A 115343-nucleotide genomic window follows, 5' to 3' on the forward strand; every position below is an offset into this window, starting at 1 on the left:
TCACGTCGTACATCTCCGTGACCACCATCTTTCCGTTGTAGGTGGTCGACTTCGGCGCCCCGGCCGTGATCGGGACGGTCGCCAGGAGATGGCCGTCGCGCCGTACTTCCATGGTGTGCGCCTCGGCGTCGACGAGGGAGACCTGGGAGCGGCCGATGGTGAAGGAGACCGTCTTCTGCTGGATGCCGTACGCGTGCGGCGCCGCCTCGACGTCCCGCAACCGCAGATCGACCGTGACCTTGGTGCCCGGCTTCCAGTACTCGCTGGGTCGGAAGTCGAGCCGTTCCTTGCCGAACCAGTGGCCCGCGATCTCGACCGGCGGATCCGAGCTGACGCGGATGGCCCGTTCGACGGCCGCGCGGTTGACGATCTCGCGGTTGAAGTCGAAGGAGACGATCATGCCGACGCCGACGGTCGAGCGGTTCTCCGGTTTGAAGTAGCCGATGAACCGGCGGTCGGGGACCTCGGTGGTGAAGGTGGTGTGGCGGGCCGAGCGCCGACCGTGGCCGTCCAGCGCGACCACGTCGACGCTGTACTTGGCCGCGAGGTCGAGGCGCGTGCCCGGCTCGGGATTCCAGCGCAGCCCGTCTTCGGAGATCCGGCCGCGGATCTCGACCGGCTGTTCGGCCTCGATCTGCTTCACCTTCACCCGCTCAAGACGCCCGCTGGGCAGCCGCACTTCGAGTGGGCCCTTGGGGTCGACCTCCTTGGCGCCGTCCTCGGGGAGGACCCGGATCGCGTCCTCCGGTGACCGGGGCTTGCTGCTGATGTCGAAGGTTCCGCCGGTGCAGCCGGAGAGCCCGGCCATCAGTCCTGCCCAGGTCACGACGGTCGCCGTGCCCAGCGCTGCCCGCTTCAGTACGTGTCTCACGCACCACCCAACGACCATGCCCCTCCGGGGGAAACGTGGGCGGGGGCCATGTTGGGACAAGAGCAGCGCGGGCAGAACAGGTGGGAGGACCACGCGTGGGGTGGAGCGGCCGGGACGCCGTGACCCCCTGACTCCCCAGGACCCCTTCGGGCCTGGGGAGTGCCGCCAGCGGGGCCCGACGAGCCGCGGGAGGCCGACAGGTGTCGAGCGCAGCCGAGCAGGAAACGGTGCAGGAGGGGGTGCGGGCCGCCGTGCCCGTCCCACTCCCGGCGGCCGGGGTCAACGGCCGCCATCTTGACGCGGACTCCCGCAGGCCGGCGGTGTGGCCGGGGGCGCCGACGCCGCTCGGGGCCCGCTTCCGGGTCGGCCCCGACGGGGTCGCCGGGACCAACTTCGCGCTCTGGGCGGGAGGAGCGGAGGCGGTCGAGCTGTGTCTGTTCGACGACGGCGGTCTGGAGACGCGGCTGCCGCTGACCGAGCTGACGCACGAGATCTGGCACGGCTTCGTGCCCGGCGTCCGGCCCGGACAGCGGTACGGCTTCCGGGTGCACGGCCGCTGGGACCCGTGGACGGGAGCCCGCTGGAATCCGGCGAAGCTGCTGCTCGATCCGTACACACGGGCGGTGGACGGCGCACCTCCCAACGACTACGGCGCGCTGCCGCCGGAGGTCTACGGACATGTCCGCGACTGGCCGCAGCAGAATGTCGCCGACACCGTGCGCGACGACCGGGACTCGGCGCCGTATGTGCCCAAGGGCGTCGTCGTCCACGATGACGACGACTGGTCGGACGACCGCAGACCCAAGACGCCGTGGGCCGACTCGGTCATCTACGAGCTGCATGTGCGGGGCTTCACCAAGCTCCACCCGGGAATCCCGGAGGAGCTGCGCGGCACCTACGCGGGACTGGCGCATCCGGCGGCCGTCGACCATCTCGTACGGCTCGGCATCACCGCCGTCGAACTGCTGCCGGTGCACCAGTACGCGCACGAGGACCATCTCCTGCGGCGCGGCCTGCGCAACTACTGGGGCTACAACTCCATCGGCTACTTCGCGCCGCATGCCGCGTACTCGGCGAGCGGGACACGCGGTGAGCAGGTCGGCGAGTTCAAGCGGATGGTGAAGGCGCTGCACGCCGCCGGGATCGAGGTCATCCTCGACGTGGTCTACAACCACACGGCGGAGGCCGGCGAGCTGGGTCCGACGCTGTCGCTGCGCGGGATCGACAACCGCGGCTACTACCGGCTGCAGCCGGACGCCCGGGCGTACGCGGACTACACCGGCTGCGGCAACACGCTCCATGTGGTGCAGCCGCATGTGCTGCGGCTGATCACCGATTCGCTGCGCTACTGGGTCACCGAGATGGGCGTCGACGGCTTCCGCTTCGATCTGGCGGCGGCGCTGGCGCGCTCCATGCACGATGTCGACATGCTCTCGCCGTTCCTGGCGGTGATCGCGCAGGATCCGGTGCTGCGTCGTGTGAAGCTGATCGCCGAGCCGTGGGACGTGGGCAACGGCGGCTATCAGGTCGGCTCGTTCCCTCCGCTGTGGACCGAGTGGAACGACCGCTACCGCGACGCCGTACGGGACTTCTGGCGCGGCGCGCTGCCCGACGTGCGCGATCTCGGCTACCGGCTGTCGGGCTCCAGCGATCTGTACGCCTGGGGCGGGCGGCGGCCGTACGCCTCCATCAACTTCGTCACGGCGCACGACGGCTTCACCCTGCGCGACCTGGTGAGCTACGAGCAGAAGCACAACGAGGACAACGGCGAGGGCAATCGCGACGGTACGAACGACAACCGCTCCTGGAACTGCGGCGTCGAGGGCGAGACCGACGATCCCGATGTCAACGCCCTGCGCCGGCGGCAGGTGCGCAATCTGCTCACCACCCTGCTCGTGTCGACGGGTGTGCCGATGCTGGTCGCGGGCGACGAGATGGGCCGCACGCAAGGCGGCAGCAACAACGCGTACTGCCAGGACAACGCCGTCAGCTGGCTGGACTGGTCACTGCTGGAGCGCCCCGGGCCGCGCGGTCTGCTGGACCTGACGACCCGGCTGCTGTCACTGCGCCACACCCATCCGGTGCTGCGCCGCCGCGCCTTCTTCTCGGGCCGCGCGCATGCGGCGGACGGGCTGCGGGACCTGGCCTGGTTCACTCCGCACGGCAAGGAGATGACCGAACCGGACTGGTACGCGCCTGCATCGACGCTGGCTCTCTATCTCTCCGGCCGCGACATCCCCGGACGTGACGCGCGTGGAGCGGAGGTGACCGACGACAGTTTCCTGGTGATCCTGCATGCGGCCGACCGTCCGACCAGCTTCAGGCTGCCGGGCGCGCCCTGGGCGGACTCCTACGAGCTGGTGGCCGACACCGCGCTGGAGGACCAGAAGGAGTCGCCGGGGACGGTGCATGCGGGCGGCGGGACAGTGACGGTTCCGGCGCGGTCGGTGCTGCTGCTGAGGGTCAGAACGTAGTCCGCGAGCGGTTGAAAACCAGATGAGCGATGTCAGTGGTGAACCGTAGGCTCGCACCTGATGCCCACAACACATGCAGACACCAAGGACCGGTCCGCCGTGCGCTCGCTGCTCAGGCTGTGGCCGTACGTACGGCCCGTCCGAACCCGCCTGTTCAGTGCGGCATTTGTCGCCATCGTGGCTTCCTGTCTGGGCCTGGTCATCCCGCTCGTACTGAAGTGGATCGTGGACGGTCCGGTCGCCGAGCGCGACCCGGGCGGAGTCTGGTTCGGGGCGCTGGTGCTGCTGGTGCTGGGGTTTGCGGAAGCGCTGCTCTTCGGGTTCCGGCGGTGGCTGGTGGCCCGGCCGCTGGCGGGGGTGGAGGCGGCCATGCGGGCCGATCTCTACCGGCATCTGCAGCGGCTGCCGGTGGCCTTTCACGACCGGTGGGCCTCGGGCCAGTTGCTCTCGCGCGGCACGACGGACCTGATGCTGCTGCGGATGTTTCTGGCGTTCCCGCTGACCTTCCTGCTGGTCAACGCGGCAACGATCCTGGTCGGGTTTGTGATTCTGCTGGGGCAGGAGTGGACGCTGGGGCTTGTGCTGATGGCGCCCATCGTGCCGCTGGTCATTCTGTGCTGGCTCTTCGAGACGCGGTACGCGATCGTCGCGCGGCAGGCGCAGGACCAGGTCGGCGATCTCACGACGGTCGTCGAGGAGAGCGTGCTCGGCATCCGCATCATCAAGGGCTTCGGCCGGCACCGCAGCCAGGCCCTTGCCTTCCGGGGTCTCTCGCAGCGGCTGCGCGGTACGGAACTGGGCAAGGCGCGGCTGCTGGCGGGTATCTGGGCGGTGATCACCACCATTCCGGAGCTGGCGATCGGCGCGGCGCTGGTGCTCGGCACGATCCAGGTCGCGGACGGCGGTCTGTCGGCGGGCACGCTGGTGGCGTTCCTGTCGACGGCGCTGGCGCTGCGGTGGCCGGTGGAGTCGATCGGCTTTCTGCTGGCGATGAGCCAGGAGGCGGCGACCGCAACCGAGCGGTTCTTCGAAGTGATGGACGAGCCGGAGGAGTCCGAGGCGCCGACCGGTGCGTCCGGAGGCGAGGGCGCGGGCGGACTGCGGTTCGAGGGTGTCGAGTTCCGCTACCCCGACGCGTCTGAGGACACCGCGCCCGTGCTCGCCCGGATCGATCTGCGGGTGCGGCCCGGCGAGACCATGGCCCTGGTCGGAGGCACCGGCTCCGGCAAGACCACGCTCACCGCGCTCGTACCGCGGCTGCACGAGCTGACCGCGGGGCGGATCACGCTCGACGGACAGGACATCGCCGCGATGCCGCGGGAGCGGCTGCGTGAACTGGTGTCCGTCGCCTTCGAGGAGCCGACGCTCTTCTCGGCGAGCGTCGGCGAGAACGTCCTGATGGGCGCGGAGGGCGCGAGCGCGGAGGAACTGGGCCGTGCGCTGGACGTCGCGCAGGCCGGGTTCGTGAAGTCGCTGCCGCACGGCGCCGGGACCCAGGTCGGCGAGCAGGGCCTGAGCCTGTCCGGCGGCCAGCGGCAGCGGCTCGCGCTGGCCAGGGCGGTCGTGGGGCAGCCGCGCTTTCTGGTGCTCGACGACCCTTTGTCGGCGCTCGACGTACATACGGAGGCTCTGGTGGAGGCGGCGTTGCGCCGGGTGCTCGAGGACACGACGGCGCTGGTGGTGGCGCACCGGCCGTCGACGGTGATGCTCGCGGACCGGGTGGCGCTGCTGTCGGACGGCCGGATCGCGGCGGTCGGCACGCATCAGGAACTGCTGCGTACGAATGCGGAGTACGCGTGGCTGATGTCCGGCGCGGATACCGACGCCCAGGCCGGCCCGGACTCCGAGGACGGTGTGCGATGACGACGACGACCACGAAGCCGTACGCCGAGGACGAGGGGAGCGGCGAGGACGAGCGCGCCGGCCGGGGCGCGCTGTCCTCGACGGAGCCGGCTCCCGTACCCGACCGCGACGACCCCTTCGACCGGGACGCACTGCCGGCGCCGCCCGGCGCGACCGGTGCGCTGCTGCGGTCCCTGCTCGCTCCTCGCCGGGCACGCGTCGCCGTCGCCGCGCTGCTCCTGCTGCTCCAGCAGGCCGTCGTCCAGGCCGGTCCGCTCCTCGTCGCGTACGCCATCGACCGCGGCGTCCCGGCCTTCCGCGCCCACGACTACGGGCCCCTGATCGCCGTCGCCGCCGGGTACGCGCTGTGCGCGCTCGGCGCGGGCGTCCTCCAGTACGCCTTCATCCGGGCCTCGGCCCGGGTCAACCAGGACGTGCTCCTCGATCTGCGCGGCCGGATCTTCCGGCACGCCCAGGCCCTGAGCCTCGACTTCCACGAGCGCTACACCTCGGGCCGGCTGATCTCCCGGTCGACGACCGACGTGGAGTCCCTGCGGGAGCTGCTCAGCGAGGGCCTGCAGGAACTGATCATGGTCGTCCTCGCCTTCTTCTACATCTCGGCGATGCTGCTCTGGCTGGACCTCGGGCTCGGCGGGCTCGCCGTGGTCTCCTTCGTACCGCTCTATCTGCTCGTACGGCTCTACCAGCGGCGCGCCAAGGCGGTGTACAGCATCCGCTCCACGGCGATCGCCGCCGTCATCGTGAAGTTCGCGGAGACGATGAACGGCATCCGCCCGGTGCGGGCCTTCCGCAGGGAGCGCGCCAACGACGCGGAGTTCCAGGTCCTCAACCACCGCCATGAGCGCAGCAACGGCGACGCGCTGCTGGAGATGGCGCGCTATGTCGTCGGCTCCCGGCTCGTCGCCAACATCGCCGTCGCAGGCATCGTGCTGTGGGGTGCGTACCGCGTCGCGTCGGGGACGCTCGCGCTGGGTGTGCTGGCCGCGGCCGTGCTGTATCTGCGGCGGCTGTACGACCCGATCGACCGGCTCGGGATGTTCCTCAACTCCTACCAGTCCGCGGCCGCGTCGATGGAGAAGATCGCGGGCCTGCTGGCCCAGGTGCCGTCCGTGCAGGAGGCGCAGGAGCCGAGGGAGCTGCCCGCCCTGGCCTCCGACCACCCCGGGCGCGAGGTCGTCTTCGACGACGTCCGGTTCGCCTACCGCACCGGAGGCGAGGTGCTGCCGCGCTTCGGTCTCACGATCCCGGCAGGCCAGACCATCGCCGTCGTCGGCTCGACCGGCGCCGGAAAGTCCACGCTCGCCAAGCTGCTGGCCCGTTTCTACGACCCGACCGACGGCCGGGTCCTCCTCGACGGCGTCGACCTGCGGGACCTGGCCACGCCCGAACTGCGCCGCGGGGTGGTGATGGTGACCCAGGAGGCGTTCCTGTTCTCCGGGACGGTCGCCGAGAACATCGCGATCGGCCGGCCCGACGCGTCCCGCGAGGAGATCGAGCGGGCCGCGAAGGCGATCGGCGCGCACGACTTCATCTGCGGCCTGCCGGACGGTTACGACACGGACGTGCGCAAGCGCGGCGGCCGGATCTCGGCCGGTCAGCGGCAGTTGGTCGCGTTCGCCCGCGCACTGCTCGCCGACCCTGCCGTGCTGATCCTGGACGAGGCGACGAGCTCGCTGGACATCCCTGGCGAGCGTGCGGTGCAGCGAGCGATGGACACCGTGCTGCACGGGCGTACGGCGGTGGTGATCGCGCACCGGCTGTCGACGGTGGAGATCGCGGACCGAGTGCTGGTGATGGAGCACGGCCGGATCGTGGAGGACGGCACTCCGGACCAACTCATCGGCGGCGAGGGCCGGTTCGCGGATCTGCACCGCGCATGGCGGGACAGCCTCGTGTGATCCCAGGGCCGGCGTCAAGCCCTCCTGACGGTCGTCAACGGCGCGCGCGCAGGCCGTCGACCAGCAGGCGGAGGCCGAACTCGAAGTGCGCGTCGTAGTCCGGGCCGGTGAAGACGGGCAGGGCGGCGGTGAGGTGCGGATAGCGCCCCGCCGCCACCGCGTCGCGCAGCACTCCCGCGTCCGCCGGGCCGGCGTCCCCCGGGCCCTCGCCCGCAGGTTGGAGTGCGGCCTGTTCCTCCAGGGTGTGGCCGACGGTGAAGTTGGCGACCGCCATCAGCGCCCGCGCCGCGTCCGCGTCGTCGAAGCCCGCATCGCGCAGCACGCCGAGGACGTTCTCGGCGAAGCCGAGTGTGTTCGGGCCGGTCGAGTGCGTACCGGCGTAGACGCGCGCACCGTCGCGATGGTCGAGCAGCGCCGTACGCATCGCTCGGGCCAGGGCAGCCAGCCGCTCGCTCCATTCGCCGTCCGTCGCGGGCCCGTCGGCATCGGCCAGCATCCGCTCCGCCATCGCGGTCAACAGGTCCTGCTTGGTCGCGAAGTAGCGGTACAGCGCGCCCGCCTGAACGCCCATCGCATCGGCCAGCCGCCGCATGGTCAGCGCGTCGAGGCCGGATTCATCGAGCAGGTCGAGGGCGGTCCGGACGGTGCGCGCGTGGTCGAGGCGGGCCGGGCGGCCTCTCGTCGGGGTTGACGGAACACTCATGGGCCTCACTATAGTGAACAACGTTCACGTGAACATCGTTCACTAAATGAGAGAGGACGCTGTCATGGACGTCGACGTGATCGTTGTGGGCGCGGGACCGACCGGGCTGATGCTCGCCTGCGAGCTGGCGCTCGCGGGCGTGCGGACCCGGGTCGTCGAGCGCCGTGCCGAACCGCAGCAGGACTCGCGGGCGCTGACCCTCCACCCGCGCAGCGTCGAGCTGATGGACCAGCGCGGCATCGCCTCCCACTTCCTCGCGCTCGGCAGGACCGTGCCGGGCTGGCACTTCGCCGGACTCGACACCAGGCTGAACTTCTCCACGCTGGACAGCCGGCACGGATACACGCTCTTCCTGGCGCAGGCGCACACCGAGGCGCTGCTGGAGGAGCGCGCGCGGGAGCTGGACGTGGAGATCCTGCGCGGGTACGAGACCGTCGGGCTCCGGCAGGACGGCGACGGCGTCGAGGTGGACGTACGCCGAGCCGAAGGCGTCGAGAACGGCGGCGTCCTGACCGTGCGCGCGCAGTATGCCGTCGGCTGCGACGGCGGACGCAGCATTGTGCGGCAGGCCGCCGGAATCGAGTTCCCTGGCACCGACGAGACCCTGACCGGAATCCTCGGCGACTTCGCGGTCGTCGACCCCGGTCCCGGCGCACTCGACGTCGCTCGGGCTCGCGGCGTGCTGGTCGTACCCCTGGAGGGCGGGATCACCCGGTTCGTCTTCGTGGACCCGCAGGGGATGCGGAAGCCTGCCAAGGAGCCGGTGACGCTGGAGGAGTTCCGCACGGCGCTGCGGGGTGTCTGCGGCTCCGACTGCGCAATCGCCGAGCCCCGGTGGCTGTCGCGGTTCGGCAACGCCACCCGACTCGCAAAGAGCTACCGCTCCGGCCGCGTCCTGCTCGCGGGCGACGCCGCGCACATCCACTTCCCGGCGGCCGGCCAGGGCCTGAACACCGGACTCCAGGACGCCATGAACCTCGGCTGGAAGCTGGCCGCCGAGATCAACGGCTGGGCGCCGCCGGGGCTCCTCGACAGCTACGACGGCGAGCGCCGCCCGGTGGGCAGGGCGGTCGGCGAGAACACCGAGGTCCAGACGCTGCTGCTGGAGCTGACGCTGGTCCCGCAGTACCGGCGGCCGGTCGCCGCCCTGCGCGCGATGCTCGACGGACTCCTCGGCGTGGAGGAGGTCAACCGCCGCATCGCCGGGCAGGTTTCCGCGCTCGCCACCGGCTATCCGCCGGTCGCCGCCGGGGCGGATCCGCTGGTCGGTCGGCGTATGCCGGACATCGGGCTGACCGCGGCGGGGTCGGAGGCGGTACGGGTGTACGAGCTGCTGCCAGAAGGCCGTTTCGTACTCCTCGACCTCGCCGGAGACGCCGGGCTCGGGCAGACCGTCGGCGCGGGATGGGGCGCGCGGGTCAAGGCCGTGGCCGTCACCCAGCACGACGAGCACGAGGAGTTGACGGGAGTGCGGGAGGTTCTGGTGCGCCCGGACGGGCATGTCGCCTGGGCGAGTCGCAGCGCGGATGCGGACGTGCGCCGGGCCGAGCGCGCCCGGGCACTGACCTCATGGGCGGGTACGCCCGCGTCCGCAGTCACCGGTGTCATGGGTCACCAGGGCACGGGGCCCTCCGCGTTGAAGTAGCCGCCGGTGGGGCCTTCGGCGTCGACGCGGGCCATCCGGACGATGATCTCGGCGCCCTCCGCCACGGTCTGGCTGCCCTGGTGGCCGTTGAGGTCGGTGGCCGTGTAGCCGGGGTCGACCGCGTTGATGCGCATGCCCGGGTATGCCTTGGCGTACTGCGAAGTGATCATGTTCACCGCGGACTTGGCGGAGTTGTAGGCAACGAGGTGCACCTGGGACTCGAAGCGGTCCGGGTCGGTCGTCCACGCCAGCGAGCCGAGGCCGCTGCTGACATTGACGACGACCGGTGCGTCGCTCGCCGCCAGCAGCGGCAGGAACGCGTGCATCACGCGTACGACTCCGAAGACATTCGTGTCGTAGACATGCAGCATGTCGTGGCCGGTGATCTCGCCGGCCGGGCCGGTTGCTCCGGAGATGCCGGCGTTGTTGACCAGGACGTCCAGCCGGCCTGTCCGCTCGCGGACCTCCTTGGCGGCCGCCTGGACGGATTCCTCGCTGGTGACGTCGATCAGCAGCGGGTGAGCGCCGACGAGACGCGCCGCCTCGCGGCCGCGGCGGTCATCGCGCGCTCCGAGGAAGACGGTGTGTCCGGCATCGGCCAGACGGCGGGCGGTTTCCAGGCCGAGGCCCTTGTTGGCCCCGGTGATGAGTGTGTTCGTCATGGCCACGAGCCTGCGCGCCACCGAGCTGAACAGGCAGTACACGGCTCTTCCTGGGAACGGCGGTACCAGGCTCCGTCCGGCCCCCGGCCCGCCCTGCGACGCATACTGGACGGGTGAGTGAGACGAACGGACCGAACGAGCTCGGCGCCGCTCTGCGGCGCTGGCGCGACCGGGTCGCCCCGGCGGCGGCCGGTCTGCCCGCCGGCCGCGGCCGCCGCGCGCCCGGCCTGCGGCGCGAGGAACTCGCGCTGCTCGCCGGAGTCTCCGTCGACTACGTCGTCCGGCTGGAACAGGGCCGAGCGACCTCGCCGTCCGTCCAGGTCCTCACCGCGCTGGCCAGAGCCCTGCGGCTGTCGGACGCGGAGCTGCGGCATCTGTTTCTGCTGGCCGGCCAGCCGGTGCCGCGGAGCGGAGTGATCTCGGCGCACATCCCGCCGAGTGTGCAGCGGCTGGTCGACCAGCTGGGATCCACTCCGGTGTCCGTGTACGACGCGGCCTGGAATCTGATCGCCTGGAACGCACTGTGGGCCGCGCTGGTCGGCGACCCGTCGGGGCTGCCGGAGCGCGAACGGAACGTGCTGTGGCGGCACTTCGCCGGGCTGCCGGTGCGAGTGACGCACACGCCCGAGCAGGAGGCCCGTTTCGAGGCGGCCGTGGTCGCCGATCTGCGGGCGGCGACGGCGCGCTATCCGGACGATCCGGGGCTGCGGTCGCTCGTCGCCGAACTGCGGGACGTCAGCGACCGCTTCGAGCGGTTGTGGGACACGCATGCCGTCGGCCCGCACACGACGGACACGAAGACGGTCCACCACCCGGACGTCGGGCCGCTCACGCTGGACTGCGACGTACTGACGGTGCCGGGGAGCGATCTGCGGGTCGTCGCGTACACCGCGGCGCCCGGCACCGAGGCGGCGGACCGGCTGCGGCTGCTCGCGGTGATCGGCACACAGACGATGACGGGACCGCGGTCATGACGGGTGACGAGACAGCCGCCGACGAGACGGCCGACGTCGTGCTCGTGCCGGAGCTGTATGTCGGCTATCCCGACGTGGCCTTCGGAGGCTATGTGGCGGGCGTGCTGGCGGAGCGGGCCGACGCCGCCGGTGTGAAGACGGTACGGGTGGACTTCCGGGGTCCCGTGCCGGTCGGCGTGCCGGTGCGGATCGCCGGAACGGCGGACGGCGGCGTCGAGTTGGGCGACGAGGGGCGACCACCGCTCGCGACTGCCGTCCTCACCGAACTGGACCTCGCGGTTCCGGCTGCGCCCGGCTGGGCCGAGTCGGTGGCCGCGGCCGAGTCGTTCCGGACCGCGCCGCCGCCCGGGCTCGTCGACTGCTTCGGCTGCGGCCTGGACCGCACACCCGACCGGGGCCTGCGCCAGCACTGCACCCCGGTGCCGGGCCGTTCCGTGGTGGCGTGCGGCTGGACCCCCGACCCGGCCCTCGCGGACCCGGACGGTCTGTTCCCGCCGGAACTGGTCTGGGGCGCGCTGGACTGCCCGGGCAACTGGGCGGGCCTCCTCCTCGGCACGCAGCGCGCCGGCGCGATGACGGCCTCGCTCACGGCCACGCTGCTGCGGCCGGTGGCGGCGGCCGCGCCGCACATCTCGTACGCCTGGGTGCGGTCGGAGTCGGGCCGCAAGCACACGCTGGGTATGGCGCTGGCAACGGCGGACGGGGAGTTGTGCGCGGTGGGCGAGGCGCTGTGGCTGGACCCGAGGCAGTCCCCGCCGGCGTGAGGCGACAGTGAGCCGATCGTGTCGACGGCACGGAACGAGCCACACTTTGCGGCCAACGTTGCGCGCGGTGCGTACCCTTCGCCGGCCCTTGTGCCGCCACCAGTGTTCGAACACGACGAATCCGAGATGGATCTAGGCACACGCTTGGCATTCGGGCCCGCACGCCTTCTCGGCGGCGTCGCGATGATGATCGACGAAACGTCCGCTTAACGAACATGACTTTTCAGGGACCGGACGATTTTTGGCCAACTTGTTGACGCGCCCCTGACATTTTGCGGTTACTCCTGCCACTCTTCCCCCGATCCACGCTTCACATGCTCCGCACGCTCTGCCCGGACGTCCTCACCCAGCCGTCCGGATACCCCCCTCGCAGAAGGAGTTCGCGTGAGACCCACGCATCGCCGGCGCAGCACCGCCACCGGAGCCCTCATAGCCACCGCCGCCCTGCTGGCCGTCGGCTTCCAGACCGGGACCTCAACCGCCGAACCCATGGCCTCCGTTCCGGCCGCGACAACGGCAGGCAAGGCCGACCCCGGAGCCCTGCCGCTGAACCTCAGCCCCGCCCAGCGCGCCGAGCTCATCCGCAAGGCGAGCGCCACCACGGCGGCCACCGCCAAGGAACTGGGCCTCACCGCCCAGGAGAAGCTCGTCGTCCGGGACGTCACCCAGGACCGCGACGGCACGACGCACACCCGCTACGAGCGCACCTACGAAGGCCTCCCGGTCCTCGGCGGCGACCTCGTGGTCGCCGAGTCCAAGGCGGGCGCGACCGAGTCCGTCAGCAAGGCGTCCGCCTCGGCGCTCAAGAACATCGACACCAGCGCCGACGTCGCGCCGGCCGTCGCCGAGAAGCAGGCGCTCGGCCTCGCCAAGGCCGAGGGCTCCACCAAGGCGGCCGCCGACCGCGCGCCGCGCAAGGTGGTCTGGCTCGCGCAGGGCAAGCCGACTCTCGCGTACGAGACGGTCGTCGGCGGCTTCCAGCACGACGCCACCCCGAACGAGCTGCACGTCGTCACCGACGCCACCACCGGCAAGAAGCTCTACGAGTGGCAGGCCGTCGAGACCGGCACCGGCAACACGCAGTACAGCGGCCAGGTGACCCTCGGCACCGCGCCGTCGTACACGCTGACCGACACCACCCGCGGCAACCACAAGACCAACAACCTCAACCGCGGCACCTCGGGCTCCGGCACGCTGTTCTCCGGTCCGGACGACATCTGGGGCAACGGCCAGGCGTCGAACCTGGAGACCGCCGGTGCGGACGCCCACTACGGCGCGGCCCTCACCTGGGACTACTACAAGAACGTGCAGGGCCGCAGCGGCATCAGGGGCGACGGCGTCGGCGCGTACTCCCGCGTGCACTACGGCAACAACTACGTCAACGCGTTCTGGCAGGACAGCTGCTTCTGCATGACGTACGGCGACGGCTCCGGCAACGCCAAGCCGCTCACCTCCATCGACGTGGCCGCCCACGAGATGACGCACGGCGTGACCGCCGCCACCGCCAAGCTCGTCTACAGCGGCGAGTCCGGCGGCCTCAACGAGGCGACCAGCGACATCTTCGCCGCAGCCGTCGAGTTCTACGGCAACAACGCCCAGGACAAGGGTGACTACCTGGTCGGCGAGAAGATCGACATCAACGGCAACGGCACCCCGCTGCGCTACATGGACAAGCCGAGCAAGGACGGCGCGTCCAAGGACGCGTGGTACTCCGGCATCGGCAACATCGACGTCCACTACTCCTCGGGCCCGGCGAACCACTGGTACTACCTGCTCTCCGAGGGCAGCGGCGCGAAGACGATCAACGACGTCAACTACGACTCGCCGACCTCCGACGGTCTGCCGGTCACCGGCATCGGCCGGGACAAGGCCTCGCTGATCTGGTTCAAGGCGCTCACCACGAAGTTCAACTCCACGACGAACTATGCGGGCGCGCGCACCGGCACCATCGCGGTCGCCACGGAGCTGTACGGAGCGACCAGCGCCGAGGTCAAGGCCGTGACCGACGCGTGGGCCGGCATCAACGTCGGCGCCCGCCCCGGCGGCGGCGACCCCGACCCGGGCACGGTCTTCGAGAACACCGCGGACGTCTCCATCCCGGACAACGGCGCGGCAGTCACCTCGACGGTCAACGTCACCGGCCGCACGGGCAACGCTCCGGCCACGCTCAAGGTCGGCGTGGACATCATCCACACCTGGCGCGGTGACCTGGTCGTGGATCTGCTGGCACCGGACGGAACGGTCTACAACCTGAAGCCGTTCAGCGGCTCCGACTCGGCGGACAACGTCCAGGCGACCTACACGGTCAACGCCTCGTCCGAGGTGGCCAACGGCGCCTGGAAGCTGCGAGTCCAGGACAGAGCGGCGCTGGACGTCGGCTACATCAACAGCGTGAAGCTCACCTTCTGAGCCGAACGCCGAGCCATACGCAAGGAGGCTGCCCGGGGAGCACTCGCTCCCCGGGCAGCCTCCTTGTGTACGGCGTCAGTTCGGGTTGCTCGCGTGCGTCAGCGTCTCGAAGCCGACGAACAGGTTGTTGGAGCCCGCCGGGCGCTGCTGTTCGGTCAGCCGCTGCGTGTTGGTCATCCCGATGCCCATCCGCGTGTTCAGCGCGTTGAAGCCGACCTCGGTGACCGGGCCCAGTTTGTCCTTGAGGCTGCCGTTGCACAGGTTGGCCGGGACCGGCTCGCCGAGCTGGTACTTGGCGTGCAGGCCGAGCGCGTGCCGCAGCCGGTCGGCGATCTCCGGGTAGAGGTCCTGGCCCTGGATGCGGGTGGTCTCGGCGAAGTGGGAGATCGCGGAGAGTCCGTATCCGGTGTGGGTGAGGTCGCGGCAGGTCTCCTGCGAGAGGCCGTTCATGAAGGTGGTCTGGCCCTGCCAGTACCGGACGATCTCGTCACGGGTGTCCAGGCCGGAGCCGGGCGCGGCCTTCGGCAGGGACCCGTCGGTGGTGAGGTAGATGTACGCGGGGACGCGGCCGCGGAACTTGGTGACGGCCTTGTCGTAGGAGGCGCGGTCCTCGATGAAGACGGAGATGCCGATCGCCGCCTCCATCATGCTCAGTTCCCAGTTGCCGTTGGAGTGCGAGCCGTTGATGACCTCCGGGAGGTACACCGTGCGCAGCATCGTGCCGAAACGGCCGGAGTTCGGCCAGGAGCTGTAGGTGTGCTTGACGATCTCGGCGGCCCGCGGCCAGGAGGAGCCGGCCCAGCCGGTCTGCAGCGGCGCGTTTCTGTTGGTGTGGTCCTTGATCACCGCGGACCAGGCGTCCATGATCTGGATCGACTTCGTGGCGTAACGGCTGTCGCCGCTGATGTACCAGGCCAGCGAGAGTGCGTACGCGGCGAGCGCGTCCTCGCGCTCGTCGGTGCAGCCGTTGTTGGGGTTGGAGTACGAGCCGCACTCGACGACCGCGCGCGGCTTGGCGGTCCGGGTGAGCGAGGCGTACTTGCTGCCGAGCAGTTGGTCGTAGGCGGACTTCCAGGGCTGGGCGCCGGCGGCGACCTTGGCCTTGACGAAGTCGAGCTGCGGGCGGCTGACGAGGACGCCCGGGTGGGTGAAGGTCGCGGGCGCGGCGGCGAGTTGGGCCTTGGCAGGCGCGTCATTCGGCGGCGTGTCCTTCGCGGCCGAGGCCGGGGATATCAGCACTGCGGCGAGCGCTGAGGCCAGGACGGTGGCGAGCGCCAGCATGAGCATTTTTGGTCTGCGCAGGGCGTGTGTGGTGGATCCGGTACGCATGGGGGTTGCCTTCCGGGTGGGGGTCATCCAACGAGGTTCACTCATATGAACGTTGGGCGTGAGAGTGAACTTGGTATGGACCTGGAAGTTAGGTGCATCCCATGAGCACGTCAAGCCTTGACTTCAAGTCATGAACAAGGCCGCGAGGAAAGCGGGAGGACAACAGCAAGGCGGGCGCGGGCTGTTGGCCCGCACCCGCCGGTGCTCAGCGTGCTCCGCGCGCTAGCGCATCAAAACCCCCGCGCCTTCACCTGTCGACTCCGTCGGCAGCGCCACCAGGCCGAGATCCGCGCTCGCCGCGAGCAGTTGATGCGCGGGCAGCACCCGGACCGTGTAGCCGAAGGGGCCGGTGCGGTCGAGCGAGAGCGGGCCCTCGTACACCCAGCGGCCCTCCAGGTCGGGTCCGCCCGCCGGTTTCAGCGGGAAGGGCTGGGCGTCGGCGATCGCGTCGTCGGAGTCGACCCGGCCCGCCACCGCCTGCACCTCCACGTCGTCCGGCTGAAGTTCGCCGAGCGCGACGCGGACCCGCAGCGCGAGCGTGGAGCCCAGTTCGGCAACGGCCTCCGTGGAAGCGGTGGTCTGTTCCACCGCCTCCACATGGTCGACCGCCACCCGCGGCCAGGCCACCCGCACCCGCGCCTTCCAGGACGCCAGCTCGCGGGCGGTGTCCGGGTCCAGCGAGCGGTGGGCCTGGGCGGCCGGTGCGTACAGCCGCTCCACGTACTCCCGGACCATGCGGCCGGCCAGCACCTTCGGGCCGAGCGTGGTCAGCGTGCGGCGGACCATCTCGATCCAGCGCTGCGGGAGTCCGCCCGCGCCCCGGTCGTAGAAGCGCGGCGCGACCCGGCGCTCGATCAGCTCGTAGAGCGCGCCGGCCTCCAGCTCGTCGCGGCGGTCCTCGTCGGTGGCCGAGCCGTCGGCGGTCGGGATCGCCCAGCCGAAGTCCGGCTCGAACCACTCGTCCCACCAGCCGTCCAGCACCGACAGATTGAGGCAGCCGTTCAGCGCGGCCTTCATTCCGCTGGTGCCGCAGGCCTCCAGCGGCCGCAGCGGATTGTTCAGCCAGACGTCGCAGCCGGGGTAGAGCTTCTGCGCCATCGCCATGCCGTAGTCGGGCAGGAAGACGATGCGGTGCCGCACCCGCGGATCGTCCGCGAACCGCACCAGCTCCTGCACCAGACGTTTGCCGCCGTCGTCCGCGGGATGCGCCTTGCCCGCCACGACGATCTGGACCGGCCTGGTCGGATGGAGCAGCAGCTCCATCAGCCGGTCGCGGTCGCGCAGCATCAGCGTGAGCCGTTTGTACGAGGGCACCCGGCGGGCGAAGCCGATGGTGAGGACGTCGGGGTCCAGCACTCCGTCGATCCAGCCCAGTTCGGCCGCGCCGGCGCCGCGCTGCCGCCAGGAGGCGCGCAGCCGCTCGCGCACCTCCATGACCAGCTGCTCGCGCAGTTCGCGGCGCAGCTCCCAGATGTCGCCGTCGGGAATGTCCGCGACGGCGTCCCAGCGCTCGGAGCCGCCGACGGACAGGGCGTCCTCGGCGCGACTGGCGCCGATCTGGCGCGCGCCGAGCCGGAACACCTCCGGCGCCACCCAGGTCGGCGCGTGCACCCCGTTGGTCACGGAGGTGATCGGCACCTCCTCGGCGTCGAAGCCGGGCCACAGACCCGCGAACATGCCGCGGCTGACGGCTCCGTGCAGCGTGGAGACGCCGTTGGCGCGCTGCGCGAGCCGCAGCCCCATCACCGCCATGTTGAACAGGTTGGGCTCCCCGCCGGGATAGGTCTCCATGCCGAGCTGGAGCACCTTCTCGACCGGGACTCCGGGCAGCTCGCCCCGGTCGCCGAAGTGCCGGGCGACCAGTTCGCGGTCGAAGCGGTCGATGCCCGCGGGCACCGGTGTGTGCGTGGTGAACACGGTCCCGGCCCGCACCGCCTCCAGCGCGGCGTCGAAGTCCAGGCCCTGGCCACCGCGTTCGGGAGACTCCCCCAGCTCGCGGATGCGCTCCAGGCCGAGGAAGCCGGCGTGTCCCTCGTTGGTGTGGAACACCTCGGGCTCGGCGTGCCCGGTGAGCCTGCAGTACGCCCGTACGGCACGGACTCCGCCGATGCCCAGCAACATCTCCTGGAGCAGCCGGTGCTCGCTGCCGCCGCCGTACAGCCGGTCGGTGACATCGCGCTCGCCGGGGCCGTTCTCCTCGACGTCGGAGTCGAGCATCAGCAGCGGCACCCGGCCGACCTGCGCGACCCAGATGTGCGCGCGCAGCAGACGGCCGCCGGGCAGGGCCAGCGAGACGGTGGCCGGTGTGCCGTCGTGCTCGCGGACCAGGCTCACCGGCAGTTCGTTCGGGTCGAGCACCGGATAGTGCTCCAGTTGCCAGCCGTCGCGGGACAGCGACTGGCGGAAGTAGCCGTGGCGGTAGAGCAGCCCGACGCCGATCAGCGGTACGCCGAGGTCGCTGGCTGCCTTGAGATGGTCTCCGGCGAGGATGCCGAGCCCGCCGGAGTACTGCGGCAGGGCGGCTGTGACACCGAACTCGGGCGAGAAGTACGCCACGGCGTCGGGGAATTCCGGCCCGTCGGGGCCGGTGTCGCCGAAGGTGCCGCTGTTGATCTGGTACCACCTGCGGCCGTGCAGATAGTCGTCCAGATCGTCGGCGGCGGCGGCCAGCCGGCGCAGAAAGCGCCGGTCTCCGGCCAGCTCCGCCAGCCGCCTGGCGGACACGGAGCCGAGCAGCCGCACGGGGTCGCCTCCGACCGCCTGCCACCCCTCGGGGTCGACGGCCTGGAAGAGGTCACGGGTCTCGGTGTGCCAGGACCAGCGCAGATTGCGCGCGAGGTCGCTGAGCGGTCTGAGCGGTTCGGGGAGGACGGGGCGGACGGTGAATCGACGAATGGCCTTCACGGGTTCCACCTTCGCAGGGGAGATACGCATCCGAGGGGACGCACGACGGTGTGCGTCTCTCCGTCACCCACGACGTTAGTGGCACGGCGCCCTTCACAACCACGGCGCGCGGCCGTGCGGCGTGGATGCGCCGAGGCATCAGGGTGCATTCAGCGGGCGGAGCGCACCGCCAGGCCGTAGGGCGAGCCCTGGTTCACGGTCTCGGGGTCGAAGGCTCCGGCGGCGGCGTACCGGGCCGCTATCTCGGCGCGCTCGTCGCGCGGGATGACCTGCTCGATGTCGGTGAAGCCGTTTGGCGCCCGCTCGTGGGCGATGTTGATGACGACCTCGGGGCCGAGCTGCCGGTTGGCCCGCTGGAGTTCGGACATCGGCGGTCTGCGTTCGGCCTCGTACGCGGCGAGCGCGGTGACCGGGTCGGTGTGCAGGGCCAGGGCGTGGGCGAGGGCGCGGCCGTCGACGATGGACTGGGTCGCGCCGTTGGAGCCGATCGGGTACATCGCGTGCGCGGCGTCGCCGATCAGCGTCGTACGGCCGCAGGACCAGCGCTCCAGGGGCTCGCGGTCGACCATCGGGTACTCGAACGCGCCGTCGGACGCCAGCAGCACCTCCTCGACGCTGACGCCGTCGAACTCCCAGCCCTTGTAGTGGTGCAGAAACCGGTGGATGGGCACGGGCCGGTTCCAGTCGCCGCGCGCGGTGTCGTCGACGGCCTCGGCGGGAGCCGCGAGCGCCCAGTTGACCAGCACGTCGCCGGTGACCGGATCGGGTTCGGTCATCGGATAGACCACCGCGCGCTGCCGGTCGTCGCCCGCGATGAACATGAAGGTGCCGATCCGGTCGGCGGGCATGCGGGAGACGCCGCGCCACACGAGGATGCCGTTCCACGGCGGGTCGCCCTCGTCCGGGTTGAGCGAGGCGCGGACCGCGGAGCGTATGCCGTCGGCGCCGATGAGGACGTCCGGTTCGAGCGAGGCGCTGCCGCGCTGTGCGCCGCAGCGGTGCTCGAGCTGGACGCGCGGACGGCCGTCCGGCAAGGCTTCGACGCCGGTGACCCTGACGCCGGCCACCAGGGCGGAGGGGCCGAGCCGTTCGCGTACCGCGTCGGCGAGTGCGAGCTGGAGCTCGCCGCGCTGGATGGACAGCTGCGGCCAGTGGTATCCGGCGCCGAGTCCGCGCGGCTCGCGGGAGATGAGCGAGCCGCTGCGGTGGTAGTAGCGCAGCTCGCGGGTGAGCACGGCGCGCTGTTCGAGCCGGTCGAGCAGTCCGAGCGCGTCCAGTTCGCGCACCGCGTTGGGCATGATGTTCAGCCCGGCGCCGACCGACTGGATCTCGCGGACCGTCTCGACGACGGTGATCCGCCGGAATCCTGCGGTGTGCAGGGCGAGCGCCGCGCTGAGTCCGGCGATTCCGCCACCGGCGATCATGAAGTGGGTCATGGGGGTCGGCTCTCCTCGGACGGTCGGGCGACTCGGACGTTCGGGTGGGCAGTTTCGGGCGGACAGTCAGGGCTTTGGCGGTCGGGCGGCGGGTGACCGCGGCGGCTCGACGGACCGGCGCACCAGGGTCTCGTTGTCCCGGGTCAGGTCGAGCACCGAGCGCAGCAGTGCGATCGGCGCCCCGCCGCTGCCCATCTCGTACTGCCGCACCTCCTCGCTGTACGCCTTGCGCGCGATGGTGATGTGCCGGGCCCGGAAGGTCTTGAGAATCCGCAGCACGTGGGCGAGCGAGGCGGCGGAGGCGGCGAGCTGCGGCGGCAGCCGGTCGGCCGCCTCCCAGCTGATGGCGGCGGACAGCTTGGAGACGGCGGAGGTGCCGCCCCGGTGCGCGGCGAAGTGGTCGCGCCAGGACGGGAGGCTGTACTGCACCGAGTCCTCGAGGAAGGCGTCGTACGCGGGGTTGCTGCGGTCGCTCTGCCACAGCGTCAGATCGACCAGCCAGAGCGGCACCTGGGCGGCGGCCGGGCCGAGGTAGTCCACGCCGGCGACGTCGATCTCCTCGAAGTAGGAGCGCATCTGCTGGGCGAAGAAGACCGGCGAGACGTTCTCGACGGTGAAGTCGATGGAGTCGACCATGGACTGGACGTGCTGCGCGGTGCGGTCGAGCGCGAGCGCGAAGCCGGGTTCGTACGGTTCGAGGCGGGCGAGCTCCGCGCAGGTGTCGAGCGAGGCGACCAGGCTGGGGAAGACCATCCGGACCGCGTCCTGGAGGTTCGCCTCCATGGTGTCGCCGGTGTACATGCGCTGCCGGCGGCCGAGCGGGTTCCAGGTCGTGTAGTGGTGCACGGTGTCGCGCGGCACCATGTCGGTGCGCCGGCCCAGCTCCTCCAGCACCGGCAGGATTTCCGGCACGGCGGCGACGGGCTGGATGCCGTGCCGCTTGAGCGAGCCGAGGAGGATGCCGAGATCGCGCATGGCGGCGAGCGCGTCGGTGACGGAGAGCGCGGCGACCAGGTCGGGTTCGGGCACCAGGGTGCGCAGGGCCACGGTGAGCGCGGCCACGTCGGCGTCGGCGTTCATGGCGGGCACCGCGGCGAGCACGGCGTCGGCCCCGAGCGGATCGGCCGCGCGTATCTCGGCTATCCGGTAGCGCGGTTCCTCACCGCGCAGCTCGAGTCCGGGCGCGACCAATTGGTACAGCGACAACGGAGGATCCCCCTCGGGCAACGTCAATTCAACAGGTGGGATGCGCAGTTGTGCGCGCCACGCGGTCAACGGGCGCCACAGCCGCATGCGTGCGCACACGCCGCCGCACACGGTCTCACTCCACCGCGCCGCCGACGCGGTCCCGGCGCGGCGGCGCCTTCGCCGTCGCCGGAACGGGCTGCCGCAGGCGCCCGGAGAGCAGCGCTGCCAGGGCGGCGAAGGCGGCGCCGACGAGCAGCGCCGAGCGGAAGCCCGCCGTCTCGGCGCCCGCTCCGGCCGGGGTTCCGGCGGTCGCCACGGCGACGAGGAGGGCGAGCCCGAGTACGGAGCCGAACTGCTGGCTCGTGTTGATGAGTCCGGAGGCGAGACCGGTCTCCTCCGGCGTTGCCTCGGCGGTGGCGGCCACGTTCGTGGTGACCATGACCAGCGGCAGGGCCACTCCGATGACCAGGCTCGGCGCGAGGACGGTGGTGAAGAACGTGCCGTCGGGAGCGAGCGCGAGCGCCAGCCAGACCAGGCCGGCGAAGAGCAGCCCGAAGCCGAGTGTCATGGCACGGCGCAGTCCGAGCCGGGCGATGACCCGGCCCGTGTGCGGGGCGACGGCGACAACGACCAGAGACAGCGGCAGCAGACCGAGACCGCCGGTCAGCGCAGACTGCTCGAGCACGCTCTGCAGATAGAGGCTGACCAGGAAGAACATCGGGAACAGCGCCATCTGGGCAAGCGCGCTGAGGACATTGGCGTCGCGTTGTGCGGAACGTTTCAGCGCGGCGGGCGGCACGAGCGGATGCGCGACCCTCGACTCGATGACGGCGAAGGCGGCGAGCAGCAGGAGTCCCGCGCCGCCCGCGGCGAGCGTACGCGTGCCGGTCCAGCCCGCCTCACCCGCGCCGACGAGGGCGTACGCGAGGAGCCCGAGGCCGCCGGTGGCGGTGAGCGCGCCGCCGATGTCGAAGCCGCGTACGGCGCTGCGGCCGCCGCGGTTCAGCAACCGCAGCGCCGCGCCGCCGAGCACCAGGGCGACCAGCACATTGAGCCAGAACGTGGACCGCCAGCCGAGCAGATCGGTGAGTACGCCGCCGAGCACCGTGCCGAGCACGCCACCGAGTCCGCCCATCGCGGCGAACGCGCCGAGCGCCTTGTGCCGTCCGGGCCCGTCGGGAAACAGATGCAGCAGCAACGCGAAGGCAGCGGCGGCGGCCAGCGCGGCTCCGACACCCTGAGCCGCCCGCGCGGCGACCAGCGCGCCCGCGTTCTGCGCGAGTCCGCCTCCCGCGGATGCGGCGGCGAGCACCCCGAGTCCGCCGAGATAGAGCGCGCGGTGTCCGAGCAGATCTGCGGTGCGGCCGCCGAGCAGCAACAGCCCGCCGAAGGTGATCAGATACGCGTTGGCCACCCAGGACAGCCCGGCGGACCCGGACCCGAGGTCGTCGCCGACGGACGGCAGCGCGACATTGATGATCGCGGTGTCCATGATCAGCAGCAGCTGGGTGGAGGCGAGCAGCACGAGCGCGGCGGTACGGCTCGGCGCCTTGTCGGGCGCGGCGTTCCCATCGGGCGCGGGCGAGGAATTCCCGTCGGGCTCGGGCGCGGCGTTCCCGTCGGCCGACGTCACCGGCCGGCCCGAAGCTCGTAGCCGTCCAGACAGGCCTGGGCCAGCCGCTCGCAGCCGGCCGCGCCGCCCGCCCACGTCTGCATCGTCAGGCCCACGTGCGGTGCGCCGTGGTAGAAGCGCTCGTACTGCTCGTGACGGCCGGCGAACTCCGAACCCAGCGCGTCCCAGGCCAGTTTGAGCAGCTTGATCCGGTCCTCGGCGGTGGTGCCGGGCGCCTTGAGGTACTTCGACACGACCGGGCCCAGCTCCGGATGGAGCAGGTCCTCGGCCGAGGCCGGGAGTTGGATGATCGAGCTGCCCGCGAGCTGCTTGATCTCCTGCACCGCACGCGGGTAGAGCTCACCGGCCATGATGCGCTGCGCGAAGGAGATCTCACGGCCCGGCGCGACCCCGCCGCGGCCGCCGTCGACCGGCTCGCACGAGGCCTCGGCGGCCAGGACGAAGGCCTTGGCCTGGGCGACCATGCCGAGCAGCCGGCCGACCGACTGTGTGACGGCCGGCAGCCGGTCCGTCCCCGCGGTGCGGGTCAGCAGGATGGCGATCCCGGTGAGGAATTCGAGCTTCGTCCAGAAGCGGGTGGCCGCCTGGTGGACGAAGTTGAGATAGGCGGGCGTCTGCCACCACATCGCGGCGGTGGCTTCCACGTTCCGGTACGTCAGCACCCGCTCCCACGGCACGAACACGTCCTCGCAGACGAGCAGCGAGTCGTTCTCGTCGAACCGCGAGGAGAGCGGATTGTCGAAGACGCCTCGCGCGTTCGCCTCGTACGAGGTGCGTGAGACGAACGTCAGCCCGGCCGTGTCGACCGGTATCGAGAAGCACAGCGCGTGGTCGACGTCCTCCGGCGCCAGCGGCTCGATGGTGCCGACGATCACCTCGTCGGCGAAGACCGCACCCGTGCCGATCATCTTCGCGCCGCGCACCACGATTCCGCCGTCCCGCTCCGCGACGACCCGCACCACCAGGTCGTCGTCGCCGTCGCCGGAGTGCGGGTTGCTGATGGTGAACGCGCTGTACAGATCGCCGTCGGCGAGCCGCCGGTGGTAGGCGAGCGCATGGGGCGCGCCGTCGAACCCGTCGGTGGTGAACACCTGTGGCATCGCGGCGAATCCGGCCGCACCGCCCGCCATGTAGTCGGGCGTACGGCCCAGGAAGCCGTAACTCGCCTCGGCCCACACCTTGTACGCGGTGCGCCGGTCGATCAGGTCCTGCTGGGTGCGGGGCACGGTATACGCGCGGTGAATGCCGTCAAAAATGAGCGTTCCGCTGTGCTCGGAGTCGTGCGCCAGGTCGTAGAGATGTGCGATGGAACCGGCGGTGTTGCGGAACGCGGCGTGGCTGGTGACGTCCTTCACACGCTCACCGTCGAGCCACACCTCACGGCCGTCGCGCAGGGATTCGAGGTATTCCCGGCCAGACCTGGTCAACGTGTCTCCTCAAACGGAACGTCCCCCGACTCAGCCGAGCCTGTCCTCAGCCGGGGAACTGGGCAATGAACGACCGTCCAGCGGTCATTAAGAACCGGCCAGTCATGCAGCTGAGGGGCTCCCTGTGCGGTACTCGCCGGGCGTCATTCCGTACCACTTACGGAAGGCGAGGTGGAAACCCACGGTGCTCTGGTAGCCGACGCGCTGCGGCACAGCGGACTGCGGCAGTGTGGTTTCGGCCAGCAGCCGGGCCGCCTCCTGCATCCGGCGGCCGGTCAGATGACGGGCCGGGGCCTCGCCGACCAGCTCTCGGAAGGCGGCGGTGAAGGCCGACCGCGACATGCCGACCTCGCGGGCGAGCGAGTCGATGGTCCAGGGCTCGGCGAACCGCGTCGCGATGATCACCATCGCCTTGCTGATGCCGGGATGGCGCAGGACGGGCAGCGAGGAGGGGTTGTCCGCGAGTTCGCGCAGCAGCGGCCGCATCGCCAGCACCAGCGCCATCTCGAAGGCGCGCAGGGTGACAAGACGGTCGCCGGGGCCCACCGGACGGTCGGTGGCGGCGAGCAGCCGCAACGTGTCGCGCAGCAGCGGCTCCTGGTCGACCTGGGTGCGGTCGAGCACCAGCGCCCACGGCAGCGCCTTGTACAGACCGCTGGCCGCGGACTCGTCGTAGTGCAGTCCCGCGCACAGCAGCCTGCTGCGCGGGCCGTCGCCCTCGATCCTGAGTTCGCCGGAGGTGCCCGGCTGCCGCTCGGGCAGCACGGTGCCGAGCGCCAGACCGCGCCGCTCCGGCCGGTCGGAGAGCCGGTGCGCGGTGCCGGTCGGGAACAACGCGAGGTCGCCGGTGCGCAGTTCGAGCGCGGTCTGGCCGTCGGCCGTGATCCAGCAGCCGCCTTCGGTGATGTAGTGCAGGACGGCGCAGCTCTGTTCCGCGTCGCCCTCGATGGCCCATGGCGCGTTGACATGCCAACGGCTGTCGAAGACCCCGGTCAGACGCAGGGGTTTGAGCAGCTCACTGAGGAGGTCGTCGCCTTCGGTGTCTGCGGATTCCATTGGACGATCCTTCAACCCCCGCCCCGGTTTGTTAATTGATCGGCCTAACTCGCCGAGGCGAGCCTGGAAGAGCCGTTTCACAGCAGCAGCCACACCCTATCGAAGGGCTCTTCAGACTCATGTCCGATCACATGCCGATGCGCGTAGCGGTCGTGGGGGCGACCGGCTTCCAAGGTGGTGCGACAGCCCGGCTCCTGGCGGAGCGGAATCACAGAGTCCGCACATTGAGCCGCAGGCCGGAGGCGGACCGGCCGGAGCTGCCCGGCATCTCCGTCGCGGGCGGCGACCTCGGCCGGTACGAGGACGTGCGCCAGCTCTTCGAAGGGGCGACGCACGCGGCGGTCGCGATCCCGCTGGTGTACCAGGCCGAGAAGGTCATGCGGTACGCACAGCACATCGCGAAGGCGGCCCGCGAGGCAGGCCTGCGGCGGCTGGTCTACAACACGAACACGCGCATCCCGGACCGGACGACGAACGTCGTGGCCTTCGAGACCCGCCGGCTCGCCGAGACGGTGTTCCGCGAATCGCTGTCGCAGAGCGAGGTGGAGGTCGTCGTCGTACGGCCGCCGGTCTATCTGGACAACCTCTTCAGCCCCTGGAACGGCCCGGCGCTCGTCAACGACGGCGTGCTCGCCTATCCGCTGCCCGCCAACACGCCGACCGCCTGGATCTCGCACCGCGACCTCGCGGAGGCGGTCCACGCGGCGCTCACCGTGGACGGCATCGCGGGCCGCGCCTTCGACATCGGCGGCTCCAGGACCCTGACGGGCCCGGAACTGGCGACGGCCTTCGGGCAGGGCCTCGGCCGTGACATCCGCTATGTGCCGATCGAACCGACCGTCTTCGAGCAGGGCCTGGCGCAGATCCTCGGCCACGAGTCGGCCTCCGGCGTGGCCGGGATCTACCACTACATGGCGAGCGGCATCGAGCCGGACCTGATGTCGGGCGACAACGGCGCGACGGCGGCGGCGCTCTCGGTGAAGCCCGCGCCGGTGGACGAGTGGGTGACACGGCAGCCGTGGCAGCTGTGGACGGGAGAGCCGGCATGACGATTCCCCGCGAGCCGAGCTGGGGCGTGTAACGCCGGCAGCCGGGGGCTTCGCCCTGACCTCTCGTCAGTCAACGGACGGGCTCCAAGGAGCCCGTCCATTCTCTTGTGCAGCCACCCACGTCCTAGTAGTTAACAAACCACCGGATTGCCCACCCGACCCCCGTGGGAAGGCTCACCCGGTACATGCGCGACCGCACCCCTCTCAGCATTCCATCCGCCACCCGAGTGAACGCGGACAGGAGCGCCCATGCCCGGAGCCCGCCAGTCGTCGACTGAGCAGCTACAAAGAACCAGCAAACTCCGCATAAATGCACAATCCGCTCAGCCTGCCCAGCCCGCACAGCTCTCAGGTGATGACGTGAACCCGTTGATCGGCCGTATTCCCGTCCTGGACGTCCGTCCCCAAGTCGACTGCGGGAGAAGGCCCGCAAAAGCAGTCGCCGGTGAGACCTTCCAGGTCAGCGCCACTGTCTTCCGCGAGGGCCATGACGCGGTCGCCGCAAATGTCGTGCTGCTCGATCCCAGCGGGCAGCCGGGCCCCTGGACCCCGATGCGCGAGCTCGCGCCCGGCACCGACCGCTGGGGTGCCGAGATCACTCCGGACGCCGAGGGCCGCTGGACGTACTCCGTCGAGGCCTGGAGCGATCCGGTCGCCACCTGGCGGCACGCGGCCCAGATCAAGATCCCGGCCGGCATCGACACCGCGCTGGTGCTGGCGGAAGGCGCCGAGCTGTACGAGCGGGCCGCCGCCGGCGTGCCCAAGCGCGACGGCCGGGAGGCGGTGCTCGCCGCGGTCGACGCGCTGCGCGACACGTCACGGTCCTCCGCGGCCCGGCTCGCCGCTGCGTTCGCGCCCGACGCCAAGGCCGCGCTCGCCCGTCATCCGCTGCGTGAACTGGTCACGTCCTCAGCTCCGTTGCCGCTGCTCGTCGAGCGCCGGCGCGCCCTGTTCGGCTCCTGGTACGAGCTGTTCCCGCGCTCCGAGGGCGCCGTGGTCACCGAGGGCGCCCCGCCCGTCTCCGGCACCTTCCGCACCGCGGCCGAGCGGCTGCCCGCCGTCGCCGCGATGGGCTTCGACGTCGTCTATCTGCCGCCGGTCCACCCCATCGGCAGCACCTTCCGCAAGGGCCCGAACAACACCCTGTCCCCCGGCGCCGACGACGTCGGCGTCCCCTGGGCCATCGGCTCCCCCGACGGCGGCCACGACGCGCTCCACCCGGATCTCGGCACCTTCGACGACTTCGACCACTTCGTCCGCACGGCACATGATCTGCGCATGGAGGTCGCGCTCGATTTCGCGCTCCAGTGCTCGCCGGACCATCCCTGGGTCAAGGAACACCCGGAGTGGTTCCACCACCGCGCCGACGGCTCGATCGCCTACGCCGAGAACCCGCCGAAGAAGTACCAGGACATCTACCCGATCGCCTTCGACAAGGACATGCGCGGCCTGGTCCACGAGACGCTGCGGGTGCTGCGCTTCTGGATGGACCACGGCGTACGGATCTTCCGCGTCGACAATCCGCACACCAAGCCGGTCGTGTTCTGGGAGAAGGTGATCGCGGACATCAACCGCACCCACCCGGATGTGATCTTCCTGGCGGAGGCGTTCACCCGCCCGGCGATGATGCACACGCTGGCCGCCATCGGTTTCCAGCAGTCGTACACCTACTTCACCTGGCGCAACACGAAACAGGAGCTGACCGAGTACCTCACCGAGCTGTCCGGCGAGGCCGCTTCGTACATGCGTCCCAACTTCTTTGTGAACACGCCCGACATCCTGCACGCCTATCTCCAGGGCGGCGGCCGGCCGGCGTTCGAGGTGCGTGCGGTGCTCGCCGCGACGATGGCGCCCTCCTGGGGTGTGTACGCGGGTTACGAGTTGTGCGAGAACGCTCCGCTACGGGACGGTAGCGAGGAGTATCTGAACTCGGAGAAGTACCAACTGCGCCCGCGCGACTGGGAGTCGGCGGAACGGGAGGGCCGGACCATCGCCCCGTTGATCACCTCGCTCAACCGGATCCGCCGCCGCCATCCGGCGCTTCAGCAGCTGCGCGACATCCACTTCCACCCGGTCGACAACGACCAGGTGATCGCGTACTCGAAGTCCGCGAAAGGCGCTTCCGGTTCGAACACCGGCGACACCGTGATCGTGATTGCCAACCTCGACCCCCACCACACCCAGGAGGCAACGGTCTCGTTGGACATGCCGCAACTCGGCCTCGACTGGCACGAGACCGTACCGGTGCGCGACGAGCTCACCGGCGAGACCTATCACTGGGGCAGATCCACCTATGTGCGCCTAGAGCCGGGCGTCACGCCCGCGCACATCGTCGTTCTGCGACCGTCCCCGCCGACCGGAGGGTCACCCACATCATGATCGTCAATGAGCCCGTCCACGACCTGTTCGAGGACACCCCCGCCAAGGACCGCGATCCCGACTGGTTCAAGCGGGCCGTCTTCTACGAAGTCCTGGTGCGGTCCTTCCAGGACAGCAACGGCGACGGCATCGGCGACCTCAAGGGCATCACCGCCAAACTGGACTATCTGCAGTGGCTCGGCGTCGACTGCCTCTGGCTGCCGCCGTTCTTCAAGTCCCCGCTGCGCGACGGCGGTTACGACGTCTCCGACTACACCGCGGTACTCCCCGAGTTCGGCGACCTCGCCGACTTCGTGGAGTTCGTGGACGCGGCGCACCAGCGCGGGATGCGCGTCATCATCGACTTCGTCATGAACCACACCAGCGATCAGCACCCGTGGTTCCAGGAGTCCCGCAGCGACCCTGAGGGGCCCTACGGCGACTACTACGTCTGGGCCGACGACGACAAGCAGTTCCAGGACGCCCGGATCATCTTCGTCGACACCGAGACGTCCAACTGGACCTTCGACCCGGTGCGCAAGCAGTACTACTGGCACCGGTTCTTCTCGCACCAGCCCGATCTCAACTACGAGAACCCGGCGGTGCAGGAGGAGATCATCTCCGCGCTGCGCTTCTGGCTGGACCTGGGCATCGACGGCTTCCGGCTCGACGCCGTGCCGTATCTGTACCAGCGGGAGTCCACCAACTGCGAGAACCTCCCGGAGACCCATTCCTTCCTCAGGCATGTGCGCAAGGTGATCGACGCGCACTACCCGGACACCGTGCTGCTCGCCGAGGCCAACCAGTGGCCGGAGGACGTCGTCGACTACTTCGGCGACTTCACGGCCGGCGGCGACGAGTGCCACATGGCGTTCCATTTCCCGGTGATGCCACGGATCTTCATGGCCGTACGGCGCGAATCCCGCTACCCGGTCTCGGAAATCCTGTCCAAGACCCCGGCGATCCCGCAGAACTGCCAGTGGGGCATCTTCCTGCGCAACCACGACGAGCTCACGCTCGAGATGGTCACGGACGAAGAGCGCGACTACATGTACGCGGAGTACGCCAAGGACCCGCGGATGCGCGCCAACATCGGCATCCGCCGCCGGCTCGCGCCGCTGCTGGACAACGACCGCAATCAGATCGAGCTGTTCACCGCGCTGCTGCTGTCGCTGCCGGGATCGCCGATCCTGTACTACGGCGACGAGATCGGGATGGGCGACAACATCTGGCTCGGTGACCGGGACGCCGTGCGGACGCCGATGCAGTGGACGCCCGACCGGAACGCGGGCTTCTCGTCCTGCGACCCGGGCCGGCTCTATCTGCCCACCATCATGGATCCGGTCTACGGCTACCAGGTCACCAATGTCGAGGCGGCGATGGCCTCGCCGTCCTCGCTGCTGCACTGGACCCGGCGGATGATCGAGATCCGCAAGCAGAACCGGGCCTTCGGGCTCGGCTCGTACACCGAACTGGCCTCGTCGAACCCGGCGGTGCTCGCCTTCACCCGCGAGTACAAGGACGATCTCGTGCTCTGCGTGCACAACTTCTCGCGTTTCGCGCAGCCCACCGAGCTCGATCTGCGCGAGTACAGCGGACGGCATCCGGTCGAGCTGATCGGCGGGGTGCGCTTTCCCGCCATCGGACAGTGGCCCTACCTGTTGACTCTCGCGGGCCACGGCTTCTACTGGTTCCGCATCAGAAAGGAAGGCCCTGCCTCCTGAGGCGCCCGCTGTTCCACAGGTGACGAGACGTACCTCCCGCGGGGCGGTTTCCACCGCCCCGCACCGGGCAGTCTCCCCCTCATCCCCGCGCGCCGCCGGACAGCCACTGCTGTAATCCGGGACACTCTGCGCATACAGCGCCATTGGAGTGCATCTCGGGGAAAGGACGCGATGCCATGTCGGAGGCTGCATCCACCCGGACTCCCGTCGCTCTCCTCCCGTCACTCGCGCCACTGCTGCACCATTGGCTGCCACGGCAGCGCTGGTTCGCCGGCAAGGGCCATCCCGTCACGGGTTTCTCGCTCGTCGCGGCCAGCGAGCTGCTGCCGCTGGACGGCACGGGCCCGGGCCTGCTCCATCTGCTGGTGCGCGTCCAGCAGCCCGGACTTGCGGCCGGCTCCTCGCAGGACTGCTATCAACTGCTGCTCGGCGTACGCGAGACGCTGCCGCCGCATCTCGCGCCAGCACTGATCGGGCGTCCCGCCGAGGGCCCGCTGGCCGGGCGGACGGTGTACGAGGGACTGCTCGATCCGCGGCTGGCCGAGCTGATCCTGGAGCGGCTGCGTACGCCGGGCTCGCTCGGGCCGCTGCGTTTCGACCGGTTCGACAAGGCCCCGGCGCTGGGCGGCGCGCTCGTCGCGCGGCCGCTGGAGGCCGAGCAGTCCAACTCGTCGCTGGTCTACGGCGATGCGTACATCCTCAAGGTCTTCCGCCGGGTCCAGCCGGGCCCCAACCCCGATCTGGAACTGCCGCTCGCACTGGCCCGCGCCGGTTGCGGCCGGGTGCCCGCGCCGGTCGCCTGGTACGAGTCCAGTGAGCCGGAGCCGTACACCCTCGGTGTGCTCCAGCTGTTCCTGCGCGGCTCGCAGGACGGCTGGCTGCTCGCGCTGGACGCGCTGGCCCGCGGCCGGACCTTCACCGACGAGGCCCGCGCGCTAGGCCGGGTCACCGCCGAGGTGCACACGGCGCTGGCGGACGAGCTGCCGACGGTGATGCTGCGCCGGCCGCAGACGGAAATACTGGCGGCGGCGATGACGCAGCGCCTGGAGGCGGCCGCGCAGTCCGTGCCCGCGCTGCTGCCGTACGCGCCCCGGCTGCGCACCGCCTTCGACGCGCTCGCCGCGCTCGGCCGCAGCGGACGCGTCTGGCGGGCCCAGCGCGTGCACGGCGATCTCCATCTCGGCCAGACGCTGCGCGGCGGCGGCCGGCACGCGGACGGCCACTGGTCGGTCATCGACTTCGAGGGCGAGCCGGCCCGCCCGCTCGCCGACCGCCGCAGGCCGCAGCCGCCGGTGATAGACGTCGCCGGCATGCTCCGCTCCTTCGACTACGCGGCCCGCACCCACCGCCCCTGGAACCCGTCCTGGGCCGAGCACTGCAGGACGGCGTACTGCGAGGGCTATGCCGAGGCGGGCGGCGCCGATCCGCGCACCGAGCCCGAACTGCTGCGCGCGTACGAGACGGACAAGGCCGTGTACGAGGTCGTGTACGAGGCCCGGCACCGGCCCGACTGGCTGCCGGTCCCGATGGCCGCGATCGACCGGCTGGCCGCCACGTGACCCCGCCGGGCCACCACATGAACCATCACCGCCCGCACCGCTCCAAGGAGGCCGACCCCCGTGACCGCCCGCCCCCCGTCCCGTAATTCCTCCGACCCCTATGTGCCCAAGCGCCCGGCCGACGCCTCCCCGGCGAAGCCGCGGGCCAAGAAAGCGGCGGCAGCGCCACGGGCGGGTGGCAGCCACGGCGTGCGCGCGGCCCGGCCGCTCTCCGACGGCGACCGGGAGCGGCTGCTGTCCGGCGGCCACCACGATCCGCACGGGCTGCTCGGCGCGCATGTCCAGCGCGGCGGCGTCGAGCTGCGGGTACTGCGCCCGTTCGCCCGGCGGGTGACCGTGCTCGGCAAGGGGCTGCGGGCGGAGCTGCACGAGGACGGCGACGGCCTGTTCTCCGGAATGCTGCCCCTGCGCACGGTCCCGGAGTACCAGCTCCTGGTCGCGTACGACGCGCCGGACGGCGAAGGCACCGTCGAGGTGGAGACGCACGACCCGTACCGCTTCCTGCCCTCGCTCGGCGACCTCGATCTGCATCTGATCGGCGAGGGCCGGCACGAGGAGCTGTGGCGGGCGCTCGGCGCGCAGCCGATGGCGCACCAGGGCGTCACCGGCACCCGTTTCACGGTCTGGGCGCCGAACGCGCGCGGAGTGCGGGTCGTCGGCGACTTCAACTACTGGGACGGCACCGGCTTCCCGATGCGCTCGCTGGGGTCGACTGGGGTGTGGGAGCTGTTCGTGCCGGGCGTCGGCGAGGGAGCGCTGTACAAGTTCGACATCATGCGCCCGGACGGCTCGCACACCCTGCGCGCCGACCCGATGGCCCGGCGCACCGAGGTGCCGCCCGCCAACGCGTCGATCGTCACCGAGTCCCACCATGTGTGGCGCGACGAGGAGTGGATGACGCGCCGCGGCGACCGCCCGGTGCACGAAGCCCCGCTCTCGGTCTACGAGGTGCACCTGGCCTCGTGGCGCCCCGGACTGACCTATCGCCAGCTGGCTGTACAACTCCCGGCGTACGTCAAGGACTTGGGCTTCACGCATGTGGAGTTCATGCCGGTCGCCGAGCATCCCTTCGGCGGCTCCTGGGGCTACCAGGTCACCGGCTTCTACGCACCGACGTCCCGGATGGGCTCGCCGGACGACTTCCGCCACCTGGTGGACGCGCTGCACCGGGCCGGGATCGGCGTGCTGGTGGACTGGGTGCCGGCGCACTTCCCGAAGGACGACTGGGCGCTCGCCGAGTTCGACGGCCGCACGCTGTACGAGCACGAGGACCCGGCGCGGGCCGCGCACCCGGACTGGGGCACGCTCGAGTTCGACTACGGGCGCAAGGAGGTCCGGAACTTCCTGGTCGCCAACGCCACCTACTGGTGCGAGGAGTTCCACATCGACGGCCTGCGGGTGGACGCCGTCGCCTCGATGCTCTATCTCGACTACTCGCGCGAGCACGGCGAATGGTCGCCGAACGAGCACGGCGGCCGGGAGAATCTGGACGCGGTCGCCTTCCTCCAGGAGATGAACGCCACGGTCTACCGGCGCTGCCCGGGCGTCGTCACCATCGCCGAGGAGTCCACGGCCTGGGACGGCGTCACCCGGGCCACGCACCATGTCGGTCCGGGCGGCTTCGGCGGCCTCGGCTTCGGCCTGAAGTGGAACATGGGCTGGATGCACGACTCACTGGGCTATGTCTCGCACGAGCCGGTGCACCGCAAGTTCCACCACAACGAGATGACCTTCTCGATGGTGTACGCGTACAGCGAGAACTACGTCCTGCCGATCTCGCACGACGAAGTGGTGCACGGCAAGCTCGCGCTGGTGTCCAAGATGCCCGGCGACTGGTGGCAGCAGCGCGCCAACCACCGCGCGTATCTCGGCTTCATGTGGGCGCACCCGGGCAAGCAACTCCTCTTCATGGGCCAGGAGTTCGCCCAGGGCGCGGAGTGGTCGGAGGGCCATGGCCCGGACTGGTGGCTGCTCGACCCGTCGTACGCGGCGGAGCCGGACCACCGGGGCGTACGGGATCTGGTGCGGGACCTGAACAAGGTGTACGCGGCGGCGCCTGCCCTCTGGCAGCGGGACACCGTGCCGGAGGGCTTCGCCTGGATCGACGGAGGCGCGGCCGAGGACAATGTCTTCGCCTTCCTCCGCTTCGACGCGGACGGCGCACCGCTGCTGGCGGTGTCCAACTTCTCGCCCGTGGTGCGCCACGAGTACCGGATCGGCGTCCCACCGGCCGTCCCCGCCTGGACGGAGGTCCTGAACACGGACGCCGCGCGGTACGGCGGCGGCGATGTGCTCAACCCGGACCCGCTGAAGCCGGAGTCCACGGCGGCGCACGGCCACCGCACCAGCGTCACCCTCACCCTGCCGCCGCTGGCGACGGTGTGGCTGCGGCCGGTCTGACGATCCCGAGCCGCTGGGTCGCCCGGGTGAGCGCCACATAGAGGTCGTTGGCGCTCATCCGGTCCGGGTCGACGACGAGGACGGTGTCGAACTCCAGGCCCTTCGCCTGGCGGGGATCGATGAGCACGACGGACCGGGACAGGTCCAGCGGCCCGTCGTCCTGTGCCAGCCCACCGAGCCGGTGGTGCAGTTCACGCGGTGCGATCACCGCGAGCCTGCCCTCGTCGGGAGTCTCGTCGGCGGCGAGCCGGGCCACCTCCGCGAGGGGCACGGTGCGCTCCCACGGCTGTACGCCCGTCGAGCGGATGGAGCGAGGCGGCTCGAAGGCGGGGTCGGTGGCACGGCGCCGCTCGGACGCGTAGTCCATGATCTCGGCGGGCGTGCGGTAGTTGACGCCGAGCCGGGCCAGCTCCCAGCGGTCCTGGACGAACGGGGCGAGGATCTCCTGCCAGGAGTCGCAGCCGGCCAGGTCTCCGGTCTGTGCCGGGTCGCCGACCAGGGTCATCGAACGGGTCGGACTGCGCCGCATCAGCAGCCGCCAGGCCATGGCCGACAGCTCCTGCGCCTCGTCGACGATGATGTGGCCGAAGGCCCAGGTCCGGTCGGCGGCGGCGCGCTCGGCGGCGCTGCGGTGGTCGGCCTCCTCCTGGCGCTCGGCCATCCGCTCGGCGTCGATGATGTCGTGCGCGGCGAGGACCTCGGACGCGTCTTCGTCGACGTCCTGCTTGTCCTCGAACTCGTAGGTACGGGAGGCGTAGGAGACGTCGAGCACACCCTGTGCGTAGGCGATCTGCCGAGCCCGCTCGGCCTCGGCGGCGGCCAGGGCTGCGGAGTTGTCCTCGCCGAGGAGTTCGGCGGACTCGTCGAGAAGGGGCACGTCGGCGGCGGTCCATGCCGCTGTCCTGTCGCGCCTGATCAACTCCGTGTCGTCCTCGCCCAGATGAGTGGGCTCCGCCAGATAGTCGGCGAGGAACTCCTGCGGGGTCAGCGGGGGCCACAGTGACGCGACGGCGGAGTGCACGTCGGCGCTGGCGGCGACGGCCTTGCCGAGCTGGGCGATGTCGTCGGGGCCGAGGAAGTTGGGGCCGCCGTACGGGTCGGCGCCGATCCGGTCGGCGAGCTGGGTGGTCAGATCGTCGATGATCCGGAAGACGAAGTGCGGGCGGGCGAGGTTGTGCGGCAGCCCGGTCTCGCGGGCCTTGTGCCGTGCCTCGACGGCCATGTCCCAGTCGACCAGCAGCTCTCCGTCGTCGTGCGGGATCACGATCGGGGCGTCCTTCTCGGGCACCTTCTGCCGGTCCCGTACGGCCTCCGCGAGTACGCGGGCCATGTCCGCCCGGCCCTTGACGGCCGCGGCGGCCGGGCTGTCCGCGCCGGTGGCCGTGACGCCCGGGAACAGCTCGCCGACGGTGGCCAGCAGCACGCCCGTCTCGCCGAGCGAGGGCAGCACCTCGCCGATGTAGCCGAGGAAGGCGGGGTTGGGCCCGACGATCAGCACGGCGCGCTTGGCCAACTGCTCGCGGTTCGCGTACAGCAGATACGCGGCCCTGTGCAGCGCGACCGCGGTCTTCCCGGTTCCCGGTCCGCCCTCGACGACGAGCACTCCGCGCTGCGGTGCGCGGATGATGTGGTCCTGCTCGGCCTGGATCGTCGACACGATGTCGCCCATCCGGCCGGTCCGTGCGCTGTTCAGCGCGGCAAGCAGCACCTCGTCGGCGTCGTGCGACTCGTATCCGGTGCGGGTGGTGTCGGCGAGATCCATGATCTCGTCGTGCAGGGCGGTGACGGTGCGCCCGTGCGTGGTGATGTGCCTTCTGCGGCGCAGCCCCATCGGCTCATAACCGGTCGCGAGATAAAACGGTCGCGCGACAGGAGCCCGCCAGTCGATCAGCAGCGGAGTCCGTTCCTCATCGTCCCGCCGGATTCCCGCACGCCCGATGTGGTACGTCACTCCGTCGCGCCGGTCGATCCGTCCGAAACAGAGCCCGGAGTCGGCGGCATTCAGCGCGGCGAGCGAGGCGGAGTGCTCGACCACACCGATATCGCGCTCCACGCGCGCCTGTCGACCGGTGCTGACCTGCGCGATCGTCGAGTGCATGGCAGCTTCGGCCTCGGCCCTGAGCTGGTCGAGCCGCTCGTGGGCGAGGGAGACGAATTGTTGTTCCTGCCGCATTTCCCCAGTTGACAATTCAGCTCCTGACGCGATATGGTGCCTTTATTGAACTTCTCCGCATGCTTTAGCATGACTTAAGCGCACGACGCTCAACTACCTAATATACTCAGAGAAAGACCCCGGCCGTCAATTCGGTTCCGGGGTATTTTTCTGTTTCTTTCGCGGCCGGAAGGCCGGGGTCTGCGCGGGCACGAGCCCGTCCTGCCGGAGGAGGCCGGACCTCCCGATGAGCCCTTTCGATGAGCCTCACTCGTCATCGGATGAATGCCGTCGGCAAACCCCAACTCCCGCCAACATCACCCTTGTTGAACGCATTGACATCCGATGAATCCCGCGTCCATCCTTCCCTCTGCGACAGGAGGACGCCCTGTTGCGCGCACGCTCCCCACCACATCTGGAGCCGCCATGCGTGCCATCCGTAGGAGATCCCTCCGATCCTTCAGGTCCCTGAGGACGCTGTCTTTACTGCTCGGCGCCGTCCTGCTTGCCGTCACCGCGCCCGCCGTGACCGCCGGGCCGGCCGCCGCCGCGGGGCCGGGAACGAACCACGCCACCGACGATCCGTTCACGTCGTCCCGCACCAGCTGGTTCCGCAACGACAAGTTCGGGATGTTCATCCACTTCGGCGCGTACTCGCAGCTGGAGGGCGAGTACACCCGCTCCGACGGCACCGTCTGCCGGAACGCCGAATGGATCAAGCGGTCCTGCGCCATCCCGACCGGCGAGTACGAGGCAGCCGCGCGGCAGTTCAACCCCTCCGCCTTCGACGCCCGGGCCATCGTCACCGCGGCGAAGAACGCGGGCCAGAAGTACATCGTGATCACGTCCAAGCACCATGACGGATACGCGATGTGGCCGACGAAGCAGAACACCTGGAACCTGCGCGACCACTCCTCCTTCAGCGCCAGCCGCGACATCCTCGCCGAGCTCAAGACCGAAGCGGACGCGCAGGGCATCAAGCTCGGCTTCTACTACTCGATCTGGGACTGGCACGACCCGGACTTCCCGAACCCCGCCACCTTCCCGGCGTACCGCACCCGGATGTACGCGCAGCTCAAGGAGCTGATCGACAACTACGATCCGGCGCTGCTCTGGTTCGACGGCGAATGGGACACCGACAACCCGGTGAACCGCTGGTCACCGCAGGACGGCGCCGCGCTGGAAACCTATCTGCGAGGTCTCGACCCGAGCCTGATCATCAACAACCGGGTCGGCAAACGGCGCGTCGTCGACGGCGACTACGGCACCCCGGAGCAGAGCATCCCCGGCGCTCCGGTCGACGGCCAGCTGTGGGAGAGCTGCATGACCCTCAACAACAGCTGGGGTTACGCGAAGCACGACAACAACTGGAAGACGGCCACGACCGTCGTCCAGAATCTGCTCGACATCTCCAGTCGCAGCGGCAACTACCTGCTCAACGTCGGCCCGGACAAGCTCGGCCGGATCCCCGCGCCCTCGCTCGACCGGCTCGACGATGTGGGCCGCTGGCTGAACACCGCCGGGCAGGGATCTGCCGTGTACGGCACGGGCGGCGCCACCGGACTCGTCGCCGACCCGGCGTGGGGCGCGGTCGCCCGCAAGGGCCACGCCAAGCTGTACGCCTCGGTGTTCACACCCTCCTGGCCGGCGGCCGGGCAGGCGCTGCACCTCACCGCGAAGGTGCCGTTCACGGTCAACAGCGCCCGGGTGCTGAACAGTTCGCAGACCGTCAGTGTCACCAAGGCCGGCGACGGCTTCGACATCAGACCGTCCGGCGCCGCCGTGGACGGCGCGGCCTCGGTCATCGAACTCTCGATCACCCCGCCCTCGCCGACGGCCGCCGGCACCGGCACCGGCCTGAAGGCCGAGTCCTTCGCCAACACCACGTTCACCGGCACCCCGGCAGCCACCACGACCGACCCCACCATCAACAAGGCCTACCGCTTCGACGGCTCCCCGGCCCCGGGCATCCCCGCCGACAACTTCGCCACCCGCTGGACGGGCTTCGTCCAGCCCCGTTACAGCGAGCCGCTCACCTTCACGTCCGTCTCCGACGACACGGTCCGCGTCTGGGTCGACGGCCGGCTCGTCGTCGACAACACCACGCCCCATGTGCCGCAGCTGAACAAGGCCACGGTCACCGGCCTCCAGGCCGGACGGAAGTACGCGATCAGGGTCGAGCACACGGAGCGGACCGGTGAAGCGCATATGAAGCTGTTCTGGTCCAGCCCGAGCATGGAGCAGGTCATCGTCCCGAGGTCTCAGCTCTACGTCTCCTGACGCGGGCCCGATCCGCCGGTCGGGCCGAGCCGCGTTGTCAGACCCCTGCGCTACGTTGCCGGCATGACTGAATTCGTACTCGTGGCGGGCGCGTGGCTCGGATCGTGGGCGTGGGACGAAGTCGTGCCCGAGCTGCAGGCGGCCGGGCACGGCACCCACCCCCTGACGCTGTCCGGCCTCGCCGAGAAGCAGGGCATCCCGGCCGGGCAGCAGACCCATGTACAGGACATCGTCGACGAGATCGAGCGCCTCGATCTGCGCGATGTCGTCCTCGTCGGCCACAGCTACTCGGGCATCCCGGTCGGCCAGGCCGCCGAACGGATCGGCGACCGGCTGGCCCGCGTCGTCTTCGTCGACTCCGAAGTCCCGGTGAACGGCGCGGCGTTCGCCTCCGCGAGACTGGCGGCCGCGATCGCCGAGAACGGCGGCTTCTGGGCACCCCTGACCGCGCCCGACTGCGACGGCCAGGGCCTCACCGGCGAACAGACCGCCAGGTTCGTCGGTGGCTCGACACCCCACCCGGGCGCCACACTGACCGAGCCGGCCGTGCTGGCCCGCCCGCTCGGCGAGCTCCCGGCGACCTATATCAAGTGCCTGCTGGACGGACCCGAGCCGAACGACGACGTGGCCGAACTGCTCAAGAGCGAGCGGTGGCGGCTGGTCGAGATGGACACGGGCCACTGGCCGATGTTCTCCCAGCCGGTCGAGCTGGCACGGATCCTGAACCGGTCGGCCGCGGAGTCCTGAGGCGGCAACCACCGTTGCCTTGACCCCGACGTCAAGGATTACCGTCGAAGACATGCGAATCGGCGAGCTTGCGGAGCGGGCCGGGACCACGACCCGCACTCTGCGCTACTACGAGTCCCGCGGACTCCTGCCCGCGCGGCGCACCGGCAACGGCTACCGCACGTACGACGAGGACGACGTGCGGCTGATCCAGCAGATCCGGACGCTGCAGGACTTCGGCTTCGAGCTGGAGGAGACCCGGCCCTTTGTCGAGTGTCTGCGCGCCGGCCACCCGGCGGGCGACTCCTGCCCGGCCTCGCTCGCCGTCTACCGCCGCAAACTCGCCGAGCTCGACGGCCTGATCGACCAGCTCCAGTCGGTCCGCGCCCAGGTCGGCGCGGAACTCGCGCGGGCCGAGGCGGAGCTGCCGGGCGGGCCCGAACCGCGCTGTGAAATGGGAGGGACGAGCGAATGATCCACGCAGAGGGCGTCGCCGAGGTGACGGACGCCGACTTCGACAACGAGGTGCTGGCGGCAGACCTCCCGGTCCTGGTCGAGTTCACGGCGGACTGGTGCCCGCCGTGCCGCCAGATCGCGCCGGTGCTGAGCGCCGTCGCGCGCGAGGAGGCGGACCGGCTGAAGGTCGTGCAGCTCGATGTGGACACCAATCCGGAGACCACGACGCGGTACGGCGTGCTCTCGATGCCGACGCTGATGGTCTTCCGCAACGGCGAACCGGTGAAGTCGATGGTGGGCGCCCGGCCCAAGCGCCGCCTGTTGCAAGAGCTGGAGGACGTGCTCCAGCCGGTCCCGGGCAGGTAGCTGCCTGTCCGGACTACGCGGCCGACGGGTTCTGGTCCCGGTCCGCGAGCACCTCGTACGTGCTCGCCCAGTCGTCGTCCCGGTGGCCCTTCGCCACGGCCCGGTCCGCGACCGACTTGATCGACTCCAGCTGCGAGACATCGAGCCCGCGCGTGCGGGCCGCGTGCAGGATGTGGTCCACGCCCGCGGCCATCATGCCGAGGTTGGCCTGCGTGCCGGGGTAGCTGCTCGCGTCGATGTTGGCGGCCGTGTACTCCGCGATGGGCGGCAGGATCTGGACGATGGTGCTGAGATACGGCGCGAGGTCGGCCGCCTTGACGCCGTCGCCGGTGGCCAGGGCGTAGGCGTGCACCAGGCCCGAGATGCTGCCGTAGAAGAAGTCCAGCAGCGAGAGGTCGTAGATCGCGGCGAGGCCCGGGTCCGTGCCGACGAAGGCGGCCTTGCCGCCGAGCGCCTTGAGCGTCGGCTCGTGGCGGTCGAAGGCCTCCTGCGAGCCGGAGTAGAAGAGCAGCGCCTCGGGCGAGCCGATGAGCGGGGTCGGGACCATCACCGCACCGTCGAGATGGGCGATGGAGTGTTCGGCGGCCCAGGCGGCGGCCTCGCGGGAGCGTTCCGGGGTGTCCGAGGTGAGGTTGACCAGGACGCGGCCCTCGAAGGCCTCGGCCAGCGGTGCGAGGATCGCCTGTGACGCGTCGTAGTCGACGACGCAGACGACGGTCAACTCAGTTGCCCGTACCGCCTCTTCGGCGGTTTCGGCGCGCACCGCGCCACGGACGACCAGGCTGTCGCCCTTGGACCGGGAGCGGTTCCAGACGGTGGTGGGGTGGCCGGCTTCGAGGAAGGCTCCGGCGAGGGCCTGGCCCATCGCGCCGAGGCCGATGACCGTGACCGGGGTACGTGGCGTGTTCGTGGTCGACATGACAGCCATGCTTCTTCGGCGCCCACCGGCCCACAAGTACCGACAAATAAGTCAGGTACTCACCGAAAGGTAAACATCGAGGTCACCGCGGTGGCGTCGACGGCGGCAGCAGCGGCTTCCGTTCCAGCGGCGAGGTCAGCACGATGGATGTCGTCGTACGGCCGAGTGCCGACGTCGCCTCCAGCACATCCTCCAGATGCACCGTGTCGGTCACCGCGACCTTGATGATCCAGCAGTCCTCGCCGACGACATGGTGTGCCTCGATCACCTCCGGGCGGGCCAGCAGTTCCAGCGTCCGCGGGTGCTTGAGGTTGTAGCCGCCGTGCGGATTGACCCGGATGAAGGCCTGGATGCCGTAGCCGAGACGGGCGGCCGAGACATGCGCGCCGTAGCCGGTGATCGCGCCGCACGCCTCCAGCCGGCGGACCCGCTCGGTGACCGCCGCGGGGCTCAGCCGGACCCGGCGGCCCAGTTCGCTGAGTTTGATGCGGCCGTCGCTCTGGACGAGCTCCAGGATCTGCCGGTCGACCTGGTCGAAGGTGGCCGCCGAGGTTTCGACGGCGGCGGGACGCAGATGCCGTGGTTCTTTCGGCAGAGCGGCCGGATCTCCCATGTCTCCCCCTTCATCGTGTGGCGCATAAACGTAACACTTGACGTACGACGAGAGGGAGTTGGGAATGCGGGACATCCAAGTGCGCGACATATGTGTCATCGGCGGAAACCGGTACTTCGGAAAGCGGCTGATCGACCGGCTGCTGAATTCGGGCGACCGGGTCACGGTCATCAATCGCGGATCGTCGCCGCCGCCCGCCGGAGTGACACATCTGGTCGCGGACCGCGACGACGAAGAATCGCTGCGCGCCGCGCTCGGTTCGCGCACGTTCGATGTCGTCTTCGACCAGGTCTGCTACACGCCGCGGCAGGCGGATATCGCGCGGCGCGTTTTCGCGGGCCGCACGCGCCGCTATGTGATGACGTCCACCGTCGAGGTGTACGAGTACGAGCACTCGGCGACGCCGGTACGCGAGCACGCGGTCGACCCGCTGACGGTGGCCGTGGACCTGACGCTGCCGTGGGACGACGCGAACTTCCGCGAGGAGCACTACGGCGAGGGAAAGCGGCAGGCAGAGGCCGTCTTCGCGGCCGGTTCGGCGGTCCAGGCCGGTTCGGCGGTCCAGGCAGGTCCCGCCTTTCCGTATGTGTCGGTGCGCGTCGCTCATGTCCTCGGCGGGGACGACGACTTCACCGGTCGGGTGGACCACTACGCCGAGCGGATCGAGGCGGGCGAGCCGATCGCCGTGCCCGCCGCGAACCAGCCCGCGACGTATGTCCATGTCGAGGAGATCGCGGACTTCCTGGCCTGGGTGGGAGGCCAGGAATTCAACGGACCGGTGAATGCGAATGCGTACGGCCCGCTCACGACTGCCGATATCTGCGCGGCGATCGAGCACGAGATCGGCGGACGCGCGGAGTTTCTTCCGGTGGAGGTCGGCGAGGTCTCTCCGTTCTCCTTCTCCCGTTCGTACGGAATGGACAATGCGCGGGCGGCGGAGCTCGGTTACGTCTTCCGGCACTCCTCGGAATGGCTGCGGCAGGCCGTCGCGCAGACGCTGGCAGCCCGGAAGCAGGTGCGGTAATGCGATACCGCACGCTGGGCGGGAACGGCTTTCGGGTGAGCGCGATCGGGCTCGGGGCGATGCCACTGTCGATCGAGGGGCATCCCGACGAGCGGCAGGCCGTCGCCACGGTGCATGCCGCGCTCGACGCGGGCGTGACGCTGATCGACACGGCCGACTCGTACTACGCGCCGGGCGGCGAGCCGGGGCCCGGTGAGCTGCTCGTCGCACGGGCGCTGGCGGCGTACGGCGGCGACGCCGATGCCGTACTGGTCGCGACGAAGGGCGGGCGCGGGCGGACCGACGACGGCGACTGGACGGTCAACGGGGACCCGGAGTATCTGAAGCGGGCGGCGAAGGCTTCGCTGGCGCGGCTCGGCGGGCCGGCGATCGGCCTGTACCAGTTGCACAAGCCGGACCCGGCGGTTCCGTTCGCGGAATCGCTGGGTGCGCTGAGCGAGTTGCTCGACGAGGGCACGATCCGGCTGGCCGGGATCTCCAATGTGAACGTCGGCCAGATCCGGCTGGCGCGGGAGATGCTGGGCGACCGGCTGGTGTCCGTACAGAACCGCTATTCGGCGGCGATGCGGGACGGCGAGGCCGAGCTGCGGCTCTGCGCGGAACTGGGTCTGGCGTTTATGCCGTGGAGCCCGCTCGGCGGGATCTCGCGCAGTTCGCTGGACGGCAGGTCGGGCGGGCCCGAGGAGCAGGGCCCGTACGCCGCCTTCCACACGGTGGCCCGCAACCACGGCGCGAGCCCGCAACAGGTCGCGCTCGCCTGGCTGTTGGCCCGCTCCTCCACGGTGATCCCGATCCCGGGGGCCAGTCGCCCCCAGAGCATCCGCGACTCGGCGGCAGCGGCCGAACTGGTGTTGAGCGAGGAGGAACTGGCGGCACTGGACGCGACCGGGACGGCCGCGGCGGCCGATTGACCACGCCGGGCCGGGCGCACGGGCCGGCGCCGCACGCCCCCGCCGTACTGAACGGCGGGCCAGCGCCCCGCCCGCCCGGACGAACTGCTTCCGCCTCTCCCCCGCTCCCACCAGGCAACTCGCTCAACTGCCGCTCACGTTCAAGAAGTTAACGATGTACAGCCATTGACGCTCGCACTGGCTACATCTACAAAACTCTCTGAGAGCGCTCTCAAGCGCGCTCCGAAACCCAGCGCACCGCCCCCTCCCGGAGGTGTCCCTTGAGCACGAGCCGCATCAGACGCATCCCCTTCCTCACCATCCTCGTCGCCCTGGCCGTCGCACTGGCCGGCTTCATAGCCGTCAGCGGCGCCGGTACGGCGCGCGGCGACGTACCCCCCACGCCCGGCTGGAACCTCCAGTGGAGCGACGACTTCAACGGGCCCAACAGGTCCCTGCCCTCGGGCGCCAACTGGCAGATCGACACCGGGCACGGCTACCCGGGCGGGCCCGGCAACTGGGGCACCGGAGAGATCCAGAACTACACGAGCAGCCCCGACAACGTCTCGCTCGACGGCGGCGGCAATCTCCGCATCACGCCGCTGCGTGACGGCGCGGGCAACTGGACCTCGTCCCGCATCGAGACCAAGCGCGCCGACTTCAAGGCTCCCGCCGGCGGCACGCTGCGCATCGAGGGCCGGATCCAGATGCCGAACGTCACCGGCGACGCCGCGCTCGGCTACTGGCCCGCCTTCTGGGCGCTGGGCTCGCCGTACCGCGGCAACTACTGGAACTGGCCGTCCATCGGCGAGTTCGACATCATGGAGAACGTCAACGGCATCAACTCCGTCTGGGGCGTGCTGCACTGCGGCGTCAACCCCGGCGGCCCCTGCAACGAGACCAGCGGCATCGCCAACAACCGCGCCTGCCCCGGCGCCAGTTGCCAGTCCGCCTTCCACACGTACCGCTTCGAGTGGGACCGCTCCGTCTCACCCAATGAGCTGCGCTGGTACGTGGACGGCCAGCTCTTCCACAGCGTGAACCAGAACCGGATGGATGCCGGCACCTGGGCCAACATGACCGAGCACGCCGGCTACTTCATCCTGCTCAACGTCGCGATCGGCGGCGCGTTCCCCGACGCGCTCGCGGGCAAGACGCCGACTCCCGCGACCGTCCCCGGCCGCCCGATGCTCGTCGACTATGTCGCCGTCTGGACCAAGGGCGCCGGCGGGCCGACCGACCCGCCCACCACCGACCCGCCCACGACGCCGCCGCCGTCCGGCTCCTCGCAGCTGTATCTGCGTACGGGAGGCGGCGCGGGTGACGCGGCGGCATCGGCCGCGACGGTGAGCCTCGCGTCGGCGGGCGGCGCGAACTACGACGGCACCCCGCACAGTCCGCAGGTCTTCACCTCGTCCGGGATCACCCGCAGATACAACGGCGGGGCCACGCAGTTCGACCTCTTCGTGGACGCGGGCACGACGGTCGCCAACGGCCAGCAGGTCAGGGTGAGTTACGACCGTACGGGCGACGGGACCTGGGACCGGACGGAGACGTACCACTACTTCGCCACCGATCCCGTGCCGGGCTACGAGCACTACACCCAGGCGAAGGGCCTCAAGTCGTCCACCGGTGCGCTCGGCGACCTGACCAACGGAAAGGTGCGCGTAGAGGTCTGGAACGCGATCGGCCCCGGCACCAGCACGGTCGGCGTCGGCAACCAGTCCGTCGTACGGATCCCCTTCGACTGACGGGAGGTGTCGTCATGATCCGCAGACTGCTCACAGGCGCGGCGGCGCTACTGTTCCTGGCCACGGCGGGATGGGTGACCGCCGGGACGGATCACAGCCGGACCTCGCACGCGGGGCACCGGTACGAGTACACCAAGGCCCAGGCGGCGGCCATCGTCGCCCAGGCCGCGGCACCGGTCCGCGGCAGCGAGTTCCGGGCGGACTGCTTCTCCAGCCACCGCAGGGGCGACGACCCGATCGTCTTCCCGGGCCAGGCCGGCCGTTCGCACATCCACGAGTTCTACGGCAACAGGGACGGCGAACGCCTCGTCGACGCTGGAGTCGCTCGCCGCCGGCACCACCAACTGCACCCCCACCGTGGACCTCTCCTCCTACTGGACGCCCACCCTCTACAAGAACGGAGCCCCCGTGGCCCCCGAGCGGGTCACCGTCTACTACCAGGGCATCACCGACCACACCCGGGCCGTCGCCCATCCGCGCGGTCTGCGGTACGTCGTCGGCAACGCCCTGGCCACATCGCCCGACCAGAACCCCGCCGCACGCTGGTCGTGCGTCGGACGGCCGGAGTCGAGCCGGGACTTCATCAACTGCCCGGCGGGCACCAAGCTGGAGAATTATCTCGACTTCCCGACCTGCTGGGACGGGAAGAACCTGGACAGCGCCAACCACCGCGACCACATGGCGTACGCGGTCGGGCAGACCTGCCCGGCCAGTCACCCGGTGGTCGTGCCGCGCCTGGAGCTGCTGATCACCTGGCCGGTGAACGGCGGCGGGCTGACGCTCGCGGGCACCAGGAACGGGGCCAATGTGACCGATGCGCCCGGCTACACCTTCCACGGCGACTTCTTCAACGCCTGGGACGACGCCGAGCTGAAGCGGCGCGTGGCCAACTGCATTGTCGCGGGCTACGTCTGCGGGACGGACGGCAATCCGATCCAGCAGTAGCACGTCCGGATCAGCGGTAGCGGGTCCGCGCGACCGGTCGGCGCGACCGGTCCGCGTGACCGGTCCGGGTCCGGGACGCCCAGCAGCCTGCGGGCAGGGCGTCCCGGACCGCAGCCGTTCCACCGCCACACCGGTACAGCCGGGCGTCGAACGGCCGTAGACCGGTCAGACGGCCTGGCGCCGGACGCGGATCTTCGACTGGCCGTGCGGCCGTTCCTCCCAGTCGTCCATGAAGCGTGCCTGCAGGCCGTGCTTCTCGGCCACGGTGATCAGCGTCGACGTGCGGTAGTAGAAGTCCTCGTGCAGGACCTGGTGTTCGTCACCCTCGGTCCGGTCGAAGGTGAAGTCGAAGAAGCCGTCCGGGGCGAGGACCCGGCCCACATTCGCCAGGCATTCCTCGATGACGTCGATCGGCGAGTGCGAGAAGACGCTGTGGGCGTGCACCACGTCGAAATGGTTCGCGGGCAGGAAGTCGAGCGTGAGGTTCCCGGTGATGGTCAGATGCGGCAGCTTGTCCTGGAGCTGGTACGTCGTGACCGTTTCCTTCGCCGCGATCAGGATGTCCGGCGAGATGTCGATGCCGTAGTAGTTGCCGGGTTCGAGGTACTGGATGAACCGCCAGCCCGCGCGCAGATTGCCGCAGCCGATGTCGAGCATCCGGTGCTGCGGCTGCAGCCCGTGCTCCACGAGATAGTCGAACTGCATCTTCCCCAGCGCCAGCCAGCGGTGGTGGCTCTGGCTGCCGACCGCCGCCTCCGGGCTGCGGGCGGCGTCGGACGCCATGACCGCGCGGTAGTACGCGACATGGTCCCGGTGCTTGACGCGGAGCCGGAGGTCGCGGGTGGCGCGCCGGAGATAGGGGCGGATGCGGGCGGGATTCCTCAGCGCGTACGCGAGTTTGTGGGCGAGGCGGGACCGGTTGGCAGTGGGAGGCGGTGCTGGCTCAGCAGACATCCCGCCATTGGACAGGCATTGGGCAGTGAGGACCAGTACCCGGTCGCTCCACGCGTGAGATCGGCGATCCGTTCGACCAACTGCGGGAGATCAGCTACCCGTTCGTGTGACCTCACGCTGCTCGGGCGACTCGGACTCGGCGGGTTCCGAGGCCGCCTTGGCCCGGCGCGGCAGCAGGATCGCGACCAGCACCGTTCCCGCGCCGAGTACCACCGCGCCGACGAGACTGGTGTGCGCGACGGCGTCCGAGAACGCGCCGTGCACGGCGGTCACCAGGGCCTGCGCCTGCTCGGGACCCGCCTGTAGGCCGACCTGCTGGGCGACGGCAAGACCGGCGCCGACCGAGTCCTGTGCGGTGTCGAGCGCCTCGGGAGGCAGCTTGGTCCCGACCGCGTCGGCGAGCTGGGACGAGTACGAACCGGCCAGCACCGAGCCGAGGATGGCGATGCCGAGCGAGCCGCCGAGTTCGATGGAGGTGTCGTTCACCGCTCCGCCGACGCCGAGTTCGGCCTCCGGGAACGCGCCCATGATGGCGTCGGTGCACGGCGAGAGCGCGAGTCCGATGGCCAGCCCGAGGATGACGAGCGGGGCCACGAAGTCGCCGTACCCCGAACCTGCGTCGATACGGGTCAGCAGCGCCAGCGCGGTGGTGCCGCCGACCATGCCCGCGGTGACGGTGACCTTCATGCCGAGCCGCGGAGTGAGGACGCCGGTCAGCGCCGAGCCGACGAAGACGGCTCCGGCCAGCGGCAGCATCCGTATGCCGGTCTCGAAGGCGTCGAAGCCGAGCACGAACTGAAGATACTGCGTGAGGTAGTAGAACGCGCCGAAGACCGCGAGGAAGAAGAGAGCCACGGCGAGGTTCGAGCCGGCGAAGCCGCGGTCGGTGAACCGGCGTACGTCCAGGACCGGCCGCGGGTGCCGCAGCTCCCAGACCACGAACAGCACCAGGCCGAGCCCGGCGAGAACGGCCGCGGCGATGGCCTCCGCACCCCAGCCGAAGTGCGGGCCCTGGATGATCATGTAGACGAGCGCGCCGATCCAGACGACGGAGAGCAGTCCGCCGACGTAGTCGATTCGGCCGTGGTGTGCGGCCTTGGACGGCGGTACGAGCACCAGCGAGCCGACGATCGCGAGAGCGGCCACGGGCACGTTGATCAGGAACGTCGACGCCCAGCCGTGGTTCTCCAGCAGCGCTCCGGCCACCAGCGGGCCCGCCGCGATGGCGACCCCGGCGGTGGCGGTCCACAGCACGATCGCCTTGGCCCGCTCGGCGCGCGGGAAGGTCGCGGCGAGCAGCGAGAGCGTGGCGGGCATGATCATCGCGGCGCCGACGCCCATGACCGCGCGGGCCGTGATCACTCCGGCCGCGCTGTCGACCAGCGATCCGGCGACCGCTCCCGCGCCGAAGACGAGCAGTCCGATGACGAGCGCGCCGCGTCGGCTGTATTTGTCGCCGATCGCACCGAGCAGCAGCATCAGCGCCGCATACGGAACGGTGTAGCCGTCGACCACCCACTGCAGGTCGGAGCTGGTGAGCCCCAGGTCTTTGGTCATGTCGGGCGCGGCGACGGTCAGCGCGGTGTTCGCCATCACGATGATCAGCAGGCTGAGACAGAGGACGAGCAGCGCCCACCAGCGGCGGGCGTAGGGCCGGTCCATCTGCTCGACGGGGCGCTTCATGACGAGACTCACGGGACTCCACCTCTCAGGATCTTGCACACTCATGTGCAATTACACACCGCTGTGCAATTTACGTCAATGCACAGCGGTGTGCAAAATGGAGCCATGACGACGACCGGAACCCCGGGCACCAGCGGCAGAGCCGACGCGAACCGCCGGCGCATCATGCAGGTCGCGATCACCGAGCTCTTGCGCGACCAGGACGCCTCCATGGACCAGATCGCCCGCGCGGCCGGAGTGGTGCGCCGGACGGTGTACGGGCACTTCCCGAGCCGCGACGCGCTGATCTCGGCGCTGGTGGACGACGCGGTGGCGACGGTCGCCGAGGCGCACGAGCGCGGCCTCGCGGGTGCGGCGAACGCGCCCGAGGCGCTGGCCCGCGCCACGCTCGCGGCGTGGGAGATCGCCGACCGCTACCGCCTGCTGGTGGCGCTCGCCCAGCGCAGCGTGACGATGGAGGGCATCAAGCAGCGCCTCGCGCCGGTCCGCAAGGCCGAGTGCGATCTGCTCCAACAGGGCATCGACGAGGGCGAGTTCAGCTCTCCGCTGCCGGCGGCGGCGCTCGCGTATGTCCAGGAACAGCAGTTGTTCGGCCTGATGGAGGCCGTGAACGACGGAGCCCTGCCCGCGAAGGACGCGGGCAGGGCTGCCGCGGTGATCGCACTGCTCACGGCGGGCTTCGGCGAGCAGCGGGCGCGGGACCTGGTGGCGAAGCTCCAGCCCCGGGACCTGGCGGCGAGTCTGTAGCCGCCAGACCTGGTGCCGGGGCTACGGGTGGCCCCGCAGGGTCCTCTACCGCAGGCCCTCCAGCGCCTCCTCCGCCAGCTTGCCCACACGCTCGCGCTGCGGGAAGTCGCCGACCTTCACCCTGGCGACCTCCTTGGCCGTCGCGTAGTCGATCACCGAGACCTCGTCGCGGTTGGAGAGCGTCACAAAGCAGTGCCTGCCGTCCGGCGCGGTCACGCTCCAGTACGGCAGTGAGCCCGCCGGATAGCGCACAAAGCCGTCCGTCGCCAGGCCGGGCCGGGAGACCACGGCGGTGTAGTCGTCGATCGTGCCCGCCATGCAGAGCTTGTCGCCCGCGGCGTTCAGCGCGATGCCGTGGTGCGCGGAGTTCTGCGGATAGTCGTCGGGCTTCATCGCGCCGCCGCCCGCGCCGAACGGCATCTCGACCGTCCGCACGGTCTTGCCGCTGACCAGGTCGTACTCGATGAAGCCGTTGAGGTACGACAGTTGCGCGTACATCGTCTTCTCGTCCGGCGTGATCACGGCCGGCCGCACGCCGTAGTCGAAGGTGTACTTGCGCACCACCTTCAGCGTCTTGGCGTCCGCGACCGTCACCTGCTTGCTGCCCTTGAGGAAGTTGAGCGCCTTCGGCAGCGAGGTGACGCCGATCGACATGTTGTAGATGTGCGAGCCGTCCGCCGAGTACATGTTCTCGTGCGGATAGGTGCCGGTCGGGAACTCGCCGGTGATCTTGCCGGTGGCGGTGTCCAGCGTCTGCGCCTTGGCGGCGGTGATGGCCGAGACCACAAACGTCCTGCCGTCCGGCGAGAGCGTCGCATGGTCGGCCTTCAGCCCGTCCAGATGCGTACGCCACAGCTGGCGCCCGCTCTTGACGTCGTACGCGGCGGTGTCGCCGAGGTTTCCGCGGGACACGTACAACGTCCGCCCGTCGGGCGAGAGATGGGCGTCGTCGACGAACTTGTCGCCGCCCGCCTGCTGTTTGACGATCTCGTACGCGGCACGCCGGATCGGGTCCATCCCGGCGAGCACGGCTTCGAGGTCCGGGATGACATCGAGCGTGCCGAGATTCTCGTAGGTGGTCGAGTCGATGAAGTTGACAGTGCCGTCGACGCTGTTGCCGACGACCACGACATCACGCAGCCCGCCCTCCGCAATGGGGGAAACGGAGGGCGGGAGTGCGGTGGGCGGGGCGGCGGAGGCCGTCGAGGCCGTCACGGAACCCACGGCGAGCGTGAGGGTGAGTGCGAGCAGAGCCGGAAGACGTGACATGGGGGGCGTCCCTTCGCATGTTCCTGCGCATGTTCATGCCATGGCAGTCGCATACGATCTCACGTCGGGGTTACCGGCGGTACGCCAACGACCGGACAATTATCCGGAGTTGGCGTACCGGGTGCTGCGGGGCAGCTCCGAAGCCCTGCGTCACACCTTGGCGACCACGTCGTCACCGTGCCGCTGCTCCGGCGGCGCGACGGCCCGACCCGAGCCGTAACCGGCATCCTCGACCGCGGCCGACGAGCTCTGGTCGTCGTCCAGCAGCGTCCGCTCGTCGAACGGGAACCGGCCGGCCAGCACCTCGTCGACCCGATCCTTGTCGATCTCCTTCGTCCACGTGCCGATCAGGACGGTGGCGACCGCGTTGCCCGCGAAGTTCGTCAGAGCGCGGGCCTCGCTCATGAAGCGGTCGATGCCGACGATCAGACCGATGCCGTCGACCAGCGCGGGCTTGTGCGACTGGAGGCCACCGGCCAGCGTCGCGAGACCCGCACCGGTCACACCCGCAGCGCCCTTCGAGGCGACGAACAGGAAGAGCAGCAGCGGAATCTGCTCGCCGATCGACATCGGCGTACCCATGGCGTCGGCGATGAACAGCGAGGCCATGGTCATGTAGATCATGGTGCCGTCGAGGTTGAAGGAGTAGCCGGTCGGGACGGTGATGCCGACCACCGGCTTGCTGACACCCATGTGCTCCATCTTCGCGATGAGCCGCGGCAGCGCGGACTCGGAGGAGGAGGTGGACAGGATGAGCAGGAACTCACGGCCCAGGTACTTAAACAGCGCGAGGATGTTGAGACCCGCGACGACCCTCAGCAGCGCGGCGAGCACGATGAAGACGAAGAGGAAACAGGTGGCGTAGAAGCCGAGCATCAGTACGGCGAGGCTCTTGAGCGCGTCCACACCCGCCGAGCCGGTGACGGCCGCGATCGCGCCGAAGGCGCCGATGGGCGCCGCCCACATCACCATCGCGAGGACGCGGAAGACCAGCCGCTGGATGTGCTCCACGCCGCGGAGAATCGGCGCTCCCGTCGAGCCCATGGCCTGCAGCGCGAAACCGACGAGCAGCGCGACGAGCAGGGTCTGCAGGACCTCGCCGCCCGTGAAGGCGGAGACGATCGTCGTCGGAATGATCCCGAGCAGGAACTCGGTGGTGTCCTTGGCCTCGGTGACCTGCTCATGACCCGCGTCCTTGACCGCGTCGGTCACCGCAAGGCCCGTGCCCGGGTCCAGGATGTTGCCGACGACGAGGCCGATCGCGAGGGCGACCAGCGACATGACGGTGAAGTAGGCGAGCGCGATGCCGCCCACGGCGCCGACCTTCGCGGCCTTGCGTACCGAGCCGATGCCCAGCACGATCGTGCAGAAGATGATCGGCGAGATCATCATCTTGATCAGATTCACAAAGCCGGTACCGATGGGTTTCAGCTCAACCGCGAAGTCCGGGGCGACCAGACCCACGGCGATGCCGAGCCCAACAGCGATGATCACGGCGATGTAGAGATAGTGGGTACGGTCCCGCCTGACGGCTCCTGTAGCCACGAGGGCCTCCTCGTTGAGGTTCTTTGTCCATGTCCCGATGGATGCCGTGAATATCCATCACCCTGTGACCCCGGTCACCCTTACGTTCGTTTCGTTCACACGAAACAGGCCAGGCAGACTTGATCCATGCGCATACCCCGCCCACGCAGCCTCGCCGCGCAGCTCTTTGCGATGCAGGTCGTCCTCGTCACGGCGCTCGTGGCGGGCTGCGCGCTGTTCGCCTATCTGACCGACCAGTCACAGGCCGAGGAGAGCGCCCGGCTCCAGTCCAGGGCCACCGCGACCGCGGTCGCCCAGTCACCTTCCGTGATCGCGGCCACGCGCTCGGACCGTCCGACCCAGCTGCTCCAGCCGTACGCGGAGCGGCTGCGGCGCGACGCGGACGTCGCCTTCGTCGTGATCATGGCGCCGGACGGCACGCGCTGGACGCACCCGGAGCCCGGCCAGATCGGTAAGAAGTACCTGGGCCACCGGGCCCAGGCGCTCGCCGGCACGGTCTACAGCGAGACGTACGAGGGCACGCTCGGCTCTTCGGTGCGGACGGTGGCCCCCGTGTACGACAACGGGAAGATCACCGGGCTCGTCAGCGCCGGCATCACGATCGAGACGATCAGCAACCGGCTGCGCGATCAGGTCGTCGCGCTGCTCGGTGTGGCCGGCGGTGCGCTCGCGCTCGGCGGCTTCGGCACGTATGTGATCAACGCGCGGCTGCGGCGGCACACCCACGGCATGAACGCGGCCGAGCTGAGCCGGCTGCACGACTACCACGAGGCGGCGCTGCACGCGGTGCGCGAAGGGCTGCTGATGCTCGACGGGCAGCGGCGGATCGCGCTGGTCAACGACGGTGCGCGGGAGCTGCTGGGCCTCGGCGACGACTCGGTCGGCCGCCGGGTGGCCGACCTCGAACTGCCCGCGCCGCTCACCGGCGCGCTGCTGGCGTCCGAGCCGCGGGTCGACGAGGTCCATCTGACCGCGGACCGGGTCATCGTGGTGAACACCAGCCCGGTCGTCGGCGGCGAACAGCGCGGCACGGTCGTCACACTGCGGGACCACACCGAACTCCAGGCGCTCTCCGGCGAGCTCGACTCCGAACGCGGCTTCACCCAGGCCCTGCGCTCCCAGGCGCACGAGGCGGCCAACCGCCTCCACACGGTGGTCTCGCTGATCGAACTCGGCCGCGCGGAGGAGGCGGTCGAATTCGCCACGGCCGAACTGGAACTGGCCCAGGTCCTGACCGACCGCGTGGTCGGCGCGGTGGGCGAACCGGTGCTTGCGGCACTGCTGCTGGGCAAGGCGGCGCAGGCGAACGAGCGCGGCGTGGAACTGGTCCTCGCGGAGGACAGCCGCATCGACGACGGCGTCCTGCCGCCGTCGCTGCCTGCGCGTGACCTGGTGACGATCCTGGGAAACCTGATCGACAACGCGGTCGACGCGGCGTCGGAGGCGGCAACCCGCCCGCCGTCGGCGGCAGCTGCGCCCGCCGCAAGCCGCCCGGCGCCCGAGCCGGTGCCGGTGCCGGTGCCGGTGCCGGTACCCGCCAGGCGTTCCGCCGGCGAGCCGCAGTCCGCGGACCGACCGGGCAACGAGCCCGCGCCCGGTGACGACGGGCCCGCCGCCCTGCCCGTGCCGGACGCCGCCGGAAGGCCCGCCACCGAGCCGGTGCCCGCACGCTCGCCGCGCGCCCGGGTCACCGTCACCGCGCGGGCGGATCGTGACGAGTTGCTGCTGCGGGTCTTCGACACCGGCGCGGGCGTCGACCCGGGCTCCGCCGACGAGGTGTTCCGGCGTGGCTGGTCGACGCACGGGGCCGGGCGAGGGCTCGGGCTGGCGCTGGTGCGCCAAGCCGTGCACCGCCGGCGCGGGACCGTCGAGCTGGCCCAAGGACCGGACGGCGGTGCGGAGTTCACCGTACGGCTGCCCCTGAGCACACCCGCGGAGGCGTCCGCATGAGCAGTGAGCCCATCAGAGTCCTCGTCGTCGAGGACGACCCCGTCGCCGCCGACGCGCACGCCCTCTACGTCGGCCGTGTCTCCGGCTTCGCCGTCGCCGGTGTCGCGCACTCGCGGTACGAGGCCGTCCGCGTCCTGGAGCGGACCGAGGTCGATCTCCTGCTGCTCGACCTGTACTTGCCCGACGGGCACGGGCTCCAGCTCGTACGGTCGCTGCGGGCCGCCGGCCACCACGCCGACGTCATCGCCGTCACCTCCGCCCGCGATCTCGCGATCGTCCGCGAAGGCGTCTCCCTCGGCGTGGTCCAGTACGTCCTGAAGCCGTTCACCTTCGCCACACTCCGCGACCGCCTCGCCCGCTACGCCGAGTTCCGCGCCGCCGCCGGTGAGGCCAGTGGCCAGGACGAGGTGGACCGCGCGCTCGCCGCGCTGCGCGCACCGCAGGGCGGCGCGCTGCCGAAGGGGCTGAGCGGGCCGACGCTGGAGGCGGTCACCCGAACGCTCCGCGACGCCGCCACCGGGATGACCGCCGCCGAAGCGGGCACGGCCGTCGGCATCTCGCGGATCACCGCGCGCCGTTATCTGGAGCATCTGGTCACCGAGGGCCGGGCCGCGCGCAGCCCGCAGTACGGCCAGATCGGCCGCCCCGAGCTGCAGTACCGCTGGATTCCCGCCACTCGCTGACCACTCCCAACAGGTGTGGACCATTGTTGGCTGCATCGCTCAATGACCGTGCCCTGCAAGGGGATTGACCTTGTCAGCGAGCCGGTCCTACGGTCGCGGCAGCCCCCGGGCCCCTCGCGCCCGGACCCGGCCAGAGGAGGTCGTGCCCGTGCGCCCCACCGCCCCACTGATCCTCGTCACCGCCGTCACCGCGCTGGCCGCGGCGACGCTCACCGGCTGCGGCAGCGGCTCGGGAGGCGACTCCGACACCGTCGAGGTCGTCTACAACCGGTCCACGGACAACAAGATCCGTTTCAAGGACCAGCATCTCGAGGCCGCGAAGAAGCAGTTCGAGAAGGACCACCCGGGCAAGAAGATCAAGCTCATCCCGATCCAGGCCCCGGACAACGACTACGCCACCAAGGCGCAGCAGATGATGCGCTCCCCGAAGACCGCTCCCGACCTGGTCTACGAGGACACCTTCCGCATCAACTCCGACATCAAGGCCGGGTACTTGAAGTCGCTGGACGGCTATCTGCCGAAGTGGGACCAGTGGAGCCAGTTCGTCGACACGGCGAAGGCCGCGGCCAAGGCGGAGGACGGCAAGACGTACGGCATACCGGACGGCACCGACACCCGCGGCCTCTGGTTCAACAAGGCGATCTTCGCCAAGGCAGGACTGCCCGCCGACTGGCAGCCGAAGAACTGGGCCGAGGTCCTCGAAGCGGCCCGCACGGTCAAGCAGAAGGTCCCCGGCGTCATCCCGCTCAACGTCTACACCGGCAAGGGCCCCGGCGAGGCGGCCGTGATGCAGGGCTTCGAGATGCTGCTGTACGGCACGGGGGCCGATCCGCTCTACGACTCGTCCACCAAGAAGTGGGTGGCCGGCAGCAAGGGGTTCAAGGACTCGCTGGACTTCGTGCGCACGGTGTACGCGGAGAAGCTCGGCCCCGACGTCTCCGACGCGCTCGACCCCAATGTCGGCACCCGCGTCGCCACCGAGTGGTTCCCGGAGGGCAAGCTCGCGATCTCGCTGGACGGCTCCTGGATGGGCCAGAACTGGATCAACAAGGGCCCCAAGGAGTGGCCGGGCTGGAGCAAGGACCTCGCCCAGACCCCGATGCCCACGCAGAACGGCCAGGCGCCCGGCAAGGTGTCCATGTCCGGCGGCTGGGCCTGGTCGATCCCGCAGAAGGCGGGGAACGCCGATCTCGCCTTCGAGTTCATCAAGACGCTTCAGACCGCCGAGAACGCGACCCAGTGGTGCGTGGTCGCCGCACAGATCGCCGTACGCAAGGACGTGGCGGCCGATCCCAAGTACCTGAAGTCCATGCCCGGCATCGACTTCTTCACCGGCCTGGTGCAGTACACGCACTACCGTCCGGCGCTCCCCGTCTATCCACAGGTCTCCACCGCCATCGGTGAGGCCATGGAGAAGGTGACCACGGGCGACGCCTCGTCGGCGGACGCGGCGAAGGCGTACGACGACCAGCTGAAGACCATCGCCGACGGCGCGGTCGTCAGCAAGTGAGCAAGGTGAAAGCGGGAGTGTGGCGGTGGGCGCCGATCGCCCCGGCCACACTCCTGCTGCTGCTCTTCCTGGCAGGGCCGATCGGCTACTGCGTCTGGATCGCCTTCACCGACACGCAGTTGACGGGCGCGTCCGGCTCGGACTTCGTCGGCCTGGACAACTTCCGCCGGGCCTTCGCCGACGACGACTTCCGCAACGCCGTCTGGCTCACGCTGGTCTTCACCTTCATCTCGGCGCTGGTCGGGCAGAACACGCTGGGCCTGGCGCTGGCGGGTCTGATGCGGGCGTCGTCACGTCCGGTGCGGACGGTCACCGGCACCCTCGTCATCACCGCCTGGGTGCTGCCGGAGATCGTCGCGGCGTTTCTGCTGTACACCTTCTTCCGCCGCGAAGGCACGCTCAACGCGCTGCTCGACTGGCTCCATCTGCCGTCCCAGAACTGGCTGTTCACCCTGCCGATCCTGGCCGTGTCGTTCGCCAACGTCTGGCGCGGCACCGCGTTCTCGATGCTGATCTACTCCGCCGCGCTCGCCGAGATACCGCGCGAGATCACGGAGGCGGCGGAGGTCGACGGCGCGAGCGGCCCGCGCCGGGTCTGGCACATCACGCTCCCGATGATCCGGCGCTCGATCGGCACCAACCTGATGCTGAACACGCTCTCCACGCTGTCGGTCTTCGGCCTGATCTGGGCGATGACGCGTGGCGGCCCGGGCAACCGCAGCCAGACACTCCCGGTGTTCATGTACGACCAGGCCTTCCTCAAGAGCCTGATCGGCTACGGCACGGCAGTCGCACTCCTCCTGCTCCTCGTCGGCTCGCTCTTCTCGATCGTCTATCTGCGCCTGATGAAGGTCGAGGTGTGATGCGCCGCGCCACCCGAGCCCGCCTCGCCGCCGACGCCTCCCTGCTGCTGACCGCCGCTGCGTTCGCGCTGCCGCTGATCTGGCTGGCGCTGGCCTCGGTGGACACGGAGGCCGATCTGCGCGTACGGGTCCCGTCGTCGGCCACGCTGGACAACTACGACGCGGTGCTCACCGACGAGATCACCTTCACGCCGATGCTCAACAGCCTGCTGCTGTGCGGCGGGGCAACCGCGCTGACGGTGGTCTGCGCGGCGCTCGCGGCCTATCCGCTCTCCCGCCACCGCTCGCGCTGGGGCCGCCCGTATCTGCTGACGATCCTGTTCACGACGTGTCTGCCGATCACCGCGATCATGGTCCCGGTCTACGGCCTGTTCGTCCAGGTCAATCTGATCGACACCATGTACGGCACGGGGATCTTCCTCGCCACGTCCCAACTGCCGTTCTCCATCTGGCTGATGAAGAACTTCATGGACGGCGTCCCCGTGGTCCTGGAGGAGGCGGCCTGGACGGACGGCGCGTCAAATCTCCAGACCCTGACCCGGGTCGTGCTGCCGCTGATGGGCCCGGGACTGACCGTGGTGACGATCTACACCTTCATCCAGCTCTGGGGAAACTTCTTCGTCCCGTTCATGCTGATCCTCACGCCGGAGCAACTGCCCGCGTCCGTCTCGATCTTCACCTTCTTCGGCAACTACGGATCGGTGATCTACGGTCAGCTCGCGGCGTTCTCGATCCTGTACTCGGCCCCGGTGCTGGTGCTGTACGTACTGATCTCCCGAAGGCTGGGCGGCGGCTTCGCGCTCGGCGGGGCGGTCAAGGGGTGACGGGAGAAGGGTCCGCAGGTGTGTCGGGGCCGGCAGGCGACGCTTCGGGGTTCGCCGGTGCGTCCGGATCCGCAGGTGCGGTGGGCTTCGTGGGAGCGACCGGGTCCGTGAGGGCGGAGCAGCCGTGGTCCTTGGCCGAGCGAGCGGCGAATGCCTTCAGCGCGGCCCGCTCGTGGGCCACGGCCTCCTGCCCCCCGTCACGCCGGATCGCATAGAGCGCCGACTGGCCGGCCGGGCACACGGCACTCGCGACGAGCCGAACCGCGTCCATGCCGTCGCTCGCCATCCGAAAGCGCATGTCCTCGGCGTACGGGCCGTAGTAGGCGTCCAGGTCGTACGTCTGGAACTGTCCGGTGCCCACCGTGCAGCGGGCGCGCGGCGCGTCGCCGCGGCCGCTCTCCCAGGCCCGGAAGCTGCGTGTCCTGCCGTCGGGCACTCCGGCGCAGGTGCCCGTCGCCCTGCGGAGTTCGACGGACTCGTCCTCGGCGACCGGCAACGGCACGGTCCGCAGCGGCTTGCCCAACCGGGCCTCGCAGCCGAAGCGTTCGGCGGACTTGTGCGCTGTACCTGTGGCGATGCGCGCGAGGCGCGTGCGGTCGTCCGGATTGTCGGACGTGGTCCCTGTCACGTGGCCCACCACCGTGACGAGCAGATCGCTGCGGCCCTCCGGACAGTCGAGCAGTACGGCCGCCGTGGCCTCGGAGTCACGGCCCTCGCTGTCGCCGTCGAAGAACCCGGTCCAGCCGTGGCCGAGCGGCACGGGCCGCTCGGCCTCGGTGCCCCAGTACAGGCTGCCGTTGCGCTGCCCGCGGTCGCCCTCGAGCGTCGGCACGCCCTGCACGGTCACCTCGACCGAGCCCTCTCCCGTGCTGCTCTCGTCGACCCGCGTGATCTTGCACTGTATGGACAGCGTGCGCTTCTCGTCGTTGAGGCCGCCTTCGCGGCGGATACGGTCGCGCTGCTCCGCCAGCTTGCCTTCACCGAGCACCGCGCGGGTCTCGTCCGCCGCGAGAACGCCGTCGCATGCCTCGTCCAGGACGCGCTGCTCGCTCCAGCGGTCGAGGACCAGCCAGCCGGCGGCGAGGACGACGAGCGCCAACGCCCCGACGGCGATCGTCCGGGCCCTCCCCTGGATGAGTCTGCGCAGCTGGATCATCACAGCGATCCTTCAACGATCTTGGCGCCGCGGCAGTGCGATCTGCGCGGCCAGCCGTCCGCCGCCGCGAGGTAGCGGTCAAGCACGGCGCGCGCCTGCTCGCGCAGTTGCCGCCGCTCGGAGCTGGTCAGGACGACCCGGCCGTTGGCATCCGCGGTCACTCCGGACTGGAGGCGGACCTGGTGGTAGGAGAGTTCGCCGTCGCAGGTCGCTTCCGCCCGCAGTTCGAGCCGGCCGTCCGGATCACCCAGCCACGCTGTCCGCCCGTTCTTCTCCGCCGGAAGGCCGAAGAAGCCCTCGCTCAGCCTTCTGGCCCAGGCCCCGGAGGCGCTGTCCGTCTCCAGCGATGTGATCGCCAATCGCTTCGGCCCGCCCGCGGCTTCCGTCCGCCGTACGGCGCAGGACCCCTGCCGTACCCGGTAAGGACTGTTGCGCACGGCCTTCCAACGGCCCTCGTAGCCCAGCGCCTTCGGATCGAGCCAGTCACAGAGCGCCGCGTCCGCACGCTCGGGAGCGCGCGCGGCGATCGGGGCGAGTGGCTCACCGCCGCATTGCTGCCGCTCGTTGATCCAGTCGGCGACGGACACCGCGGTACGGGCCGCGGGCCGCAGGTCCTTCTGCGAAGGCCGCTTCGGAAGGCTCACCGTGACCTGGAGGTCCTTGGTCTGCGCGGTCCGCCGGGTCAGCCCCTGGGGACAGACGACAAACAGCCTGGCGACCACGTCGTCCTCGTCGACGTCGAGCCCGCCCTGTGCACCCGGCGGCAAGGCCAGCGGAAACGCACTCTGGTCCTGTTCCGCCGGGTCCGGCCCGAGGACCGCCGCCTCGGCATGGATCTGTACTTCCGCGCCGGGCCGGCTCAGCCGGCAGTCCAGCAGCGCCCGGCTCTCCTGAGTGGGATCGAGGACGGTGCCGTACTCGACCAGTGCGCCCGCCGAGTCGTCCGGCAGGAACGGCCGCAGCTCCTCCTGCGGCAGCAGCCCCTGGCAGGCCTTCTTCAACTGGGCGCGATTGCCTGCCAGTTCGTCCTCTCCGACGGCCGAGCGGACGAGGACCACCGCGGCGGCCAGCACCGCGATCACCGCCGCCAGAGCGATCCACCGCGGCCGCACCCCTCGCACCCATCCCCCTTTGATGGCATGATCCCTCACTCGACGTTACCAAACGGTACCGATCAGCTCGGATGTTCCTACGACCAGTGGCGTTGGGTGAACGCACCGTAGTCACCGGCCCCTTGCGCCCCCTAGGTTGTGCGCGTGCACCGCTCCCCGTCTCCCCCCTTCAACGGCCCTGCCGCGCGCCGGCTGCGCGAGGCTCTCGTGATGGCGCCCGGCCATGTCGCGTACGGTCTCCGCGCCCAGTACGGGCTCCATGTCACACCCGACACCGTGGTCCTCTGGGAACGCGGGATGGCCTCACCCGGCGAGCGGGAACTGACCGCGCTCGCCGGGGTGTTGTGGTGTGCGCCGACGGATCTGCTCACCGAGGCGACCTCGCTGCGTGAGCACCGGATGGCGCGCGGGCTCGCGCCCGACGAGCTGGCGCGGCAGGTGGGCGTGGACTCGGCCTCGTATCTGCGGATGGAGGAGTCGGGCCGCTGGCGCGGCAACGAACGGCAGACCGCCCTGCTCGCGGAGCTGCTGGACCTCGGCCCGCGCGAGCTGCTGATGGCGACCGGCCGCGACGACGAGCTCGCCGAACTGCTGCGGGACGCGGTGAAGGCGCGCTGGCAGGCGTATGTGCGTCCGGTGTCGAAGATGCTGCCGATGGAGCGGGACCATATCGAGGACGTGCTGGAGGAGCTGCACTCCGGGTACCAGTCCCGAATGGTGGCGACGCTCAGCTGGGGCGCGGCGGCTCAGGACACGGGCGGCGCGGGCCGGGAGTTCCTGGACCGGATCATCGAGCACTTCTGGGATCTGGCGCGGACGTAGGCCCTCGGGCTTCGGCGCCACCGCCACCGCCACCGCCACCGCCACCGCCACCGCCACCGCCAATGGTGAAGTCATCCGGTCTTCGAGGACCAGCAGTGGTGGATTCACCTATTACTCGTGAGTCCTGTCGTGATGACGATATCGGGGGCGTGCGCCACGACCGGTGCGCGCCGACGTCGACACAGGAGGCCTCCCTCATGAGCGTGCGCAGAAGTCACCGGGCCCTTGCGGGCCTGGCGGGTGCCGTACTCGCGTTAGCCGCACTGCCGGTCACAACCGCTCACTCCACTCCCCAACGAACCTCAACCTCCCTCTCCTCCACCGAGAAGATCCAGGACCGGCTCGCCCGGCAGACCGCTGCCTCGCTCGGCGACACCCGCTGGAGCGCCCAGTTGCGCAGCGCCTCGCTCGGCACCGCGGCCGTCGACCTGCTCCGGCTGAGCGAACGGTCCACCGCCCGCGCGGGCCTGCGCATGGAGACCGCGGCGGCGGAAGCCAACAAGGATCTCGTCGCGGCCAAGGGCCTGCCTGCGGGCACCGGCTCGCTGCTCCGCATCAAGCTTGCCGACCCGTCGATGCGCGCCGCCCTCGCGAAGGGCGCCCGGCCGCTGGTGGCGGCTGCGGCATCGGACGACGACCGGAAGACGGTCACCGCGTATGACAGCGCGGGCCGGGCGCACGAGCTCGATGCGCGCCGGACCCCCGACCGGCCCGTGTACCTCATCGACGTCGACGCCTCGAAGGCGCTCGCGGCCGGGCTCGGCGTCCTCGGCGACGAACTCGCCAAGGCGGGCGTGGGCAATGCCGCGACCGCCGCCGACGGCGTCTGGACCACGAAGATCACGTCGATCGGCGTGGCCGACGACATGGAGCCGTGGTTCAAGGGCGGGGCCGAGACCTACGCCATCGTCACCGGCTGGGGACAGAACGGCGTGCCGCAGGTCGACACGGTGCAGCTGCCGTATCTCGACGACGACGGGACGACGTACTCCCCGAACCAGGTCCTGGTGAAGTGGTTCAACTACAAGTACAACCTCGCCGACGTGGTCCTGATGGAGGACGACGGCGACACGAACTACAAGGAACTGGCGCGGGCCATCGCCGCGGCGCTGCTGACCCTCACCGACCAGGGTGTCTACGCGCCGCTGGTGGACGCCGTGCTCGCCGCCATTCCGGACTCCTGGTACACGGACGACCCGGACTATGTGGACTCCTGGTACTCCCTGTCCCGGCAGGAACAAGGGCGTCGCACGGGCGCGTCGGGCAATGGCTGGATGACCGTCGAGCCGTATTTCGTCGAGCAGTTCTGACCGCGTCCGCGATCCCCGCCGTCGCCCTTCCGTAACAGCGAAGCTACTAGCCGGTAGCTGGAACGCATTGTTCCGTCCATCCCCGGCCGCGATCATGCCGGGGCCCCGGCGCTTCCGCGCCCGGAACCGGACCTCTCAGGAGTGAACCCCCCATGCAGGCACGCAGATGGACCACTCGCGCCGCGGTGACACTCGCCGCGCTGGCCCTCACCACGTCCGCGACCGCCACCGCGAACGCCGCGACCCCGACCACCGCCCCTGCGGCGCAGCAGGCGAGCACCGGCCGCGCCTTCCTCGCCGACGTCGACTACGCGACCTGGCAGCGCGATGTCTCGGCCGTCGTCGCCACCGCCCGCCCCTACATCGAGCAGCGCACGGCCAACGCCTCCGGGCAGCGGCTCGCGATGGTCCTCGACATCGACAACACCTCGCTGGAGACGGACTTCCACTACTTCTGGGAGTACCCGACCCCGGCGGTCAAGCAGGTGCTGGAGCTGGCCCGTTACGCCGACTCCCGTGGCGTGGACATCTTCTTCGTCACGGCCCGCCCGGGCATCATCTACTCGCTGACGTCGTACAACCTCAAGAACGTCGGCTACCCCGTCGACGGCCTGTACGTGCGTGATCTGCCCGACCTGTTCGACGAGGTCAGCGCGTACAAGACCGGCAAGCGGGCGGAGATCGAGGCCAAGGGCTACACGATCATCGCCAACATCGGCAACAGGCCGAGCGACCTGGTCGGCGGTCACGCCGAGAAGACCTTCAAACTGCCGGACTACGACGGCGACCTGTCCTGATCTCGGGCCGGATCTCAGGCCCGACCTCGGGCCCGGCCTCCAGAGCCTGAGGAAACATGTCCGTCGGCCGCAGTCCAACTGCGGTCGGCGGACGGGCCGTTCAGAAGACCGACTCCGCCTCGTACATCCGGCTGTGCGGCACGGTCTTCAGCTGCGTCACCGCTTCCGCCAGAGGCACCGTCACCACGTCCGTGCCGCGCAGCGCCGTCATCATCCCGAACTCGCCCCGGTGCACGGCCTCCACCGCGTGCCAGCCGAACCGGGTCGCCAGCACTCGGTCGTACGCCGTCGGCGTACCGCCGCGCTGCACATGCCCGAGGATGACCGGCTTGGCCTCCTTGCCGAGCCGGTGCTCCAGCTCCGCGGCCAGCCGGTTGCCGATGCCCATGAAACGCTCGTGGCCGTACTGGTCGATCTCGCCCTTGCCGTAGTCCATGGAGCCCTCGGCCGGATGCGCGCCCTCGGCCACGCAGATGACAGCGAACTTCTTTCCGCGCGAGAAGCGTTCCTCGACCATCTTCATCAGATCCTCGATCTGGAACGGCCGCTCGGGCAGGCAGATGCCGTGCGCGCCACCGGCCATGCCGGACTCCAGCGCGATCCAGCCCGCGTGCCGGCCCATCACCTCGACGACCATCACGCGCTGGTGCGACTCGGCGGTGGTCTTGAGGCGGTCGATCGCTTCGGTGGCGACCGTGACGGCGGTGTCGAAGCCGAAGGTGCGGTCGGTGGAGGAGATGTCGTTGTCGATGGTCTTCGGGACGCCGACGACGGGCATTCCGGCTTCGGCGAGCATCCGGGACGCGGTGAGCGTGCCTTCGCCGCCGATCGGGATCAGCGCGTCGAGGTCGTACTGCTTCGCCAACTCCGCGGAGTTCTCGGCGGCTTCGCGCAGCCGGTCGCGCTCGAGGCGGGCGGAGCCGAGAATGGTGCCGCCGCGGGCCAGGATGCCGCTGACGGCGTTGAGGTCGAGTGGGCGGTAGTGACCGTCGAGGAGACCCTTGAACCCGTCCTCGAAGCCGATGACTTCGTCGCCGTGCCCGGTCAGGGCGCGATGCACGACCGACCGGATCACTGCGTTCAGGCCGGGACAGTCGCCGCCTGCGGTGAGTACTCCGATGCGCATCGTGCTGTGTCTCCTGCTCGTCAGTGGTACAGGTGAGCCCAGTTCGATTGTTCCACGGGCACCGGGTGCCCCGCGCTCTCAGCCACTGCGCCGCACCACTGAGCCCTACGGCACTCAGGGCGCCCTGGTCCCCTGCTCGCGGACCTCTGGGACCCACCTCGTCCGGCGGGCGCCCTACCCACCTCCGGAGGTATTGTCAAGAGGGCATTGCCGCCCCGAGCGGCTTTTTTGTATGCACCAATACTTTTTCTGACCGCACCAGCATGAACATGACGGGAGAGCACGCGTGACGCGCAGCGTGTACGTGACCGGGATCGACCGCGGGGACGGACGGCAGGTCGTCGAGCTGGGAGTCATGGAGCTCCTCACCCGCCAGGTGGACCGGGTGGGTGTCTTCCGGCCGCTGATGCACGACAACCCGGACCGGCTGTTCGATCTGCTGCGTGCCCGCTACCGGCTGTCACAGGACGCCGCGTCGGTGTACGGCATGGACTACTACGAGGCCGCCGACCTGCAGGCCGAGAAGGGTACCGACGAGCTGGTCTCCACGCTCGTCGACCGCTTCCACCAGGTGGCGCGCGAGTACGAGGTCGTACTGGTCCTCGGCACCGACTACTCCGGCACCCAGCTCCCCGACGAGCTCGCGTTCAACGCACGGCTCGCCAACGAGTTCGGCGCCTCGGTGATCGCGGTGGTCGGCGGCAGGGGCCAGACCGCCGAGTCGGTGCGGGCCGAGACCCGTAACGCCTATCGCGCGTACGAGGCGCTGGGCTGCAACATCCTCGCCATGGTCGCCAACCGGGTCGCTCCCGAGGAACGCGAGACCATAGCCGAGCGGCTTGCGGCCCGCCTCCCCGTCCCCTGCTACACGCTTCCCGACGCGCCGGCCCTCGCCGCCCCGACCATCGCCCAGATCACCCATGCGCTGCACGGCACGGTGCTGCTCGGCGACGACTCCGGGCTCGCCCGGGACGCGCTCGACTTCGTCTTCGGCGGTGCGATGCTGCCGAACTTCCTGAACGCCCTGACCCCGGGCTGCATGGTGGTCACACCCGGCGACCGCGCCGATCTGGTGGTGGGCGCGCTGGCCGCGCACTCGGCGGGGACTCCGCCGATCGCGGGCGTCCTGCTCACGCTGAACGAGCGGCCCAGCGAGGAGATCCTCACGCTCGCCTCCCGGCTGGCCCCCGGCACGCCGGTGGTCTCGGTCGCGGGCAGCAGCTTCCCGATCGCGACCGAACTCTTCGGCCTCGAAGGCAAGTTGAGCGCCTCCACGCCGCGCAAGGCGGAAACGGCCCTCGGTCTCTTCGAGCGATATGTCGACACCGGCGAGATGCTGGCCCGGCTCGCGGTGGCCCGTAGCGGCCGTGTCACGCCGATGATGTTCGAGCACGAGCTGCTGGAGCAGGCCCGCGCCTGCCGCCGCCGGGTCGTCCTTCCCGAAGGCACCGAGGAGCGCGTGCTGCGCGCCGCCGATGTGCTGGTGCGCCGGGACGTCTGCGAACTGACGCTGCTCGGCGACACCGAGGTGATCCGCAAGAAGGCAGCCGACCTGGGCATCGACCTCGCCTCCGCCCAGCTGATCGACCCGGCCACGTCCGAGCTGCGGCAGCGGTTCGCCGAGCGGTACGCCCAGCTGCGCGCCCACAAGGGCGTGACGGTGGAGCTGGCGTACGACGTGGTGGCGGACGTCAACTACTTCGGCACGCTGATGGTCCAGGAGGGCCTGGCCGACGGCATGGTCTCGGGCTCGGTGCACTCCACGGCCGCGACCATCCGCCCCGCCTTCGAGATCATCAAGACGAAACCGGACGCTTCGATCGTCTCGTCCGTGTTCTTCATGTGCCTCGCCGACCGGGTGCTGGTCTACGGCGACTGCGCGGTCAATCCGGACCCGAACGCCGAGCAGCTCGCCGACATCGCCATTCAGTCGGCGGCGACGGCGGCGCGCTTCGGCGTGGAGCCGCGGATCGCGATGCTGTCGTACTCCACCGGCACCTCCGGCTCGGGCGCGGACGTCGACAAGGTGCGCGAGGCGACCAAGCTGGTGCGCGAGTCCCGGCCAGACCTGAAGATCGAGGGCCCGATCCAGTACGACGCGGCCGTCGAGCCGACCGTCGCCGCGACCAAGCTGCCGGAGTCCGAGGTGGCGGGCCGGGCGACCGTGCTGATCTTCCCGGACCTCAACACCGGCAACAACACCTACAAGGCCGTGCAGCGCTCGGCCGGCGCCGTGGCCGTCGGACCGGTGCTCCAGGGTCTGCGCAAACCGGTGAACGACCTCTCGCGCGGCGCGCTCGTCAGCGACATCGTGAACACGGTGGCCATCACCGCGATCCAGTCCCAGTCCCAGGAGCTCCCCGCATGACCGCCTCGCGCGTTCTCGTCCTCAACTCCGGCTCCTCGTCGGTGAAGTACCAGCTGCTCGACATGCACGACAGCTCCAAGCTGGCGGTGGGGCTCGTCGAGCGGATCGGCGAGGAGACGTCCCGGCTGGTGCACACGCCGCTGTCCGGCGCCGGCGCAGAGAAGCGTGAGCGTACGGGCCGGATCGCGGACCACGACGCCGCGCTGAAGGCGGTGGCCGAGGAACTCGCGCACGACGGGCTCGGCCTCGACTCACCCGAGCTGGCGGCGATCGGCCACCGGGTGGTGCACGGCGGGCTGAGGTTCTCGGAGCCGACCGTCATCACGGACGAGGTGCTGGCGGAGGTGGAGCGGCTGGTCCCGGTGGCCCCGCTGCACAATCCGGCCAACATCACCGGCATCCGCACCGCGCAGGCGCTGCGCCCGGACCTTCCGCAGGTCGCGGTCTTCGACACCGCCTTCCACACGACGATGCCGGAGTCGGCCGCGCGTTACGCGATCGACGTGGAGACGGCGGACGTGCACCGGATCCGCCGCTACGGCTTCCACGGCACCTCGCACGCCTATGTCTCCCGCAGGACGGCGGCGCTGCTGGGCAAGGACCCGTCCGAGGTCAACGTCATCGTGCTGCATCTGGGCAACGGCGCGTCGGCCTCCGCGGTGGCCGGCGGCCGGTGCGTGGACACCTCGATGGGCCTCACCCCGCTGGAGGGGCTGGTGATGGGCACCCGCTCCGGTGACATTGACCCCGCGGTTACGTTCCATCTCAAGCGGGTCGCGGGAATGTCGGCGGACGAGATCGACGAACTGCTGAACAAGAGGAGCGGTCTGGTCGGCCTGTGCGGCGACAACGACATGCGGGAGATCCGCCGCCGGATCGACGAGGGCGACGAGCGGGCACGGCTCGCCTTCGACATCTACATCCACCGTCTGAAGAAGTACATCGGCGCCTACTACGCGGTGCTCGGCCGGGTGGACGCGATCGCGTTCACGGCCGGGGTCGGCGAGAACGCGGCACCGGTGCGGGAGGCTGCCGTGGCGGGACTGGAGGAGCTGGGCCTGGCGGTCGACGCGGATCTGAATGCAATCCGGAGCGACGAACCACGAATTATTTCGCCGAATTATGCGCGGGTTGCGGTGGCGGTGGTCCCGACGGACGAGGAACTGGAGATCGCCCGGCAGACATTCGCGCTGGTCGGAGCCATTTCCGAGGCACCTCATGACGCGGCCCACGCCTGAGCAGCAGGCCGCCCATTTGTACTTTCCACCAGACGGAATATTCCGAGTCGAAACAAACCGATAGGATCCGCCTTATGCGCCGTTCCAAAATCGTCTGCACACTGGGCCCCGCCGTCGACTCGTACGAGCAGCTGAAAGCGCTCATCGAGGCCGGTATGAACGTGGCCCGTTTCAACATGAGCCACGGGACCCACGCTGAGCACGAGGAGCGGTACCACCGCGTGCGCAAGGCGGCCGAGGACACCGGCCAGGCGGTCGGCGTTCTCGCCGACCTTCAGGGCCCCAAGATCCGTCTGGAGACCTTCGCCGAGGGACCGGTCGAGCTGGTCCGCGGCGACGAGTTCACCATCACCACCGACGACGTCGCGGGCAACAAGTCGATCTGCGGCACCACATACAAGGGCCTGACGGGCGACGTCTCCAAGGGCGACCCGATCCTGATCAACGACGGAAACGTCGAACTGCGGGTCGTCGAGGTCGCGGGCTCCGAGGTGAAGACGATCGTCGTCGAGGGCGGAGTGATCTCCGACCACAAGGGCATCAACCTGCCCGGCGCGGCGGTCAACGTCCCGGCCCTTTCGGAGAAGGACGTCGAGGATCTGCGTTTCGCGCTGCGGATGGGCTGCGACATGGTCGCGCTCTCCTTCGTACGGGACGCCGGCGATGTCAGGGACGTCCACAAGGTGATGGACGAGGAGGGCCGCCGGGTCCCCGTCATCGCCAAGGTGGAGAAGCCGCAGGCCGTCGAGAACATGGTGGATGTCGTCGCGGCGTTCGACGCGGTGATGGTGGCGCGCGGCGACCTTGCGGTCGAGTACCCGCTGGAGCGGGTCCCGATGGTGCAGAAGCGGCTCATCGAGCTGTGCCGCCGCAACGCCAAGCCGGTGATCGTGGCGACCCAGATGATGGAGTCCATGATCACCAACTCCCGCCCGACACGCGCCGAGGCGTCCGACGTCGCCAACGCGATCCTGGACGGCGCGGACGCGGTCATGCTCTCGGCCGAGTCGAGCGTGGGCGCGTACCCGATCGAGACGGTCAAGACGATGTCGAAGATCGTCATGGCGGCGGAGGAGGAGCTCCTCTCGAAGGGCCTCCAGCCTCTGGTTCCGGGCAAGAAGCCCCGTACGCAGGGCGGTTCGGTCGCGCGAGCGGCCTGCGAGATCGCGGACTTCCTGGACGGCAAGGCGCTGGTCGCCTTCACCAAGTCCGGCGACACGGCCCGCCGGCTGTCCCGCTACCGCGCGAAGCAGCAGATCCTCGCCTTCACCACGGACGAGACGACCCGCAACCAGCTCACGCTGAGCTGGGGCGTGGAGTCCTATGTCGCCCCGCACGTCGACAACACGGACGCGATGGTCGACCTGGTGGACGCGGCGCTGCTGAAGCTCCAGCGGTACAACGAGGGCGACGTCATGATCATCACGGCGGGGTCCCCTCCCGGCGTCCCGGGTACGACGAACATGGTGCGGGTGCACCACTTGGGCGGAGAGTCGCGGGGCTGACGTCCCGGCTTCGCCGACGCGGGCGGTGCCCCGGCCTCTGGTGGAGGCCGGGGCACCGTTGTGTAACGGGCTGTCGCGTGTCAGGGCTGTCGCGTGGCCGGAGGAGGTACTCGCACCCCGGCGGCAGGTCCCGCCGGTTTCGGCGCCGGTGCCGCTCCGGCAGCGCCGTTGATCACGAACTGTGATCCCGGTTCGATCAGCACATTGCCCTCCGCCGAGTCGGTGATGGTCACGTTCGTGAGCGTCGCGCTGCCGCGAGCGCCTCCCATGGCCAGGATTCCGGACCCGTTGTTGGACTTGTCGATCCGGACGTTGTTGATCGCGACGCCCGGCATCGAGCCGCCTCCCGTCTTGAACTGGATACCGTCGTACGTCGAGTCGTGGATCTCGGTGTCGCGGATGGTGACACCGGGGATGTCCTGCCCCGCCGCGAAGAGCGTGATGGCCCCGAACTCCTGGTCCTCGTTCCAGAACGCGCCTCCCGTGCGGTGCAGCGCGTTGTTGGCGATCAGGGTCTGCCCGGAGAAGGGCAGCGGGTCGTGGTCCGTCGCGAGCATGATGCCGGGGTAGTTCATCGTGTCGTGGATCAGGTTGTTCTCGATGGTGTTGCCGTAACCGCCGTACACGGCAATGCCGTTGGCGCGCCAGGGCAGTTGGATGGTGTTGTTGCGGAAGTGGTTGTCGTGCCCGATGTCGACCGACGGGTCCTTCACATAACGGCTGGCCCACACTGCCAGCGCGTCGTCGCCGGTGTTACGGAACTGGGAATTGAACACCGTCGAATTCCGTGTGCCGTTGGCGAAGTTGACGCCGTCGGCGTACGTGTTGCGGATCCGCATACCGCTGAACTCGAGCCCGTCACCGGGCCCCCACAGCTCCGGGATGTTGGAGAAGTCGCGGCCGACCCAGGCACCGACGTTGGCGTGCTCGATCCAGACGTTGGTGATCTTGGTGTTCTTGCCGAACCGCCCGTTCAGGCCGACGCCGCCCTCGTGGTTGCCGTCTCCGCCGCGGATGGTGCCCGAGCCGAAGATGGCGATGTCGGAGATCTTGGTGTTGTCGTCGATGTCGAAGCCGAAGTTGCCCTCGTGCGGGTGGTTGATACCGCCCGCCTGGTGCGGCGGGGTGAGCGTGTAGAGCTGGGAGTGCCACATGCCCGCGCCGCGGATCGTGACGTCCCTGATGCCGACCTGGTTGAACTCGCCCCGGTCGAGCGGGTCGTCGGTCAGGATCTTCTGCTCCTGCCGCCACTGCCCGGCCGGGATCCACACACAGCCGATCTCGCCGTTCTGGTCCGCCGTCACGGCGCGCTGGATGGCGTCCGTGTCGTCGATGCCGTCGTTGGGCACCGCTCCGTACGAGGTGATCGAGGTGCATCCGGCCGGCTGGCTCGCCGCCGGCGCCACCTGCTCCAGGTCGATCAGGTCGATGATGTAGAACGCCGCTGAGTCGGTCGCGTCCCGCTGCAGCCGGAACTTCGTGCCCGCCGGATAGCTCTGCGTGAGCAGGGCGTGGGACTCGTCGAACAGCCGCCGGGCGTCGGCACCCGGGGTGTTCGTCAGCCCTTCGGGGCTGTCGGTGTTGCCGTACAGCCAGCTGTGCTTGGAGGACAGGCTCAGCTTCCGTACGAAGGTGTTGTCGACGTAGAGGCTGATGGTGGCCTCGTTGCCGCCACCGCCCGGTGCGTCCGGGATGGAGTTGCGTACGACGATGGAGTTCGCCGGGCTGGTGGAGGTGAACTCCACGTACTGGCCCTGGGAGTTCAGCCGCACCGACTCACGGCCGGAGGACTCGGTGGCGAAGTTGGTGTGTCCGAAGGTGCGCTTCGGGTCGGTCTGCAACAGCGTGCCCTGGTACTGCGCGTCCTCCGCCTCGTACTCGGCATACGGCACGGCGGCGCCGCGCCCGACCACGACGGAGCGGGCGAACACGTTGTTGTTCTCGTTGGTCTCGGCGACGACGCCGGTCGCGTCGGCGGTGGCGGTGAGGGTCGCTCCACCGCTGGTGGCGGTCCAGCTGCCGCTGATGGCCGCGTTGACCGTACCGCCGGCGGCTATCGCGCCGGTCGTGCCGTTGAGTGTGGTGCTCCCCGCGACGAGTCGGGTGACCGTGCCCGCGCTCACGGCGGCGGTCCCGCGGTTGTGCACCGCGACGGTGAAGGTGACTGCCGCTCCGACGGCCGGGTTCGGCGGGTTGGAGGTGATTCCGGTGACCTCGAGGTCGGGGCCGGGACTCTGCCCGACGACCAGACTGGTCGCTGCCGTACGGCTGTTGTTGCTGTTGTCCTGCTCAGGGATCGTGTCGGTCGGGTCGACCACCGCGGAGACGGTGTAGCTGCCCATGGGCCGCTTGCCGACCACGACCGGGACGGTCGCCGACTCGCCCGCGGCGAGCGCGCTCACCGGTGCGGTGCCGGCGACGGCGCCCGCGAGACTCACGTTCACGGTGGTGGCACCGGCGGCGGCCGTTCCCGAATTGCGAACCGTGGCGTTCACCGTGACCGAGTCGCTCTCGGACGGCGAGGCGGGAGTCCACGCCAGCTCCGTGACAGTCAGGTCCGGGTTGGGCGCGGCGGCTCCGATGACCTGCATCTCGGCGACCTGTCCGCCGGTCGCGCCGGTGTTGCTGAAGAACTTCAGCTGCACATCGGCGTAGCGACCGGTGACCGGGATCGTCACGGTGTTCTGGTTCCCGGACGGATTGAAGCCGTAGTCGGCCCGGTCCTTGAGCGACGTGAACCCGCTGCCGGACTGCTCACGGCCGAGCACCTGCACACTCTGCGTCCGTGTCGCCCATGCCCCGTCGGGGTTGAGCTTGATGACGACGGCCTCGAGGTCCGCGTTGGAGCCGAGCTTCACGGTCAGCGTCGCCGGGAAGCCGCTGGACTCCCAGTAGGTGTTCACACTGTCGTCGTTGGCGTTGGCGGCGACGTAGGTCTGGGTGGTCGAGGACGCCTCGATCGGCTTGTTACGGGCCAGGTTGGTGCCGGCCGGGGGCGGGTTGCCGGAATCCTCGCCGTATACCTCCAGTTCGGAGAGTTGCGCGGCATTCCACCCGGTGTTGGCGGTCACGTGCACACGTACGTAGCGGACGTTCGTGGCGGTGATGCCGATGGTGACGGTATTGGCCGCGGCCGAGGCCGGGTTGAACACCCGGGCGGTCGGGCCGGACAGTGCGCTGAAGGCGCTCCCGTCCGTACTCCCCTGCACGCTGAGGTTCTGGGTGCGCGCCTCCCAGGAGGACGGCAGCTTCAGCACCACTTGATTGACGCTGAGGCTGCTCCCGAGGTCGACCTGAACCCACTGCGGAAACGCGCCGACCGGGCCTTCCCAGTAGCTCTGCTGATTGCCGTCGGCGACATTGGCGGCCGGGTACTCCCCGTGCGATCCGCTTGCCGTGGCGGCCTTGCCCAGCGCGAGGTTGGGTCCTTCCGCGGCGGAGGCGTAGCGGCTGCTGGGTGCGTCAGGGAAGGTCCTCGCAGCGGCGGTGACGGGCATGAGCCCGACAACGACCAGTCCGGCGAGCACCAGCGCGGTGATCAGCCGCCGGCCGAGTTGCGTCCATCTCATGATGTCCTCTTTGTTCCGTGGGGCGGCGGAACCGTGGCCAGCGATGAGGCGGCGGGCTGCCGGTGCGCCGGTGGAGGGCGAGCGTGGAACGGCAGCAGGCGAGTGAGCAGGGCACCTGCCGGGAAATCGCAGTGCTTGCTTGCAAAATTGAGCGAATCAGTCAATGTTTTGCGGCACGCGAGTGACAGGTTTCTAGCAGGTATCAGATTTGTCAACGGTCCTGACAGGGTCCGTGGTTGGGAGGGTGCGTCGGCGGGGGTGGCGGGGGCGACCGTGCCCGGTGCGGGAGGGGTCGCTCTCGGCAGGTGGCGCGCGGGGCACGTGGTGGCCTATCGCCTAACTGCGGGCATACCGCGAGGACATGAACGCGCAGCCCAGCACCGTGTCGCGTGACGTCCAGTTGATCGGTGAGCTGAATCTGGTCGAACGCGCAAGTAACACGAAGAAACCCCGCCAGGGACCACCCGGCGGGGTTTCCACTTCATCGATCTGCCGAGATCACTGTTCGTTTAAGGCAGCTCGCAGATACGCGATCAGATCACCGGTCGGCACCTCGACCCAGTCGGCCCCGGGCAGCCCGGCGCAGACCTCATAACGCTCTTCGTCCGGCTCATACACCCGGACCTGACGGCTCGCTCCGTCGAACAGATCCACCCGCAGGCGGACCGCACCGTGCGAGATCACCGGGAACATGTGCCGCAGTACCTCATCCGCGTGGAGGCGACGCAGCAGGTTCCATTGTCTCCGGTGGAACTCGGCCGACAGAAGGTTGGCCCACTGCGAAGAAGTGGGCTCTCCCCTCTCGAGCGCCCTGGCGAACTCGTCGAGCTCCAGGAACGTGAATCTCGCTGCCAACTCGTCGAACGGCACACCTTCCCGCCACGCGGCGACCGCCTCCACGAGCAACCTGAGATCGTCCGTCGAGCCGATCTCCCAGGTGAACCCGGAAATGTCCCACGTGAACCCGGGAATATGGACACGCACCCGGAACAGACGCTCCTCGGTCGCGGGAACGACCGAGACGAGGCCCCTTGCCGTCCTGATAATGATGCCGTCGGTGGTCGAGGGCTCCGGCCAGATTTCGCCTCTGCGCAGCTTTGCGGTCTCTTTCATCGCCGATACAAGCCCGCCCGCAGCGGTCACGTCCGGGTACAGGTCTTTCCTGTGGGTATCCATTGTCGCTTCCTCAGCAGTGGCAGTATCCGATGATCGAACCCTTCACAGGGGGAAGTTTTCCCTTCAGTACCGATAGATCCGGCATACCTGTCGGGGGATCCAGTCGCATGGCGCCATCTGGACCCGACGGGGAGTAGAACTTGATCGAACTCCACGGGCGTTGACCATTGGCGAGGGCCCTCGCGATCATGGACATCTCGTAGTCCGTGGCAGCAGCCCCGGCCTCACCGCCCTTCAGGCCACGCTGGGCAGCATCTATGAAGGTTCCCTCTTTGGCCAGTCCCGTCATGTTGATGTGCAGCGTCACGCTCGGGTCGGCGATGGCCATTTCCGCGATCCGGGCGAAGTCCCTCGGGGACACGTTGGAGAAGGTGTGGAACATATTCTCGGGCAGCCCGGCCCACTCGTCGAGCTTGCCATCTCTCTGCCACCCCAACGCCACCTTGCAGTTGTGAACGAGGACCGGAGTGGCACCCGCCAGCACGAAGAACGTGTGCAGGTCGTCGACCGTGAGGTCGTAGACCGTGCGCGGAGCCAGACCGGAGCGGTCGTGGAGGGCGGTCACGGCGCGGACGGAGCCGTCCGGGGTGCGCAGGCGGTCGCCGACGCGCAGGTCGGAGACCAGCGTCCACCCGCGGTCCACCACATAGAACTTGTGGCCGGCTGTGCTGGCCAGTCTCCCCCCGTCGGCAACGGTGATGTCCACGAGCCGCTGGGTGTCGTGCTGGAAGGTGTCGGTGACCTGCCGGGCCCGCAACTGGCCGGAAGCCGGATCCGTGGCCTTGACGAGCTCCCCCACGCCCACCTGGTTGATGGGCCGGTGTGAGCCGTCCGCCATCAGCACCTCGGTGGTGCCAGGGAAGCTGTTCACCTTGCAGGCGGTGTACAGGTCTTCGTGGGCGTTGATGATGGCGTTGAGCTTGGCGAGGGTCGCGGGGTCCAGATCGAGGGCCTTGAGCGCCTTGAACGCATCACGGACACCGACGCCAGTCTTCATCGCGGCGTCCAGGGCACGGATTCCCTCGAAGACCTTGCCGAGCGCCTTGCCGGGGATGAAGTTGCTCGCTGCCCAGGCGCAGCCGCTGGCACTGCCGTGCCAGCAGTCGACGAAGTCCTGGACCAGGACCGCCTTGATGAGCTTGTAGGTGAGGGTCTGCTGGATCAGCTCCAGCTTCGTGAAGTACCGGGTGACGTCCTTCTTCAGACCCGGGATGCGCTTGCTCTCGATGAGAAGCGTGTCCTGAGACGGGCAGCCACCGGCGCTGGCCGTCGTGTCGGGGTTGGTGCAGAGGAAGAAGTCGACCACCGCGCTGAAGGTGACCGTGAACGTGGTGGTGCAGCCCTCGAAACCGACCGTGATTACGCAGGGGTCGTGCTGCTCGGCGTCGGTGATCTCGATGCTGTCCTCGTCGACCACGTACCACGTGCCGCCGACTCCGGTTCCCGCACCCGTCGAGACCTGCTTATTCGCGGCGTTGCGTGCCGCTTCTTCGGCTGCCTTCTGTGCCTCCTGCGCGTACTTGAGTGCGTCCTTGGCCGCCTGTTCGGCCTCTGTGGCGGCGGCGTCGGCACGTGTCGCGGCTGCCCGGGCGTCCTTGGCGGACTGCTCCGCCGCGGCTGCGGCGTCGCGGGCGGCCTGGGCGTCGAGAGCGGCCTGGTCGGCGGATTCGCGGGCATTCTTGGCGTAGCCCTCGGCACGCCCGGCCGCCTGGTCGGCCGCGGCCGCATCCGCGGTCGCCTGACGGTCGTACTCGATCGTGCGCGCCAGCGACGCCGATGCCTGCGAGGCGGCCTTGGCGGCGTCGGCCGCGTAGCCCAGAGCCTCCTTGGAGTAGGTGCGGGCGTCCGCCGCGTGACCGGCGGCGTTGGCCGCGTACTGGTAGGCGATCTTCGCGTCGCCCTGCGCCTGCTCGGCGAGGTTCTTGGCCGCGGCGGCCTCCGCCTGGGCGTTCTTGGCGTGGGCGTCGGCGACCGCCTTCTGCTGGTCGGCGATCGACTTCGACGCCTGCCCGGTCAGCACGACCAGGCTCGCGGCCGAGTCCGTGGTGACATACGGGGAGCCGAGCTGGATCGCGTCGTTCGCCGGCTTGGCGACCTGGACGGCAGCGTTCCCGGCATCGACCGCGGCCTGCGCGGTGACATGGGCGAAGCCCGCGGCCTTCGCCGAGGCGACCAGCGCCTTGGCGACCTCCTTGCTCGCCTCGTCCGCATGCGACTTGGCGGTCTTGGCCAGCTTCTCCGCCTCGTCTGCCAGCTTGACGGCCGCCTTGGCCTCCGAGGAGGCGTGCTCGGACGCGTCGATGGCGTCGGCCACGGCGCTGGTCGCTGTCTTGACGGCTGCGTCGGCCTTCAGCTTGGCGGCCTGGGCGTCGTCCGCGTTCGAACGGGCCCGCTTGGCGGCTGCCTCGGCGCGGGTGGCCGCGGCGTCCGCCTCCGCTGCCGCCTCGGTGGCGGCATCCGCCGCGGTGCGGGCACGGCCGGCGGCCGCTTCGGCGTCGTCGGCGTGCGCGTTCGCCGCGTCCGCTGCCGCCCTGGACTCCTGGGCGTTGCTGTCGGACTCGTGGGCCTGCGCGAACGCCTCCTTCGCATCCGCCTTGGCACGGGCAGCATCGGCCTTCTGCGCGGCGTCCCACGCGTCGTCCCGCAGATCGCGGGCATTGTCGCGGGCCTTGACCGCGCCGTTCTTCTTCTCGACCGCGGTAGCTTCGGCGGCTTCGGCCTTTTCCTTCGCGTCCTTGGCATTCGCCGCCTCGGCCTGGGCGGTCTGCTTGTGCTGGTTGGCTTCGGCCTGCTTGGCGGCGGCGGTCTCCTTCTCCGCCTTGGCCGTCTTCTCCTCGGCCTCCGCCGCGAGCCGCTTGGCGTGCGCGTCGGCAGCAGCCGCCTTCGCGTCCGCTTCCGCCTTCAGCGCGACGGCGAGCTTGGCCTCCGCGGTTTCCTTGTCCTTCTTGGCGTTGTCCCGGTGGATCTTCGCCGCGTCGGCCGCGGCCTTCGCCTGCAACTCGGCAGTGTGCGCGGCTTCCTTGCGGAACTCCGCGTTGACCTGCGCGGCCTGGGCCAGCGCTCGCTGCGCGATCGTCTCACTGTCACTGGCGGACGCTCGGGTGGCGGCCTCGGCGGTCTCACCAGCCTTCACCATCGCAGTCAGCGCGGCCACCGTACCCTTGGTGACCTGCGCCTTCTGCTGACCCACCAGCAGACCACGACCACGCGGCGCGCCGGCCGCGTCCGCGATCCCGTACGCCGCCTGCTGGGCCGCATCGGAAGCCGTGGCCGACTTCTTGGCGTTCTCCAACTGAGCCTTGATCGCAGCGAGTTGCTTCTTCGCCGCCGCCTGGGTGTCGGTGATGCCCTTCTTCGCCTTGTCGAACTGTGCCTTGTCCGGGTACGACAGGCTGTCCGTGCCCTTGTGGCCGGACGGCTTGATCAGGAACTTCTGTGAACTGGCGTCCTTGCAGTCCCACAGCCGCGCGGCCGTGCTCTTGGTGAACGCACTCAGGTCCAGGCACTTGCCCGTGGAGACGCTCTTCAGGGGCGAGGCGGCACGGACGTCACCCGCCCAGGACTGTCCCTCGGACTGGTAGCAGTCCGAGATCTGGATCTTCGTGCCGTTTGCCGACTTGTTCCCGGCCACATCCAGGCACCTGAACGAGCCGACGTTGCGCAGGTGGAGGTCGTCCTCACTGCCCTCGAGCGTCCACTGCTGCGCCGCGCTGCCATTGCAGGTGTAGATCTGGACCGGCGTGCCGTTGGTCTTGGCGCCGCCCGCGACGTCCAGGCAGTTGCCCTTCGCGCCCGGCACCTCGATCGTCACATAGCTGTCACCGATCCAGCCCACACCGCCCGCTGCCCAGTAGTCCTGCCAGCGGGCGAGGTGGTCGGCCACCCAGGAGTGGCCCAGCAGGTCGCCCAGTGCCTTCGCACCGGTGGCGAGGGACGTGGTGGCGTCCTTGTTGGCGGTCAGGATCTGGTTGCGCTGCGTCTGCTGGGAGGCGATCTCCTGCTGCCACTCGTTCGCGGCCGTGGTGGAGATGTCGCCAAGGACCTTGTTCGGGTCGATCGGGTCACGCCACGCGCACGAAGCGAATCGGGTCTTCAGGTCCTCCACCGCGATGCGGTGCCCCGCCGTTCCCGGCTGCGGGGTAGTACGGGGGAAGCCGCCGGAGGCTAGGAAGCCACGGGCATTGTCCGAGCCGGTGGGCTCCAGGGACCAGTCCGACAGATACTCGAACGCACTGTGCTCGGCGACCTGACGGCCCCACTCGGGCTGCTGCGGGTCAGGGGCCTTGCCGTACAGCGGCGCGCCGAGATCCTTGACGGCCCTCACCGTCTGCTCGTCGGCCTCGGGCGTGGGGTCCTCGTAGAAGTCGCTGTCGTTCTTCCAGAACCGGTCGGCGACCCACTTCGAAAGACCGGCCTGGCCGTAGAAGTCCTGCTTGCCGTCACCCGGCGAACCCGGAGGCCAGTGGAAGCCGACCTCGGTGAAGCCGCGGGGGGTCTCCAGCCCGTCGAGCGGCTTCTGCCAGGTGTCCCGCACAGCGTTGAGGGCGTCCATTTCCTTGGACGCCGCGTCCCGGTCCTTCTTGTACGCCTGGGCGAGCGGGGTGTCCTCCCAGTGCTTCCTGTTGGCCAGCTCGTGCAGCTTGTCCTGCGGCTGGTTGAGGCCGTCCTGCGCGGTGGCTGCCATGGACGTCCCGCCCAGGCGCAGCACATCGGCCATCAGGCACTGGTCCTGCCGCAACTGTTCGACGGCGGTGTCCTCGAACCAGTCGTAGGAGTCGCTTGCCGGGGCCGTGCGCTGTCCGGCGACCTGGTTGAGCACGTCAGGCTGGACAGCCACGCCACCGAGGACGGCCAAGGCCGCGACGGACGTGACGACAGAGGTGAAAGTTGCGGCTCTTCGTGATCTGGATCTGAACAACCCTGGTCTGGGGCGCAAGAGAGGCATCCTTCGTAGCGAACGAGGGCAGACGGGGGCGACCGTCCCAAGAGGCGGTGGCGATGCGCGCGGGTCAGCCCGCTGTCCCGGCGCGGAGACAGGGGCAGCGGACGGCGCCGACCGAGACAGCATTCGCAATGAGCCGGTATCGCGGCATGACGGTCATCCCTCCCCGTGGCGGCACTGGCCCCCCGGCCGCCGACTGATGTGCGCGCGTCATGGCGGAGCGGTCAAGGTCCACTCACGCGCGCGCGGCGATCACCATAGTCACAGGTCAACACCCCGGAGCAAGAGGTGACTTCAGCGCCCGGAGCCCGAGACGCGAGGCACTTACGGGGGTTCGCCCGATCCGGGGTGTGCAAATCCCCTGCTCATGACGGGGATTACCTGTGCGGCTGCTGTGAAGATGGAGTGGAGGTGACGACGCTTATCGGCCGAGAGTTGGCTGATAAGCAACCCTTCCACCGCAGAGGGATGTGCGGCCCATGGCGCATGCCGGGGTCGCCGTGCGGCGAGTCGCAGGGACAACATCCGTAAGATCAGGAAGATCATTCGGGTTGCCATGGAAGGGCACAAGGCAAATGGCGGATGCTGAGCCGACAGCTCCGTTGCTGGAACTCCTCCGGCAGCTGGAAGCGGCCCTCGGAAGAACGGCGGCGCCCGATTTCACGGACGGTCATGTCCGCTGGGACCTCTACCGTGCCGCGACGCAGGTCGCCGAAGCGCTGCCGATCCTGCTCCGCGCCGTCTCCCAGGAGCGGGACACCTCTCTTGCCTCTGCAGTCGTCGTCGAAGTACTCGAACGGCTCGACCCACAGGAACGGGCTGCCTGGGTGCAGGCCCTCGACACGTCGGTACGCGATTTCTCGGGCCGCAGGGTGCAGGAACTGGAGTTGCTTGAGGCGGTTCACTCCGGCCACGTCACCACCGCCGAGGTACGTCGCACGATCGACAGCTGGTCCACCTGGCTCCAGCTCCGCATCGTCGCAGCTTCTGATGACAGGGAGGTTCTGCGGCTGTTCTCCGAACTGGGCAGAACCAAGCGCATCAGGCATACGGCGCTCAGCTCGCTGAAGTGACAACGACTGTGGGCCGCACCCCGAAAGGGGTACGGCCCACAGCCTTTCCGCGGCTCCCGGAAAGTCAGTTGGCGTTGCCGCCAGAAAAGAAGTTGTGCAGGCCCGGGACCGTCAACGTCCCGCCGAACTGGCCGGCCTGCTTCACCTTCACATTGGTGAAGAAGGCGAACGGAACATTCAGCGGCGGCGGAGTCTCCGGACTGAACGTGATCGGGATGAGGCCGAAGAGGTTGCCCTTCAGCTCCTCCGTGTACATCGTCACCGTGCCGTTGCGGATCGTCGACGTCGAGCCCTTGTCCGACGTCACGTGCGCCGTGGTGCCGTTGGGGCCGACCACCAGCTGGTGCAGGTCCTTGATGTCCACGCTCGACGCGGTGAACTTCAGGACCTTCTTGACCTTGCCGCTGCCCGTCTTCACCTCGACGATGCCCTTGTAGTCAAGGCCGTTGAGGGTGAGCAGCGAGCTCTCCAGGACCCAGGGGTCGTCCGGGAGCGCCGGGATGCCCGGCTCCAGGTCGGCCGCCGCCAGGGCCTCGGGGTCCGCGGTCGGACACGGGAAGCGCGGCTTCGCGCCGTCCGGGATGTCCTCGTCCTTCTTCGGGTCGAGGCCCTTCGCCGCGTCGTCCAGCTCTTCGGTCGTGGCCCCGGCCTTGTCCGCCGCGTCCTTGATGGCTTCCTTGGCCTTGTCCACCCCGTCCGTGACCTCGTCGACGGGGTTCGTCGACGGCTTCTCGGACGGCTCCGACGAGGGCTCGGTCGACGGCGTCGACGACGGCTCGTCCTCGGGCTTGGTGGTTTCGGAGGCCGTCGGCGTCGGGGTGGCCGTCGGCTCCTCGTTCCCGTCGAACAGGTCCTTGAGCGCGTCACCCAGACCCAGCGGGTCCAGCGGGTTCTTCGTCTCGCTCGGCGTCGGCGTGGGCGTCGAGCTCGGCTCGGACTCCGAAGGGGCCTGCGCGTCCGCCTCGTTGCCCGGGTCGGACGCGGACGGCGTCGAGCCCGGCTCGGGCTCGTCGGCGTTGTCGTCGGCCGATCCGCTCGGCGTCGGCTCAGGCGTCTTGGTCGGCTCTTCGGACGGCTTGGCAGACTCCGTCGGCTTGGGAGACTCCGACTCCGCCGGCTCGTCCGAGCGCGTCACGCACGGACCCGGGGCGAAAGGAATGTCCTTGTCCTCGGCCAGTGCCAGCTTCGGGGTGAGGCCCATGCCCACAAATACGGCGGTGGGCATCGCGGCCAGGGCTATCGCCTTGCCCGCGGGTTTCTGCAGCTTGGTCAGGAGCGATTTCCTGGGAGCCGCGTGCCGCGGTCCGGTCCTCACTCTGGTGGAATCACCACCATCAGCCGTGTTCAGCTGCGTTTCGTCACCCCGCACTGTTCCTCCCGCCGTTGGCGTGGGCAGTCGTTCCGGTCACGTTTGGGTCGTATCCCTGGTCAGCGCGCGGCTCGGGAAAATCCGTGTCGCCACCATCGCCGTCCGGGCCCGGAGTCTCTTCCGGCTCGGACCGGTCGACAGGCTGCTCGGCCGCCGGCTTGGCGGCTGCCCAAGAGATCGACAGTGCACCACCGATCAGGGAGAGCAGGAATCCGATCAGGAAGCCGCCGATATTCGCGACCGGGATCGAGATCAGCGCGAGCACAATGCTGGCGACACCCGCGAACACCCGTACAACGGAGTGGAACCACATGGTCAGACCGAGCGTCATCAGCAGGACGCCGATGATCAGCGAGCCCGCTCCCGCCGTGGTGGCCATGGCGAGCGTGAGATTGCCGAGCCGAAGGTCGGCGTACGGCAAGTAGGCGATCGGGATGCCACCGAGCAGTGTGAACAGGCCTGCCCAGAAGGGCCGACTGCCACGCCACGCACGGAAGCGCAGCCGCCAGTAGGTGAATCCGCGGGAACCAGTGGACTCGGCGCTCATGGAAAACAGCTCCCTGGAAGCGGTCTTGCTCATAGAAAGTGGTGAGGTGGGTGGACCGGGCAGGGGCCTCGCTGAGACGGCCCCGGCCCGTCCGGAGTGCTAAGAGGAGCGGTGCTCCTTAGAAGCACTCCTTGACACCCTTGTGCAGCTTCAACTTCAGACCGCTGAGCTTGAACGTGCCGGCCGTGGTCGCCCAGGCCTTCTGCTTCACATCGGTCAGCGTCGCGTTCTTGGCGCGCTGCGAGAAGCCGTACGGGTTCGCCTGGGTGCCCGGCTGAATTCCCGGGTTCTTCAGCGAGCCCGCCGCGACGCCGATGTCGATGTCGCCGAACTCCGCGTCCGCCTCGAGGTCCGAGACGTCCAGGTAGATGTCCTTGGCGAAGACCGGGTCGTGCCCCTTGCCACCGGCGGTGAGCTCGAGGCTCACATTGCCGATGAACGGCACCTTGGGCGTCACGACCGACTGACACATGTTCGTGATCGTGGCGGTCTTGAAGCCGGACACGGCAACGGGGGCCGCAAAGTCCTTGCCCTCAAGATCCTTGCCCTTGGCGATGCTGCCGTACTGCACGAAGTCGGTACCGACAAGACTGTCGGCACGGACCTTGAACTCCTGGCCGGAGATGCTGAATGACGCGGCCAGCGCGCCCTGTGCCAGGCCGATGCCTATCGCAGCCGTCGCGGCCACACTCGGCACCATGACAAGGGCGAACCGCTTCCATCTGGTTCCGCCCCGAGTCACTGACTCCATGACTTTCCTCCTTCTCGGACGTACATCTCCGGTCCGGACCTCAAGTCCGTCCTTTGATGGGAGAAGTGCTACGTCCTCGGGAAGGAGAGCGCCCGCTCTTCAGGCGCGAACCGCGTCCGAAACACCGGCGATCACCCCCGAGCGACAACCACTGGTCGCGCCTGACTTGTCACGCACAACCTGTCGGACAGGCCCTGCCGTTGAGCAGGAACCCCCCTGTCCGCGACCGGCGCACCTGCCGCCGGCCGACCCGGTGGGGACCCAAGAACCGCGGCACGACTGAGGGGCCGGGCTGGTGCGGTATTGGACCGAGCGTGGCCGATCGTGGTCCATTCCAGGCCGGGACACAAGGGGGTTCGTTACTCGCTAGTAACGGCCTGATAACCACGCAACGACCGGCTGACATCGCACATGTACGCAGGGTGCCGCACAGCGCGTCACCAGAAGGGGAGATTGCCGCCAAAATACGGACAGAATAAGGAGGTTGATTTACTGCAAGTAACAGCCGCTCCGATTACCAAGTTTTAGTAAAGAGACGTCGCCTTTTGTCACTGTGTCGCCAAAACGGCGGTGGCGCCCCCCGGACGCCACCGCCGCAAAACCCGCAGACCAGGCGGAACGGAACGTTCAGCACAGGACTTTCAAACATGCCCAAGGCACGGTTCAGAAGCCGATCAGAACAGGACCCGCGCCAGCGCCGAACGCGCAGACGTCACTCGCGGATCGTCCGGACCGACCACCTCGAAGAGCTCCAGCAGTCGCACGCGCGCCGCGTCCCGGTCCTCGCCCGCCGTGCGGCGGACCGTCTCGACGAGCCGGCCGAACGCGTCCTCCACATGGCCGCCGACCAGATCCAGGTCCGCCGCCGCGATCTGGGCGGCGACATCGGCCGGATTGTCCGCAGCCTCCTGGCGCGCCTTCTGCGGGTCCATCTCCTGGACACGGCCCAGCAGTTCGGCCTGGGCCAGGCCGAGCTTGGCCTCGGTGTTGCCGGGGTCGTCGGACAGCACGTTCTTGTACGCCTGCACCGCGCCGCCGAAGTCTCCCGCGTCCAGCGCCTGTACGGCCGCTTCCAGCAGGGCGTCGTACGGTCCGGCCGGCACAGCGGCCTCGGCCGCGGGCTCCTCGCCCGCCGCGTCCGAATCGACCGTGACGCCGGTCAGGCCGAAGCGCTCCTCGGCGACCTGGATCAACTGGTCGAGGGTGCCGCGGATCTGGGCCTCGGGCGCCGCGCCCTGGAAGAGCGGCAGGGCCTGGCCGGCCACCACCGCGAAGACCGCCGGGATCCCCTGGATCCCGAACTGCTGCATCAGCATCTGGTTGGCGTCGACGTCGATCTTGGCAAGCACGAACCGGCCGTTGTACTCCTGCGCCAGCCGCTCGAGCACCGGGCTGAGCTGCTTGCACGGCTCGCACCACTCGGCCCAGAAGTCGATGACGACCGGGACCTCGGCGGAGCGCTGGAGGATGTCGCGCTCGAAGCCGGCCTCATCGACGTCGATCACCAGACTGGAGGGGGCTACGGCACCGCCGCCGCCTTGGCGGGCGGCCTCGGCACGGGCCTGCTCCGCCTTCGCCTTGGCCTCACCGGCCGCCTTCACCGCGGCGAGGTCGACGACGCCGCTCATGGACATGTTCCTAGGCTGCATGAGTACATCCTCCCCCCTCCACGCGCGCATACGAAAAGCGATCCTGAAGATCGGCGCGGGTCCCCACCCACGCCTGTGGTTGTCGCTCCAGCCCGGTCAAGGCTTTCGCTACAGGTCGTAGCGTAACTGCACAGCACTCCGGCGTGTGAGAAACCTCCGGTGAACTGCCTCACAGCGCAGCGCCTACCGGCCGGTATGGTCGCCGTCATGTGCAGCCACACCCGCCCCAAAACCGTACGAACAGGTCGTACGGGCCGCCCGCGCAGCGCCGAGGCCGACAGCGCGATCCTCGACGCGACCCGGGCCGCGCTCGTCGAGCTGGGCTGGTCGAAGCTGACGATGGGCGACGTGGCCACCCGGGCCGGGGTCGCCAAGACCACGCTCTACCGCCGCTGGACGAACAAGAACGAGCTTGTCGTCGACGCCGTCGCCGTTCTCTTCGACGAGCTCGAACTCCCGGACCGCGGAAGCCTGGTGGCCGACGTGGAAGGTGTGGTGCTGCAGTTCGCCGCACTGCTGGCGCGGCCGGAGGCGAGAACGGCGCTGATGGCGGTGGTCGCGGAGTCGACACGCGACGACGCGCTGCGGGGCCGTATCCGATCCGCGATCGTCGACCGCCAGAAGCGGCTGGTTCTTCAGGGCCGGGCACGCGCGCAGGCCCGCGGCGAGCTCCCGTACGAGGAGGACGCCGAGACGGCCGCCCGCAACGCGGACCTGATCTTCGACGTGATCGCGGGCGCGGTGGTCCACCGCACCCTGGTCAGCGCGGAACCGGTGGACGAGGAGTGGGCCCGCAGCTTCTCGGCGCTGCTGGTGTCGGGCCTGGCCTCACTCGGAGGTTGAGGCACGGAGGTTGACGCTCGGAGGTTGAGGTTCCGAGGTTGAGGCTCCGGAGTTGAGCAGGGGGCGGGAGACCCGCCCCCCTCTCCGTACGGTCAGAAGCCCGGCGGCTCCGTGTACGTGCCCCACTCGTCCCGCAGCGCGTCGCAGATCTCGCCCAGCGTCGCCTCCGCGCGGACCGCGTCCAGCATCGGGGCGATCATGTTCGAGCCGTCCCGGGCCGCCGTCAGCATCGCCTCCAGCGAGGACCGTACGAGCGCCTCGTCGCGGCCGGACTTGCGGTCCGCGAGGACCCGCACCTGCTCGCGTTCGACCTCGTGGCTGACCCGCAGGATCTCCAGATCGCCGGTGACAGAGCCGTGGTGGACGTTGACGCCCACAACCCGCTTGTCGCCCTTCTCCAGCGCCTGCTGGTACCGGAAGGCGGACTCCGCGGTCTCGCCGGTGAACCAGCCGTCCTCGATGCCGCGCAGAATGCCGGAGGTGACCGGGCCGATCGGGTGCTGTCCGTCGGGGTGTGCCCGGCGGCCGCGCTCCTTGATCTGGTCGAAGATCTTCTCGGCGTCTGCCTCGATCCGGTCGGTGAGCTGCTCGACGTACCACGAACCGCCCAGCGGGTCGGCGACGTTGGCGACGCCCGTCTCCTCCATCAGCACCTGCTGCGTGCGCAGCGCGATCTCCGCGGCCTGCTCGCTGGGCAGGGCCAGGGTCTCGTCCAGCGCGTTGGTGTGCAGGGAGTTGGTGCCGCCGAGGACCGCGGAGAGCGCCTCGACCGCGGTGCGTACGACGTTGTTGTACGGCTGCTGCGCGGTGAGCGAGACGCCGGCGGTCTGCGTGTGGAAGCGCAGCCACTGCGCCTTGTCCGTCTTCGCGCCGTACACCTCCTTCATCCAGCGCGCCCAGATCCGGCGCGCCGCACGGAACTTGGCGATCTCCTCGAAGAAGTCGAGGTGCGCGTCGAAGAAGAAGGACAGGCCGGGCGCGAAGGTGTCCACGTCCATGCCACGGCTGAGGCCCAGCTCGACATAGCCGAAGCCGTCCGCGAGCGTGTACGCCAGCTCCTGCGCGGCCGTCGCTCCGGCCTCGCGGATGTGGTAGCCGGAGACCGACAGCGGCTTGTACGCGGGGATGCCCTGCGCGCAGTGCTCCATCAGGTCGCCGATCAGGCGCAGATGCGGCTCGGGCTGGAAGAGCCACTCCTTCTGCGCGATGTACTCCTTGAAGATGTCGGTCTGCAGCGTGCCGTTGAGGACGCCCGGGTCGATGCCCTGGCGCTCCGCCGCGACCAGATACATGCAGAAGACCGGCACCGCGGGTCCGGAGATCGTCATCGATGTGGTGACGTCGCCGAGCGGGATGTCCTTGAACAGGACCTCCATGTCGGCTGCGGAGTCGATGGCGACGCCGCAGTGGCCGACCTCGCCGAGCGAGCGGGGGTCGTCGGAGTCGCGGCCCATCAGCGTCGGCATGTCGAAGGCGACGGAGAGCCCGCCGCCGCCGTTGGCCAGGATCATCTTGTAGCGCTCGTTCGTCTGCTCGGCATTGCCGAAGCCGGCGAACTGGCGGATGGTCCAGGTACGGCCGCGGTAGCCGGTCGCGTGCAGGCCACGGGTGAAGGGGTACTCACCGGGCCAGCCGATCCGCTCGAAGCCGTCGTAGGTGTCGCCGGGCCGTGGCCCGTAGACGGGCTCGACCGGATCGCCGGAGAGCGTGGTGAAGTCTGCGTCGCGCTTCTTCGCGGCGTCGTACCGGGCCTGCCAGCGCTGGCGGCCTTCCTCGATGGCATGAGCGTCCATACCTTCGAATTTACTAGGACGTCCTAGTAAATGTCGATGGGACACCGCCGGGAGCCTGCTCTCGGTGGTGTGTGTTACGCCTCGCGCCTACGCCTCGACGGTCGCCGCGTCACTGTCCGTGATCAGCGGGCGGACCTCACGGGTGATCTTCGGCTCGACAAAGAAGGAGGCCACAGGGATGCAGCCGGCCGCCAGTACCCACAGCAGCTTGCCGAACGGCCACTTCGCCTTGGAGCCCAGATCGAAGGCGAAGATGACGTAGATGATGAACAGCACACCGTGGATCTGCGAGATCAACATGGTGTCGCCGGTCTCGAACCCGTACTTCGCGATGATCGCGACGGTGAAGACCAGCAGCCATACGGCGGTGACGTACGCCATCACCCGGTAGCGGGACAGCACATTCGACTTCATGGGCATGAGCGTAACCGGACGCAAAGGGCGATCTACGGCCGGGTCGGACGGCCCGCCCGTGGGCTGCTTCGCGACCGCTTCACGACCGGTACTCGGCTACTTCTCGTCGAAGTCGCTGGCCGAGATACGGAGCGGGCGCAGCATCGCGAAGATCTCCCCGCACTCCTCCGCGTCGTACGCGCCGAGGCCGAAGTCCATCTCCATCAGGTCGCTGGTCGCCGCCTCCACCACCTCGCGGCCCTTCGCGGTGATGGACGCGAGCGTGCCGCGGCCGTCGTTCGGATTGGGCCGCTTGTCGACCAGGCCGGACCTCACCAGGCGGTCCACGGTGTTGGTCACGGAGGTCGGGTGGACCATCAGCCGCTCGCCGATCTTGGACATCGGCAGCTCACCGGCCTTGGAGAAGGTGAGCAGCACCAGCGCCTCGTAGCGCGCGAAGGTCAGCCCGTACGGCTTGACGACGGCGTCCACCTCGGCGAGCAGGATCTGGTGCGCGCGCATGATCGAGGTGATGGCGGCCATCGACGGCACGGGGCCCCAGCGCTGCTGCCAGAGCTCGTCGGCGCGGGCGATGGGGTCGAAGGGAAGGCTGAGCGGCTTCGGCACGGCACCGACCCTACCGACTGGTCACATGGCGGTCAGCCCCGTCTCGCTCTTCGGTCCTCCGGCGGTCCTCCTGGCCTGTGCGACCAGCAGTAGACAGCAGAGCGTGCCGATGGCTCCGGCCCCGGCGACGACCGTGCTCACCGCGAAGAACTCCGCCGCGAGACCGGCGAGCGCCATGCCGACGCCCTGGATCGTCATCAGCCCGGCGTGCAGCAACGTCATGGCGCGGCCGCGGAGTTCGTCCGGGACGGCCTCGATGAACCACCGGTCGACGCCGAGGGTGTACGCGTTCCCCGCGCCGGACACCACGAGCACGAGGAGCGCCCAGCCGAGGCCGGGCGTAAGGACATAAGCGAGGAACGGCAGCAGGATGACGGCGGCGAGCGGGAGGGCGATACGGGAGCGGGCGGCGGGACCGAGTACGGAACCGGCGTACAGCTCACCGGCGATCGTGCCGACCGGAAGCGCGCACATCAGCAGGCCGAGACCGGCCGGGCCGATGCCGATGTCATCCGCGTACGGGGTGGCCAGCACCTCGGGCGCGACGCTGAACATCGGCGGCACCCAGAACAGCAGCATCAGCACGCGCAGCCGCCGGTCGGCGAAGACCTGCCGGGCGCCGGCGAGCGAGGAACGCAGCAGGGCGCCGCTGTCGGCGTCGCGTGCGGCCCGCCGTTTGGTGCCGAAGCGCAGCAGCAGCGCGGACCCGAGGAAGGTGCACGCGGTGAGGGCGAGCACGGCGCGCGGCGGTACGACCGCGAGCAGCAGCCCGCCGAGTCCGAAGCCGGTGAGCACGGCGCTCTGCGCGACGATGCGCAGCAGGGACCGGCCGAGGACGAAGAGGTCGCCGTCGCCGAGGATGTCGGCGAGGGTCGCGGTCCGGGTGCCGTTGAAGACGGGCGAGATCGCGGCGATGCAGCACCGGAGCACAAGCAGAGCCGCGACGGGCACCGCCGGCACCACCATCGCGGCCGCGCACGCGGCACACACCAGATCGCAGACGACGAGCACACGACGGGCCGGGTACTTGTCGGCGACCCCGGCGAGCAGGGTGCCGCCGACGAGGTACGGCAGGAACCCGAGCGCGAAGGTGAGAGCGCTGAGGAGAGGCGACCCGGTGAGCCGGTAGACGACAACGGTGAGCGCGATCTCGCAGACGACGACGCCGAGCAACGACATGAGATGCGCGACGAAGACGTAGCGGAACTCGACGACACGGAAGACCGCGCGGTAGCCACGAGTGCCGCCTTCGCGGTGGGCGGGCTCGGGCTCTTCGCCCGGACCCGGCCCGGCGGGGTCTGGGCTCGTGGCCGTCTCGGCCTCCGGCCGGGCAGAGGCCGTGCCCGGAGCGCGAGACGCAAGGGAGGCCGGGGGCTCGCCTGCCGCTTCGGGAAAGGGCGGGTTGAGGGAAGAGCTCATCTGCCGCAGCCTGCCGACCAGTTGCGCCCAGCCCTAGACTTTCGGCCGCAGCCGAATCCCAGGGGCACCATGCCGTCCTTCATGCACTTCCGCGAGGCCGATCTCCTGCGGATCCGGTTCGCCGTCTCGCCGCTCTGGGAGACGCAGGAAGCCGTACGCACCCTCAAGCGGCCCGACCGGCACAGCTACCACCAGCCCTGGCTCCGGCGGATACGGCGGGAGGCCGCCGGGCTCGACCTCTCCACGCTGTGGCTGCTGATGCCGCACCGAGGACACACCCCGGACTTCCTCGGGCCGCCGCCCATCGGACCCGCCGCGTCCTTCGAGGAGGAGATCGCCGCCGTACGGGCCGCCGATCCCGAGGCCGCGCGGCACGACATGGCGTGGGCGCTCTCGTGCACGCCGGGAGCCGCGGAGAGTGAGCAGGGCAGGGCCCTCATCAAGGACCCCGCGCGGGCCGTGCAGGAGCTCGCCGACTGTCTGGAGCGGGCCTGGCACGCGCTCGTCGAGCCGGAGTGGCCGCGGCTGCGCGCGCTGCTCGAGGCCGATGTCGCCTTCCACTCACGGCGGTTGGCCGAGACCGGACTGGAGGGGCTGTTCGCCGATCTGCATCCGCGGCTCAGCTGGGCCGACGGCACGCTGACCCTGGCCACGACCAGTGATCATGTACGGGACCTGGGCGGTCAGGGCCTGATGCTGATGCCCAGCGTCTACTGCTGGCCGGACATCGTGACCGGCTTCGAACCGCCGTGGCAGCCGACCGTCGTCTACCCGGCGCGCGGCATCGGCGCGTTGTGGGCCGAGCCGTCCGACAGCGCACCGGAGGTTCTGGCCCGGCTGCTGGGCCCCGGCCGCGCCGCCGTGCTCGTCGCGCTCGACGAACCGGCGGGGACGACGGCGCTCGCACACCGGCTCGGCCTGGCGCCGTCGTCCGTATCGGCGCATCTGTCGGTGCTGCGGGACGCGGGCCTGCTGACCTCGCGCCGCTACGGACACCAAGTTCTGTACGAGCGCACGCCGCTGGGCATCGCGCTGGCCGGATCCAGGGACTGAGGAGTTCAGGCGGAGAGGTGCCGCTCCACGGTCTCGACCTTGGAGGTGAGTCCGTCGGTGACGCCCTGTCGGATGTCGGCCTTGAGGACCACCGAGACGCGCGGGGCGCGCGCCTCGACCGCCGCGACGGCGCGCTTGACCACGTCCATCACCTCGTCCCAGTCACCTTCTATCGAGGTGAACATCGCGTCGGTGCGGTTCGGCAGACCCGACTCACGGACGACCCGCACGGCGTCGGCGACGTACTCGCCGACGTCCTCACCGACACCGAGCGGGGTGACCGAGAAGGCGACGATCACGCTTTGACCGAGCCTTCGCGACGGGCGCGGGAGGCGATGACCTCGTCGTCGGCGGCGCGCTTGAGCTTGCGCTCGGCGAAGAAGCCGCCGAAGGGGAGGACGGAGAGCACGAAGTACAGGGCCGCCGTCTTGAGGTCCCACTTGGTGCGGTTCCAGGCGTCGAGCCAGAACAGCACATAGAGGATGAAGAGCACGCCGTGGATCGCGCCCATGACCGGGACCGCGTTGAACTCCGTCGTGCGCTTGAGCACGGAGCAGACGAGCAGGAGGAGGAACGACACAGCCTCCGGCGCGGAGACCAGGCGGAGACGGTGGAGGGACGAGGCGGTCTTGATGTCCACGGGGGCACCTTCGGTTGATCTTGTGAATGGATGCACAAGGGCGACCCCATTGTGGCATCGGGCTTTGCCGGACCTTTGTCAGGGTCGGGGTCAGGGTTGCGATCATTCCTCAGGATCTGTTCGTGCCGCGTACCGCCCTATAACGTCACCCCGTGGCAATGTTCCGACTGCAAGGCAGCAAGGTGCTCGCCGTCGACATGACCGGTGACGCCGTCAAAGCGAAGAACGGCTCGATGGTCGCGTACGACGGCCAGATGGCGTTCAAAAAGATGTCCGGCGGCGGTGAGGGCATCCGCGGGATGGTCACCCGCCGGCTGACCGGCGAGCAGATGGTGATGATGGAGGTGAAGGGGCAGGGCACCTGCTACTTCGCCGACCGCGCCTCCGAGATCAACCTGGTGAATCTGCACGGCGACAAGCTGTACGTCGAGGCGAGCAATCTGCTCTGCACGGACGCGGGCCTGCGCACCGGAACCAGCTTCACCGGCCTGCGCGGCGGTGCGACGGGCAACGGCCTGTTCACCACCACCGTCGAGGGCACCGGCCAGGCGGCGATCATGTCGGACGGTCCGGCTGTGGTGCTGCGCGTCACGCCGCAGTACCCGCTCTCCGTCGATCCCGGCGCGTACATCGCCCATCAGGGCAACCTCCAGCAGAACTTCCAGTCGGGTGTGACCTTCCGCACCTTCATGGGCGAGGGCGGCGGCGAGGCCTTCCAGATCCGCTTCGAGGGCGATGGCCTGGTGTATGTCCAGCCGAGCGAGCGGAACACCGTCGGAGGCGACGTCTGATGCCGTTCCGTGAGATCAACTCGAAGATGGTCGAGGCGACGATCGCTCCCGGCCAGAAGTTGTTCAGCCAGCGCGGCGCGATGCTCGCGTACCGCGGCGAGGTCAGCTTCACGCCCAACATGCAGGGCGGGCAGGGCGGTCTGGCGTCGATGATCGGCCGGCGGGTGGCCAACGAGGCCACGCCGCTGATGACGGTCGAGGGCAGCGGCACGGTGATGTTCGGCCACGGCGGCCATCACATCCAGGTGATCCAGCTGACCGGCGACACGCTGTTCGTCGAGGCGGACCGGCTGCTCGCCTTCGACGGCACGCTGCAGCAGGGCACGATGTTCATGGGCTCGCAGGGCGGGGTCATGGGCATGGTCCGCGGCCAGGTGACCGGCCAGGGTCTGTTCACCACCACGCTCAAGGGCCATGGCGCGGTCGCGGTGATGGCGCACGGCGGGGTCATCGAGCTGCCGATCACGCAGGGGCGGGCCGTCCATGTGGACCCGCAGGCGTATGTCGCGCACCACGGCGACGTACGCAACAAGCTCTCCACCGCGCTGGGTTGGCGCGACATGGTGGGGCGCGGCTCGGGCGAGGCGTTCCAGCTGGAGCTGAGCGGCAGTGGCGCGGTGTACGTACAGGCCTCGGAGGAGAAGCTGTGACCGGTCCTGTGGTCTTCGACCCGATGACGCTGCCGAGTGACGACAACGTCAATGCGTACACCTTCTGCGTGGAGCTCAAGGGCAGCCAGTGGTTCCTGCAGAAGGGCAAGATGATCGCCTACTACGGGCGCATCGACTTCAACGGAATTGGCCACGGCCGCTTCGACCGGCTGCTGCGGACGTCGTTCCACTCGCCGCTGCACGCGAGCGACTGGGTCGTGGCGGAGGGCAGCGGCAAGATGCTGCTCGCGGACCGCGCCTTCGACGTCAACTCGTTCGACCTGGACAACGGGAATCTGACGATCCGGTCCGGGAATCTGCTGGCCTACCAGCCGACGCTGGCGCTGAAGCAGTCGATCGTGCCGGGCTTTCTGACGCTGATCGGAACCGGAAAGTTCGTCGCCGCGTCGAACGGTCCCGTGGTGTTCATGGAACCGCCGATCAAGGTGGATCCGCAGGCTCTGGTGGGCTGGGCCGACTGCCCTTCGCCGTGCCATCACTACGACCACGGGTACATGACCGGCGTGATGGGCGGGCTGCGCCAGCTGACGGGGATCGGCGGAGCCTCCGGGGAGGAGCACCAGTTCGAGTTCGTCGGCGCGGGCACGGTTCTGCTGCAGTCGACCGAGACCCTGATGGCGGAGACGGCGACCGGCGCCGTACCGCACCAGGCGGGCGTCCCGGGCGGCCACGGCGGCACCGGAATCCCAGGTCAACACGGGTCCGCACCCCGCCTGCCCGGACAACTGGGGGACCTCCAGCGTCGCTTCGGCCTGTGAGCGGTAGTCTGCGGAGTGTGACGTCGAACGTCTGCACCCCCACGTACGCAGCACATCTCTACGCAGCACATCCCGCTCGGCGGTGCCGGGCGTCACACTCTCCGACTTCGTCCGTCTTTCAACTTCTTAGGTAGAATCCATACATGGAGACCGAGACGGCCACCCGCTGGCTGACCGATGACGAGCAGTGCGCCTGGCGTACCCACCTGGACGTCAGCAGACTGCTGATGCACCAGCTCGAGAAGGACCTCCAGCCGTTCGGCCTGACCAACAACGACTACGAGATCCTGGTCAACCTCTCGGAGTCCCCGGAGCGCAGGATGCGGATGAGCGATCTCGCCGCCGCCACGCTCCAGTCCAAGAGCCGCCTCTCCCACCAGATCACCCGCATGGAAAACGCCGGCCTGGTCCGCAGGGAGAACTGCGAGTCCGACCGGCGCGGGCTGTACGCGGTGCTGACCGACCTCGGCGTCGAGACGATGCAGAAGGTCGCACCGCACCATGTCGCGTCCGTACGCAAGCACTTCATCGACCTGCTGACGCCGGAGGCGCTGGCGGAGCTGCGGGCGTCGCTCTCGCCGGTGGCGGACCATCTGCGCGGGAGGCGCGGGAAGGTGTGATCCGGGGCGCCGCGCGGCCAGGGGCGGGCGAGGGCGGCGCCAGGCGTTGTCCAGCAGTTGGCCGAGTGCCGCCGCGCCCGCAGCGCGGAGGCGGCGGCCCCGGGGGCCAGAGGGCCCCGCGAGTCCGGAGTGCGAGCCCCGGGGGTCCTGAGCACGAACCCCCGGGTTCTTGAACGGTCCCGCTCAGGACTTCGTCAGGCTCGAGACCAGTTCGTCCGCCGCCGAGTACGGGTCCAGTTCGCCCGCCACGATCCGTTCCGCCAGCGCGCCCAGCCGCCGGTCGCCGTGCAGGTCCCCGATCCGTTCCCGCAGGGCCGTGACCGCGATCGTTTCCACCTCGCCCGCCGCCCGGCGGGCGCGACGCTCCGCGAGAACGCCGTGTTCCTCCATCCAGGCGCGGTGTTTCTCCAGCGCCTCGACCACCTCGTCGATGCCCTCGCTCCGCGCCGCGACCGTCTTCACGATCGGCGGCCGCCAGTCCCCCGGGCCCCGCGCCTCGCCCAGGCCCAGCATGTGGTTGAGCTCGCGGGCCGTCGCGTCCGCGCCGTCGCGGTCCGCCTTGTTGACGACGTACACGTCGCCGATCTCGAGGATGCCCGCCTTTGCTGCCTGGATGCCGTCGCCCATCCCGGGGGCGAGAAGCACGACCGACGTGTCCGCCTGGGACGCGATCTCGACCTCGGACTGGCCGACGCCCACCGTCTCCACGAGGATCACCTCGCACCCCGCAGCGTCCAGCACGCGGATCGCCTGCGGCGCGGCCCACGCCAGGCCGCCCAGGTGCCCGCGCGTGGCCATCGAGCGGATGTAGACGCCCGGGTCCGACGCGTGGTCGGACATCCGGACCCGGTCGCCGAGCAGCGCCCCGCCGGAGAACGGCGACGACGGGTCGACAGCCAGCACGCCGACCCGCTTCCCGGCCCGCCGGTACGCCGTCACCAGCGCCGACGTGGACGTGGACTTGCCGACGCCGGGCGAACCCGTCAGGCCCACCACGTACGCCCCGCCGGTCAGCGGGGCCAGCGTCGCCATCACCTCACGCAGCTGTGGGGACGCCCCCTCGACGAGTGAGATCAGCCGGGCCACGGCCCTCGGCCGGCCCTCCCTCGCCTGGGCAACCAGCTGGGGGACGTCCACCATCTACGTGCTCCTTACCTGCCTGGACTCCTTACTTGCCGGCGCCGGGCACGCGGACGATCAGCGCGTCGCCCTGTCCGCCGCCACCGCACAGCGCGGCCGCACCGACGCCGCCGCCACGGCGCTTCAGCTCCAGCGCCAGGTGCAGGACCACCCGCGCGCCGGACATGCCGATCGGGTGCCCCAGGGCAATCGCACCACCGTTGACATTCACCTTTTCCAGGGACACGCCAAGGTCCTTCATTGACTGCACGGCGACCGCGGCGAACGCCTCGTTGATCTCGATGAGGTCGAGGCTCTCGACGCCGATGCCCTCCTTGCGCAGCGCATGCTGGATCGCGTTGGACGGCTGGGACTGCAGGGAGTTGTCGGGACCCGCCACGTTTCCGTGCGCGCCGATCTCCGCGATCCACTCCAGGCCCAGCTCCTCGGCCTTGGCCTTGCTCATCACCACGACCGCCGCAGCGCCGTCCGAGATCTGCGAGGACGTGCCGGCCGTGATCGTGCCGTCCTTGGCGAAGGCCGGGCGCAGCTTGCCCAGCGACTCGACCGTCGTGTCGGCGCGGATGCCCTCGTCCTTGCTGAAGACGACCGGCTCACCCTTGCGCTGCGGGATCTCCACGGGCGTGATCTCCGCCTCGAAGATGCCGTTCTTCTGCGCGGCCGCGGCCCGCTGGTGCGACAGCGCCGCGATCTCGTCCTGCTCCGGGCGGGCGATGCCGAGCCTGGTGTTGTGCTTCTCCGTGGACTCGCCCATGGCGACGCCCTCGAAGGAGTCGGTGAGTCCGTCGTACGCCATCGAGTCGAGCATCTCGATCGCGCCGTACTTGAAGCCCTCGCGAGACTTCGGCAGCAGATGCGGCGCGTTGGTCATCGACTCCTGGCCGCCGGCGACGACGATGTCGAACTCGCCGGCGCGGATCAGCTGGTCCGCGAGCGCGATGGCGTCGAGGCCGGAGAGACAGACCTTGTTGACGGTGAGCGCGGGGACGCTCATCGGGATGCCGGCCTTGACCGCGGCCTGGCGCGCCGGGATCTGGCCGGCGCCGGCCTGCAGCACCTGTCCCATGATCACGTACTGCACCTGGTCGGGGCCGATGCCCGCCCGGTCCAGCGCCGCCTTGATGGCGAAGCCGCCGAGATCGGCGCCGGAGAAGGACTTGAGGGAGCCGAGCAGCCGCCCCATGGGCGTACGGGCGCCCGCGACGATCACTGAGGTGGTACCGGTCGTTCCAGACATGAGCAGGATCCCCTTCCAGCACGGAGCTGAGGAGTGAACGAGGGTTTACTTCAATGTACTGAGCGGTACGGCTCCAGGTCACCGGGCAGCCGGTGTGATCGCGCGCACGTTGCGTAACCACACCGTGGAGCGCTGCACTGGGAGCATGCTGACGCGAATCGACCACATCGGGATCGCCTGTTTCGACCTCGACAAGACCGTTGAGTTCTACCGTGCCACGTACGGCTTCGAGGTCTTCCACAGCGAGGTCAACGAGGAGCAGGGCGTACGGGAAGCCATGCTCAAGATCAATGAGACGTCCGACGGCGGCGCCTCCTACCTCCAGCTCCTGGAGCCCACCCGGGAGGACTCGGCCGTCGGGAAGTGGCTGGCCAAGAACGGTGAAGGGGTCCACCACATCGCCTTCGGCACGGCCGACGTGGACGGCGACGCCCAGTCCATCCGTGACAAGGGTGTGCGGGTTCTCTACGACGAGCCCCGTATCGGCTCCATGGGCTCCCGTATCACTTTTCTCCACCCCAAGGACTGCCACGGCGTTCTCACCGAACTCGTCACCTCTGCAACGGACCACTGACCTCTGGATTCCCGGCCCGGTAGAGTGGGCGATTCCGGGCCGGGGCCGGGTCGGGGCCGCGCCGCGTCCCCTCCGCTGATCTGTCACCATTCCCCGGGGGGCCGTTCGCCGGCGAACGGTGCTCGTTTGGAGACAGTTGCGACCAGGGGACGGATGGGACCGCGCAGTGCGGGGCTACGAACGCCAGGAGAGCCACCGAGCTGACGACGACCATCTCTCGCGGTTCGAGGCCGAGATGGACCGGCTGAAAACCGAGCGGGAGAAGGCCGTCCAGCACGCCGAGGACCTCGGCTATCAGGTCGAGGTGTTGCGCGCCAAGCTCCATGAGGCGCGCCGCAGTCTCGCGACCCGTCCCGCCTACGACAGCGCCGACGTCGGCTATCAGGCCGAGCAGCTGCTCCGTAACGCCCAGATCCAGGCCGACCAGCTGCGCTCCGACGCCGAGCGTGAACTGCGCGAGGTCCGCGCACAGACCCAGCGCATCCTCCAGGAGCACGCCGAGCACCAGGCCCGGCTCCAGGCCGAACTGCACACCGAGGCCAACCAGCGCCGTCAGCGCCTTGACCAGGAGCTGGCCGAGCGCCGCCAGACCGTCGAGGCGCATGTCAACGAGAACGTGGCCTGGGCCGAGCAGCTGCGTGCCCGTACCGAGGCACAGGCCCGCCGGCTGCTCGAGGAGTCCCGGGCCGAGTCCGAGCAGTCGCTGGCGGCGGCCCGCGCCGAGGCCACCCGCGTCGCCGAAGAGGCCACCCGGCGGCTCGGCTCCGAGGCGGAGTCGGCCCGCGCCGAAGCCGAAGCGATCCTGCTGCGGGCCCGCAAGGACGCCGAGCGGCTGCTGAACGCCGCGTCCAACCAGGCACACGAGGCCACCAGCCACGCCGAGCAGCTGCGCTCCTCCACCAGCGCCGAGTCCGACAGCGCCCGCCAGCAGGCAGCCGAACTGAGCCGCGCCGCCGATCAGCGCCTCCAGGAAGCGGAAGAGAAGCTTCGCGAGGCCCGCGCGGAGGCCGAGAAGGTACTCGCCGAGGCCAAGGACTCGGCGTCCAAGCAGGTGGCGTCCGCCGAGTCCGTCAACGAGCAGCGCACCAGGACCGCCAAAGCCGAGATCGCGCGGCTGGTCGGCGAGGCCACCACCGAAGCGGAGGCGCTCAAGGCGGAGGCCGAGCAGGCCGTCGCCGACGCCCGCGCGGAGGCCGAGAAGCTGGTCGCGGGCGCCGCAGAGAAGGCGAAGACGGTCGCGGCCGAGGACTCGGCCGCCCAGCTCGCGAAGGCGGCCCGTACCGCCGAGGAAGTACTGAACAAGGCGTCCGAGGACGCCAGGGCCACCACCCGCAAGGCGGGCGAGGAGGCCGAGCGGATCCGCCGCGAGGCCGAGTCCGAGGCGGACCGGCTGCGCGGCGATGCCGCCGAGCAGGCCGACCAGCTCAAGGGCGCGGCCAAGGACGACACCAAGGAGTACCGCGCCAAGACGGTCGAGCTGCAGGAGGAGGCGCGCCGGCTGCGCGGCGAGGCCGAGCAGCTGCGTTCCGAGGCGGTCGCCGAGGGTGAGCGGATCCGCGGCGAGGCGCGGCGCGAGGCCGTCCAGCAGATCGAGGAGGCGGCCAGCACCGCCGAGGAGCTGCTGACGAAGGCGCGTGCGGACGCCGACGAGATGCGGGCCGCGGCGAGCACCGACAGCGAGCGCGTCCGCACGGAGGCCATCGAGCGGGCCACCACGCTGCGCAAGCAGGTCGAGGAGACGCTGGAGCGCACCCGTGCCGAGGCCGACCGGCTGCGTGCCGAGGCCGAGGAGCAGGCGGAGGGCGTCAAGTCCGCGGCCGAGCAGGCTGCGGAGGCGCTGCGCGAGGAGACCGAGCGCGGAGTGTCGGCCCGTCAGGCGGAGGCCGCCGACGAGCTGACCCGGCTGCACACCGAGGCCGAGTCCCGTATCACCGCCGCCGAGCAGAACCTCGCGGACTCCCGGGGCGAGGCCGAGCGGATCCGCCGCGAGGCGGCCGAGGAGACCGAGCGGCTGCGTTCGGAGGCGGCGGAGCGGATCCGTACGCTCCAGGCGCAGGCCGAGCACGAGGCCGAACGGCTGCGTACGGAAGCCGCTTCCGACGCGTCGACGACCCGTGCCGAGGCCGAGAACATCGCGGTACGGCTGCGCAGCGACGCCGCCGCCGAGGCCGAGCGGCTCAAGAGCGAGGCGCAGGACACCGCCGACCGGCTGCGCGCTGAGGCCGCGGCCGCCGCCGACCGGATCGGCGTGGAGGCCGCGGAAGCGCTCGGCGCCGCGCAGGAGGAGGCCGTACGCCGCCGCCGCGAGGCCGAGGAGATCCTGGCGTCCGCGCGCGGTGAGGCGGACCAGGAGCGCGAGCGGGCCCGCGAGCAGAGCGAGGAGCTTCTCGCCTCGGCGCGCAACCGCGTCGACGAGGCGCAGACCGAGGCGCACCGGCTGGTCGAGGAGGCCGACCGCCGTGCCACCGAGATGGTCGCGGCCGCCGAGCAGACCGCCAAGCAGGTACGGGACTCCGTCAACGGACTGCACGAGCAGGCCGAGCAGGAGATCACCGGACTGCGTTCCGCCGCCGAGCACGCGGCCGAGCGCACCAGGTCCGAGGCGCAGGAGGAGGCGGACCGGGTCCGCGCCGACGCGCACGCCGAGCGGGAGCGGGCCACCGACGACGCGGCCCGGCTGCGCGTCAGGGCTCAGGAGGAGACCGACGCGGCGAACCAGCTCGCCGAGCGGACCGTCACGGAAGCGATCAACGAGTCGGACCGGCTGCGCGCGGACACCGCGGAGTACGTCCAGCGGATGCGTACGGAGGCGAGCGACGCGCTCGCCACCGCCGAGCAGGACGCTTCCCGCGCCCGCGCCGAGGCACGCGAGGACGCCAACCGCATCCGCTCCGACGCCGCCACCCAGGCCGACCGGCTCATCGGCGAGGCGTCCAGCGAGAGCGAACGGCTGCGTACGGACTCGGCGCAGGCGCTGTCGGACGCCGAGCAGGTCAAGGCGGACGCCGTGGCCGAGGCCGAGCGGCTGCACGCGGGGATCCGCGCGGACGGCGAGCAGGTCCTGGACGAGGCGCGGCAGGCGGCCGACAAGCGCCGCGGCGACGCGGCGACGCAGGCCGACCAGTTGATCGCCGAGGCGACCGGCGAGGCGGAGCGGCTGCGTGCCGAGGCCGCCGAGACGGTGGGCTCGGCCCAGCAGGCCGCCGAGCGCATCAAGGCCGAGGCCCAGCGGGTCAAGGCGGACGCCGAGGCCGAGGCCGAGCGGACGCGTGCGGAGGCCCGCCAGGAGGCGGACCGTACGGTCGACGAGGCACGAAAGGCCGCGGCCACGCGCCGTGCGGACGCCGCGGAGCAGGCCGACCAGCTCATCAACAAGGCCCAGGAGGAGGCGCTGCGCGCGGCCACCGAGGCCGAGGAGCAGGCCGACACCATGGTGGGCGTGGCCCGCACGGAGGCCGAGCGGCTGGTCTCCGAGGCGACGGTCGAGGGCAACTCGCTGGTGGAGAAGTCACGTACGGACGCGGACGAACTGCTCGTCGGCGCACGGCGGGACGCCACGGCGATCCGGGAGCGCGGCGAGGAGCTGCGGGCCCGCGTCGAGGCCGAGATCGAGGAGCTGCACGATCGTGCCCGCCGGGAGACCGCCGAGCAGCTGAGGTCGGCGGGCGAGCGTGCCGACCTACTGGTGAAGGCGGCCGAGGAGCAGCTGGCCGAGGCTCGGGCGAAGGCCAAGGAGCTGATGTCCGATGCCAATTCGGAGGCCGGAAAGGTCCGGATTGCCGCGGTCAAGAAGGCTGAGGGGCTCCTCAAGGAGGCCGGCCAGAAGAAGGCAGAGCTGGTCCGCGCGGCCGAGGCGGTCAAGGCGGAGGCCGACGCGGAGGCCTCGCGTCTGGTCGGCGACGGCAAGCGTGAGCTCGATGTGCTGGTGCGCCGGCGGGAGGACATTCAGGCCGAGATCTCCCGTGTCCAGGACGTTCTTGAGGCGTTGGAGTCTTTCGAGGCGCCGACGGGCGGTGGCAAGGACGGCGGCGTGAAGGCGGGCGCGACAGCGGGGGTTACACGTTCGAGTGGCAAGTCGTCCGAGGGCTAGCCACTCAAAAGGCTGGACATTCTCCATATCAAACGGGCATCCGCTCGATGACACGCCGCTTCGGCCCCTAGGATTCCCCCTATCACCTCACCGGTCTCATTCGACAGGAACCCCATGAGCGACACTTCCTCCCCCTTCGGCTTCGAGCTCGTGCGGCGTGGTTACGACCGCGGTCAGGTGGATGACCGCATTACCAAGCTCGTCGCCGACCGTGATAGTGCTCTGGCCCGAATCACCTCTCTGGAAAAGCGCATCGAGGAGCTCCACCTCGAGACGCAGAACGCCCAGGCTCAGGTAAGCGACGCAGAGCCGTCGTACGCCGGTCTCGGTGCCCGCGTCGAGAAGATCCTCCGCCTCGCCGAGGAGGAGGCGAAGGACCTGCGCGAGGAGGCCCGTCGCGCGGCCGAGCAGCACCGTGAGCTCGCCGAGTCCGCCGCCCAGCAGGTGCGCAACGACGCCGAGTCGTTCGCCGCCGAGCGCAAGTCCAAGGCCGAGGACGAAGGCGTCCGCATCGTCGAGAAGGCGAAGAGCGACGCCTCCACTCTGCGCGGCGAAGCGCAGAAGGACGCGCAGTCCAAGCGCGAGGAGGCCGACGCGCTCTTCGAGGAGACCCGCGCCAAGGCCGCCCAGGCCGCCGCGGACTTCGAGACGAACCTCGCCAAGCGCCGCGAGCAGTCCGAGCGCGACCTGGCCTCGCGTCAGGCGAAGGCCGAGAAGCGCCTGGCGGAGATCGAGCACCGCGCCGAGCAGCTGCGTCTGGAGGCCGAGAAGCTGCGTACGGACGCGGAGCGCCGGGCCCGTCAGACGGTGGAGACGGCGCAGCGCCAGGCCGAGGACATCGTGGCCGACGCGAACGCCAAGGCCGACCGGATCCGCAGCGAATCGGAGCGCGAGCTGGCGGCGCTCACCAACCGCCGCGACTCCATCAACGCTCAGCTGACCAACGTCCGCGAGATGCTGGCCACGCTGACCGGTGCGGCCGTGGCCGCGGCCGGCACGCCCGCCGACGACGAGCCGATCTCGCGCGGCGTCCCGGCGCAGCAGTCCCGCTAACACGGTTCTCGGTAGCGTCCTCTGACGCCGGGTGGGCTTCGGCCCGCCCGGCGTTTTTGGCGTCCGAACCGCTTGCGGAGGCTTGGCTTCCAGGATTGCGGGGCTCACCGGGCCCCATTAGCGTGGCCGCATGATCGAGCTCGAGGGCCTCACCAAGCGCTTCGGCAGCCTCACCGCGGTCGACCATCTCTCCTTCACGGTCCAACCCGGCGTCGTGACCGGCTTCCTCGGTCCCAACGGCGCGGGCAAGTCGACGACGATGCGGATGATGCTCGATCTCGACAACCCGACCAGCGGTTCGGTCCGGATCGACGGCAAGCACTACCGCGATCTCCAGGAGCCGCTGAAGTACATCGGTGCGCTGCTGGACGCCAAGGCCATGCACGGCGGCCGGAGCGCGTACAACAACCTCCTCTGCCTCGCCCAGGCGAACCGCATCCCTGCCTCCAGGGTCGCCGAGGTCCTCGATGTCGTCGGGCTGAGCGCGGTGGCGAAGAAGAAGGCCAAGGGCTTCTCGCTCGGTATGGGCCAGCGGCTGGGAATCGCCTCCGCGCTGCTCGGCGATCCGGAGATCCTGATGTTCGACGAGCCGGTCAACGGCCTCGACCCCGAGGGAATTCACTGGATCCGCAATCTGATGAAAACTCTTGCGTCGGAGGGACGAACGATCTTCGTCTCCTCGCATCTGATGAGTGAAATGGCCCTGACCGCCGAACACTTGATCGTGATCGGACAGGGCCGGCTGCTGGCCGACACGTCGATGGCTGATTTCATTCACGAGAACTCCAGGAGTTATGTACGGCTCCGCTCCCCGCAGCAGGAGGGGCTGCGCGATGTGCTCCACTCCGCCGGCTTCACCGCGGTCGAGTCGGGCAACGGCACGCTGGAGATCGACGGCGCCACCAGCGAGGCGATCGGCGAGCTGGCCGCCGAACACCGGATCGTGCTGCATGAACTGAGCGCGCAACGCGCCTCGCTGGAGGAGGCGTTCATGCAGATGACGGCCGGCGCGGTGGAGTACCACGCACACGGCACGGGCGAGAGCGCGCCGCCGCCCGCCCAGCCACCGGGTCCCCAGTGGGGCCAGAGCTACCAGAGCAGCAAGGGAGCCTGACCCATGGCCTCGGTGCCCGCGGTCCTGCAGTCCGAATGGACCAAGATCCGTACGGTCTCCTCGACGACCTGGACGCTGGTCAGCGCGTTTGTCGTCACCGTTGCCCTGAGCGCCGCGCTCAGCGCGGTGATGAAGGCGACGTTCGACGATCTGTCCCGGGAGGAGCAGGTCACCTTCGACCCGACGTTCCTGAGCTTCTCGGGAATGGTCCTCGGTCAGCTGGCGATGGTGGTCTTCGGCGTGCTGGTGGTCGGCACGGAGTACAGCTCCGGCATGATCCGCACCTCGCTCGCCGCCGTACCGCAGCGCGCCACCTTCCTCTTCAGCAAGATGGCGGTGGCCACGGCTCTGGCGCTGGGCGTCGGGATGGCGACCAGCTTTGTCTCGTTCTTCCTCGGCCAGGCGCTGCTCGGCGACCACCGGACGACGATCGGCGAGGACAACGTGCTGCGCGCGGTCGTCGGCGGCGGTCTGTACATGGGCCTGATCGCGCTGTTCTCGATGGCCGTGGCAACGATGCTGCGCAGTTCGATGCTGTCGCTCGGCATCCTGATGCCGTTCTTCTTCCTGGTCTCACAGATCCTCGCGGCGGTCGCGGGCGCGAAGGACGTCGCCCAGTACTTCCCGGACCAGGCCGGCTCCAAGATCATGCAGGTGGTGCCGGACGCGATGGGCAGCGACCCGGCGCCGTACGGGCCCTGGGCCGGGCTCGGGATCATGGTGCTCTGGGTGATCGCGGCGCTGATCGGCGGCTATCTGGTGCTCAAGAAGCGGGACGCGTAGGAGGCGGCGGAGTGCCTTCGTCGGGCAGCAGCTCGTCGAAGTCCTTCCAGCCGCGCCAGCTCCACACGTCCTTGGCGAGATTGGGCTCCAGCGGTACGAAGCGGCCGGTCTCGAAGTCGTCGCCGCCGAGGTCGAACCAGCGCTCGTCGACGACTTCGGTGCCCATGCCGACGGTCCGCGCGGTTAGCCGCACCAGCAGTTTGGCGCCGTGCGAGCTGGAAAGGTCCTTGCCCTGGATCCGGCCTACGGGCAGCTGCGACACGGGCGCGTCGACGGGTATCCACACGGTGAAGGGCGCACCGCGCTCCACCGCGAGCCAGGACCGCTCGTCCGCCGGCTCGCCCTTCTCGTCGAGGACCCTGAGCCACTTCTTGTAGATGACGAGGCTGCCGTCGTGCGGCGAGCGCTCCAGATACCGCAGATGGACCCGGGCCTTCAGATCGACGACCGAGAGGTTGTCGAGGTGGTTGTAGAAGCGGACCGCGATGATCGCGTCGTCGCTCTCGGCGTGCAGGCGCGCATAGCCGGGAAAGTCGGCGGCCCAGGCGTGCGAGATGCTCGCCCGCCGCCGCCAGACGAACGGACGCAGCGCGAACATCTTGATCAGGACGATGCCGAGCAGTACCGCGGGCGCCAGCGCACCGGTCAACGAGGCGAGCGTGGCCAGCAGTTGATGGGCCAGGCTGTCCTTCTCCGGGCTGAGACTGTCGGTCCCGACACAGGCCCGCAGCGCCTCCAGCGCGAGGTTCAGCAGCCCTTCGCCGTCGCCCAGCCGCTCGCCGACGCTGCGCCCGGACTTCTCGGTGAGCGTCCAGGCCACGGCGATCGCCGTGGCGAACACGGCAAGACCGGAGAGCGTCATCAGGATGAGGGTGTGGACCGGACGTCCGGCGATCCACCAGCGAACCGACGTCCGATACCGGGGATGCGGCCTGCGTCGCCACATCCAGTCCGGCAACCAGCTCAACTTCCGCCTCCCGACGTCGAGTTCCTGTGCACGAGAGATCTTCCCGCCCGGTGGCCGTCCGCGCCAACCGTAATGCGCACACGCGTCCCGTACGCTCGGCAGGGGTAGACCTGCATGAAAGGCTCTGCCCGTACACGCGACCAACCCGAAGGGCGTCTCCCGTGAAGGACCGAAGCCTCGAAGCGCTGGGCCTGGACGGAGTGCCGGCCAAGGAACCGCTGACCTATCCGGGCCGCCCCACCACCGAGCCTTCGCTGCTCTCCGGTGACGAGCTGCTGCATCTGGATGTACGCCCGCTGCGGCTCGGCGAGTGGTATGTGGAGGAGCAGGCGGAGCAGAAGCTCCTGGACGATGCGCTCTCCGGCCTCGGCCAGGTCGTGACGGGCCGCCGCCATCCGGTGATCTCGGTGGGCTCCAACGCCTCGCCGGGGCAGGTCAGCCACAAGCTCACCCGGCTCGGCATTCCGGCGACGGTGCCGATGGTGCCGGTGCGGGTGCAGGGCATCGGCGTTGGCTGCTCCGGGCACATCAGCCCGGCCGGCTATGTCGCGGGCACTCCGTACGTCGACCCGGGTTCCGAAGCCGTCCTCGTGGTCGCCTGGCTGGATTCCACCCAGCTGAAGGCCGTCGACGACACCGAGTTTCCCGACTACCGCCGGGCGATACTCCCCGGCGGCGACTTCCCGATGACGATGCCGTCCGGGGAGCGGCTCGGCGGCGCGTACATCTACTTCAGCTCGCACGGCGTGCTCGCGGGTCCCGACGGCAGGCCGCGGCCCGGCGGCGGTGACCAGTCCGAGCTGCTCGCCTCGCTGCTGGCGGCCTCGCCCAGGCTGCGTGAGCTGCTCGGACCCGATCCGGTGACCTGGGTGAAGAAGGCCGGCGCGGACCGTGCGCTGCGCGAGGAGGGCACGCGGATCTTCGGTTCCGAGGGCTGGGTGCTGCCGCAGACGGACTTCCTTCCGTACCTCGACGACTCCGCCGAACTGCGGCTCTACGACGATCTGCCGCCGCTCGGCGACTCGCTCCCGCCGAGACCGTAGCGTTACGGCTTGGCCGGAACCGTCAAGGCACGGATATCCTCCTAACTCTTACGGGGGCGTACGGCCAAAAATGTGGCCTGTGCCCCGACGACCGAAAGTCGATGGGGCTGGAGAATGATCGAGGCAGTCGGCCTGACAAAGCGCTATGGCGCGAAGACGGCCGTGTACAACCTTTCCTTCCAGGTACGGCCCGGTGCCGTCACCGGGTTCCTCGGCCCCAACGGCGCGGGCAAGTCGACGACGATGCGCATGATCCTCGGCCTCGACAACCCGACCGAGGGACGGGTGACCATCGGCGGCCGCCCCTTCGCGCAACTGCCGAACGCGCCGCGCCAGGTCGGCGCGCTCCTCGACGCCAAGGCCGTGCACGGCGGCCGCAGCGCCCGCAACCACCTGCTGTCGCTGGCGCAGCTGTCCGGCATTCCGGCCCGCCGGGTGGACGAGGTGCTCGGTGTCGTCGGTCTGCAGGACGTGGCCAAAAAGCGCTCCAAGGGCTTCTCCCTCGGCATGGGCCAGCGGCTCGGCATCGCGGCCGCGCTGCTCGGCGATCCGCAGGTGCTGCTCTTCGACGAGCCGGTCAACGGCCTCGACCCGGAGGGCATCCTGTGGGTCCGCAATCTGATGAAGCGGCTCGCCTCCGAGGGCCGTACGGTCTTCGTCTCCTCGCACCTGATGAGTGAAATGGCCCTGACCGCCGAGCACTTGATCGTGATCGGCCGCGGGCAGCTGCTCTCGGACATGAGCGTCAAGGACTTCATCTCGCACAACTCGGCGGACTTCGCACGGGTGCGTACGCCGGACACCGAGCCGCAGCAGCGCGAGAAGCTCTCGGCCGCGATCACGGAAGCCGGCGGACAGGTCCTGTCGGAGCCGGACGGCGCACTGCGCGTCACCGGTCTGCCGCTGCCGCGGATCAGCGATCTGGCGCACTCCTCGGACGTCCGGCTGTGGGAGCTCTCGCCGCACCAGGCCTCACTGGAGGAGGCGTACATGCGGATGACGCAGGGCGCGGTCGACTACCGCTCGACGGCCGACCAGAAGTCGGGCCTGATGCAGCAGCAGCCTCCCGGCTACCTGCCGCCGCAGCCGCAGATCCCGGACGTGCCGTCGCAGGGCTGGTACGCCCCGCCGCCGCCCCAGCACGGCCAGCCGGTCCCGCAGGGTCAGCCGGGCTACCCGGGCCAGCCGGTGCAGAACCCGTACGCGGGCGGGCCCGCTCCCGCCGCTGGGCCGGGCATGCCGCCGGCCGCCGCCCCCGCCGACCTGAACAAGCCCGAGGACGCCCGATGACCACCCCGTACCAGCAGCAGGGCGCGCCCGCCGCCGCGTACTCCTCGTACTCCTCGCCGATCCCGGTCCGCAAGGCCCACCTCGGCGACGCGCTCGCCTCCGAGTGGACCAAGATCCGTTCCGTGCGCTCCACCATGTGGACGCTGAGCGTGATGATCGTGCTGATGCTCGGCCTCGGCGTCCTCTCCGCGGTGGTCGTCGCCTCTTCGGAACCCGATCTGGAGGGCCAGCCGATCCTCTCGCTCGGCTTCTTCGGCGTGCTGCTCGGCAGCATCTGCGTGATCACGCTGGGCGTGCTGACGATCGCGTCCGAGTACGGCACCGGAATGATCAGGACCACGCTGACCGCGTGCCCGAGCCGGGCCCGGGTGCTGACCGCCAAGGCGATCGTCTTCTTCCTGCTCGTCTTCACGCTCACCACGGCGATGGCCGCGCTGGTGGGCGCCATCCAGGTGTCGATCATCGACCAGGGCACGCCCACCAGTGAGGAGTGGTTCCGGGCGACGGTCGGCGTCGGCCTCTATGTCGCGCTGCTCGGTCTGCTCTCGCTGGCCATCGGCTCGCTGATCCGGCACTCGGCGGGCGCGATCACCGTCATGATCGGCGTCGTGCTGCTGCCGCTGGTGCTGGCGTTGTTCATGTTCTCGGAGTCGTTGACGGACCTGCGCGAGGCGCTGTTCGAGTACTCGATCCCGAACCAGCTCGCCGTCTTCTACGACAACGCCGTGGCCCAGTCGGGACCGCAGGGCTGGGACCCGATGCTGATCATCCTGGGCGTGACGGCTGCGGCGATGGCCGGCGCGTACGCGCTGCTCAAGGCGCGGGACGTCTGACGGCTTCGGCAGAGCCCGGTCAGTAGCCCGGGCTCAACATCTCGGCTCAATATCTCGGCGAGTTTCGGGACCGCTGCACCCGCGAGGTGCGGCGGTCCTTCGCGTTCCAGCACGCCTTGTGCCAGTGCCTGCGGTCCTCGACGCCGCCGTGCTCCGGCCAGGCGACGACATGCGGCGTACCCGACGGGATCTCCTGGTCACAGCCCGGGCAGCGGTACCGCTTGCCCACGGCACTTGCCCCGGCGACGTGACGGACGGACCACTCCTCGCCCTGCCAGTTCTCGCTTCGGCCGAATCCGCCGTAGCGGTCGCCCTGGTCACCGGCTTCTACGGGCGGTTTGTCGCCGCCTTTGGGGCGGTTGCGGCGCGGGGACACGATGACACCTCACGGGGCAAGTCCGGACAGTTCCCATCCAGCCTAGAGGCCGAAGTCCGGGGTATACGCACCCTGCGGCGTGAGACCGTGGCACCCACCGGGGGCAGTTACCGGAAAATCGCAACAACTTCACTTCTGGCCGTGCCTATGGCACGTGTCAGACGTTAATGCCGATAGGGGGAGTGACGCGTCGGCCGCAAGGAGGCATAGGCGATGCGCGTGGGAACTTTCGTACTGGCGGCCCAATTCCCGGGCCAGGGGCAGGGGGAGGCACTGCACCGCGCGGTCCGGTCCGCCGAGGTCGCGGAGGAGTCCGGACTGGATTCGGTGTGGCTCGCCGAGCACCACTTCGTGCCGTACGGCGTGTGTCCGTCGGCCGTCACACTCGCCGCGCTGCTGCTCGGCCGCACCCGCCGGATCCGCGTGGGCACGGCGGTGAGCGTGCTCCCGACCGCCCATCCGGTGTCGCTCGGCGAGCAGGCGGCCTTGCTCCATCTCACCAGCGGAGGACGGTTCTCGCTGGGCGTGGGACGGGGCGGGCCGTGGGTCGATCTGGAGGTCTTCGGCTCGGGTATCGAGGCGTACGAGAAGGGGTTTCCGGAGTCGCTGGACCTGCTGCTCCGCTGGCTGCGCGAACCCCGCGTCGCCGCCCAGGGTGAACGATTCACCTTCCGTGAAGTACCGGTCGTGCCGCGCCCGGACGAGCTGATCGACGACCCAGGGCACGGCCCCGAAGTGGTCGTCGCGTGCACCTCTCCGAAGAGCGTGCGGCTCGCCGCCGAGCGCGGGCTGCCGATGCTGCTCGGGATGCACTGCGGCGACGAGGAGAAGGCGGAGATGGTCCGCCAGTGGCGCAAGCACGCACTCGCGGCGGGCCGTCCGGCCGATGACGTGCTGGCCGCCGGTCATGTGTCGGCGGGCGTGGCCCAGATCGCGGACCGCCGGCCCGACGCGGCGGAGGCGCTGCTGAAGGCGATGCCGGGCTGGCTCAGGCAGGGTCTGGAGGCGCATGTGACGGTGGACGGACGGCACCGCGCGATGCGGGACCCCGTGGCGTACACGGAACTGCTGTGCGGGCTGCATCCGGTGGGCCCGCCGCGGCTGGCCGCGGACCGTATCGCCGCCACCGCCGAACGGACCGGCATCACCCGCTTCGCTCTGCTCGCCGAGGGCTCCGGCGATCTTGCGGCCACCGAGGAGAACGTACGGCGGCTCGGCACGGAAGTGCTGCCGCTGCTGACCTGAGCCCCGGCGCGCACGAGCGCACCGGGCGTGCTGCCGCTCCGGCATCAGTTGCACCTCCCGCGATGCGGAGCGGCAGCAAAAGGCATCAGCAGTCGCGCAGTTCGGGTGACTGGTTGAGCAACTGGCCCCGTACGGACGTGAAGCGGGCAAGCCGCTCATCGACTGAGGAGTCCAGCGGGAACACCGCGACTCGGTGGCAGTTCTGGAATGCCAGACGTACTCCGAAGTGCCGTTGCAGCGCACCGCGAATGGCGTCACTCGCGAGCGCACGCAGCAGCTGACCACGTGCCTGCTCGTCCGGCGGAGGCGTCTGGTTGTCGGCGAAGTCCCCGCCGTCGACCTTCAGCTGAGCCACCAGAGAACTGATCATCTCCCATGCGAAGGGCAGGGAGGTCCGGACGCAGTCGACGAATTCCGCTTCGTCGACCTCGCCTCGCTCGGCCTGTTCCAACAGCGCCGGTGAGACGTCGAGCGACATGGGTTCTCCTCTCGCGACCCCGGATCACGGGGTCTTACGGGCAGGGAAGGAAGACGCCCGTTACGTCGACATGAGCATGACGCATGACGACGCAGAGTGCTCAACCGACGACCTCCTGCATCCACGGTAAGTGCCGCATCCGGCGGGCACCAGGAGATTGGGAGTACAACCAGCCATTAACGAAAGGGGAATTGGGAGCCCACCCGGCGGGTCTCGGCCAACTGCGGAGACGGGTGAGAAGGAGGGGAATCGCGCGCGGAGGCGTGCGTCGAGTAGCGTTGCCGACCATGCGTCTCGTCATCGCCCGCTGCTCCGTGGACTACGCGGGCCGGCTCACCGCCCACCTGCCCTCCGCACCCCGTCTGATCCTGGTCAAGGCAGACGGCAGTGTCTCCATCCACGCGGACGACAGGGCTTACAAACCACTGAACTGGATGTCGCCTCCGTGCACCCTGAAGGAGGGCGACGACAGCGTATGGACGGTCATCAACAAAGCAGGCGAGAAACTGATCATTACGATGGAGGAAATCCTCCATGACTCGTCGCACGAGCTCGGTGTCGACCCCGGGCTGATCAAGGACGGGGTCGAGGCGCATCTGCAGGAGCTGCTCGCCGACCGGATCGAGACGCTGGGTGAGGGCTACAGCCTGATCCGCCGCGAATACCCCACGGCCATCGGCCCGGTGGACATCCTGTGCCGGGACGCGGACGGCGCGACGGTGGCGGTGGAGATCAAGCGGCGTGGCGAGATCGACGGGGTCGAGCAGCTCACGCGCTATCTGGAGCTGCTGAACCGGGACCCTCATCTCGCGCCGGTGAAGGGTGTGTTCGCGGCTCAGGAGATCAAGCCGCAGGCGCGGGTGCTGGCGACGGACCGCGGAATCGGGTGCGTGGTGCTGGACTACAACGCGATGCGGGGCATTGAGGACGACAAGCTGCGGCTGTTCTGAGGCCCGTGCGCTGAAGCGGTCCGGGGCGGGCTCGTAGGAGCAAGCCCCGGACCGTTTGTCAGATGACGGGGGTTGTCGCGGCCGAGCTTGTTGCGGACGCGGGGGCGCTGCTGATGGGGGCGCTGGCCGAGGTGGAGCCCTCCGGGCCACCGGCGGGCGTGGTCGGCGTGGTGGACGGCGTAGGACTGGTCGACGGAGTGCCGGAAGGCGTTCCGGACGGTGTGCCCGAAGGCGGGTTGGACGTTGTCGGCCTACCCGACGTCGTCGGAGGCTTCGGAGGCTTCGGCGACGACGGCTTGTCCCCCGGCTTCGAAGAACTCGACGGCGACGGCTCCCCGCCCGGCTCCGAAGAGTTCCCCGCCGACGAGCTCTCGCCCGGCGTCACCGACCCCGACGGCGTCGGGACCTTGGACGGGTCCTTCGGGCTGTCCGTCGAGTCCGCCGCCGGCTCGTCCGCGTCCAGGCCGTCCTGCGCGTCGTCCTCGTTCGCCGACTGGCCGTTCCTGACGTTGTTGCCGGGCGCGTCCTCCTGGTCCGAGGTCGCGCCGAGCGTCACCACCGTGCCGAGCACCGCGGCGAGCAGTGCTCCCGCGCCCGCGGCGACCAGGTTGCGGCGGGCGCCGCCGAAGACCGTGCGGCGGCTGGGCTTCGAGCCGCCGGTCGGACCCGACTGGCTCGACACCAGCGTCTCCGACTCTTCCTTGGGACGCCTCAGCTGCTCGGCCGCGAGACCCAGCGGCAGCGCCGCAGGCACGCCTCCCGGCGGCGAAGCGGACTCCTCGTGGCGGGCGGCCGGCACCTCCTCGCCGGACGACGGGCGGCCGCCTGTGCGGTCCGCGACGAGTGCCAGTGCCCGGCGTCCCGCGACCGTGCCGCGCTTGTCGGCGAGCGCACCGCGCATGGCGATCGAGGCTTCGAGTTCGGCACGTGCCCGGTCGAGGCTGCCGGTGCAGAGCGCGAGGACGCCCAGTTCGTGGTGGAAGTACGCCTCTTCGGCTACTTCGCCCGCTATCCGGGCGGCTTCCGAGCCGACGCGCAGCACCCGCTCCCACGCGCCCCAGTGCAGCCCCGCCGCGAAGACGGGCGCGGCGCTGCGGGCGAGCAGGACGGCCGTGCTGTGGTGACCGGCCTCCTGACCCGGCACGAGCGCGGCCAGGGCGGCGAGTACGGCGTCCGACTCGGCCACCGCGCGCTCGGGCGTGACGGACGGGTGTCCGGCCCACCAGGCGTAGTGCTGGGCGGCGGTGTGCGCGTGGCCGGTCGGATCGTCGGCGTATCCCTTGTCCGTCAGCTGCGCCAGCACTCCGGCGGCCAGGCGGTAACGGGTGCCGACGGGAGAGACAAGACCGCAGCTCATCAGTTCGCCGAGCGCGGCGTCCGCGTGTGTGTCGCCGACGAGCGCCGGCAGATGCGCCTGGTGCGGGACTTCGCCGCCGAGCGCGACGGCGAACCGCAGGGTCGCGCGGGCGGACTCGCTGAGCCGGGAGGCGAGCAGGGCCGCGGGTGCGGCGCCCTCCCCCAGCGTCGGCAGCGGTACGTCATTGCCTTCGGCCGCGTCGAACGGCGCGTACGCCTCGAAGGCCTCGGGATCGGCACGCAGGGCGTCGGCCTGCCGCAGCAGCGCGCCCGCCTGCACGAAGCGCAGCGGCAGGCCCTCGGACTCGAACCAGAGGTCGCCGGCCCAGTTCGCCTCTTCCTCGGTGAGCGGCCGCTCCACGGTCCGCTGGAGCAGTTCCAGCGAGGCGCCGCGGCCGAGGCCGCTGAGGAAGACCTCTTCGAGGTGCGAGTCGGTGGCGGGCGCCGCGACGTCGGGTGTGGCGGCGACGAGGAAGGCGCACTCGGGTGCCGCGTCCAGCAGTTCGCCGAGTGCCGCGCCCCCGAACTCCAGGTCGTCGAGGACGACGATCGCGCCGATCTCACGGACGTACGTCAGCAGACCGGCACGGTCCGGCCGGTGCCGCGGTGCCTTGTGGACGGCCGCGAAGAGCTCGTGGATCAGGTCGGCGGGCGTGCGGTGGTGGCCGTTGAGGCGTACGACTCCGTCGGGCGCGAGGTCGGCGCACTCCTCCGCGACGATGTCGAGCAGCGTGCTGCGCCCGGAGCCGGCGGGTCCGGTGAGCCGTACGGAACGGCCGCGGCCCAGCAGCCGCACCAGCCGTTCATGCTCCTCGTCGCGCTCCAGCAGCGGAAGCCGTGGCCCGGGCGGTCCCGCCGGGACGGGCGGCCGGGCCGCTCGCTGCAACTCGGCCCGTTCCGCGGCGGTGTGCTTGGCCGGGGCTGCCGGCTGCTCTCCCGGCGGGCAGGGTTCTATCTCACTGCCGTCGACGGGATTGACGGTGAGCAGGAAGTCGCCCGAGACGAGCTGGACGGTGCGGGCGAGCGCCGGCAGGGACTGTCCGAAGTCGGGCGTGTTGGGGTCGCGCGGGGTACGCGCCTGACCCGCGCCCTCGCCGAAACTGTCGTTGTCCATGGTCCAAGCCCCCCAGATGCGTTTCGCATAGGTTCGTCACCGCCCGGACATTGTCCTGGCGGCGAGTAGCGTGCCGATGTCCCTCCCGGCCTTTCTGCACGCCCCGCTTCGCTTCGGTCCGGTGCCCGCCGTGTGGGTTTGTCAAAGGTCAGGCGGACCGAACCCTAGACGCTCGCTCAGTATCACCGAACGGGCGGGGTGCCGCCCCGCCCGTCACGTCACATTCTCGTGAGGATTGCCCACGTCGTACCGTCCCCCGGGACCACCTGCCCGGTCCCCCGGGTCACACCCGAGGAAGCGATTCCGCTTCGATGCCGCCCTCGATCGCGAGGATGCGATGCAGCCTGGTCGCGACCAGCAGCCGCTGCATCTGTGGCGGCACTCCGCGCAGCACCAGTCTTCGTCCGCACCGGCCGGCGCGCCGGTGCGCCCCCATGATGACCCCGAGCCCGGTGGCGTCCCAGGAGTCGAGGCCGGTCAGGTCGAGCACCAGGTCGCCGACTCCGTCGTCGACGGCCGTGTGCAGGACCGTACGGGCGTCCGCCGCGCTGCGGACGTCGAGGCGGCCCCCGACGACCAGCTCGGCGTGGTCGCCCCTGATGTGCATATGCGCTCCCCGTGAGTGCGTCAGTGCCCTGTTGGCTTGTCTCTGGCGGCTCTCTGCCTTGCCCTGCCTTGATCTGCCTTGCGACTTCTGTGCTTGTTCTGTCTTGCAACAACTGACTGCCCCGTGGGCAAGGAAGTTGCCGTCTGTAAGCGAACCGATACCGAATTCACCCCAGAGGGTGATACCAAACCGGTCGATGAGGGTCAGTGCTTGTAGAAGCCCTGCCCGCTCTTCCGGCCGATGTCACCGGCGTCCACCATCCGGCGCATCAGCTCCGGGGGCGCGAACTTCTCGTCCTGGGACTCGGTGTAGATGTTGCTCGTGGCGTGCAGCAGGATGTCGACGCCGGTCAGATCCGCGGTGGCGAGCGGGCCCATCGCGTGACCGAAGCCCAGCTTGCAGGCGATGTCGATGTCCTCGGCGGACGCGACGCCCGATTCGTACAGCTTCGCGGCCTCGACGATGAGCGCCGAGATGAGCCGGGTGGTGACAAAACCGG

General features: G+C 69.8%; 91 protein-coding genes (2 of these 91 only partly in view). 49 read left to right on the top strand and 42 right to left on the bottom strand.

Annotated elements, in window-relative coordinates; all coding sequences use genetic code 11:
- A protein-coding gene (locus ACH4YL_RS07680; RefSeq protein WP_398505804.1) for an Ig-like domain-containing protein crosses the window boundary here: on the bottom strand, nucleotides 1–871 show its 5' portion. It extends 356 nt beyond the left edge of the window; the window shows 871 of its 1227 coding nt (coding positions 1–871); its start codon is at nucleotides 869–871; its stop codon lies beyond the left edge, outside the window.
- Between the two features lie 200 nt (nucleotides 872–1071).
- On the opposite strand from ACH4YL_RS07680, the gene glgX reads away from it, so the two are divergent.
- From glgX to ACH4YL_RS07695, 3 genes are read left to right on the top strand one after another with little or no spacing between them, the layout of a single operon-like run.
- Nucleotides 1072–3345: a glycogen debranching protein GlgX gene (gene glgX, locus ACH4YL_RS07685; RefSeq protein WP_398505806.1), complete on the top strand. Its 2274-nt coding sequence runs from the start codon at nucleotides 1072–1074 to the stop codon at nucleotides 3343–3345.
- A 60-nt stretch (nucleotides 3346–3405) separates the two neighbouring features.
- Entirely contained in the window at nucleotides 3406–5208 is a 1803-nt protein-coding gene (locus tag ACH4YL_RS07690; RefSeq protein ID WP_398505808.1) for an ABC transporter ATP-binding protein, read from the top strand.
- The gene (locus ACH4YL_RS07695; RefSeq protein ID WP_398505810.1) at nucleotides 5205–7106 is read left to right on the top strand and encodes an ABC transporter ATP-binding protein; all 1902 of its coding nucleotides are present in this window, start codon (nucleotides 5205–5207) and stop codon (nucleotides 7104–7106) included. The genes ACH4YL_RS07690 and ACH4YL_RS07695 overlap by 4 nt, the downstream gene beginning before the upstream one ends.
- A 34-nt stretch (nucleotides 7107–7140) precedes the next feature.
- Here the strand turns inward: ACH4YL_RS07695 and ACH4YL_RS07700 are convergent, their stop codons facing one another.
- The gene (locus ACH4YL_RS07700) at nucleotides 7141–7809 is read right to left on the bottom strand and encodes a TetR/AcrR family transcriptional regulator (protein WP_398505812.1); all 669 of its coding nucleotides are present in this window, start codon (nucleotides 7807–7809) and stop codon (nucleotides 7141–7143) included.
- A gap of 64 nt (nucleotides 7810–7873) precedes the next feature.
- Between ACH4YL_RS07700 and ACH4YL_RS07705 the strand changes: the two genes are divergently transcribed.
- Nucleotides 7874–9454, top strand: coding sequence for a monooxygenase (locus ACH4YL_RS07705; protein ID WP_398506614.1), 1581 nt, complete (start codon nucleotides 7874–7876; stop codon nucleotides 9452–9454).
- Here the strand turns inward: ACH4YL_RS07705 and ACH4YL_RS07710 are convergent.
- On the bottom strand, nucleotides 9421–10116 hold the full coding sequence (locus ACH4YL_RS07710) for an SDR family NAD(P)-dependent oxidoreductase (protein WP_398505814.1): 696 nt from the start codon (nucleotides 10114–10116) through the stop codon (nucleotides 9421–9423). The two genes, ACH4YL_RS07705 and ACH4YL_RS07710, sit on opposite strands and share 34 nt — an antisense overlap.
- Before the next feature lie 113 nt (nucleotides 10117–10229).
- Here ACH4YL_RS07710 and ACH4YL_RS07715 point away from each other — a divergent pair, with 113 nt between their 5' ends.
- The 3 genes from ACH4YL_RS07715 (at nucleotide 10230) to ACH4YL_RS07725 (ending at nucleotide 14263) form a co-directional block, all read left to right on the top strand.
- The gene (locus tag ACH4YL_RS07715; RefSeq protein ID WP_398505815.1) at nucleotides 10230–11090 is read left to right on the top strand and encodes a helix-turn-helix domain-containing protein; all 861 of its coding nucleotides are present in this window, start codon (nucleotides 10230–10232) and stop codon (nucleotides 11088–11090) included.
- Nucleotides 11087–11854: a hypothetical protein gene (locus tag ACH4YL_RS07720; protein ID WP_398505817.1), complete on the top strand. Its 768-nt coding sequence runs from the start codon at nucleotides 11087–11089 to the stop codon at nucleotides 11852–11854. The genes ACH4YL_RS07715 and ACH4YL_RS07720 overlap by 4 nt, the downstream gene beginning before the upstream one ends.
- Before the next feature lie 384 nt (nucleotides 11855–12238).
- The gene (locus tag ACH4YL_RS07725; protein WP_398505819.1) at nucleotides 12239–14263 is read left to right on the top strand and encodes a M4 family metallopeptidase; all 2025 of its coding nucleotides are present in this window, start codon (nucleotides 12239–12241) and stop codon (nucleotides 14261–14263) included.
- A 75-nt stretch (nucleotides 14264–14338) separates the two neighbouring features.
- Here ACH4YL_RS07725 and ACH4YL_RS07730 read toward each other — a convergent pair whose 3' ends face one another.
- The 7 genes from ACH4YL_RS07730 to ACH4YL_RS07760 all read right to left on the bottom strand — a co-directional run bounded on the left by ACH4YL_RS07730 (nucleotide 14339) and on the right by ACH4YL_RS07760 (nucleotide 25236).
- On the bottom strand, nucleotides 14339–15592 hold the full coding sequence (locus ACH4YL_RS07730; protein WP_398505821.1) for an alginate lyase family protein: 1254 nt from the start codon (nucleotides 15590–15592) through the stop codon (nucleotides 14339–14341).
- A gap of 222 nt (nucleotides 15593–15814) precedes the next feature.
- Nucleotides 15815–18496 carry an alpha-glucan family phosphorylase gene (gene glgP, locus ACH4YL_RS07735; RefSeq protein ID WP_398505823.1) on the bottom strand — a complete coding sequence of 894 codons (2682 nt, stop codon included), beginning with the start codon at nucleotides 18494–18496 and terminating at the stop codon, nucleotides 15815–15817.
- Nucleotides 18497–18645: 149 nt separating this feature from the next.
- Nucleotides 18646–19932 (bottom strand): FAD-dependent monooxygenase, encoded by a 1287-nt coding sequence (locus tag ACH4YL_RS07740; protein ID WP_398505825.1) that lies wholly within the window; start codon nucleotides 19930–19932, stop codon nucleotides 18646–18648.
- Nucleotides 19933–19998: 66 nt separating this feature from the next.
- Nucleotides 19999–21138, bottom strand: coding sequence for a monodechloroaminopyrrolnitrin synthase PrnB family protein (locus ACH4YL_RS07745; RefSeq protein WP_398505827.1), 1140 nt, complete (start codon nucleotides 21136–21138; stop codon nucleotides 19999–20001).
- A 115-nt stretch (nucleotides 21139–21253) separates the two neighbouring features.
- Nucleotides 21254–22753 carry an MFS transporter gene (locus ACH4YL_RS07750; RefSeq protein WP_398505829.1) on the bottom strand — a complete coding sequence of 500 codons (1500 nt, stop codon included), beginning with the start codon at nucleotides 22751–22753 and terminating at the stop codon, nucleotides 21254–21256.
- A complete protein-coding gene (locus ACH4YL_RS07755; protein ID WP_398505831.1) occupies nucleotides 22750–24180 on the bottom strand; it encodes a 4-hydroxyphenylacetate 3-hydroxylase family protein in 1431 nt (476 codons plus the stop codon). Before ACH4YL_RS07755 ends, ACH4YL_RS07750 begins: the two co-directional genes overlap by 4 nt.
- 102 nt (nucleotides 24181–24282) lie before the next feature.
- Nucleotides 24283–25236 carry an AraC family transcriptional regulator gene (locus ACH4YL_RS07760; RefSeq protein ID WP_398505833.1) on the bottom strand — a complete coding sequence of 318 codons (954 nt, stop codon included), beginning with the start codon at nucleotides 25234–25236 and terminating at the stop codon, nucleotides 24283–24285.
- A 119-nt stretch (nucleotides 25237–25355) separates the two neighbouring features.
- Here ACH4YL_RS07760 and ACH4YL_RS07765 point away from each other — a divergent pair, with 119 nt between their 5' ends.
- The 5 genes from ACH4YL_RS07765 to glgB all read left to right on the top strand — a co-directional run bounded on the left by ACH4YL_RS07765 (nucleotide 25356) and on the right by glgB (nucleotide 34326).
- Entirely contained in the window at nucleotides 25356–26285 is a 930-nt protein-coding gene (locus tag ACH4YL_RS07765; protein WP_398505835.1) for an SDR family oxidoreductase, read from the top strand.
- Nucleotides 26286–26654: 369 nt separating this feature from the next.
- Nucleotides 26655–28664, top strand: a complete 2010-nt coding sequence (locus ACH4YL_RS07770; protein ID WP_398506615.1) for a maltotransferase domain-containing protein — start codon at nucleotides 26655–26657, stop codon at nucleotides 28662–28664.
- Nucleotides 28661–30367, top strand: coding sequence for a maltose alpha-D-glucosyltransferase (treS, locus tag ACH4YL_RS07775; protein ID WP_398505837.1), 1707 nt, complete (start codon nucleotides 28661–28663; stop codon nucleotides 30365–30367). The genes ACH4YL_RS07770 and treS overlap by 4 nt, the downstream gene beginning before the upstream one ends.
- Nucleotides 30368–30543: 176 nt before the next feature.
- A complete protein-coding gene (locus ACH4YL_RS07780; protein ID WP_398505839.1) occupies nucleotides 30544–31926 on the top strand; it encodes a maltokinase in 1383 nt (460 codons plus the stop codon).
- A 60-nt stretch (nucleotides 31927–31986) separates the two neighbouring features.
- Nucleotides 31987–34326, top strand: coding sequence for a 1,4-alpha-glucan branching enzyme (gene glgB / locus ACH4YL_RS07785; RefSeq protein WP_398505841.1), 2340 nt, complete (start codon nucleotides 31987–31989; stop codon nucleotides 34324–34326).
- Here glgB and ACH4YL_RS07790 read toward each other — a convergent pair.
- Nucleotides 34283–36499 (bottom strand): HelD family protein, encoded by a 2217-nt coding sequence (locus ACH4YL_RS07790; RefSeq protein ID WP_398505843.1) that lies wholly within the window; start codon nucleotides 36497–36499, stop codon nucleotides 34283–34285. The two genes, glgB and ACH4YL_RS07790, sit on opposite strands and share 44 nt — an antisense overlap.
- Nucleotides 36500–36904: 405 nt before the next feature.
- On the opposite strand from ACH4YL_RS07790, the gene ACH4YL_RS07795 reads away from it, so the two are divergent.
- The 4 genes from ACH4YL_RS07795 (at nucleotide 36905) to trxA (ending at nucleotide 40306) form a co-directional block, all read left to right on the top strand.
- Entirely contained in the window at nucleotides 36905–38758 is a 1854-nt protein-coding gene (locus ACH4YL_RS07795) for an alpha-L-fucosidase (protein ID WP_398505845.1), read from the top strand.
- 63 nt (nucleotides 38759–38821) lie between these two features.
- The gene (locus tag ACH4YL_RS07800; protein WP_398505847.1) at nucleotides 38822–39505 is read left to right on the top strand and encodes an alpha/beta fold hydrolase; all 684 of its coding nucleotides are present in this window, start codon (nucleotides 38822–38824) and stop codon (nucleotides 39503–39505) included.
- 52 nt (nucleotides 39506–39557) lie between these two features.
- Nucleotides 39558–39959 carry a MerR family transcriptional regulator gene (locus ACH4YL_RS07805; protein ID WP_398505849.1) on the top strand — a complete coding sequence of 134 codons (402 nt, stop codon included), beginning with the start codon at nucleotides 39558–39560 and terminating at the stop codon, nucleotides 39957–39959.
- The gene (trxA, locus tag ACH4YL_RS07810) at nucleotides 39956–40306 is read left to right on the top strand and encodes a thioredoxin (protein WP_398505851.1); all 351 of its coding nucleotides are present in this window, start codon (nucleotides 39956–39958) and stop codon (nucleotides 40304–40306) included. Before ACH4YL_RS07805 ends, trxA begins: the two co-directional genes overlap by 4 nt.
- 13 nt (nucleotides 40307–40319) lie before the next feature.
- Here trxA and ACH4YL_RS07815 read toward each other — a convergent pair whose 3' ends face one another.
- Nucleotides 40320–41225 (bottom strand): NAD(P)-dependent oxidoreductase, encoded by a 906-nt coding sequence (locus ACH4YL_RS07815; protein WP_398505853.1) that lies wholly within the window; start codon nucleotides 41223–41225, stop codon nucleotides 40320–40322.
- Between the two features lie 82 nt (nucleotides 41226–41307).
- A complete protein-coding gene (locus ACH4YL_RS07820; RefSeq protein WP_398505855.1) occupies nucleotides 41308–41838 on the bottom strand; it encodes an Lrp/AsnC family transcriptional regulator in 531 nt (176 codons plus the stop codon).
- 64 nt (nucleotides 41839–41902) lie between these two features.
- On the opposite strand from ACH4YL_RS07820, the gene ACH4YL_RS07825 reads away from it, so the two are divergent.
- The 3 genes from ACH4YL_RS07825 (at nucleotide 41903) to ACH4YL_RS07835 (ending at nucleotide 45503) form a co-directional block, all read left to right on the top strand.
- The gene (locus tag ACH4YL_RS07825) at nucleotides 41903–42862 is read left to right on the top strand and encodes an NAD-dependent epimerase/dehydratase family protein (RefSeq protein ID WP_398505857.1); all 960 of its coding nucleotides are present in this window, start codon (nucleotides 41903–41905) and stop codon (nucleotides 42860–42862) included.
- Nucleotides 42862–43773, top strand: coding sequence for an aldo/keto reductase (locus ACH4YL_RS07830; protein WP_398505859.1), 912 nt, complete (start codon nucleotides 42862–42864; stop codon nucleotides 43771–43773). The genes ACH4YL_RS07825 and ACH4YL_RS07830 overlap by 1 nt, the downstream gene beginning before the upstream one ends.
- A gap of 260 nt (nucleotides 43774–44033) precedes the next feature.
- On the top strand, nucleotides 44034–45503 hold the full coding sequence (locus ACH4YL_RS07835) for a glycoside hydrolase family 16 protein (RefSeq protein ID WP_398505861.1): 1470 nt from the start codon (nucleotides 44034–44036) through the stop codon (nucleotides 45501–45503).
- A 91-nt stretch (nucleotides 45504–45594) separates the two neighbouring features.
- Here ACH4YL_RS07835 and ACH4YL_RS07840 read toward each other — a convergent pair whose 3' ends face one another.
- On the bottom strand, nucleotides 45595–45774 hold the full coding sequence (locus ACH4YL_RS07840) for a hypothetical protein (RefSeq protein WP_398505863.1): 180 nt from the start codon (nucleotides 45772–45774) through the stop codon (nucleotides 45595–45597).
- Between the two features lie 86 nt (nucleotides 45775–45860).
- On the opposite strand from ACH4YL_RS07840, the gene ACH4YL_RS07845 reads away from it, so the two are divergent.
- Nucleotides 45861–46448: a DUF1996 domain-containing protein gene (locus tag ACH4YL_RS07845; RefSeq protein WP_398505864.1), complete on the top strand. Its 588-nt coding sequence runs from the start codon at nucleotides 45861–45863 to the stop codon at nucleotides 46446–46448.
- 165 nt (nucleotides 46449–46613) lie between these two features.
- Here ACH4YL_RS07845 and ACH4YL_RS07850 read toward each other — a convergent pair whose 3' ends face one another.
- Nucleotides 46614–47402 carry a class I SAM-dependent methyltransferase gene (locus ACH4YL_RS07850; RefSeq protein WP_398505866.1) on the bottom strand — a complete coding sequence of 263 codons (789 nt, stop codon included), beginning with the start codon at nucleotides 47400–47402 and terminating at the stop codon, nucleotides 46614–46616.
- Between the two features lie 90 nt (nucleotides 47403–47492).
- Nucleotides 47493–49097, bottom strand: a complete 1605-nt coding sequence (locus tag ACH4YL_RS07855) for an MFS transporter (protein WP_398505868.1) — start codon at nucleotides 49095–49097, stop codon at nucleotides 47493–47495.
- Nucleotides 49098–49190: 93 nt separating this feature from the next.
- Here ACH4YL_RS07855 and ACH4YL_RS07860 point away from each other — a divergent pair, with 93 nt between their 5' ends.
- Nucleotides 49191–49832, top strand: coding sequence for a TetR/AcrR family transcriptional regulator (locus ACH4YL_RS07860; protein WP_398505870.1), 642 nt, complete (start codon nucleotides 49191–49193; stop codon nucleotides 49830–49832).
- A 45-nt stretch (nucleotides 49833–49877) separates the two neighbouring features.
- On the opposite strand, the gene ACH4YL_RS07865 is transcribed toward ACH4YL_RS07860, so the two are convergent.
- Nucleotides 49878–51101: a YncE family protein gene (locus ACH4YL_RS07865; RefSeq protein WP_398505872.1), complete on the bottom strand. Its 1224-nt coding sequence runs from the start codon at nucleotides 51099–51101 to the stop codon at nucleotides 49878–49880.
- A gap of 150 nt (nucleotides 51102–51251) precedes the next feature.
- Nucleotides 51252–52646 (bottom strand): cation:dicarboxylate symporter family transporter, encoded by a 1395-nt coding sequence (locus ACH4YL_RS07870; protein WP_398505874.1) that lies wholly within the window; start codon nucleotides 52644–52646, stop codon nucleotides 51252–51254.
- Nucleotides 52647–52772: 126 nt separating this feature from the next.
- Here ACH4YL_RS07870 and ACH4YL_RS07875 point away from each other — a divergent pair, with 126 nt between their 5' ends.
- The 5 genes from ACH4YL_RS07875 (at nucleotide 52773) to ACH4YL_RS07895 (ending at nucleotide 58476) form a co-directional block, all read left to right on the top strand.
- Nucleotides 52773–54596, top strand: coding sequence for an ATP-binding protein (locus ACH4YL_RS07875; RefSeq protein WP_398505876.1), 1824 nt, complete (start codon nucleotides 52773–52775; stop codon nucleotides 54594–54596).
- Nucleotides 54593–55279, top strand: a complete 687-nt coding sequence (locus ACH4YL_RS07880) for a response regulator (RefSeq protein WP_398505878.1) — start codon at nucleotides 54593–54595, stop codon at nucleotides 55277–55279. The genes ACH4YL_RS07875 and ACH4YL_RS07880 overlap by 4 nt, the downstream gene beginning before the upstream one ends.
- Before the next feature lie 148 nt (nucleotides 55280–55427).
- Nucleotides 55428–56789, top strand: a complete 1362-nt coding sequence (locus ACH4YL_RS07885; protein ID WP_398505880.1) for an extracellular solute-binding protein — start codon at nucleotides 55428–55430, stop codon at nucleotides 56787–56789.
- Entirely contained in the window at nucleotides 56786–57652 is an 867-nt protein-coding gene (locus tag ACH4YL_RS07890) for a carbohydrate ABC transporter permease (RefSeq protein ID WP_398505882.1), read from the top strand. Before ACH4YL_RS07885 ends, ACH4YL_RS07890 begins: the two co-directional genes overlap by 4 nt.
- Complete coding sequence (locus ACH4YL_RS07895) at nucleotides 57652–58476, top strand: carbohydrate ABC transporter permease (RefSeq protein ID WP_398505884.1); 825 nt, start codon at nucleotides 57652–57654, stop codon at nucleotides 58474–58476. The genes ACH4YL_RS07890 and ACH4YL_RS07895 overlap by 1 nt, the downstream gene beginning before the upstream one ends.
- Here ACH4YL_RS07895 and ACH4YL_RS07900 read toward each other — a convergent pair.
- Nucleotides 58466–59632 (bottom strand): hypothetical protein, encoded by a 1167-nt coding sequence (locus ACH4YL_RS07900; protein ID WP_398505885.1) that lies wholly within the window; start codon nucleotides 59630–59632, stop codon nucleotides 58466–58468. The genes ACH4YL_RS07895 and ACH4YL_RS07900 overlap by 11 nt on opposite strands.
- On the bottom strand, nucleotides 59632–60753 hold the full coding sequence (locus tag ACH4YL_RS07905; protein ID WP_398505887.1) for a hypothetical protein: 1122 nt from the start codon (nucleotides 60751–60753) through the stop codon (nucleotides 59632–59634). The genes ACH4YL_RS07900 and ACH4YL_RS07905 overlap by 1 nt, the downstream gene beginning before the upstream one ends.
- Before the next feature lie 201 nt (nucleotides 60754–60954).
- Between ACH4YL_RS07905 and ACH4YL_RS07910 the strand changes: the two genes are divergently transcribed.
- From ACH4YL_RS07910 to ACH4YL_RS07920, 3 genes are all read left to right on the top strand, one after another.
- The gene (locus ACH4YL_RS07910) at nucleotides 60955–61566 is read left to right on the top strand and encodes a helix-turn-helix domain-containing protein (protein WP_398506616.1); all 612 of its coding nucleotides are present in this window, start codon (nucleotides 60955–60957) and stop codon (nucleotides 61564–61566) included.
- A gap of 197 nt (nucleotides 61567–61763) precedes the next feature.
- Nucleotides 61764–62876, top strand: a complete 1113-nt coding sequence (locus tag ACH4YL_RS07915) for a DUF3103 family protein (protein WP_398505889.1) — start codon at nucleotides 61764–61766, stop codon at nucleotides 62874–62876.
- A gap of 152 nt (nucleotides 62877–63028) precedes the next feature.
- A complete protein-coding gene (locus ACH4YL_RS07920) occupies nucleotides 63029–63673 on the top strand; it encodes an HAD family acid phosphatase (RefSeq protein ID WP_398505891.1) in 645 nt (214 codons plus the stop codon).
- A gap of 100 nt (nucleotides 63674–63773) precedes the next feature.
- On the opposite strand, the gene ACH4YL_RS07925 is transcribed toward ACH4YL_RS07920, so the two are convergent.
- Nucleotides 63774–64799: an ATP-dependent 6-phosphofructokinase gene (locus ACH4YL_RS07925; protein WP_398505893.1), complete on the bottom strand. Its 1026-nt coding sequence runs from the start codon at nucleotides 64797–64799 to the stop codon at nucleotides 63774–63776.
- A 286-nt stretch (nucleotides 64800–65085) separates the two neighbouring features.
- Here ACH4YL_RS07925 and pta point away from each other — a divergent pair, with 286 nt between their 5' ends.
- The 3 genes from pta to pyk all read left to right on the top strand — a co-directional run bounded on the left by pta (nucleotide 65086) and on the right by pyk (nucleotide 69910).
- Nucleotides 65086–67167: a phosphate acetyltransferase gene (pta, locus tag ACH4YL_RS07930; protein ID WP_398505895.1), complete on the top strand. Its 2082-nt coding sequence runs from the start codon at nucleotides 65086–65088 to the stop codon at nucleotides 67165–67167.
- On the top strand, nucleotides 67164–68405 hold the full coding sequence (locus ACH4YL_RS07935; RefSeq protein WP_398505896.1) for an acetate kinase: 1242 nt from the start codon (nucleotides 67164–67166) through the stop codon (nucleotides 68403–68405). The genes pta and ACH4YL_RS07935 overlap by 4 nt, the downstream gene beginning before the upstream one ends.
- 74 nt (nucleotides 68406–68479) lie before the next feature.
- On the top strand, nucleotides 68480–69910 hold the full coding sequence (gene pyk / locus ACH4YL_RS07940; RefSeq protein WP_398505898.1) for a pyruvate kinase: 1431 nt from the start codon (nucleotides 68480–68482) through the stop codon (nucleotides 69908–69910).
- Nucleotides 69911–69990: 80 nt separating this feature from the next.
- On the opposite strand, the gene ACH4YL_RS07945 is transcribed toward pyk, so the two are convergent.
- The 3 genes from ACH4YL_RS07945 to ACH4YL_RS07955 form a co-directional block, all read right to left on the bottom strand.
- Nucleotides 69991–73479: a CARDB domain-containing protein gene (locus tag ACH4YL_RS07945; protein WP_398505900.1), complete on the bottom strand. Its 3489-nt coding sequence runs from the start codon at nucleotides 73477–73479 to the stop codon at nucleotides 69991–69993.
- Nucleotides 73480–73977: 498 nt separating this feature from the next.
- On the bottom strand, nucleotides 73978–74655 hold the full coding sequence (locus tag ACH4YL_RS07950; RefSeq protein ID WP_398505902.1) for a hypothetical protein: 678 nt from the start codon (nucleotides 74653–74655) through the stop codon (nucleotides 73978–73980).
- A 10-nt stretch (nucleotides 74656–74665) separates the two neighbouring features.
- Nucleotides 74666–79600 carry a ricin-type beta-trefoil lectin domain protein gene (locus tag ACH4YL_RS07955; protein WP_398505904.1) on the bottom strand — a complete coding sequence of 1645 codons (4935 nt, stop codon included), beginning with the start codon at nucleotides 79598–79600 and terminating at the stop codon, nucleotides 74666–74668.
- A gap of 572 nt (nucleotides 79601–80172) precedes the next feature.
- Here ACH4YL_RS07955 and ACH4YL_RS07960 point away from each other — a divergent pair.
- Nucleotides 80173–80670 (top strand): hypothetical protein, encoded by a 498-nt coding sequence (locus ACH4YL_RS07960; protein ID WP_398505905.1) that lies wholly within the window; start codon nucleotides 80173–80175, stop codon nucleotides 80668–80670.
- Nucleotides 80671–80734: 64 nt separating this feature from the next.
- Here ACH4YL_RS07960 and ACH4YL_RS07965 read toward each other — a convergent pair whose 3' ends face one another.
- The 4 genes from ACH4YL_RS07965 to ACH4YL_RS07980 form a co-directional block, all read right to left on the bottom strand.
- Nucleotides 80735–82039 (bottom strand): hypothetical protein, encoded by a 1305-nt coding sequence (locus tag ACH4YL_RS07965; RefSeq protein WP_398505906.1) that lies wholly within the window; start codon nucleotides 82037–82039, stop codon nucleotides 80735–80737.
- The gene (locus tag ACH4YL_RS07970; protein ID WP_398505908.1) at nucleotides 82029–82586 is read right to left on the bottom strand and encodes a DUF6114 domain-containing protein; all 558 of its coding nucleotides are present in this window, start codon (nucleotides 82584–82586) and stop codon (nucleotides 82029–82031) included. Before ACH4YL_RS07970 ends, ACH4YL_RS07965 begins: the two co-directional genes overlap by 11 nt.
- A gap of 118 nt (nucleotides 82587–82704) precedes the next feature.
- Nucleotides 82705–83337: a DUF6230 family protein gene (locus tag ACH4YL_RS07975; protein WP_398505910.1), complete on the bottom strand. Its 633-nt coding sequence runs from the start codon at nucleotides 83335–83337 to the stop codon at nucleotides 82705–82707.
- Nucleotides 83338–84011: 674 nt separating this feature from the next.
- Complete coding sequence (locus ACH4YL_RS07980; RefSeq protein WP_398505912.1) at nucleotides 84012–84986, bottom strand: tetratricopeptide repeat protein; 975 nt, start codon at nucleotides 84984–84986, stop codon at nucleotides 84012–84014.
- Nucleotides 84987–85181: 195 nt separating this feature from the next.
- On the opposite strand from ACH4YL_RS07980, the gene ACH4YL_RS07985 reads away from it, so the two are divergent.
- On the top strand, nucleotides 85182–85829 hold the full coding sequence (locus tag ACH4YL_RS07985) for a TetR/AcrR family transcriptional regulator (RefSeq protein WP_398506617.1): 648 nt from the start codon (nucleotides 85182–85184) through the stop codon (nucleotides 85827–85829).
- A 92-nt stretch (nucleotides 85830–85921) separates the two neighbouring features.
- On the opposite strand, the gene ACH4YL_RS07990 is transcribed toward ACH4YL_RS07985, so the two are convergent.
- The 4 genes from ACH4YL_RS07990 to ACH4YL_RS08005 all read right to left on the bottom strand — a co-directional run bounded on the left by ACH4YL_RS07990 (nucleotide 85922) and on the right by ACH4YL_RS08005 (nucleotide 90061).
- Entirely contained in the window at nucleotides 85922–87622 is a 1701-nt protein-coding gene (locus tag ACH4YL_RS07990) for a methylmalonyl-CoA mutase (protein ID WP_398505914.1), read from the bottom strand.
- Nucleotides 87623–87709: 87 nt separating this feature from the next.
- Nucleotides 87710–88036 (bottom strand): DUF3817 domain-containing protein, encoded by a 327-nt coding sequence (locus ACH4YL_RS07995; protein ID WP_398505916.1) that lies wholly within the window; start codon nucleotides 88034–88036, stop codon nucleotides 87710–87712.
- 96 nt (nucleotides 88037–88132) lie between these two features.
- A complete protein-coding gene (locus tag ACH4YL_RS08000; RefSeq protein ID WP_398505917.1) occupies nucleotides 88133–88642 on the bottom strand; it encodes a MarR family winged helix-turn-helix transcriptional regulator in 510 nt (169 codons plus the stop codon).
- Between the two features lie 21 nt (nucleotides 88643–88663).
- Nucleotides 88664–90061, bottom strand: a complete 1398-nt coding sequence (locus ACH4YL_RS08005) for an MFS transporter (protein WP_398505918.1) — start codon at nucleotides 90059–90061, stop codon at nucleotides 88664–88666.
- 69 nt (nucleotides 90062–90130) lie between these two features.
- On the opposite strand from ACH4YL_RS08005, the gene ACH4YL_RS08010 reads away from it, so the two are divergent.
- Nucleotides 90131–91114: a DUF5937 family protein gene (locus ACH4YL_RS08010; RefSeq protein ID WP_398505920.1), complete on the top strand. Its 984-nt coding sequence runs from the start codon at nucleotides 90131–90133 to the stop codon at nucleotides 91112–91114.
- 5 nt (nucleotides 91115–91119) lie between these two features.
- Here the strand turns inward: ACH4YL_RS08010 and ACH4YL_RS08015 are convergent, their stop codons facing one another.
- Both ACH4YL_RS08015 and ACH4YL_RS08020 read right to left on the bottom strand, forming a co-directional pair.
- Nucleotides 91120–91413 carry an MTH1187 family thiamine-binding protein gene (locus tag ACH4YL_RS08015; RefSeq protein WP_398505921.1) on the bottom strand — a complete coding sequence of 98 codons (294 nt, stop codon included), beginning with the start codon at nucleotides 91411–91413 and terminating at the stop codon, nucleotides 91120–91122.
- On the bottom strand, nucleotides 91410–91754 hold the full coding sequence (locus tag ACH4YL_RS08020) for a DUF3817 domain-containing protein (protein WP_398505922.1): 345 nt from the start codon (nucleotides 91752–91754) through the stop codon (nucleotides 91410–91412). The genes ACH4YL_RS08015 and ACH4YL_RS08020 overlap by 4 nt, the downstream gene beginning before the upstream one ends.
- 158 nt (nucleotides 91755–91912) lie before the next feature.
- Between ACH4YL_RS08020 and ACH4YL_RS08025 the strand changes: the two genes are divergently transcribed.
- The 4 genes from ACH4YL_RS08025 to ACH4YL_RS08040 all read left to right on the top strand — a co-directional run bounded on the left by ACH4YL_RS08025 (nucleotide 91913) and on the right by ACH4YL_RS08040 (nucleotide 94594).
- The gene (locus ACH4YL_RS08025; RefSeq protein WP_398506619.1) at nucleotides 91913–92545 is read left to right on the top strand and encodes an AIM24 family protein; all 633 of its coding nucleotides are present in this window, start codon (nucleotides 91913–91915) and stop codon (nucleotides 92543–92545) included.
- The gene (locus ACH4YL_RS08030) at nucleotides 92545–93195 is read left to right on the top strand and encodes an AIM24 family protein (RefSeq protein ID WP_398505924.1); all 651 of its coding nucleotides are present in this window, start codon (nucleotides 92545–92547) and stop codon (nucleotides 93193–93195) included. Before ACH4YL_RS08025 ends, ACH4YL_RS08030 begins: the two co-directional genes overlap by 1 nt.
- Nucleotides 93192–93974: an AIM24 family protein gene (locus tag ACH4YL_RS08035; protein WP_398505925.1), complete on the top strand. Its 783-nt coding sequence runs from the start codon at nucleotides 93192–93194 to the stop codon at nucleotides 93972–93974. Before ACH4YL_RS08030 ends, ACH4YL_RS08035 begins: the two co-directional genes overlap by 4 nt.
- 143 nt (nucleotides 93975–94117) lie before the next feature.
- Entirely contained in the window at nucleotides 94118–94594 is a 477-nt protein-coding gene (locus ACH4YL_RS08040; protein ID WP_398505927.1) for a MarR family winged helix-turn-helix transcriptional regulator, read from the top strand.
- 183 nt (nucleotides 94595–94777) lie between these two features.
- Here ACH4YL_RS08040 and meaB read toward each other — a convergent pair whose 3' ends face one another.
- The gene (gene meaB, locus ACH4YL_RS08045; protein ID WP_398505929.1) at nucleotides 94778–95734 is read right to left on the bottom strand and encodes a methylmalonyl Co-A mutase-associated GTPase MeaB; all 957 of its coding nucleotides are present in this window, start codon (nucleotides 95732–95734) and stop codon (nucleotides 94778–94780) included.
- Between the two features lie 28 nt (nucleotides 95735–95762).
- Nucleotides 95763–96971 (bottom strand): acetyl-CoA C-acetyltransferase, encoded by a 1209-nt coding sequence (locus ACH4YL_RS08050; protein WP_398505930.1) that lies wholly within the window; start codon nucleotides 96969–96971, stop codon nucleotides 95763–95765.
- Between the two features lie 145 nt (nucleotides 96972–97116).
- Between ACH4YL_RS08050 and mce the strand changes: the two genes are divergently transcribed.
- The 5 genes from mce to ACH4YL_RS08075 all read left to right on the top strand — a co-directional run bounded on the left by mce (nucleotide 97117) and on the right by ACH4YL_RS08075 (nucleotide 104585).
- Nucleotides 97117–97545, top strand: a complete 429-nt coding sequence (gene mce / locus ACH4YL_RS08055) for a methylmalonyl-CoA epimerase (protein ID WP_398505932.1) — start codon at nucleotides 97117–97119, stop codon at nucleotides 97543–97545.
- Between the two features lie 166 nt (nucleotides 97546–97711).
- A complete protein-coding gene (gene scy, locus ACH4YL_RS08060; protein ID WP_398505934.1) occupies nucleotides 97712–101635 on the top strand; it encodes a polarized growth protein Scy in 3924 nt (1307 codons plus the stop codon).
- Nucleotides 101636–101749: 114 nt separating this feature from the next.
- On the top strand, nucleotides 101750–102688 hold the full coding sequence (locus ACH4YL_RS08065) for a cellulose-binding protein (RefSeq protein ID WP_398505935.1): 939 nt from the start codon (nucleotides 101750–101752) through the stop codon (nucleotides 102686–102688).
- A gap of 130 nt (nucleotides 102689–102818) precedes the next feature.
- Nucleotides 102819–103802, top strand: a complete 984-nt coding sequence (locus ACH4YL_RS08070) for an ABC transporter ATP-binding protein (RefSeq protein WP_398505937.1) — start codon at nucleotides 102819–102821, stop codon at nucleotides 103800–103802.
- A gap of 3 nt (nucleotides 103803–103805) precedes the next feature.
- Nucleotides 103806–104585, top strand: a complete 780-nt coding sequence (locus ACH4YL_RS08075; protein WP_398505939.1) for an ABC transporter permease — start codon at nucleotides 103806–103808, stop codon at nucleotides 104583–104585.
- On the opposite strand, the gene ACH4YL_RS08080 is transcribed toward ACH4YL_RS08075, so the two are convergent.
- On the bottom strand, nucleotides 104566–105447 hold the full coding sequence (locus tag ACH4YL_RS08080) for a hypothetical protein (RefSeq protein ID WP_398505940.1): 882 nt from the start codon (nucleotides 105445–105447) through the stop codon (nucleotides 104566–104568). The two genes, ACH4YL_RS08075 and ACH4YL_RS08080, sit on opposite strands and share 20 nt — an antisense overlap.
- Nucleotides 105448–105713: 266 nt before the next feature.
- Here ACH4YL_RS08080 and ACH4YL_RS08085 point away from each other — a divergent pair, with 266 nt between their 5' ends.
- The 3 genes from ACH4YL_RS08085 to ACH4YL_RS08095 all read left to right on the top strand — a co-directional run bounded on the left by ACH4YL_RS08085 (nucleotide 105714) and on the right by ACH4YL_RS08095 (nucleotide 108718).
- On the top strand, nucleotides 105714–106595 hold the full coding sequence (locus ACH4YL_RS08085; RefSeq protein WP_398505942.1) for a hypothetical protein: 882 nt from the start codon (nucleotides 105714–105716) through the stop codon (nucleotides 106593–106595).
- Between the two features lie 114 nt (nucleotides 106596–106709).
- Complete coding sequence (locus tag ACH4YL_RS08090) at nucleotides 106710–107885, top strand: ATP-binding cassette domain-containing protein (protein ID WP_398505944.1); 1176 nt, start codon at nucleotides 106710–106712, stop codon at nucleotides 107883–107885.
- Nucleotides 107882–108718, top strand: a complete 837-nt coding sequence (locus ACH4YL_RS08095) for an ABC transporter permease (RefSeq protein WP_398505945.1) — start codon at nucleotides 107882–107884, stop codon at nucleotides 108716–108718. Before ACH4YL_RS08090 ends, ACH4YL_RS08095 begins: the two co-directional genes overlap by 4 nt.
- 46 nt (nucleotides 108719–108764) lie before the next feature.
- Here the strand turns inward: ACH4YL_RS08095 and ACH4YL_RS08100 are convergent, their stop codons facing one another.
- On the bottom strand, nucleotides 108765–109094 hold the full coding sequence (locus tag ACH4YL_RS08100; RefSeq protein ID WP_398505947.1) for an ATP/GTP-binding protein: 330 nt from the start codon (nucleotides 109092–109094) through the stop codon (nucleotides 108765–108767).
- A gap of 213 nt (nucleotides 109095–109307) precedes the next feature.
- Between ACH4YL_RS08100 and ACH4YL_RS08105 the strand changes: the two genes are divergently transcribed.
- Nucleotides 109308–110339 (top strand): LLM class flavin-dependent oxidoreductase, encoded by a 1032-nt coding sequence (locus tag ACH4YL_RS08105; protein WP_398505949.1) that lies wholly within the window; start codon nucleotides 109308–109310, stop codon nucleotides 110337–110339.
- 85 nt (nucleotides 110340–110424) lie between these two features.
- Here the strand turns inward: ACH4YL_RS08105 and ACH4YL_RS08110 are convergent, their stop codons facing one another.
- Nucleotides 110425–110817 (bottom strand): SCO5389 family protein, encoded by a 393-nt coding sequence (locus tag ACH4YL_RS08110; protein WP_398505950.1) that lies wholly within the window; start codon nucleotides 110815–110817, stop codon nucleotides 110425–110427.
- 287 nt (nucleotides 110818–111104) lie between these two features.
- On the opposite strand from ACH4YL_RS08110, the gene nucS reads away from it, so the two are divergent.
- Complete coding sequence (gene nucS / locus ACH4YL_RS08115) at nucleotides 111105–111767, top strand: endonuclease NucS (protein ID WP_398505952.1); 663 nt, start codon at nucleotides 111105–111107, stop codon at nucleotides 111765–111767.
- Nucleotides 111768–111825: 58 nt separating this feature from the next.
- On the opposite strand, the gene ACH4YL_RS08120 is transcribed toward nucS, so the two are convergent.
- The 3 genes from ACH4YL_RS08120 to ACH4YL_RS08130 form a co-directional block, all read right to left on the bottom strand.
- Complete coding sequence (locus ACH4YL_RS08120; protein WP_398505954.1) at nucleotides 111826–114237, bottom strand: ATP-binding protein; 2412 nt, start codon at nucleotides 114235–114237, stop codon at nucleotides 111826–111828.
- A gap of 283 nt (nucleotides 114238–114520) precedes the next feature.
- Nucleotides 114521–114844, bottom strand: a complete 324-nt coding sequence (locus tag ACH4YL_RS08125; RefSeq protein ID WP_398505956.1) for an STAS domain-containing protein — start codon at nucleotides 114842–114844, stop codon at nucleotides 114521–114523.
- A 203-nt stretch (nucleotides 114845–115047) separates the two neighbouring features.
- Nucleotides 115048–115343: the 3' portion of a 3-hydroxyacyl-CoA dehydrogenase family protein gene (locus ACH4YL_RS08130; protein WP_398505958.1), read on the bottom strand. Its footprint extends 553 nt past the window's final position; the window shows 296 of its 849 coding nt (coding positions 554–849); the start codon falls outside the window, past its right edge — the gene reads right to left on this strand; the stop codon is at nucleotides 115048–115050.

It is taken from the genome of Streptomyces sp. NPDC020681, from assembly GCF_044334895.1.
GTDB lineage: Bacteria > Actinomycetota > Actinomycetes > Streptomycetales > Streptomycetaceae > Streptomyces.

Bases quoted from the DNA above. Each gene is read 5' to 3' on its own strand.
- ACH4YL_RS08010 (WP_398505920.1), top strand. From the start codon at position 90,131: ATGCCGTCCTTCATGCACTTCCGCGAGGCCGATCTCCTGCGGATCCGG.
- ACH4YL_RS07765 (WP_398505835.1), top strand. From the start codon at position 25,356: ATGTCCGATCACATGCCGATGCGCGTAGCGGTCGTGGGGGCGACCGGC.
- ACH4YL_RS07880 (WP_398505878.1), top strand. From the start codon at position 54,593: ATGAGCAGTGAGCCCATCAGAGTCCTCGTCGTCGAGGACGACCCCGTC.
- treS (WP_398505837.1), top strand. From the start codon at position 28,661: ATGATCGTCAATGAGCCCGTCCACGACCTGTTCGAGGACACCCCCGCC.
- ACH4YL_RS07950 (WP_398505902.1), bottom strand. From the start codon at position 74,655: ATGGATACCCACAGGAAAGACCTGTACCCGGACGTGACCGCTGCGGGC.
- ACH4YL_RS08025 (WP_398506619.1), top strand. From the start codon at position 91,913: ATGTTCCGACTGCAAGGCAGCAAGGTGCTCGCCGTCGACATGACCGGT.
- ACH4YL_RS07740 (WP_398505825.1), bottom strand. From the start codon at position 19,932: ATGACCCACTTCATGATCGCCGGTGGCGGAATCGCCGGACTCAGCGCG.
- ACH4YL_RS07690 (WP_398505808.1), top strand. From the start codon at position 3,406: ATGCCCACAACACATGCAGACACCAAGGACCGGTCCGCCGTGCGCTCG.
- mce (WP_398505932.1), top strand. From the start codon at position 97,117: ATGCTGACGCGAATCGACCACATCGGGATCGCCTGTTTCGACCTCGAC.
- ACH4YL_RS07860 (WP_398505870.1), top strand. From the start codon at position 49,191: ATGACGACGACCGGAACCCCGGGCACCAGCGGCAGAGCCGACGCGAAC.
- ACH4YL_RS07695 (WP_398505810.1), top strand. From the start codon at position 5,205: ATGACGACGACGACCACGAAGCCGTACGCCGAGGACGAGGGGAGCGGC.
- ACH4YL_RS07900 (WP_398505885.1), bottom strand. From the start codon at position 59,632: ATGATCCAGCTGCGCAGACTCATCCAGGGGAGGGCCCGGACGATCGCC.
- meaB (WP_398505929.1), bottom strand. From the start codon at position 95,734: ATGGTGGACGTCCCCCAGCTGGTTGCCCAGGCGAGGGAGGGCCGGCCG.
- ACH4YL_RS07710 (WP_398505814.1), bottom strand. From the start codon at position 10,116: ATGACGAACACACTCATCACCGGGGCCAACAAGGGCCTCGGCCTGGAA.
- ACH4YL_RS08125 (WP_398505956.1), bottom strand. From the start codon at position 114,844: ATGCACATCAGGGGCGACCACGCCGAGCTGGTCGTCGGGGGCCGCCTC.
- nucS (WP_398505952.1), top strand. From the start codon at position 111,105: ATGCGTCTCGTCATCGCCCGCTGCTCCGTGGACTACGCGGGCCGGCTC.
- ACH4YL_RS08040 (WP_398505927.1), top strand. From the start codon at position 94,118: ATGGAGACCGAGACGGCCACCCGCTGGCTGACCGATGACGAGCAGTGC.
- ACH4YL_RS07990 (WP_398505914.1), bottom strand. From the start codon at position 87,622: ATGGACGCTCATGCCATCGAGGAAGGCCGCCAGCGCTGGCAGGCCCGG.
- ACH4YL_RS07910 (WP_398506616.1), top strand. From the start codon at position 60,955: ATGGCGCCCGGCCATGTCGCGTACGGTCTCCGCGCCCAGTACGGGCTC.
- ACH4YL_RS07980 (WP_398505912.1), bottom strand. From the start codon at position 84,986: ATGCAGCCTAGGAACATGTCCATGAGCGGCGTCGTCGACCTCGCCGCG.
- ACH4YL_RS07815 (WP_398505853.1), bottom strand. From the start codon at position 41,225: ATGTCGACCACGAACACGCCACGTACCCCGGTCACGGTCATCGGCCTC.
- ACH4YL_RS07970 (WP_398505908.1), bottom strand. From the start codon at position 82,586: ATGAGCGCCGAGTCCACTGGTTCCCGCGGATTCACCTACTGGCGGCTG.
- ACH4YL_RS07975 (WP_398505910.1), bottom strand. From the start codon at position 83,337: ATGGAGTCAGTGACTCGGGGCGGAACCAGATGGAAGCGGTTCGCCCTT.
- ACH4YL_RS07790 (WP_398505843.1), bottom strand. From the start codon at position 36,499: ATGCGGCAGGAACAACAATTCGTCTCCCTCGCCCACGAGCGGCTCGAC.
- ACH4YL_RS07945 (WP_398505900.1), bottom strand. From the start codon at position 73,479: ATGAGATGGACGCAACTCGGCCGGCGGCTGATCACCGCGCTGGTGCTC.
- ACH4YL_RS08050 (WP_398505930.1), bottom strand. From the start codon at position 96,971: ATGTCTGGAACGACCGGTACCACCTCAGTGATCGTCGCGGGCGCCCGT.
- ACH4YL_RS08005 (WP_398505918.1), bottom strand. From the start codon at position 90,061: ATGAGCTCTTCCCTCAACCCGCCCTTTCCCGAAGCGGCAGGCGAGCCC.
- ACH4YL_RS08070 (WP_398505937.1), top strand. From the start codon at position 102,819: ATGATCGAGCTCGAGGGCCTCACCAAGCGCTTCGGCAGCCTCACCGCG.
- ACH4YL_RS07795 (WP_398505845.1), top strand. From the start codon at position 36,905: ATGCGTGCCATCCGTAGGAGATCCCTCCGATCCTTCAGGTCCCTGAGG.
- ACH4YL_RS07780 (WP_398505839.1), top strand. From the start codon at position 30,544: ATGTCGGAGGCTGCATCCACCCGGACTCCCGTCGCTCTCCTCCCGTCA.
- ACH4YL_RS07895 (WP_398505884.1), top strand. From the start codon at position 57,652: ATGCGCCGCGCCACCCGAGCCCGCCTCGCCGCCGACGCCTCCCTGCTG.
- ACH4YL_RS08105 (WP_398505949.1), top strand. From the start codon at position 109,308: ATGCGCGTGGGAACTTTCGTACTGGCGGCCCAATTCCCGGGCCAGGGG.
- ACH4YL_RS07800 (WP_398505847.1), top strand. From the start codon at position 38,822: ATGACTGAATTCGTACTCGTGGCGGGCGCGTGGCTCGGATCGTGGGCG.
- ACH4YL_RS07960 (WP_398505905.1), top strand. From the start codon at position 80,173: ATGGCGGATGCTGAGCCGACAGCTCCGTTGCTGGAACTCCTCCGGCAG.
- ACH4YL_RS07720 (WP_398505817.1), top strand. From the start codon at position 11,087: ATGACGGGTGACGAGACAGCCGCCGACGAGACGGCCGACGTCGTGCTC.
- ACH4YL_RS07760 (WP_398505833.1), bottom strand. From the start codon at position 25,236: ATGGAATCCGCAGACACCGAAGGCGACGACCTCCTCAGTGAGCTGCTC.
- ACH4YL_RS07955 (WP_398505904.1), bottom strand. From the start codon at position 79,600: ATGCCTCTCTTGCGCCCCAGACCAGGGTTGTTCAGATCCAGATCACGA.
- ACH4YL_RS07805 (WP_398505849.1), top strand. From the start codon at position 39,558: ATGCGAATCGGCGAGCTTGCGGAGCGGGCCGGGACCACGACCCGCACT.
- trxA (WP_398505851.1), top strand. From the start codon at position 39,956: ATGATCCACGCAGAGGGCGTCGCCGAGGTGACGGACGCCGACTTCGAC.
- ACH4YL_RS08075 (WP_398505939.1), top strand. From the start codon at position 103,806: ATGGCCTCGGTGCCCGCGGTCCTGCAGTCCGAATGGACCAAGATCCGT.
- ACH4YL_RS08065 (WP_398505935.1), top strand. From the start codon at position 101,750: ATGAGCGACACTTCCTCCCCCTTCGGCTTCGAGCTCGTGCGGCGTGGT.
- ACH4YL_RS07985 (WP_398506617.1), top strand. From the start codon at position 85,182: ATGGTCGCCGTCATGTGCAGCCACACCCGCCCCAAAACCGTACGAACA.
- ACH4YL_RS07915 (WP_398505889.1), top strand. From the start codon at position 61,764: ATGAGCGTGCGCAGAAGTCACCGGGCCCTTGCGGGCCTGGCGGGTGCC.
- ACH4YL_RS07730 (WP_398505821.1), bottom strand. From the start codon at position 15,592: ATGCGTACCGGATCCACCACACACGCCCTGCGCAGACCAAAAATGCTC.
- pyk (WP_398505898.1), top strand. From the start codon at position 68,480: ATGCGCCGTTCCAAAATCGTCTGCACACTGGGCCCCGCCGTCGACTCG.
- ACH4YL_RS07850 (WP_398505866.1), bottom strand. From the start codon at position 47,402: ATGTCTGCTGAGCCAGCACCGCCTCCCACTGCCAACCGGTCCCGCCTC.
- ACH4YL_RS08030 (WP_398505924.1), top strand. From the start codon at position 92,545: ATGCCGTTCCGTGAGATCAACTCGAAGATGGTCGAGGCGACGATCGCT.
- ACH4YL_RS07700 (WP_398505812.1), bottom strand. From the start codon at position 7,809: ATGAGTGTTCCGTCAACCCCGACGAGAGGCCGCCCGGCCCGCCTCGAC.
- ACH4YL_RS07925 (WP_398505893.1), bottom strand. From the start codon at position 64,799: ATGCGCATCGGAGTACTCACCGCAGGCGGCGACTGTCCCGGCCTGAAC.
- ACH4YL_RS07935 (WP_398505896.1), top strand. From the start codon at position 67,164: ATGACCGCCTCGCGCGTTCTCGTCCTCAACTCCGGCTCCTCGTCGGTG.
- ACH4YL_RS08120 (WP_398505954.1), bottom strand. From the start codon at position 114,237: ATGGACAACGACAGTTTCGGCGAGGGCGCGGGTCAGGCGCGTACCCCG.
- ACH4YL_RS07820 (WP_398505855.1), bottom strand. From the start codon at position 41,838: ATGGGAGATCCGGCCGCTCTGCCGAAAGAACCACGGCATCTGCGTCCC.
- ACH4YL_RS07995 (WP_398505916.1), bottom strand. From the start codon at position 88,036: ATGAAGTCGAATGTGCTGTCCCGCTACCGGGTGATGGCGTACGTCACC.
- ACH4YL_RS07920 (WP_398505891.1), top strand. From the start codon at position 63,029: ATGCAGGCACGCAGATGGACCACTCGCGCCGCGGTGACACTCGCCGCG.
- ACH4YL_RS08090 (WP_398505944.1), top strand. From the start codon at position 106,710: ATGATCGAGGCAGTCGGCCTGACAAAGCGCTATGGCGCGAAGACGGCC.
- ACH4YL_RS08110 (WP_398505950.1), bottom strand. From the start codon at position 110,817: ATGTCGCTCGACGTCTCACCGGCGCTGTTGGAACAGGCCGAGCGAGGC.
- ACH4YL_RS07830 (WP_398505859.1), top strand. From the start codon at position 42,862: ATGCGATACCGCACGCTGGGCGGGAACGGCTTTCGGGTGAGCGCGATC.
- ACH4YL_RS07865 (WP_398505872.1), bottom strand. From the start codon at position 51,101: ATGTCACGTCTTCCGGCTCTGCTCGCACTCACCCTCACGCTCGCCGTG.
- ACH4YL_RS07840 (WP_398505863.1), bottom strand. From the start codon at position 45,774: ATGTGCGAACGGCCGGCCTGGCCCGGGAAGACGATCGGGTCGTCGCCC.
- ACH4YL_RS07875 (WP_398505876.1), top strand. From the start codon at position 52,773: ATGCGCATACCCCGCCCACGCAGCCTCGCCGCGCAGCTCTTTGCGATG.
- ACH4YL_RS08080 (WP_398505940.1), bottom strand. From the start codon at position 105,447: ATGACGCTCTCCGGTCTTGCCGTGTTCGCCACGGCGATCGCCGTGGCC.
- ACH4YL_RS07825 (WP_398505857.1), top strand. From the start codon at position 41,903: ATGCGGGACATCCAAGTGCGCGACATATGTGTCATCGGCGGAAACCGG.
- ACH4YL_RS07705 (WP_398506614.1), top strand. From the start codon at position 7,874: ATGGACGTCGACGTGATCGTTGTGGGCGCGGGACCGACCGGGCTGATG.
- ACH4YL_RS08095 (WP_398505945.1), top strand. From the start codon at position 107,882: ATGACCACCCCGTACCAGCAGCAGGGCGCGCCCGCCGCCGCGTACTCC.